109 protein-coding genes, 2 tRNA genes, 2 pseudogenes and 1 riboswitch (2 of these 114 running past the window's edge) are annotated in these 111,475 nt (G+C 63.0%); of the genes and pseudogenes, 59 read left to right on the top strand and 54 right to left on the bottom strand.

The features are described from left to right. Together quiC and JYG36_RS23865 are read left to right on the top strand one after the other, a co-directional pair. On the top strand, positions 1–6 hold the 3' portion of the coding sequence (gene quiC, locus JYG36_RS23870) for a 3-dehydroshikimate dehydratase QuiC (RefSeq protein ID WP_213602500.1). Its footprint begins 1,905 nt before the window's first position; 6 of the gene's 1,911 nt are visible here — the last part of the coding sequence; its start codon lies off the left edge, out of view; its stop codon occupies positions 4–6. A gap of 77 nt (positions 7–83) precedes the next feature. Beyond that, positions 84–752 carry a TetR/AcrR family transcriptional regulator gene (locus JYG36_RS23865; protein WP_045195875.1) on the top strand — a complete coding sequence of 223 codons (669 nt, stop codon included), beginning with the start codon at positions 84–86 and terminating at the stop codon, positions 750–752. A 59-nt stretch (positions 753–811) separates the two neighbouring features. Here JYG36_RS23865 and JYG36_RS23860 read toward each other — a convergent pair whose 3' ends face one another. Continuing rightward, positions 812–1,672 (bottom strand): shikimate dehydrogenase, encoded by an 861-nt coding sequence (locus JYG36_RS23860; protein WP_476252023.1) that lies wholly within the window; start codon positions 1,670–1,672, stop codon positions 812–814. Between the two features lie 171 nt (positions 1,673–1,843). On the opposite strand from JYG36_RS23860, the gene JYG36_RS23855 reads away from it, so the two are divergent. After that, positions 1,844–3,016: an alkaline phosphatase family protein gene (locus JYG36_RS23855; protein ID WP_213602498.1), complete on the top strand. Its 1,173-nt coding sequence runs from the start codon at positions 1,844–1,846 to the stop codon at positions 3,014–3,016. A 41-nt stretch (positions 3,017–3,057) separates the two neighbouring features. On the opposite strand, the gene trmA is transcribed toward JYG36_RS23855, so the two are convergent. Next, positions 3,058–4,143 carry a tRNA (uridine(54)-C5)-methyltransferase TrmA gene (gene trmA / locus JYG36_RS23850; protein ID WP_045195878.1) on the bottom strand — a complete coding sequence of 362 codons (1,086 nt, stop codon included), beginning with the start codon at positions 4,141–4,143 and terminating at the stop codon, positions 3,058–3,060. Further along, entirely contained in the window at positions 4,140–5,435 is a 1,296-nt protein-coding gene (locus JYG36_RS23845; RefSeq protein ID WP_045195880.1) for an NCS2 family permease, read from the bottom strand. Before JYG36_RS23845 ends, trmA begins: the two co-directional genes overlap by 4 nt. A 208-nt stretch (positions 5,436–5,643) precedes the next feature. Between JYG36_RS23845 and JYG36_RS23840 the strand changes: the two genes are divergently transcribed. After that, positions 5,644–6,123 (top strand): GNAT family N-acetyltransferase, encoded by a 480-nt coding sequence (locus JYG36_RS23840; RefSeq protein ID WP_213602496.1) that lies wholly within the window; start codon positions 5,644–5,646, stop codon positions 6,121–6,123. A gap of 39 nt (positions 6,124–6,162) precedes the next feature. Then, on the top strand, positions 6,163–6,711 hold the full coding sequence (locus JYG36_RS23835) for a DJ-1 family glyoxalase III (protein ID WP_093387840.1): 549 nt from the start codon (positions 6,163–6,165) through the stop codon (positions 6,709–6,711). 32 nt (positions 6,712–6,743) lie between these two features. Here the strand turns inward: JYG36_RS23835 and JYG36_RS23830 are convergent, their stop codons facing one another. Next, on the bottom strand, positions 6,744–7,961 hold the full coding sequence (locus JYG36_RS23830; RefSeq protein ID WP_213602493.1) for an MFS transporter: 1,218 nt from the start codon (positions 7,959–7,961) through the stop codon (positions 6,744–6,746). A gap of 361 nt (positions 7,962–8,322) precedes the next feature. On the opposite strand from JYG36_RS23830, the gene JYG36_RS23825 reads away from it, so the two are divergent. The 3 genes from JYG36_RS23825 to JYG36_RS23815 are packed head-to-tail and all read left to right on the top strand — an operon-like array spanning position 8,323 to position 10,941. Beyond that, positions 8,323–9,762, top strand: coding sequence for a cytochrome ubiquinol oxidase subunit I (locus tag JYG36_RS23825; RefSeq protein WP_045195889.1), 1,440 nt, complete (start codon positions 8,323–8,325; stop codon positions 9,760–9,762). Positions 9,763–9,765: 3 nt separating this feature from the next. Beyond that, the gene (cydB, locus tag JYG36_RS23820; protein ID WP_045195891.1) at positions 9,766–10,773 is read left to right on the top strand and encodes a cytochrome d ubiquinol oxidase subunit II; all 1,008 of its coding nucleotides are present in this window, start codon (positions 9,766–9,768) and stop codon (positions 10,771–10,773) included. 12 nt (positions 10,774–10,785) lie between these two features. Further along, on the top strand, positions 10,786–10,941 hold the full coding sequence (locus JYG36_RS23815) for a DUF2474 domain-containing protein (protein WP_045195893.1): 156 nt from the start codon (positions 10,786–10,788) through the stop codon (positions 10,939–10,941). Between the two features lie 121 nt (positions 10,942–11,062). Here the strand turns inward: JYG36_RS23815 and JYG36_RS23810 are convergent, their stop codons facing one another. Together JYG36_RS23810 and JYG36_RS23805 are read right to left on the bottom strand one after the other, a co-directional pair. Then, a complete protein-coding gene (locus JYG36_RS23810) occupies positions 11,063–12,187 on the bottom strand; it encodes a methyltransferase (protein WP_213602491.1) in 1,125 nt (374 codons plus the stop codon). 94 nt (positions 12,188–12,281) lie between these two features. Further along, positions 12,282–12,986, bottom strand: a complete 705-nt coding sequence (locus tag JYG36_RS23805) for an autoinducer binding domain-containing protein (protein ID WP_213602489.1) — start codon at positions 12,984–12,986, stop codon at positions 12,282–12,284. Positions 12,987–13,330: 344 nt separating this feature from the next. On the opposite strand from JYG36_RS23805, the gene JYG36_RS23800 reads away from it, so the two are divergent. Further along, a complete protein-coding gene (locus JYG36_RS23800; RefSeq protein ID WP_195885645.1) occupies positions 13,331–14,107 on the top strand; it encodes a ferredoxin--NADP reductase in 777 nt (258 codons plus the stop codon). A gap of 48 nt (positions 14,108–14,155) precedes the next feature. Here the strand turns inward: JYG36_RS23800 and mscL are convergent, their stop codons facing one another. Then, entirely contained in the window at positions 14,156–14,569 is a 414-nt protein-coding gene (mscL, locus tag JYG36_RS23795) for a large-conductance mechanosensitive channel protein MscL (RefSeq protein ID WP_213602487.1), read from the bottom strand. A gap of 175 nt (positions 14,570–14,744) precedes the next feature. Here mscL and radA point away from each other — a divergent pair, with 175 nt between their 5' ends. From radA to JYG36_RS23750, 9 genes are all read left to right on the top strand, one after another. Next, complete coding sequence (radA, locus tag JYG36_RS23790) at positions 14,745–16,112, top strand: DNA repair protein RadA (RefSeq protein WP_045195900.1); 1,368 nt, start codon at positions 14,745–14,747, stop codon at positions 16,110–16,112. A 105-nt stretch (positions 16,113–16,217) separates the two neighbouring features. Further along, entirely contained in the window at positions 16,218–16,721 is a 504-nt protein-coding gene (locus JYG36_RS23785; RefSeq protein ID WP_045195901.1) for an RNA polymerase sigma factor, read from the top strand. Between the two features lie 68 nt (positions 16,722–16,789). Then, positions 16,790–17,788 (top strand): FecR family protein, encoded by a 999-nt coding sequence (locus JYG36_RS23780; protein ID WP_249744379.1) that lies wholly within the window; start codon positions 16,790–16,792, stop codon positions 17,786–17,788. Positions 17,789–17,863: 75 nt separating this feature from the next. Continuing rightward, positions 17,864–18,322 (top strand): hypothetical protein, encoded by a 459-nt coding sequence (locus JYG36_RS23775; RefSeq protein WP_213602484.1) that lies wholly within the window; start codon positions 17,864–17,866, stop codon positions 18,320–18,322. Between the two features lie 178 nt (positions 18,323–18,500). Beyond that, positions 18,501–21,191 (top strand): TonB-dependent receptor, encoded by a 2,691-nt coding sequence (locus JYG36_RS23770; protein ID WP_213604486.1) that lies wholly within the window; start codon positions 18,501–18,503, stop codon positions 21,189–21,191. A gap of 82 nt (positions 21,192–21,273) precedes the next feature. Next, positions 21,274–21,891 (top strand): heme acquisition protein HasA, encoded by a 618-nt coding sequence (locus tag JYG36_RS23765; RefSeq protein ID WP_045195906.1) that lies wholly within the window; start codon positions 21,274–21,276, stop codon positions 21,889–21,891. A 161-nt stretch (positions 21,892–22,052) separates the two neighbouring features. Next, positions 22,053–23,828, top strand: coding sequence for a type I secretion system permease/ATPase (locus JYG36_RS23760; RefSeq protein ID WP_213602481.1), 1,776 nt, complete (start codon positions 22,053–22,055; stop codon positions 23,826–23,828). Positions 23,829–23,830: 2 nt separating this feature from the next. Then, positions 23,831–25,165, top strand: a complete 1,335-nt coding sequence (locus JYG36_RS23755) for an HlyD family type I secretion periplasmic adaptor subunit (protein ID WP_093387869.1) — start codon at positions 23,831–23,833, stop codon at positions 25,163–25,165. Between the two features lie 5 nt (positions 25,166–25,170). After that, the gene (locus JYG36_RS23750; RefSeq protein ID WP_045196572.1) at positions 25,171–26,496 is read left to right on the top strand and encodes a TolC family outer membrane protein; all 1,326 of its coding nucleotides are present in this window, start codon (positions 25,171–25,173) and stop codon (positions 26,494–26,496) included. Positions 26,497–26,550: 54 nt separating this feature from the next. On the opposite strand, the gene JYG36_RS23745 is transcribed toward JYG36_RS23750, so the two are convergent. Together JYG36_RS23745 and JYG36_RS23740 are read right to left on the bottom strand one after the other, a co-directional pair. Next, positions 26,551–28,071, bottom strand: coding sequence for a nucleobase:cation symporter-2 family protein (locus tag JYG36_RS23745; protein ID WP_045195912.1), 1,521 nt, complete (start codon positions 28,069–28,071; stop codon positions 26,551–26,553). Positions 28,072–28,334: 263 nt separating this feature from the next. Next, positions 28,335–28,700 carry a PilZ domain-containing protein gene (locus tag JYG36_RS23740; RefSeq protein WP_093387872.1) on the bottom strand — a complete coding sequence of 122 codons (366 nt, stop codon included), beginning with the start codon at positions 28,698–28,700 and terminating at the stop codon, positions 28,335–28,337. 182 nt (positions 28,701–28,882) lie between these two features. Between JYG36_RS23740 and JYG36_RS23735 the strand changes: the two genes are divergently transcribed. The 3 genes from JYG36_RS23735 to yjiA all read left to right on the top strand — a co-directional run bounded on the left by JYG36_RS23735 (position 28,883) and on the right by yjiA (position 32,212). Continuing rightward, positions 28,883–30,949 carry a carbon starvation CstA family protein gene (locus tag JYG36_RS23735; RefSeq protein WP_045195915.1) on the top strand — a complete coding sequence of 689 codons (2,067 nt, stop codon included), beginning with the start codon at positions 28,883–28,885 and terminating at the stop codon, positions 30,947–30,949. Between the two features lie 18 nt (positions 30,950–30,967). Next, complete coding sequence (locus JYG36_RS23730; RefSeq protein ID WP_010226397.1) at positions 30,968–31,165, top strand: YbdD/YjiX family protein; 198 nt, start codon at positions 30,968–30,970, stop codon at positions 31,163–31,165. A 90-nt stretch (positions 31,166–31,255) separates the two neighbouring features. Next, a complete protein-coding gene (gene yjiA / locus JYG36_RS23725; protein ID WP_093387875.1) occupies positions 31,256–32,212 on the top strand; it encodes a GTPase in 957 nt (318 codons plus the stop codon). A gap of 119 nt (positions 32,213–32,331) precedes the next feature. Here yjiA and glyA read toward each other — a convergent pair whose 3' ends face one another. Both glyA and JYG36_RS23715 read right to left on the bottom strand, forming a co-directional pair. Further along, positions 32,332–33,585, bottom strand: a complete 1,254-nt coding sequence (glyA, locus tag JYG36_RS23720; RefSeq protein WP_093387878.1) for a serine hydroxymethyltransferase — start codon at positions 33,583–33,585, stop codon at positions 32,332–32,334. 196 nt (positions 33,586–33,781) lie between these two features. Continuing rightward, positions 33,782–36,769: pseudogene (locus JYG36_RS23715) on the bottom strand (sensor domain-containing protein); the annotation flags it as partial. A 1,110-nt stretch (positions 36,770–37,879) separates the two neighbouring features. On the opposite strand from JYG36_RS23715, the gene ettA reads away from it, so the two are divergent. Both ettA and gdhA read left to right on the top strand, forming a co-directional pair. Continuing rightward, positions 37,880–39,544: an energy-dependent translational throttle protein EttA gene (gene ettA / locus JYG36_RS23710; protein ID WP_213602477.1), complete on the top strand. Its 1,665-nt coding sequence runs from the start codon at positions 37,880–37,882 to the stop codon at positions 39,542–39,544. Positions 39,545–39,776: 232 nt separating this feature from the next. Next, positions 39,777–41,114 (top strand): NADP-specific glutamate dehydrogenase, encoded by a 1,338-nt coding sequence (gene gdhA, locus JYG36_RS23705; protein ID WP_045196574.1) that lies wholly within the window; start codon positions 39,777–39,779, stop codon positions 41,112–41,114. Positions 41,115–41,153: 39 nt separating this feature from the next. Here gdhA and JYG36_RS23700 read toward each other — a convergent pair whose 3' ends face one another. The 3 genes from JYG36_RS23700 to JYG36_RS23690 all read right to left on the bottom strand — a co-directional run bounded on the left by JYG36_RS23700 (position 41,154) and on the right by JYG36_RS23690 (position 44,018). Beyond that, positions 41,154–41,510 carry a lipoprotein gene (locus tag JYG36_RS23700; RefSeq protein WP_045195929.1) on the bottom strand — a complete coding sequence of 119 codons (357 nt, stop codon included), beginning with the start codon at positions 41,508–41,510 and terminating at the stop codon, positions 41,154–41,156. Positions 41,511–41,598: 88 nt separating this feature from the next. Then, positions 41,599–43,452, bottom strand: a complete 1,854-nt coding sequence (locus tag JYG36_RS23695) for a DUF7840 domain-containing protein (protein ID WP_093387887.1) — start codon at positions 43,450–43,452, stop codon at positions 41,599–41,601. 77 nt (positions 43,453–43,529) lie between these two features. After that, positions 43,530–44,018 (bottom strand): DUF3015 domain-containing protein, encoded by a 489-nt coding sequence (locus JYG36_RS23690; RefSeq protein ID WP_093387889.1) that lies wholly within the window; start codon positions 44,016–44,018, stop codon positions 43,530–43,532. 277 nt (positions 44,019–44,295) lie between these two features. Between JYG36_RS23690 and JYG36_RS23685 the strand changes: the two genes are divergently transcribed. The 5 genes from JYG36_RS23685 (at position 44,296) to bamJ (ending at position 48,980) form a co-directional block, all read left to right on the top strand. Next, positions 44,296–46,734, top strand: coding sequence for a Lon protease family protein (locus JYG36_RS23685; RefSeq protein ID WP_213602475.1), 2,439 nt, complete (start codon positions 44,296–44,298; stop codon positions 46,732–46,734). Positions 46,735–46,906: 172 nt separating this feature from the next. Further along, positions 46,907–47,248 carry a PA4575 family protein gene (locus tag JYG36_RS23680; RefSeq protein ID WP_010226382.1) on the top strand — a complete coding sequence of 114 codons (342 nt, stop codon included), beginning with the start codon at positions 46,907–46,909 and terminating at the stop codon, positions 47,246–47,248. A gap of 100 nt (positions 47,249–47,348) precedes the next feature. Continuing rightward, complete coding sequence (locus tag JYG36_RS23675) at positions 47,349–47,837, top strand: TIGR00645 family protein (RefSeq protein WP_010226381.1); 489 nt, start codon at positions 47,349–47,351, stop codon at positions 47,835–47,837. Between the two features lie 133 nt (positions 47,838–47,970). After that, entirely contained in the window at positions 47,971–48,276 is a 306-nt protein-coding gene (locus JYG36_RS23670; protein WP_045195937.1) for a DUF6482 family protein, read from the top strand. Between the two features lie 86 nt (positions 48,277–48,362). Then, positions 48,363–48,980, top strand: coding sequence for a BamJ family beta-barrel-assembly machinery protein (bamJ, locus tag JYG36_RS23665; RefSeq protein WP_045195939.1), 618 nt, complete (start codon positions 48,363–48,365; stop codon positions 48,978–48,980). Between the two features lie 67 nt (positions 48,981–49,047). Here the strand turns inward: bamJ and JYG36_RS23660 are convergent, their stop codons facing one another. The 3 genes from JYG36_RS23660 to JYG36_RS23650 all read right to left on the bottom strand — a co-directional run bounded on the left by JYG36_RS23660 (position 49,048) and on the right by JYG36_RS23650 (position 50,883). Then, complete coding sequence (locus JYG36_RS23660) at positions 49,048–49,296, bottom strand: PA4570 family protein (protein ID WP_038997219.1); 249 nt, start codon at positions 49,294–49,296, stop codon at positions 49,048–49,050. A 125-nt stretch (positions 49,297–49,421) separates the two neighbouring features. Next, complete coding sequence (locus JYG36_RS23655) at positions 49,422–49,763, bottom strand: zinc ribbon domain-containing protein YjdM (protein ID WP_045195941.1); 342 nt, start codon at positions 49,761–49,763, stop codon at positions 49,422–49,424. Positions 49,764–49,914: 151 nt separating this feature from the next. Next, a complete protein-coding gene (locus JYG36_RS23650; protein ID WP_038997216.1) occupies positions 49,915–50,883 on the bottom strand; it encodes a polyprenyl synthetase family protein in 969 nt (322 codons plus the stop codon). 252 nt (positions 50,884–51,135) lie between these two features. Between JYG36_RS23650 and rplU the strand changes: the two genes are divergently transcribed. From rplU to JYG36_RS23625, 5 genes are all read left to right on the top strand, one after another. Beyond that, positions 51,136–51,447, top strand: a complete 312-nt coding sequence (gene rplU / locus JYG36_RS23645) for a 50S ribosomal protein L21 (RefSeq protein ID WP_010225695.1) — start codon at positions 51,136–51,138, stop codon at positions 51,445–51,447. A gap of 32 nt (positions 51,448–51,479) precedes the next feature. Further along, positions 51,480–51,737, top strand: a complete 258-nt coding sequence (gene rpmA / locus JYG36_RS23640; protein ID WP_010225698.1) for a 50S ribosomal protein L27 — start codon at positions 51,480–51,482, stop codon at positions 51,735–51,737. Positions 51,738–51,929: 192 nt separating this feature from the next. Further along, positions 51,930–53,153, top strand: coding sequence for an Obg family GTPase CgtA (gene cgtA, locus JYG36_RS23635; RefSeq protein ID WP_093387895.1), 1,224 nt, complete (start codon positions 51,930–51,932; stop codon positions 53,151–53,153). A 75-nt stretch (positions 53,154–53,228) separates the two neighbouring features. Next, on the top strand, positions 53,229–54,347 hold the full coding sequence (gene proB / locus JYG36_RS23630) for a glutamate 5-kinase (protein ID WP_045195944.1): 1,119 nt from the start codon (positions 53,229–53,231) through the stop codon (positions 54,345–54,347). A gap of 22 nt (positions 54,348–54,369) precedes the next feature. Further along, positions 54,370–54,816 carry a CreA family protein gene (locus tag JYG36_RS23625; protein WP_093388208.1) on the top strand — a complete coding sequence of 149 codons (447 nt, stop codon included), beginning with the start codon at positions 54,370–54,372 and terminating at the stop codon, positions 54,814–54,816. A 105-nt stretch (positions 54,817–54,921) separates the two neighbouring features. On the opposite strand, the gene mksF is transcribed toward JYG36_RS23625, so the two are convergent. The 3 genes from mksF to mksB are packed head-to-tail and all read right to left on the bottom strand — an operon-like array spanning position 54,922 to position 59,721. Continuing rightward, positions 54,922–57,756, bottom strand: a complete 2,835-nt coding sequence (gene mksF, locus JYG36_RS23620; RefSeq protein ID WP_093387898.1) for an Mks condensin complex protein MksF — start codon at positions 57,754–57,756, stop codon at positions 54,922–54,924. Next, entirely contained in the window at positions 57,753–58,454 is a 702-nt protein-coding gene (gene mksE, locus JYG36_RS23615; RefSeq protein ID WP_010225708.1) for an Mks condensin complex protein MksE, read from the bottom strand. Before mksE ends, mksF begins: the two co-directional genes overlap by 4 nt. Further along, on the bottom strand, positions 58,444–59,721 hold the full coding sequence (gene mksB, locus JYG36_RS23610; RefSeq protein ID WP_045195947.1) for an Mks condensin complex protein MksB: 1,278 nt from the start codon (positions 59,719–59,721) through the stop codon (positions 58,444–58,446). Before mksB ends, mksE begins: the two co-directional genes overlap by 11 nt. A 180-nt stretch (positions 59,722–59,901) precedes the next feature. On the opposite strand from mksB, the gene JYG36_RS23605 reads away from it, so the two are divergent. Further along, positions 59,902–60,696 carry a hypothetical protein gene (locus JYG36_RS23605; RefSeq protein WP_045195949.1) on the top strand — a complete coding sequence of 265 codons (795 nt, stop codon included), beginning with the start codon at positions 59,902–59,904 and terminating at the stop codon, positions 60,694–60,696. Beyond that, complete coding sequence (gene rimI / locus JYG36_RS23600) at positions 60,689–61,141, top strand: ribosomal protein S18-alanine N-acetyltransferase (RefSeq protein WP_093387901.1); 453 nt, start codon at positions 60,689–60,691, stop codon at positions 61,139–61,141. Before JYG36_RS23605 ends, rimI begins: the two co-directional genes overlap by 8 nt. Before the next feature lie 4 nt (positions 61,142–61,145). On the opposite strand, the gene JYG36_RS23595 is transcribed toward rimI, so the two are convergent. Then, positions 61,146–61,469: a hypothetical protein gene (locus tag JYG36_RS23595; RefSeq protein ID WP_045195953.1), complete on the bottom strand. Its 324-nt coding sequence runs from the start codon at positions 61,467–61,469 to the stop codon at positions 61,146–61,148. A gap of 120 nt (positions 61,470–61,589) precedes the next feature. On the opposite strand from JYG36_RS23595, the gene can reads away from it, so the two are divergent. Then, complete coding sequence (gene can / locus JYG36_RS23590) at positions 61,590–62,228, top strand: carbonate dehydratase (protein ID WP_038614773.1); 639 nt, start codon at positions 61,590–61,592, stop codon at positions 62,226–62,228. A 42-nt stretch (positions 62,229–62,270) separates the two neighbouring features. On the opposite strand, the gene JYG36_RS23585 is transcribed toward can, so the two are convergent. Next, complete coding sequence (locus JYG36_RS23585; RefSeq protein WP_093387904.1) at positions 62,271–63,410, bottom strand: hypothetical protein; 1,140 nt, start codon at positions 63,408–63,410, stop codon at positions 62,271–62,273. Positions 63,411–63,498: 88 nt separating this feature from the next. Between JYG36_RS23585 and JYG36_RS23580 the strand changes: the two genes are divergently transcribed. After that, a complete protein-coding gene (locus JYG36_RS23580; RefSeq protein ID WP_213602473.1) occupies positions 63,499–64,116 on the top strand; it encodes a D-Ala-D-Ala carboxypeptidase family metallohydrolase in 618 nt (205 codons plus the stop codon). On the opposite strand, the gene JYG36_RS23575 is transcribed toward JYG36_RS23580, so the two are convergent. After that, positions 64,104–64,982, bottom strand: coding sequence for a LysR substrate-binding domain-containing protein (locus JYG36_RS23575; RefSeq protein WP_213602471.1), 879 nt, complete (start codon positions 64,980–64,982; stop codon positions 64,104–64,106). The genes JYG36_RS23580 and JYG36_RS23575 overlap by 13 nt on opposite strands. A gap of 123 nt (positions 64,983–65,105) precedes the next feature. On the opposite strand from JYG36_RS23575, the gene JYG36_RS23570 reads away from it, so the two are divergent. Further along, on the top strand, positions 65,106–65,720 hold the full coding sequence (locus JYG36_RS23570) for a LysE family translocator (RefSeq protein WP_213602469.1): 615 nt from the start codon (positions 65,106–65,108) through the stop codon (positions 65,718–65,720). Between the two features lie 66 nt (positions 65,721–65,786). Here JYG36_RS23570 and JYG36_RS23565 read toward each other — a convergent pair. The 4 genes from JYG36_RS23565 to JYG36_RS23550 all read right to left on the bottom strand — a co-directional run bounded on the left by JYG36_RS23565 (position 65,787) and on the right by JYG36_RS23550 (position 69,934). Beyond that, a tRNA-Met gene (locus JYG36_RS23565) sits at positions 65,787–65,863 on the bottom strand. A 93-nt stretch (positions 65,864–65,956) separates the two neighbouring features. Next, positions 65,957–68,371, bottom strand: a complete 2,415-nt coding sequence (locus tag JYG36_RS23560) for a TonB-dependent siderophore receptor (protein ID WP_213602467.1) — start codon at positions 68,369–68,371, stop codon at positions 65,957–65,959. Positions 68,372–68,474: 103 nt separating this feature from the next. Continuing rightward, complete coding sequence (locus JYG36_RS23555) at positions 68,475–69,416, bottom strand: FecR family protein (RefSeq protein ID WP_213602465.1); 942 nt, start codon at positions 69,414–69,416, stop codon at positions 68,475–68,477. Beyond that, positions 69,413–69,934 (bottom strand): RNA polymerase sigma factor, encoded by a 522-nt coding sequence (locus JYG36_RS23550; protein ID WP_045195961.1) that lies wholly within the window; start codon positions 69,932–69,934, stop codon positions 69,413–69,415. The genes JYG36_RS23555 and JYG36_RS23550 overlap by 4 nt, the downstream gene beginning before the upstream one ends. 174 nt (positions 69,935–70,108) lie before the next feature. Between JYG36_RS23550 and JYG36_RS23545 the strand changes: the two genes are divergently transcribed. Together JYG36_RS23545 and JYG36_RS23540 are read left to right on the top strand one after the other, a co-directional pair. Next, the gene (locus JYG36_RS23545; protein WP_213602463.1) at positions 70,109–71,326 is read left to right on the top strand and encodes an MFS transporter; all 1,218 of its coding nucleotides are present in this window, start codon (positions 70,109–70,111) and stop codon (positions 71,324–71,326) included. A gap of 345 nt (positions 71,327–71,671) precedes the next feature. Further along, positions 71,672–72,841 carry an MFS transporter gene (locus JYG36_RS23540; RefSeq protein ID WP_093387925.1) on the top strand — a complete coding sequence of 390 codons (1,170 nt, stop codon included), beginning with the start codon at positions 71,672–71,674 and terminating at the stop codon, positions 72,839–72,841. A 13-nt stretch (positions 72,842–72,854) separates the two neighbouring features. Here the strand turns inward: JYG36_RS23540 and ppk2 are convergent, their stop codons facing one another. The 9 genes from ppk2 to JYG36_RS23495 form a co-directional block, all read right to left on the bottom strand. After that, positions 72,855–73,664 (bottom strand): polyphosphate kinase 2, encoded by an 810-nt coding sequence (ppk2, locus tag JYG36_RS23535; RefSeq protein ID WP_213602461.1) that lies wholly within the window; start codon positions 73,662–73,664, stop codon positions 72,855–72,857. A 146-nt stretch (positions 73,665–73,810) separates the two neighbouring features. Further along, positions 73,811–74,911, bottom strand: a complete 1,101-nt coding sequence (gene ychF / locus JYG36_RS23530; RefSeq protein ID WP_045195968.1) for a redox-regulated ATPase YchF — start codon at positions 74,909–74,911, stop codon at positions 73,811–73,813. Positions 74,912–74,932: 21 nt separating this feature from the next. After that, a complete protein-coding gene (pth, locus tag JYG36_RS23525) occupies positions 74,933–75,517 on the bottom strand; it encodes an aminoacyl-tRNA hydrolase (RefSeq protein ID WP_038997179.1) in 585 nt (194 codons plus the stop codon). Positions 75,518–75,594: 77 nt separating this feature from the next. After that, on the bottom strand, positions 75,595–76,194 hold the full coding sequence (locus tag JYG36_RS23520) for a 50S ribosomal protein L25/general stress protein Ctc (RefSeq protein WP_045195970.1): 600 nt from the start codon (positions 76,192–76,194) through the stop codon (positions 75,595–75,597). Between the two features lie 137 nt (positions 76,195–76,331). After that, positions 76,332–77,273, bottom strand: a complete 942-nt coding sequence (locus JYG36_RS23515) for a ribose-phosphate pyrophosphokinase (protein WP_010225730.1) — start codon at positions 77,271–77,273, stop codon at positions 76,332–76,334. Positions 77,274–77,321: 48 nt separating this feature from the next. Next, a tRNA-Gln gene (locus tag JYG36_RS23510) sits at positions 77,322–77,396 on the bottom strand. 34 nt (positions 77,397–77,430) lie between these two features. Beyond that, entirely contained in the window at positions 77,431–78,282 is an 852-nt protein-coding gene (ispE, locus tag JYG36_RS23505; RefSeq protein ID WP_045195972.1) for a 4-(cytidine 5'-diphospho)-2-C-methyl-D-erythritol kinase, read from the bottom strand. A 3-nt stretch (positions 78,283–78,285) separates the two neighbouring features. Continuing rightward, entirely contained in the window at positions 78,286–78,903 is a 618-nt protein-coding gene (lolB, locus tag JYG36_RS23500; protein WP_045195974.1) for a lipoprotein insertase outer membrane protein LolB, read from the bottom strand. Positions 78,904–78,907: 4 nt separating this feature from the next. Next, positions 78,908–80,632: a tetratricopeptide repeat protein gene (locus JYG36_RS23495; protein WP_213602459.1), complete on the bottom strand. Its 1,725-nt coding sequence runs from the start codon at positions 80,630–80,632 to the stop codon at positions 78,908–78,910. A 176-nt stretch (positions 80,633–80,808) separates the two neighbouring features. Here JYG36_RS23495 and hemA point away from each other — a divergent pair, with 176 nt between their 5' ends. The 6 genes from hemA (at position 80,809) to JYG36_RS23465 (ending at position 86,172) form a co-directional block, all read left to right on the top strand. After that, positions 80,809–82,086 (top strand): glutamyl-tRNA reductase, encoded by a 1,278-nt coding sequence (gene hemA / locus JYG36_RS23490; RefSeq protein ID WP_045195978.1) that lies wholly within the window; start codon positions 80,809–80,811, stop codon positions 82,084–82,086. After that, positions 82,083–83,165, top strand: coding sequence for a peptide chain release factor 1 (gene prfA / locus JYG36_RS23485; protein WP_045195980.1), 1,083 nt, complete (start codon positions 82,083–82,085; stop codon positions 83,163–83,165). The genes hemA and prfA overlap by 4 nt, the downstream gene beginning before the upstream one ends. After that, positions 83,166–83,996, top strand: coding sequence for a peptide chain release factor N(5)-glutamine methyltransferase (gene prmC / locus JYG36_RS23480; protein ID WP_045195982.1), 831 nt, complete (start codon positions 83,166–83,168; stop codon positions 83,994–83,996). Further along, on the top strand, positions 83,990–84,745 hold the full coding sequence (locus JYG36_RS23475; protein ID WP_093387931.1) for a molybdopterin-synthase adenylyltransferase MoeB: 756 nt from the start codon (positions 83,990–83,992) through the stop codon (positions 84,743–84,745). The genes prmC and JYG36_RS23475 overlap by 7 nt, the downstream gene beginning before the upstream one ends. After that, complete coding sequence (gene murI / locus JYG36_RS23470; RefSeq protein WP_093387934.1) at positions 84,738–85,538, top strand: glutamate racemase; 801 nt, start codon at positions 84,738–84,740, stop codon at positions 85,536–85,538. The genes JYG36_RS23475 and murI overlap by 8 nt, the downstream gene beginning before the upstream one ends. Before the next feature lie 115 nt (positions 85,539–85,653). Beyond that, a complete protein-coding gene (locus JYG36_RS23465) occupies positions 85,654–86,172 on the top strand; it encodes an acyloxyacyl hydrolase (RefSeq protein WP_093387937.1) in 519 nt (172 codons plus the stop codon). A gap of 24 nt (positions 86,173–86,196) precedes the next feature. Here JYG36_RS23465 and JYG36_RS23460 read toward each other — a convergent pair whose 3' ends face one another. From JYG36_RS23460 to JYG36_RS23440, 5 genes are all read right to left on the bottom strand, one after another. Next, entirely contained in the window at positions 86,197–86,919 is a 723-nt protein-coding gene (locus tag JYG36_RS23460; protein ID WP_249744378.1) for an SDR family NAD(P)-dependent oxidoreductase, read from the bottom strand. Beyond that, positions 86,916–88,358 (bottom strand): deoxyribodipyrimidine photo-lyase, encoded by a 1,443-nt coding sequence (phrB, locus tag JYG36_RS23455; protein ID WP_213602457.1) that lies wholly within the window; start codon positions 88,356–88,358, stop codon positions 86,916–86,918. Before phrB ends, JYG36_RS23460 begins: the two co-directional genes overlap by 4 nt. Before the next feature lie 9 nt (positions 88,359–88,367). Further along, positions 88,368–89,273, bottom strand: coding sequence for a MerR family transcriptional regulator (locus JYG36_RS23450; protein WP_213602455.1), 906 nt, complete (start codon positions 89,271–89,273; stop codon positions 88,368–88,370). Next, positions 89,263–90,231 carry a YbgA family protein gene (locus JYG36_RS23445; RefSeq protein WP_045195997.1) on the bottom strand — a complete coding sequence of 323 codons (969 nt, stop codon included), beginning with the start codon at positions 90,229–90,231 and terminating at the stop codon, positions 89,263–89,265. Before JYG36_RS23445 ends, JYG36_RS23450 begins: the two co-directional genes overlap by 11 nt. Positions 90,232–90,386: 155 nt before the next feature. Further along, complete coding sequence (locus JYG36_RS23440; protein WP_045195999.1) at positions 90,387–91,373, bottom strand: NAD(P)/FAD-dependent oxidoreductase; 987 nt, start codon at positions 91,371–91,373, stop codon at positions 90,387–90,389. Positions 91,374–91,559: 186 nt separating this feature from the next. On the opposite strand from JYG36_RS23440, the gene JYG36_RS23435 reads away from it, so the two are divergent. Together JYG36_RS23435 and hemH are read left to right on the top strand one after the other, a co-directional pair. Continuing rightward, complete coding sequence (locus JYG36_RS23435; protein WP_093387946.1) at positions 91,560–92,465, top strand: TIGR01777 family oxidoreductase; 906 nt, start codon at positions 91,560–91,562, stop codon at positions 92,463–92,465. Between the two features lie 13 nt (positions 92,466–92,478). Then, positions 92,479–93,492, top strand: coding sequence for a ferrochelatase (gene hemH, locus JYG36_RS23430; RefSeq protein WP_045196002.1), 1,014 nt, complete (start codon positions 92,479–92,481; stop codon positions 93,490–93,492). A 62-nt stretch (positions 93,493–93,554) separates the two neighbouring features. Here the strand turns inward: hemH and JYG36_RS23425 are convergent, their stop codons facing one another. Next, positions 93,555–94,829 carry a uracil-xanthine permease family protein gene (locus JYG36_RS23425; protein WP_093387948.1) on the bottom strand — a complete coding sequence of 425 codons (1,275 nt, stop codon included), beginning with the start codon at positions 94,827–94,829 and terminating at the stop codon, positions 93,555–93,557. Positions 94,830–94,831: 2 nt separating this feature from the next. Further along, entirely contained in the window at positions 94,832–95,470 is a 639-nt protein-coding gene (gene upp, locus JYG36_RS23420) for a uracil phosphoribosyltransferase (RefSeq protein ID WP_045196006.1), read from the bottom strand. Positions 95,471–95,634: 164 nt separating this feature from the next. Here upp and JYG36_RS23415 point away from each other — a divergent pair, with 164 nt between their 5' ends. From JYG36_RS23415 to JYG36_RS23405, 3 genes are all read left to right on the top strand, one after another. Then, the gene (locus JYG36_RS23415; protein WP_010225758.1) at positions 95,635–96,192 is read left to right on the top strand and encodes a hypoxanthine-guanine phosphoribosyltransferase; all 558 of its coding nucleotides are present in this window, start codon (positions 95,635–95,637) and stop codon (positions 96,190–96,192) included. A gap of 86 nt (positions 96,193–96,278) precedes the next feature. Further along, complete coding sequence (locus JYG36_RS23410) at positions 96,279–96,746, top strand: hypothetical protein (RefSeq protein WP_045196008.1); 468 nt, start codon at positions 96,279–96,281, stop codon at positions 96,744–96,746. 70 nt (positions 96,747–96,816) lie between these two features. After that, positions 96,817–97,107, top strand: coding sequence for a PA4642 family protein (locus JYG36_RS23405; RefSeq protein ID WP_045196010.1), 291 nt, complete (start codon positions 96,817–96,819; stop codon positions 97,105–97,107). A gap of 52 nt (positions 97,108–97,159) precedes the next feature. Here JYG36_RS23405 and mqo read toward each other — a convergent pair whose 3' ends face one another. Both mqo and JYG36_RS23395 read right to left on the bottom strand, forming a co-directional pair. Continuing rightward, positions 97,160–98,665, bottom strand: coding sequence for a malate dehydrogenase (quinone) (gene mqo / locus JYG36_RS23400; RefSeq protein WP_213602435.1), 1,506 nt, complete (start codon positions 98,663–98,665; stop codon positions 97,160–97,162). A gap of 605 nt (positions 98,666–99,270) precedes the next feature. Then, positions 99,271–99,504 (bottom strand): hypothetical protein, encoded by a 234-nt coding sequence (locus JYG36_RS23395; protein WP_045196014.1) that lies wholly within the window; start codon positions 99,502–99,504, stop codon positions 99,271–99,273. Positions 99,505–99,678: 174 nt separating this feature from the next. Between JYG36_RS23395 and JYG36_RS23390 the strand changes: the two genes are divergently transcribed. After that, positions 99,679–100,263 (top strand): YajG family lipoprotein, encoded by a 585-nt coding sequence (locus tag JYG36_RS23390; protein ID WP_038997150.1) that lies wholly within the window; start codon positions 99,679–99,681, stop codon positions 100,261–100,263. A gap of 63 nt (positions 100,264–100,326) precedes the next feature. Here JYG36_RS23390 and JYG36_RS23385 read toward each other — a convergent pair whose 3' ends face one another. Beyond that, complete coding sequence (locus JYG36_RS23385; RefSeq protein ID WP_045196016.1) at positions 100,327–100,533, bottom strand: hypothetical protein; 207 nt, start codon at positions 100,531–100,533, stop codon at positions 100,327–100,329. A 169-nt stretch (positions 100,534–100,702) separates the two neighbouring features. Here JYG36_RS23385 and JYG36_RS23380 point away from each other — a divergent pair, with 169 nt between their 5' ends. Beyond that, on the top strand, positions 100,703–100,963 hold the full coding sequence (locus JYG36_RS23380) for a hypothetical protein (protein WP_045196018.1): 261 nt from the start codon (positions 100,703–100,705) through the stop codon (positions 100,961–100,963). Between the two features lie 48 nt (positions 100,964–101,011). Here the strand turns inward: JYG36_RS23380 and JYG36_RS23375 are convergent, their stop codons facing one another. Further along, positions 101,012–102,175 (bottom strand): 1-acyl-sn-glycerol-3-phosphate acyltransferase, encoded by a 1,164-nt coding sequence (locus JYG36_RS23375; RefSeq protein ID WP_045196020.1) that lies wholly within the window; start codon positions 102,173–102,175, stop codon positions 101,012–101,014. A gap of 124 nt (positions 102,176–102,299) precedes the next feature. Between JYG36_RS23375 and JYG36_RS23370 the strand changes: the two genes are divergently transcribed. Genes JYG36_RS23370 through JYG36_RS23360 form a run of 3 tightly spaced genes read left to right on the top strand, consistent with a single transcriptional unit; the run spans position 102,300 to position 103,378 of the window. Further along, complete coding sequence (locus JYG36_RS23370) at positions 102,300–102,482, top strand: CPXCG motif-containing cysteine-rich protein (protein ID WP_045196022.1); 183 nt, start codon at positions 102,300–102,302, stop codon at positions 102,480–102,482. Then, positions 102,482–102,742 (top strand): putative signal transducing protein, encoded by a 261-nt coding sequence (locus JYG36_RS23365; protein WP_038997143.1) that lies wholly within the window; start codon positions 102,482–102,484, stop codon positions 102,740–102,742. Before JYG36_RS23370 ends, JYG36_RS23365 begins: the two co-directional genes overlap by 1 nt. 12 nt (positions 102,743–102,754) lie before the next feature. Beyond that, the gene (locus JYG36_RS23360; protein WP_045196024.1) at positions 102,755–103,378 is read left to right on the top strand and encodes an SOS response-associated peptidase; all 624 of its coding nucleotides are present in this window, start codon (positions 102,755–102,757) and stop codon (positions 103,376–103,378) included. 58 nt (positions 103,379–103,436) lie between these two features. Here JYG36_RS23360 and JYG36_RS26900 read toward each other — a convergent pair whose 3' ends face one another. Next, a complete protein-coding gene (locus JYG36_RS26900; RefSeq protein WP_502937522.1) occupies positions 103,437–104,141 on the bottom strand; it encodes a methyl-accepting chemotaxis protein in 705 nt (234 codons plus the stop codon). 198 nt (positions 104,142–104,339) lie between these two features. Further along, a pseudogene (locus tag JYG36_RS26895) lies at positions 104,340–104,399 on the bottom strand (hypothetical protein); the annotation flags it as partial. 1,334 nt (positions 104,400–105,733) lie between these two features. Here JYG36_RS26895 and JYG36_RS23350 point away from each other — a divergent pair. Next, on the top strand, positions 105,734–106,549 hold the full coding sequence (locus JYG36_RS23350) for a M48 family metallopeptidase (RefSeq protein WP_045196578.1): 816 nt from the start codon (positions 105,734–105,736) through the stop codon (positions 106,547–106,549). A 63-nt stretch (positions 106,550–106,612) separates the two neighbouring features. Here the strand turns inward: JYG36_RS23350 and JYG36_RS23345 are convergent, their stop codons facing one another. From JYG36_RS23345 to JYG36_RS23325, 5 genes are all read right to left on the bottom strand, one after another. Next, positions 106,613–107,200, bottom strand: coding sequence for a TMEM165/GDT1 family protein (locus tag JYG36_RS23345; RefSeq protein ID WP_045196027.1), 588 nt, complete (start codon positions 107,198–107,200; stop codon positions 106,613–106,615). 87 nt (positions 107,201–107,287) lie between these two features. Next, positions 107,288–107,409: riboswitch (yybP-ykoY riboswitch) on the bottom strand. A 38-nt stretch (positions 107,410–107,447) separates the two neighbouring features. Further along, positions 107,448–108,446 carry a methyltransferase gene (locus JYG36_RS23340; RefSeq protein WP_213602432.1) on the bottom strand — a complete coding sequence of 333 codons (999 nt, stop codon included), beginning with the start codon at positions 108,444–108,446 and terminating at the stop codon, positions 107,448–107,450. 51 nt (positions 108,447–108,497) lie between these two features. Continuing rightward, positions 108,498–109,460, bottom strand: a complete 963-nt coding sequence (locus tag JYG36_RS23335) for a 2-hydroxyacid dehydrogenase (protein ID WP_045196031.1) — start codon at positions 109,458–109,460, stop codon at positions 108,498–108,500. Between the two features lie 20 nt (positions 109,461–109,480). Then, complete coding sequence (locus JYG36_RS23330) at positions 109,481–109,849, bottom strand: MerR family transcriptional regulator (RefSeq protein WP_045196033.1); 369 nt, start codon at positions 109,847–109,849, stop codon at positions 109,481–109,483. Positions 109,850–109,861: 12 nt separating this feature from the next. Next, positions 109,862–110,440 (bottom strand): NAD(P)H-dependent oxidoreductase, encoded by a 579-nt coding sequence (locus tag JYG36_RS23325; protein WP_045196035.1) that lies wholly within the window; start codon positions 110,438–110,440, stop codon positions 109,862–109,864. 147 nt (positions 110,441–110,587) lie between these two features. On the opposite strand from JYG36_RS23325, the gene JYG36_RS23320 reads away from it, so the two are divergent. Together JYG36_RS23320 and JYG36_RS23315 are read left to right on the top strand one after the other, a co-directional pair. Next, positions 110,588–111,217, top strand: coding sequence for a LysE family translocator (locus JYG36_RS23320; protein WP_213602430.1), 630 nt, complete (start codon positions 110,588–110,590; stop codon positions 111,215–111,217). Positions 111,218–111,346: 129 nt separating this feature from the next. Continuing rightward, positions 111,347–111,475 carry the 5' portion of a fatty acid--CoA ligase gene (locus tag JYG36_RS23315; protein ID WP_045196039.1) on the top strand. It continues 1,554 nt past the right edge of the window, so 129 of the gene's 1,683 nt are visible here — the first part of the coding sequence; it begins with the start codon at positions 111,347–111,349; its stop codon lies off the right edge, out of view.

The raw sequence follows: 111,475 nt of genomic DNA, 5'->3' as shown, positions 1-111,475 counted from the left end.
TTGTAGGGCGCAGGCGCCGAGGCTTCCTTACTCAGCACCCGGGGCTCATAATTGCCGGGTTAACCGATGGCCATGAGTCCCGTATGACGACTACCCCAGCACTCTGCGCAGCCCCCGAACAAGCGCCGCGCAAGGGCCGCAAGAACAATCCGGAAAAGACCCGCGAGAACATTCTCCAGGCGGCGATCAGCGAGTTCGTCCAGCAGGGGCTGGCTGGCGCCCGGGTCGATGCGATCGCCGAGCGCACGCAAACCTCCAAGCGCATGATCTACTACTACTTCAACAGCAAGGAGCAGTTGTACGTAGAAGTGCTGGAGAAGCTCTACGGCGATATTCGCAGCACTGAAAGCAACCTGCACCTGGCCGAACTCGAGCCGCGCCTGGGCATCCGCCGGCTGGTGGAATTCACCTTCGATCACCATGATCGCAACGTCGATTTCGTGCGCATCGTCTGCAACGAGAACATGCACCACGGCGAGTACGTGAAGCGCTCGGCGGCGATTCGCTCGATGAACAAGACCGTACTCACGGCGCTGGATGAAGTGCTCAAGCGCGGCGCTGGCGAGGGGGTATTCCGCCAGGGGCTGGAGGCGCTGGATGTGCACCTGCTGATCAGCTCGTTCTGCTTCTACCGGGTGTCGAACCGGCACACCTTTGGCGAGATCTTCCAGGTGGACTTCGAGGACAAGGCGGTCAAGGACCGGCATCGGCAGATGATTTGCGAGTCGGTGCTTAGATTTTTGCAAGCCTGAGTATTTTCGCCGGGCAAGCCCGTTCCTACCGTAGGAGCGGGCTTGCCCCGCGATGCTTTTCAGTCACCCAGACTGTTGAAGTGCTCGATCATCCGCGCCGCATCAGGCTTCACCCCGCTGAACAGTTCAAACGCCTTCACCGCCTGGAACACCGCCATGTTCGCCCCGCTCAGGGTGCGGCAGCCCAGGGCCCGGGCTTCGCGCAGCAGTTCGGTTTGCAGCGGAAAGTAAACAATCTCCGCCACCCACAGATCCGCCCGTAGCAGCGCCTTGGGCACCGGCATGCCCGGCAGCTTGGCCATGCCCATGGGCGTGGTGTTGACCAGGCCGTCGGCGCTGGCCATGGCGCTTTGCAGGTCATGACCGACCCTGGCGCGGCTGCCGGCAAAGTGCTGGTTGAGGTTGTCCACAAGGGCCTGGGCACGGGCCGGTTCGACATCGAACACGCTCAGTTGCCCGACCGCTTCTTCCAGCAGCGCATGAGCTACCGCAGCGCCGGCGCCACCGGCGCCCATCTGCACCACCTGGCGGCGCGGCGCGTCGCTCAGGCCACGGCGAAAGCCCTCGGCAAAACCCAGGCAGTCGGTGTTGTGGCCGATGCGTTTGCCGTCCTTGAATACCACGGTGTTCACCGCGCCGATACCGCGCGCTTGCGGTGACAGTTCGTTGAGCAGCGGCAGGATCGCCTGCTTGCACGGGAAGGTGATGTTCAGGCCGGTGAAGCCCATGTGCTCGGCCGCGGTCAGCAGCTCTTCGAGGGCGCTGCTGTCGAGCTTGAGCTGGTCCAGGTCGATCAGCCGGTACAGGTAGTTCAGGCCTTGCGCGGCGCCTTCGTGCTCGTGCAGCGCCGGGGTGCGCGAAGCCTGGATGCCCGCGCCGATAAGGCCGGCAAGAATGCCGGAAGAAGAGGCCAAAGCCATGTTGAAAACTCCGTTGTTATTCTTGGTGATGAAGCGGGAGTGCCTTCGCTTAAAAATGTACCGAATGGTTAATTTGGTCAATCGGGCGCAAGGCCGCAGGGGTGTTTTCTGTGCGCTGATCGCACAGCCTGTGCTACACCTGTTGCTTTGCACCTGACCACGGAGGGCAACATGGCAACGCCGATCAACGACCTGCAGTCGCTGGGTGAAACCTGGCCGGGCCTGGCCAACCTCACCCAGTCGATTTTCGCGGCCCTGGGTGGCCACGGTTTTCGCAATGCCTTTCGCCTCGACCATTCGCGCAGCACCTGCCTGCTGCTGATCGACGGCCTGGGCTGGAACCTGCTGCAGGCCCACGCCCGGCATGCGCCGTTTCTTGCCTCGCTGATGCAGCCGGACAGCCACTTCAAGGTAGGCTTTCCAGCCACCACGGCGACCAGCCTGGCCTCGGTGGCTTGCGGGCTGGGCAGCGGCGCCCACGGTATCGTCGGCTGCGGCTTTGCCCTGGATGAGCACACTGAACTGTCGCCACTGACCTGGACCACCTCGCCCTTGCAGGTCGAGGCGCAGGCCAGTGGCGCGCCGCCGCCGGAGACTTTTATCGTGCCCGCCGATGCCTGGGGCCAGGCCGCGGCCCAGGGCATCGCCATCAGCACGGTGATGCTCGGGCGCTATGCCAGTTCCGACTTCACCCGGGCGATTTACAGGGCCGGCAAGATCCTCCCTGCGCCGGCCTATGATGCCTATCCGGAACTGGTCAATGCCGCCCTGGCCGTGCCGGGGCCGGCGTTCTGCTTCGCCTATTTCGGCGACCTGGATTTTGCCGGGCACCTGTTCGGCCCAGGCTCCGAGGGCTGGCTCAAGCAACTGCAGATTGCCGACCAGCTGGCCCGGGCCATCGCCCAATCCTTGCCTGAGCAGGCGCGGCTGATGGTGATTGCCGACCACGGCATGCTGGCGCTGGACAGCGAACAGGTGCGCGACTTTGATCTGGACCCGGCGCTGCAGGAGGGCGTGCGGGCGATGGCCGGAGATATTCGCGCGCGCTACCTGTACACCCACGCGCACCAGCAGGACCGCGTGCACGAGCGCTGGCAGAATCGCCTGGGGGAGGGCTATCACGTGTTGAGCAAGGCCCAGGCGATTGCCAAGGGGCTGTTCGGCGATGTGCTGCTAAGCCAGGCGGAGGCGCGGATTGGCGATCTGATCGTGGTCCCGCGCGGGGCGGGCGGGATCATTCGCAGCGAGGTGGAAAAGTACGCCAGCCAATGGCGCGGGCACCATGGGGCGTTGACCGATGAGGATCAGCTGGTGCCGCTGTTGATGTGTTCGGGGCTCGGCTGAAGGGCCCGCTCCTGCAGGAGCGGGCTTGACCCGCGGTAGCTTCAACGGCGAACCAGCAACACCCCGCTCTCCATGTGATGGGTATACGGAAACTGGTCAAACAACGCACAGCGCTCGATGCGATGGGTGTCGTGCAACTGGGCGATGTTGGCCGCCAGGGTTTGCGGGTTGCAGGAGATGTACAGGATGTTGTCGAAGCGCCGGGTCAGCTCGCAGGTATCCGGGTCCATGCCGGCGCGCGGCGGGTCGACGAACACACTGGCGAACTGGTAGCTCTTGAGGTCAATGCCTTCGAGGCGGCGGAACGGACGCACTTCGTTCAGCGCTTCGGTCAGCTCTTCAGCCGACAGACGCACCAGGCGCACGTTATCCACAGCGTTGTCGTCGAGGTTGTGCAGGGCGGCATTGACCGAGGTCTTGCTGATCTCGGTGGCCAGTACCTTGCGCACCCGGGTGGCCAGCGGCAGGGTGAAGTTGCCGTTGCCGCAGTACAGCTCGAGCAGATCGTCCTGGCGCTCGCCCAGGGCTTCATAGGCCCAGTTGAGCATCTTCTGGTTGACCGCGCCGTTAGGCTGGGTGAAGGCGCCTTCAGGCTGGCGGTAGCGGAAGGTGCGCCCGGCAATCTGCAGCTCTTCGACTGCGTAATCGCGGCCGATCACCACGCGCTTGCCCTTGGAGCGGCCGATGATGCTCACGCCCAGGTCGCTGGCCAGTTGCTGCGCGGCGCGCTCCCAGTGCTCGTCCAGCGGACGGTGATAGCACAGGGTGATCATTGCATCGCCTGCCAGGGTGGTGAGGAACTCCACCTGGAACAGCTTGAAGCTCAACGCCGAGCTGGCTTGCCAGGCGGCCTTGAGCCGTGGCATCAGGTCGTTGATCTGCAGACTGGCAATCGGGAAGTCTTCAATCAGAATCGGCGTGTGTTTCTCGCCCGGGGCGAACATCGCGTAGAAGCGCTGCTCGTTTTCGCGCCACAGGCGGAACTCGGCGCGCAGGCGATAGTGCTCGCGCGGCGAGTCGAATACCGCAGGCTCGGGCGCCGCGAACGGCGCCAGCAGCTCGCGCAGGCGCGCGACCTTGGCGTCGAGCTGCTGGGTGTAGGTCGAAGGGTCGAAGACAGCACTCATGCGTTGAACCAGCCCAGTTTGATGACGAACAGGACCGAGAGGATCACCAGTGCCGCGTTGAGGTCACGGGCGCGGCCGGAAAGCAGCTTGATCGCGGTCCAGGCAATGAAACCGAAGGCGATGCCGTTGGCGATCGAGTAGGTCAGCGGCATGGCCAGGGCAGTGACCACCACCGGCGCGGCTTCGGTAATGTCGTCCCAGTTTATTTCAGCCAGGCCCGAAGCCATCAACACGGCGACGAACAACAGCGCCGGTGCCGTGGCGAAGGCTGGCACGCTGCCGGCCAGCGGTGCGAAGAACAGCGCCAGCAGGAACAGAATAGCCACCACGATGGCGGTCAGGCCGGTGCGGCCACCGGCGCTGACGCCGGCTGCAGATTCGATGTAGCTGGTGGTGGTCGAGGTACCCAGCAGGGAACCGGCCATCGCCGCGGTGCTGTCGGCGATCAGCGCCCGGCCCATTTTCGGCATGTGGCCGTCCTTGCGCATCAGGCCGGCGCGCTTGGCGACGCCGATCAGGGTGCCGGAGTTGTCGAACAGGTCGACGAACAGGAAGGCGAAAATCACGCTGATCAGGCCGACGTCCAGCGCGCCCTTGATGTCCAGCTGCAGGAAGGTCGGCGCCAGCGACGGCGGCATCGACACCACGCCGTTGAATGGAGTCACGCCCAGGGCGATCGAGGCCACGGTCACCGCCAGGATGCCGATCAGCACCGCGCCGCGGACCTTCATGGCCTCCAGCGCGACGATCAGGAAGAAACCCAGGGTGGCGAGGATCGGCGCCGGTTTCTTGAGGTCACCGAGGCCCACCAGGGTGGCCTGGTTATCGACGACGATGCCGGCGTTATGCAGGGCGATCAGCGCCAGGAACAGGCCAATACCGGCGGCAATTGCCGAACGCAGCGGCAACGGGATGCTGTTGACGATCCATTCGCGGATGCGAAAGATCGACAGCAGGAAGAAGCACACCGCCGAGATGAACACCGCGCCCAATGCCACCTGCCAGGTGTGGCCCATGTGCAGGACCACGGTGTAGGTGAAGAAGGCGTTCAGGCCCATGCCCGGTGCCAGAGCGATCGGGTAGTTGGCGATCAGGCCCATGGTGGTCGAGCCGATCGCCGCTGCCAGGCAGGTGGCGACGAACAGCGCGCCCTTGTCCATGCCGGTCTCGCCGAGAATGCTCGGGTTGACGAACAGGATGTAGGCCATGGCCAGGAAGGTGGTCACGCCCGCGAGAATCTCGGTGCGGACATTGGTGTCGTGTGCTTTTAGTTGAAACAGCCTTTCCAGCATGCCTGCTCCCCGTGGCGCTCCCGGCGCCGTGAATGTATCGACCCAGTTAGCAAAGCACAGACTGTACCGGGAGACTGTGGTTTTTCCCTGGGTCGGAAAAAAGCCGCGCATCATACCAGCATGCTCGGGCAGCGGTAATTAATGTCGCGATACACTGCAGATATCTGCAGGTTCTGCGCCGTTCCCCCCATCCCGAGTTGACCATGCTGTGCACTTGACCGACTACCGCGACCTTAACCCGGCCCAGCGCGAGCAACTGCTCGACATCCAGGTGCGGCCTGAGCAACTGCGCTTTGCCGGCGATATGGCTAGCGCCTTGTACACCCTGCAAAGTGGCGACAGTCCCGACCGGCGTGGCGTGGCGCTGCTGCTGGACAACCTGCCGCGGGCCTTCTTGCTGCTTCAGCGCGGGGTGTTCCTGGCGCCCTGGGCCCGGGCCGATGCGGCGACGATCAATGCCTTGCAAGTCGATCAGCGCTTGCAGGGCCAGGGCCTGGGGCGATTTTTCATGCAGGCGTTGCCGGGCCTGGTGTGCGAGGCGTGGCCCGAGGTGCGTTGCCTGCAGCTTTCTGTAGACCGGGACAACCACGCCGCCCTGGCGCTGTACCTGGCCAGCGGCTGGGTCGACAGCGGCGATGGCTACCGCGCGCGCCAGGGCCACGAGCGTCAACTGACCCTGTTGCTGTGAGCGACTAAGCTTGTGGGATACCCCGGCGGAGAGCAGTTGATGACCCACAGAGCCCTGATCGTAGTCGCCGAAGGCGCGGATGACCTGCAGAGCGTGACCCTGATCGACGTGCTGCGCCGCGCCGAGATCGAAGTGGTGGTGGCCAGTATCGAAGGCCGGCGGATGCTCACCTGTGCCCGCGGCACGCGCTTGACCGCCGACGGCATGCTGGTCGACCTGCTGGCCCAGCCGTTCGACCTGATGGTCTTGCCCGGGGGCGAAAAAGGCGCACAGCACATGGCCGCGCACCAACCACTGGCGCAGCAGGTCAAGGATCAGGCCAGGGCCGGCAAGTTTTTTGCCGCGATCGGCGAAGCGCCGTTGGCGCTGCAGGCCTATGGTGTGTTGCGCCAGCGACGCATGACCTGTGACCCGGCTGTCAGCCAGGGGTTGTCCGGGTGCAGCTTTGTCGATCAGCCGGTGGTGGTGGACGGTAATTGCATCACCGCCCAGGGGTCGGCGGCGGCGCTGGAATTTGCCTTGGTGTTGGTCGAGCAACTGGCGGGCAGGGTGCTGCGCAAGCGGGTGGCGGCTGAGCTGCGGGTGTGACTATCGCGGGGCAAGCCCGCTCCCACAGGCCCTCACTGCTTATGCATATAATCGCGCCCAGCCAGGGTCGGAAACAGCTTGATCCACACCCCGGTCACCAGCAGCGTGCCGACCCCGCCCAGCACTACCGCCGGTACCGTGCCGAACCAGTGCGCAGTCACTCCTGACTCGAACTCACCGAGCTGGTTCGAGGCGCCGATGAACAGCCCGTTCACCGCGCTGACCCGGCCGCGCATTTCATCCGGTGTCTCCAGCTGCACGAAGGCACCGCGTATTACCATGCTGATCATGTCGGCGGCGCCCAGCACCGCCAGCACGGCGAGGGAAAACCAGAACGAAGTGGACAGGCCAAAGGCAATGGTCGCCACCCCGAACACGCCGACAGCGGTAAACATCACCCGCCCGACCTTGCGCTCCACCGGAAAGCGCGCCAGCCACAGCGACATCAGCAGGGCGCCCACCGCCGGCGCCGAGCGCAGCAGGCCCAGGCCCCAGGGGCCGGTCAGCAGGATGTCCTTGGCAAACACCGGCAACAGCGCGGTGGCGCCGCCCAGCAGCACGGCGAACAGGTCCAGGGAGATCGCCCCGAGGATGTCCGGGCGGCTGCGGATAAAGCGAATGCCGGCCATCAGCGATTCGAGGCTGGCGCGGCCCTGGTTGCCTGGTTGCTGGCGCGACACCAGGCCCAGGGTCAACACGCAGGCAATCAGGTACAACGCTACCGTCGGCCCGTACACCCAGACGCTGCCAAAGGCATAGAGAAAACCGCCCACCGCCGGCGCGACGATGGTCGCCGCCTGCATCGCCGAGGCAGAAGCAGCCACGGCACGTGGAAACAGCTCGGAGGGCACCACATTGGGCAGCAGCGCCTGGGTCGCCGGCATTTCAAAGGAGCGTGCGCTACCGAGCAAGAACGCCAGCAGGAAGATCAGTTCGCGGCTGACGCTGTGGGTGCTGCTGGCGACCACCAGCACCAGGGCGATCATGGCCTGGGCACTCTGGCACAGGGCGGCGACCCGGCGCCGGTCATAGCGGTCGGCGACGTGTCCGGTGTGCAGCATGAACAGCACCCGCGGGGCGAATTCCACCAGGCCCACCAGGCCCAGGTCGAGGACATTGCCGGTCAATTGGTAGAGGTGCCAGCCGATCGCCACGGTAAGCATCTGAAAGCCGCTGGCGGTAAATACCCGGGCCAGCCAGAAGGCCAGGAAGGGACGGTGATGACGCAGCAGCAAAACGGGGTCTGACATCGGCGAAACAGAGCCTCGGCGCAGGGATCGACGCTGCAGGTTATCACCACTTTGTAACAGCAGGTTGCGAGGAATGGCACCTGTGTGCGGTAAACGCACTGTTTTGGGGCGCGGTAAAGGGGGTGAGACAACCGGTCACGCGGCAATCAACCACACAAGCGCACAGCCCGTTCAGGACTATCCTTTCAGGCATCCGTTGATCTGGATCAATTGTTTCATTTGCAACGGCATGGCCAGACGGCCGAATTCCCTGCGATGTGATGTTTACAGAACAATTCCAACTTGCCGCACTCAACTACCGTGGGGGCAGTTGGCGCCAAGGCCACCGCCTGACGCCGGATTACCTGACAGAGGAAGCACTATGTTCGGATTAGAGGCTCTAGATCTCGCCCGAATTCAGTTCGCGTTTACCGTGTCCTTTCACATCCTGTTCCCGGCCATCACCATTGGCCTGGCGAGCTACCTGGCTGTTCTCGAAGGGCTGTGGCTGAAGAGCAACAACAGCGTCTACCGTGACCTTTACCATTTCTGGTCGAAAATCTTTGCCGTCAACTTCGGCATGGGGGTGGTCTCCGGCCTGGTCATGGCCTACCAGTTCGGTACCAACTGGAGCAAGTTCTCCGATTTCGCCGGGTCCGTTACCGGGCCGCTGCTCACTTACGAAGTTCTCACCGCCTTCTTCCTTGAAGCCGGTTTCCTTGGCGTCATGCTCTTTGGCTGGAACCGCGTCGGCCGTGGCCTGCACTTTTTCGCCACGGTCATGGTGGCCATCGGCACTTTGATCTCGACCTTCTGGATCCTCGCCTCCAACAGCTGGATGCAGACCCCCCAGGGCTACGAAATCGTCAACGGCGTAGTCGTGCCGGTGGACTGGTTCGCGGTGATCTTCAACCCGTCGTTCCCTTACCGCCTGGCGCACATGGCGACTGCCGCCTTTGTTGCTACAGCGTTCTTTGTCGGCGCCTCGGCCGCCTGGCACTTGCTGCGCGGCCGCGATAACCCGGCGATTCGCAAGATGCTTTCGATGGCCATGTGGATGGCCCTGATCGTCGCCCCGGTACAAGCGGTGATCGGCGACTTCCACGGCCTCAATACCCTCAAGCACCAGCCGGTGAAAATCGCTGCTATCGAAGGCCACTGGGAAAACAAGCCAGGCGAACCGACCCCGCTGATCCTCTTCGGTATCCCCGACATGGAAGCCGAGACCACCCGCTTCAAGGTGGAAATCCCGGCGCTGGGCAGCCTGATCCTGACCCACAGCCTGGACAAGCAAGTGCCGGCGATGAAGGAGTTTCCGAAAGAAGACCGGCCTAACTCGACCATCGTCTTCTGGTCGTTCCGGGTCATGGTCGGCCTTGGCATGCTGATGATCTTCGTCGGCCTCTGGAGCCTGTGGCTGCGCAAGAGCGACAAGCTCTACAGCTCGCGGCCGTTCCTGTACCTGACCTTGTGGATGGGCCCCTCCGGCCTGATCGCGATCCTCGCCGGCTGGTTCACCACCGAGATCGGCCGCCAGCCCTGGGTGGTCTACGGCCTGATGCGTACCGCCGATGGTGCCTCGAACCACAGTTACGGCCAGCTCGGCCTGACCCTGGTGATGTTCGTGGTGGTCTACTTCGCGCTGTTCGGTACCGGCCTTGGCTACATGATGCGCCTGGTGCGCAAAGGGCCGAAAACCGGTGAAGGCGACGAGACCAACCCGGGTGGCCCCGGCCAGCAACGCACCCCGGCACGGCCGCTGTCTGCCGCCGATGACGATCATGACAATGGCGAGCACGCCAGCCTGAACAAGGGGAACTGAACCATGGGTGTTGATCTTCCGCTTATCTGGGCCATCATCATCATCTTCGGCATCATGATGTATGTGGTCATGGACGGCTTTGACCTTGGCATCGGCATCCTCTTCCCGTTCGTCAAGGGCGAGCAAGACCGCGATGTGATGATGAACACTGTCGCCCCGGTCTGGGACGGTAACGAAACCTGGCTGGTGCTCGGTGGCGCGGCGCTGTTCGGCGCCTTCCCGCTGGCCTACGCCGTGGTGCTTTCAGCGCTGTACCTGCCGTTGATGCTGATGCTGATCGGGCTGATCTTTCGCGGCGTGGCCTTCGAGTTCCGCTTCAAGGCCACTGCAGCCAAGCGTCACCTGTGGGACAAGGCCTTCATCGGCGGCTCGCTGGCGGCTACCTTCTTCCAGGGCGTGGCCCTGGGCGCCTTCATCGAAGGCTTTGAGGTGGTCGATCGCAGCTACGCTGGCGGCAGCCTCGACTGGCTGACCCCGTTCAGCCTGTTCTGCGGCCTGGGCCTGATCGTGGCTTACGCCTTGCTCGGCTGCACCTGGCTGATCATGAAGACCGAAGGCAAGCTGCAACTGCAGATGCACGACCTGGCGCGGCCGCTGGCCCTGGTGCTGCTGGCGGTGACCGGCATCGTCAGTATCTGGACGCCGCTGGCCCACCCGGACATTGCCGAGCGCTGGTTCAGCCTGCCCAACCTGTTCTGGTTCCTGCCGGTACCGATCCTGGTCCTGGTAACTCTTTACGGTTTGCTCCGGGCGGTGGCACGTAACGCACACTACACCCCGTTCCTGCTGACCCTGGTGCTGATCTTCCTCGGCTACAGCGGCCTGGGCATCAGCTTGTGGCCGAACATCATTCCGCCGTCGATCTCGATCTGGGACGCTGCCGCGCCGCCGCAAAGCCAGGGCTTCATGCTGGTCGGGACCTTGTTCATCATCCCGTTCATCCTCGGTTACACCTTCTGGAGCTATTACGTGTTCCGCGGCAAGGTGACCCACGAAGATGGCTACCACTAGGGGAGCATGGCAATGACTGGCAAAGGCACGATGGACGAAGAGAAGAAACCGCTCTGGCAGCGCCTGGGCTGGTTGGTAGCGATCTGGGTCGGCAGCGTGGTGAGCCTGGCCCTGGTCGCCTGGCTGATGCGCCTGTTCATGAGTGCGGCCGGACTGAGCACGCACTGAAACGAAATTTCCCATCCCGCCTTGCGGCGGATTTACAGCCCTTCGCAGCATCAGCTGCGGAGGGTTTTTTTTTGCCCTGTGGGGGCGGCTTGACCCGTGATTCAGGCGACGCGGTACTGGCCTATTTACGCGCCTTGAGCACCACGAACTTGGGCGTCGCCGCCACCTGCTCGACCCCACGGAACAAGCGCGCCAGCTTGCTGTGATAACCCAGGTGGCGATTGCCGACGATGTACAGCGCACCACCGACCACTAGCGCCTCGCGCGCTTGCTGGAACATCCGCCAGGCGAGGAAGTCACCGACTACCTGCTGTTGATGGAACGGCGGATTGCACAGCACCACATCCAGCGACTGCGCTGGCTGCCCGGCCAGGCCGTCGTCGGCGCGCACCGTGACTTCACGCGGGCCCAACGCCGCCTGCCAGTTTTCCAGTGCCGACTGCACGGCCATGTATGACTCGTCGACCAGGGTGTACTGCGCCTGCGGGTTAGCCAGGGCGCTGGCGATGGCCAGCACGCCATTGCCGCAACCGAGGTCCGCGACACGTGCATCGCCGAGGTCCTTGGGCAGGTGCGGCAGGAACGCCCGGGTGCCGATGTCCAGGCCTTCGCGGCAGAACACGTTGGCGTGGTTGAGCAGCACCAGGGGTGGCGCGTCGAGTTGGTAGCGGGTCGGGTAGGGCGAATCGAACGCCGGCTTCGGCTCGAAGGTAGCAATCAACAGCCGGGCCTTTTTCTTCGCCAGCGATGCCTGCACCGGGCCGATGTATTTCTCCAGCAAGTCACCGGCGGCGCGCGGCAAGTGTTTGATCATGGCCCCAGCCACCACCTGTGCGCCGGGCGCCAGCTGGCCCTGCAGGCGAATCAGTTGCTCTTCGAGCAGGGCAAGAGTCTTTGGCACGCGTACCAGTACCCGGTCGAACGGGCCTTGCCAGGTATTGCTGGCCGCCACGAAGGGCACCGCGTCGAAGGCCAGGCCATTGCGCACCAGGTTCTTTTCCAGGGCCAGATGCGCCAGGTGCGAATCGCCGCTGCTGAGCACCGACACATGCGCTGCCAGGCTGATGGCCAGGGCGCCGAAACTGTCGTTGAGCACCAAAACCCGGCTGGTCGCGGTAGGTGCCTGTTCGGCCAGGTGCTCCAGCAGGTACTCGTCGGCAGCATCGAAGGCTTGCAGGGGATCGTTGGCTTGTTCGGGCTGGCGAAGCAGGTCGAGTTCGGCGAAGGGGCTGGTCAGCAGGGGCATGGTGTAAGGCTCTGGGGCATTGATGTGCGTGCGTGCGGCGCGCTCTACAGGGCCGTGATTCTACCGTGCTTTGCGAAGGTACGGGGGCGTTGGCTCAGATCAGGCCACGCATCGCCGCAATGGCGATTGCGCCGGCTTTGTTGCTGGCGTTGGTTTTGGTGATGATGCTGCGGATGTGAAAGTTCACCGTGCTCTGCGACAGCGAGAGGATGCAGGCGATGTCGGCGGCGGTCTTGCCGGCGGCCGACCATTTGAGCACTTCGGTTTCCCGCTCCGAAAGGTTGTACGCCGGGGTTGCTTGCCCGGGTTGGCGGTCAATCATCAGCGTGTGCAGCAGGTTGCACAGCCAGATGGTCTGGCCGGCCTTGTCATAGAGTTCGTCTAGATTGATTGCGCCCTGGCTGCGGGCGATGCTGAGGATGCTTTCGTTGTGACGCATGTCGTGGGCCGACTGGCTCCAGCCGTGGCGCAAGCCGAAGGATTTTGCCTCTTCGCGCAGTTCAGGTGTCTCTCGGAACACATCATCGCACCACAGCAACGGCATCAGGGAGTGGTGGCAATGGGCGACGGTGGGATCGATGTCCACGTAGTTGCAACGTTGGTAGCGTTCGTTCCAGGCGTCGGGATAGTTGTTGAAGAATCGCATTTGCGGCGCGAAAGTGGCGATCTGCACGCGCATGCCGAAACACAGGTACTCCATGTCCAGTTGCTGGGCCAGGGAAACCGCCAGGTCAAACATCCGTTGTTCATCGGTTTCGGCTAGCAACTGCTCGAGTTGCTGTTCTTTCCAGTGCGGCATGGGGGAGATCTCAAGGGGGTGGATCCAAGATCTGGCAGGGTGCAAAGTAGTGTAGGAAATGTCCCACGGTTTTGTTGGGTTTTTTGGCTATAGAAATGTGAACATTTTGGCAGGCCTGTTCTTTAGCGATCTTCTTGATATCAGTTCGAAATCATTGGGCTATTACCGGTATCGTGCAGTGATTTTCTCCTGTCGCTGTTGAAGTGTTGTGACAAGGGGTTTTTCTCCCTTCGGCGTCGCTTGTGCGGCTGTTACCGCGCCCGCGGTTGATGCCACTACAAACCAACGGTGTTTATCCCACGACGTTTGCGCGACACTGGGGCATCTGTTTTTTGGAGCAAGCCATGACAGCCAGTGCTGAAAAGTTCACCCGCCAGACGCTGCTCGACGTCCAGCCGCTGACCCCCAGCCTGTTCAGCCTGCGGACCAGCCGCGACCAGGGCTTTCGTTTTCGTGCCGGGCAGTTCGCCCGTCTTGGGGTGACCAAGGCAGACGGTAGTGTGGTCTGGCGCGCCTATTCGATGGTGTCCTCACCGTTCGACGAGCATCTGGATTTCTTTTCCATCGTAGTGCCGGGCGGCGAATTCACCAGTGAGCTGAGCCGCCTGGGCGCCGGCGACAGCCTGTTGATCGATCGCCAGGCCTTCGGTTACCTGACCCTCGACCGCTTCGTTGATGGCCGCGACCTCTGGCTGCTGGCGACCGGCACCGGTATCGCGCCATTCCTGTCGATCCTCCAGGACTTCGAAGTGTGGGAGCGATTCGAGTCGATCAAACTGGTTTATTCGGTGCGTGAGGCCCGCGAGCTGGCCTACCTGGATTTGATCGCCGGCCTGGAGCAGCGCGACTACCTGGCCGAGTACGCCGGCAAGCTGCAGTTCATCCCGATCGTCACCCGCGAGCGGCATCCAGGAGCGCTGAACCAGCGCATTACCACCCTGATCGAGAACGGCGAGCTTGAACGCGCGGCGGGCCTGGCGCTGACTCCGGAACATTCGCGGGTAATGCTCTGTGGCAACCCGCAGATGATCGACGACACCCGCAAAGTGCTCAAGCAGCGCGACATGAACCTCAGCCTCAGCCGCCGCCCCGGTCAGGTCGCGGTCGAGACCTACTGGTAAGCGTCAACAAAAACGGCGCCCGCAGGCGCCGTTTTTTTAGCCCTGGGTTCAGGGTTGCCGATTCTGCGACTTGAGCAGGTCGCGAATTTCGGTGAGCAGCTCTTCTTCTTTGGTCGGCACCGGCGGCAGGGTAGGCGCGGCGGCTTCTTCGCGTTTCAGGCGGTTGATGACCTTGACGCCCATGAAAATCGCGAAGGCGACGATGATGAAGTCGAGGATGGTCTGGATGAATTTGCCGTAGGCCAGCACCACCGCCGGTATGTCGCCTTCGGCGGCCTTGAGGGTGACCGCCAGGTCGCTGAAATCGACGCCGCCGATCAGCAAACCGATCGGTGGCATGATCACGTCACCTACAAAAGATGAAACGATTTTGCCAAAGGCGGCGCCGATAATGATACCGACAGCCATATCGACGACATTCCCTTTGACCGCGAAGGCCTTGAATTCATTGAGCACGCCCATGGTTTATTCCTTGTAACAGATGAGTTGGGTAAACGCAGTGTAATTCAGCTATGCGCTTCATGCTCCGCGCTGCTGCAACAGACTGCGGTTATACCGAATAGTTTTGTCGTTTTCTCTGCCCGCCGGGGCGCCTGAGGTCGGCTATGATGGTGCCTTTTTCCAGAGGACCGTCCCCATGGCCAAGGCCAAGCGCATGTACGGCTGCACCGAGTGCGGCGCGACCTTTCCGAAATGGGCCGGGCAATGCGCTGAATGCGGTGCCTGGAACACCCTGGTCGAGACCGTGCTCGAGAGTGGCGCGGCCGCCGCACCGAGCGGGCGCACCGGCTGGGCCGGGCAGCAGGCGCAGATCAAGACCCTGGCCGAAGTCAGTGTCGAGGAAATCCCGCGCTTCACTACCGCCAGTGCCGAACTCGACCGGGTACTCGGCGGCGGCCTGGTCGACGGTTCGGTGGTGCTGATCGGTGGTGATCCGGGCATCGGCAAGTCGACCATCCTCCTGCAGACCCTGTGCAACATCGCTACGCGCATGCCGGCGCTGTACGTCACCGGCGAAGAGTCCCAGCAGCAGGTGGCGATGCGCGCCCGGCGCCTGGGCCTGCCCCAGGACAAGCTGCGGGTGATGACCGAAACCTGTATCGAGACCATCATCGCCACCGCCCGGCTGGAGAAGCCCAAGGTGATGGTCATCGACTCGATCCAGACCATCTTCACCGAGCAGTTGCAGTCGGCGCCTGGCGGTGTTTCCCAGGTGCGCGAAAGCGCAGCCTTGCTGGTGCGTTATGCCAAGCAGAGCGGCACGGCGATCTTCCTCGTCGGTCACGTGACCAAGGAAGGCGCGCTGGCCGGGCCACGGGTGCTCGAGCACATGGTCGATACCGTGCTGTATTTCGAGGGCGAATCCGACGGCCGCTTGCGTTTGCTGCGCGCGGTGAAAAACCGTTTTGGCGCGGTCAACGAGCTGGGCGTGTTCGGCATGACCGACCGTGGCCTGAAGGAAGTCTCCAACCCCTCGGCGATCTTTCTTACGCGTGCCCAGGAAGAAGTACCGGGCAGCGTGGTCATGGCCACCTGGGAAGGTACCCGGCCGATGCTGGTGGAGGTTCAGGCCCTGGTCGACGACAGCCACCTGTCCAACCCGCGGCGGGTCACCCTGGGCCTGGACCAGAACCGCCTGGCCATGCTGCTGGCGGTGCTGCATCGCCATGGCGGCATCCCTACCCATGACCAGGACGTGTTCCTCAACGTGGTCGGCGGGGTCAAGGTGCTGGAGACGGCCTCCGACCTGGCGCTGATGGCGGCGATCATGTCCAGCCTGCGCAACCGCCCGCTGGACAACGGCCTGCTGGTGTTTGGCGAGGTTGGCTTGTCTGGCGAAGTGCGCCCGGTGCCGAGCGGCCAGGAGCGTTTGAAGGAAGCGGCCAAGCATGGCTTCAAGCGCGCCATCGTGCCCAAGGGCAACGCCCCGAAGGAAGCGCCGCCCGGGCTGCAGGTGATTGCCGTGACCCGCCTTGAACAGGCGCTGGACGCGCTGTTCGAGTGATCTTCGCATCCCGGCACGTGCAAGGCGTGCCGGGGTGAAGTTGCAACTGATTCTCACTAACGAGTAGCATACCGCCTTCTTTCCGGCCATCCACAGGGAGTTCGCGTGGCGGAGTCCGACTTGAAGCGGCTGTTCCTCAAGCACGCGAAAACCTTGCAGGGGTTGCTGACGCGCAAGGTGCGTGACCCGCAGCTGGCTGCCGACCTGGTGCAGGAAAGTTTCCTGCGCCTGGCCGAGCAACAGGGCCGCGAACGAATCGACAACACCCCGGCCTACCTGTATCGCACCGCGCACAACCTGATGATCGATCATGTGCGCCAGCAGCAACGGCGAAAGACCGATTCGGTGCCCCACGAAGCACTGGAAACCATCGTCGAAGACAGCCCGGGCCTGGACGAAAACGCCGCCACCGAGCAGCACATGCGCCGCCTGCGCCGGGCCCTGGCCGACTTGCCGCCACGCACCCAGGAAGTGTTTCGTCTGAACCGCCTTGAGGGCATGACCCACGCCGAGGTGGCGCGGGCGCTGGATATTTCCGACAGCTCGGTACAGAAGCATCTGGCCAAGGCCCTGGCCTATGTGATGCAGTGTCTGCAGGAACCAGGATGACGAACGGTTTACTGGGAAATGCGCCTTCAGACGTCAGCACTCACATAACCAGAATTCGAGAGAACCGTGTGACCAGCCAGAACTCGCCAGAGCAAGCCATTCGCGAGCAGGCCGCCGAGTGGGCGGTGCTGCGCTGCGCCGGCCCGTTGAACCCCGAACAGACGCAGGCGCTGGCGCGCTGGCTGGCCTGTGATCCGCGCCATGCCCAGGCGCTGGATTTTGCCCAGGCGACCTGGGCTGATCTCGGCCGTCTTGGGCGCATGCACCAGTCCGCGCCAATGGCAGCCCCGGCGCTGGCTCGGCCACTGGCCGGGCGTCGGCGCCGTTCACGCCTGCGCTGGGCGCTGAGTACGGCGGCGCTGCTGGTGCTGGCGGTAGTGGGCGTGGAGCAGGCGCCGAACTTGGCGCTGGCATTGCGCGCCGACTACGCCACGGCCAAGGGTGAGGTTCGCCAGGTGACGCTGCCCGATGGCAGCCAGGTCGACCTCGACAGCCAGAGTGGCATCGAGCTGGCTTATAACGACAGCGAGCGCCGCGTGCGCCTGTTGGCCGGTGAAGCAGTGTTCACCGTTGCAGCGGTTTCTGGCGCTGAACAACGGCCCTTTGTGGTCGAGCGGGCAGGGGGCAGCAGTCGCGCCCTGGGCACGCGTTTCGTGGTGGGCCCCGAGCCTGACGGCGGCACCTGGGTCGGCATGCTCGAACACAGTGTTGCCGTGACCTTGCAGGCCAGCCCGCACGCGGGCAGTTCCGAGCAGGTGCTCAAGGAAGGCCAAAGCCTGCGCTACGACGCCGCCCATGGCATTCGCCCATGGCCTGAGCAGGACGTGCGTCGCGCCAGCGCCTGGCAGCGCGGCGTGCTGGTGTTCGAGCGCGAACCGCTGGCCGAGGTGGCCGCACAGCTCAATCGCTACCGTGACGGCCATGTGCTGATCACTGACAAGGCCCTGGCCCGGCGTGAGGTCAGCGGCATGTTTCGCCTGGATAACCTCGATGCCGCGCTGGCCATGCTGACTGAAGAGCTCAAGGCCAGCCGCCTCGACCTGCCCGGGCTGACGCTGATCTATTGATCGCTGCGCCGGCGATTGTCGGTCGCGCTGTTTTCTACGAAACTGGCGTTTTGACAACGATCTCAAGGCAGGGATATGGCCAGTGGTTTTCTCGCGTGTGTTGCTTCATCCATCTGTGGCGCCTTGCTGCTCGGAGTGTCCAGCACTCACGTGCTGGCGGCCGACGACCTGGTGCAATTCGATCCCGCTACGTGCGAGTTCGGCGCAAAGCTTGAGCCGTACTACGACAAGGCCATCGCCAAACGTCAGGCGTTGTCTGCCGAGGCGCAGGAAGAGGAGGTGAGCTACCCGGTCGATCTGCCCTTCCACGGCATCAAGGTCACAGCGGTGTTCATCGGCTATGAATGGCACGGGATCTACTTCGATGCGCCGCCCGAGCAGGTGCGTTCGCTGTTTCGCCAACTGGGCTACCGCGTGGCCGAAGACGGTGACATGTCGGCCAGTGGTGATGAGGTCGCGGTCACCGCATCGATCATCGAAACCAGCGACAAGGCCCGCCAACAAGGGCTGTCGGCGCTCACCTGCGGCGTCTGAAACAAGCACCCTGAAATTCTTTTGAATTTTCGTTACTGACTTTTCCCGCGTTGCACGTCTGTTTGTTGAGATTGATTTTCATTACTAGAAAACGCCAACACAGCGAGCAACAGACGTGAGCAATCAACAACAACGACGCACCCGGCCGTTCGGTCGGGTAGCCCTTGCCAGCAGCCTGATGCTGGCGGCCTGGACCTTGCCGATGGGGATCGGTAGCGTGCAGGCCGCCGAGCCCGCTCACCCGAGCCAAACTACTGCCCTGATCCGCTTTGACATTCCCGCCCAGGCGCTGGACAGCGCCGTGCTGGCCTTCGCCGAACAGGCTGGGGTCCAGGTGTTTTTCGACAGCCGCAAACTGGCTGGCCTGCGCAGTGAGGGTTTGCGCGGCGAGCACTCGGCTCAGCAAGGGCTTGGCCTGTTGTTGCGCGGTTCGCCCGTGCGCTATCGCTTCAGCGGCACTGACCGGGTCGGCCTGGAGCGGGTCAGTGATGATGGCCAGACCCTCGAGCTGGGTACCACCCATGTCGACTCCAACAGCGATGCCGACTGGGTCTACCAGACGCCGCGTTCGGTCAGCGTCATCACCCGCGAGCAGATCGACAAGCGCCCACCGCGCCACGCCGCTGACATGCTCGAAGAAACCGCCGGCGTCTACACCGCGGTCAACCAGCGCGATCCGGGGCTGTCGGTGAACATTCGCGGCGTGCAGGACTATGGCCGGGTCAACATGAACATCGACGGCATGCGCCAGAACTTCAACGTCAACGGCCATCAGCAGCGCAACGGGGTGATGTTCATCGACCCGGAGTTCATCAGCTCCATCGAGATCGAAAAAGGTACCCAGGCGGGCATGGGCGGTGCTGGTGTTATTGGCGGTATTGCCAGCTTCAACACGGTCCAGGCCCGTGATTTTCTCGGCCCCGACAAGGAGTACGGTGGCCGCCTGCGCGCCGGCAACGGCATCGGTGAGCTGGGCAATGGCACAAACTTCAATGGCAGCGCATTGTTTGCCTTCGGCAATGAGCTAGGCGATGTACTGCTGGGCGTCAGTGAGCGGCACTTCGGTGATTACCGCGCCGGCACCAACAACGCTGACAACCTCGGCACCCAGATCCGCGGCAAGACCAGCTACCCCGAAGCCTGGAAGGACTGGCTGCACTCCGAGGTCGGCGAGACCGGTAGCGTCACGCGCTCGCAACTGCTCAAGCTGGGCCTGAACCTGCCCAACGACCAGCGCCTGCAGCTCAACTACATGGAAACCGACACGGACAGCAAAGACGCCTGGACCTATTACGACAATCAGACTCGGCAGTTCTATTACAAGCGCACCGGCAGCAGTGATTTCAACGCCCGCAACGCCTCGCTCGACTACAGCTACAGCCCGGACAACGACCTGGTCGATCTGAAGGCCAAGCTGTATTTCGTTTCGACCCGCCAGGATCGCTGGAACGCCGGTAATGACGCCTCGGCCAGCAGCAACAACCGCGTCGAGGCGTATGACGATCGTTTTCAGACCGATACCTGGGGCCTGCAACTGGAAAATACTTCGCGCTTCTATTTGGGGGACGCCGACAAGCTCACCTTTAACTACGGCACCGAACTCTTCCAGGATCGCTTCAAACCGAAAACCGATCGGGTCCCGGCACTCAACGAACAGGCTTTGCCTTACGTTCAGGGGGCCACGCCTGAAGGCAAGCGCATCATGGCCAGCCTGTTCGGCGATGTGCAGTACGAGCATGGCGACTGGCTGACGGTCGATGCCGGATTGCGCTACGACCGTTACCGCCTCACCGGCGAAACCGGCATCACCACCTGGATGTACCCAAGGGGTGTCACGGGTGAAAACCTTCAGCGCGTGCAGACTCACCTGATCTTTGACGAAGAACACGAGCAGGGCCGTTTCTCGCCCACCTTCGGCATTGCGCTGAAGCCCGGTGTCGACTGGATGCAGGTCTACACCCGCTGGGGACGTGGCTGGCGTCCGCCGTCAGTGACTGAAGTATTCATGAGCGGCCGTCCCCATGGTGGCGGTAGCGAGATGCTCTATCCCAACCCCTTCCTCAAGCCCGAGGAGTCGCACAACTGGGAACTGGGGGTGAACCTGTTCAAGGAGTCGCTGCTGCAGGAAGGTGATCGCTTTGGCGCCAAGGTCGCCTATTTCGACACCCGCATCGACAATTTCTCGTTCATGGATGTCAACGCCGATGTGCCCGGCGCCTCTGCACTGGGGACTTCACTCGGGCGCTCGGCCTATCAGAACAACCTGGAGCAGACGCGTTTTCGCGGGGTCGAATACAGCCTCGACTACGACGCCGGGCGTTACTACAGCCAGCTCAGTTATACCCACATGATTGGCAGCAACGATTTCTGCTCCAAGCAGTTGTACATGGGGGGAGGGCAGCGCCTGGTCAGCGCCGGGACGGTGCTGCGCCCGGTGCGGGTCGGCAGCCGCGTGATCATGTTGCCAGTGCGCGTTTCGCGGGCCGAGGACGCTGCCGACCTCGATCAGACAGTCAGCTGCGGTCACATCATGGGCAACGCCAGCTACATGCCGGCAGATCGCGGCTCGCTGACGGTCGGCATGCGCTTTCTGGACCGCACCCTCGATGTCGGCGCCCGCCTGCGTTACAGCAAGGGCAATGGTGAGAACCTCAACGACCACGGCTACCGCCTGATCGACCAGGCGCAGTGGCCCAAATACAAGGTCTACGACCTGTACGCCAGCTACTGGATGACGCCGAGCCTGAACCTCGCGCTGTCGCTGGAGAACGCCACCGACGAAGCCTACTTCGTGGCCATGGGCGACACCGACAACCTGTCGCTGGCCCGCGGCCGGACCTTGAGCGGGATGCTCGAATACAAATTCTGATCCACACCGGGTTTGCCCATGTCGGGCGACACGAAGGCAGGGAATACGCCTTCGCAATCATGCAATGCAACGAGGAACCGTTATGACTCTTTCCGTTACTTACGATGCCGCCTTCTCCAGCTCGTCGATCGATGACTACCTGGCGTTCTGGACTTCGGGCTTCGTCACTGCAGGTCATGGACAAAGCAATACCGGCGGCTTCAGCAACGGCAGCCTGAGCGGCGACCAGTACGCTACCCATGGTAGCCAGGGCTCCGACTACGCATTCATCGCCGACAGCAACACTGCCAATGGTCTGCACTATGTGTTCGACCGCGGCCTGCCAGCCGGTGACAACCTCAACCACTACCTGTGGGGCGAACTGGACAACGTTTCCCTGGGCCAGGTGCTGGGCGGCGGTAGCGGTAGCGACTTCACTCTGAGCAACTACGTGGTCAGCTTCAACGGCCTGGACCTGGACGCCGCGCTGGGCGCCGGTCGTGCCGGCAACGAAGTACAGAGCGTGATCTACGGCTTGATGCAGGGCAACACCTCGGCCCTGGAAGGCGTGCTGGACAACCTGCTGGCCGGCTACGGCGTGTCTACCGACGACAGCTTCGACGTGGTCAGTGCTGCGTTGGCTGCCGGCCCGCTGAGCGTGGCCTCGGCCGATGTCGTGGGTGTCCAGGCCCTGGCTGAAGACTTCGCCCTGGCCGCCTGACCCCGGGCAAAAAAAAAGCGAATGGAAGATCACTCCTCCATTCGCTGCTTGCTTACCCCGCCGCCTGCGTCTTTGCCGGGCCCAGGTGGCGGTGGTGCGAATTCTGCGAGCCTGCGCCGGCGAGGTCAATCGCCCGCAGGCTTGCCCTGTCGAGGACGTTCATGAAAGCCACCCGCTCCCGCCCTGCCAACGAAGTGTTGCAGGCGCTCAAGGCCTGCCGCGCCGGCTTTGCCAACATCGGCCTGTTCACTGCGGTGATCAACCTGCTGATGCTGGCGCCGGCGCTGTACATGCTGCAGGTCTACGACCGGGTGCTGTCCTCGGGCAACGAGATGACCCTGCTGATGCTCAGCCTGATGGTGCTGGGCTTGTTCGCCTTCATGGGCCTGCTGGAATGGGTACGCAGCCTGGTGGTGATCCGCCTTGGCACGCAAATGGACATGCGCTTGAACCCGCGGGTGTTCGAGGCCGCTTACCAAGCCAGTCTGGCCGGCCACAAGGGTGCAGCGAACCAGGTGCTGAGCGACCTGACCACCTTGCGCCAGTTCGCCACCGGCCAGGCGCTGTTCGCCTTTTTCGATGCACCGTGGTTCCCGGTTTACTTGCTGGTGATGTTCCTGTTCAGCCCGTGGCTGGGCTTGATGGCGCTGGTGGGCGCCGTGCTGCTGACTATCCTCGCCTGGGTCAACGAGCGCCTGACTCAGGCGCCGTTCGCCGAAGCCGGGCAGTTGGCGCAGCAGGCCGGGCAACAGGCTGGCGCCAACCTGCGCAATGCCGAAGTGATGGAAGCCATGGGCATGCTGGCGGCGGTGCGCCAGCGCTGGGCCAGCTTGCACCATGGTTTTCTCCTGCGCCAGAACCTGGGCAGCGAGCGCACGGCGGCGGTGACTGCGGTGTCCAAGAGCCTGCGCCTGACCCTGCAATCGCTGGTGCTGGGCCTGGGCGCGTGGCTGGCGATCGAGCAACTGATTACCCCGGGGATGATGATCGCCGGCTCCATCCTTATGGCCCGGGTGCTGGCGCCAATCGACCAATTGATTGCCGTGTGGCGCCAGTGGGGTTCGGCCCGCCAGGCCTATGAGCGCTTGCACAGCTTGCTCAGCGAGCAACCGCCGCGTGCACTCGGCATGCCGTTGCCGGCACCCAGCGGGCGCTTGCTGGTGGAGCAACTCAGCGCCCTGCAGCCGGGCACGCGCAAGCCGTGCCTGGCCAACCTCGGCTTCGAACTGGCGGCCGGCGACAGCCTGGGCATCATTGGTGCGTCGGGCTCGGGCAAGTCGACCCTGGCGCGCTTGCTGGTTGGCGCGGCGACTCCGGCTGCCGGCAAGGTGCGTCTGGATGGCGCCGAGCTACAGCAATGGGACAAGGGCCTGCTCGGCGCGCACATCGGTTACCTGCCCCAGGACGTGCAGTTGTTCGCCGGCAGCATTGCCGAGAACATCGCCCGCTTGGGTGAAGTCGATTCGCACCAGGTGGTGGCTGCTGCGCAACTGGCCGGTGTCCAGGAGCTGATCCTGAAACTGCCCAATGGCTATGACACCCAGCTTGGTGAAGGCGGGGCGGGGCTCTCCGGTGGCCAGCGCCAGCGCATCGGCCTGGCCCGGGCGCTATACGGTCTACCCGCACTGATCGTGCTCGATGAACCCAACTCCAACCTCGATGACTTCGGCGAACGCGCCTTGCTCGAGGCGATCCGCCAGGTCAAGGCGCAACAGCGCACGCTGATCCTGATTACCCACAAATCCAGCCTGCTGGCCGCAGTAGACAAGCTGCTGGTGCTGCAGAACGGCCAGATGCAGGCCTTCGGCCCGACCGCGCGGGTGCTGCAGGATTTGCAGCGCAGCCACAAACCAGCCGGCATTCCCACGCCTGCTCCGACTCCGGCGCTGCGCAGCGCGGCCAGCGTCAGCATGAGCTATGGCACCCCGAGATCCTGATCATGACCGCCCCTCAGTCGCTTCACGCTCAAGCCATTCCCGACAACCTGCTGAGCCTCGATGCCCGTCGTCACAGCCGCCTGGGCCGCTGGCTGGTGATCGGCGGCTTTGGCGGTTTCATCCTCTGGGCAGCCCTGGCGCCGCTGGACAAGGGCGTGCCGGTGTCGGGCAACGTGGTGGTCGCCGGCAGCCGCCAGGCGGTGCAGCATCCCACCGGCGGCACTATCGAACGCCTGCTGGTGCACGATGGCGACAGCGTCAGCGCCGGCCAGGTGCTGGTGCAGATGGACGCCACCCAGGCCCAGGCCCAGCATGATTCGTTGCGGGTGCAATACGTCAACGCCCGGGCCAGCGAGGCGCGCCTGCAAGCTGAGCGTGACGGCTTGGAAAGCATCACTTTCCCGGCCGAGTTGCAGGCACTGGTCAGCGAGCCATGGGTCGCCACCGCCCTGGAACTGCAACGCCAGTTGCGCAGCAGCCGACGCCAGTCGCTGGACATGGAACTGGCCGGCCTGCGCGAAAACATCGCCGGCGCCGAGGCCATGCTGGCTGGCGTGCAGGGCTCGATGAGCCACAAGCAGGAACAGCGCGCCGCGCTTGCCGAGCAATTGCAGGGCCTGCGCGAACTGGCCCGTGACGGCTATATCCCGCGCAACCGCCTGCTCGACAGCGAACGCCTGTACGCGCAGATCAACGGCGCGATTTCCGAAGACCTGGGCAATATCGGCCGCAGCCGCCGCCAGGTCCTGGAGCTGAAACTGCGCATGGCCCAACGTCAGCAGGAATACCAGCGCGAAGTCGGCCAGCAGTTGAGCGACATGCAGTCCAGTGCTGAAGACCTCGGCAACCGCCTGCGCAGCGCCGCCTTCGAACTGGCCAACACCCAGCTGCGCGCCCCGGCCAGCGGCACGGTGGTGGGCCTGAGCGTGTTCACCAATGGCGGGGTGATTGCCCGTGGTCAGCAACTGATGGAGATCGTCCCGATGGACGCGCCCTTGCTGATCGATGCTCGCGCCCCGGTGGAGCTGGTCGATCGCCTGCATCCGGGCCTGCCGGTAGAGATCATGTTCGTCGCCTTCAACCAGAGCAAAACTCCGCGGGTCGATGGCGAACTGACCCTGGTCTCGGCCGATCGCCTGGTCGATGAGCAAACCCAGCAACCTTACTACCAGGTGCGCGCCAAGGTCAGCGATGCCGGCTTGCAGCAACTGGCCGGCCAGGACATTCGCCCCGGCATGCCGGTGCAAGCCTTCGTGCGTACCGGCGAGCGCTCGATGCTCAATTATCTGTTCAAGCCGTTGACCGACCGGGTGCATGTCGCCCTGGCGGAGGAATGATGTCGATGCGTGCGATGTGCTGCCTGCTGTTGCTGGGTGCCAGCCTTTCGGCCGCCGCCGTCGACCTGGGCGATGCCTATGCCCTGGCGGTGCGTAACGATCCGGTCTTCCATGCCGCCATCGCCGAACGCGATGCCGGCCTTGAGAGCCGCGCCATTGGCCGCGCGGCGCTGCTGCCGAACCTGTCCTACCGCTACAACAATGCCCGCAACGACTCCGAAGTGACCCAGACCAACGCCCGCGGCAACGTCACCAGCCAGCGTGATTACCGCAGCTATTCCTCGACCCTGACCTTGCAACAGCCGCTGTTCGACTATGGCGCCTGGGCCGAGTACCGCCAGGGCGTGGCCAAGGCGCTGTTGGCCGACGAGCGCTTTCGCAGCCGCAGCCAGGAACTGGCGGTGCGGGTGTTCGCCGCCTACAGCGAAGCACTGTTCGCCAACGAACAGATCGCCCTGGCCCAGGCCCAGCGGCGCGCTTATGCCGAGCAACTGCAATTGAACCGGCGCCTGCTCAAGGGCGGCGAGGGCACCCGCACCGACCTGCTGGAAACCCAGGCCCGTTACGAGCTGGCCCAGGCCCAGGAAATCGAAGCCAGCGACAATCTCGATGCGGCCTTGCGGAGCCTGCAGGCGATCATCGGCGAACCGCTGGAAGTCGCCGACCTGGCGCCCTTGAGTGGCGAATTTCGCGTTCAACCTTTGCAGCCCCTGGGTTTTGAAAGCTGGCGCGACCTGGCGGTTGCCCACAACGCCGAGCTGGCCTCCCAACGACACGCCCTGGTTGCCGCCGACTACGCCGTCGAGCGCCAGCGCGCCGGTCACCTGCCAACGTTGAGCGCCTACGCCAGCAGCGGCAAATCCAGCTCAAGCTCGGAAAGCAGCTACGACCAGCGCTATGACACCGACAGCATCGGCATCCAGATCAGCCTGCCGCTGTTCGCCGGCGGCGGGGTGTCGGCCGCGACCCGCCAGGCAGCTGCCGAGCGTGACAGTGCGCGTTTCAGCCTCGACGGGCAGATCGCCGATACCGTCAACCAGCTGCGCAAGCAATTCAATCTCTGCGCCAGCAGCACGGCGAAGATCCGTGCCTATGAACTGGCAGTCAAATCCGCCCGCGGTTTGATTAGCGCTACGCGCAGAAGCGTGGCCGGCGGTGAGCGGGTCAACCTCGACGTGCTCGATGCCGAGCAGCAGCTCTACAGCGCCCGCCGCGACCTGGCCCAGGCGCGCTACGACTACCTGCGCGCCTGGCTGCAGTTACGTTATCTGGCCGGGGTGCTGGAGCCGCAGGATTTGCAGCAATTGAATGGCTACTTTGCTTCGCGCTGAAACAAAAAGGCCGGTGCATATGCACCGGCCCCGAAGATTCAACCGCTAACTCATTCAGTGTTCCGAAACCGTCTCTCGTCGCGCCGGCGGTTCTCCATGCTCGCCCTCGCTCATCACCGGCACTTCTATGCCCTCGGCGTTGAACAGCTTGCCATCTTCGAAGTAGTCACCATCGCGCAGGGCGGAGATGTCCGAGTAGTGGATGGTGCGTTCGTAAGCGGCAGCGAACACCGACTGCTGGTCGGAGTTGCCGGTGGTGAAGTGGTTGAACACCAGGTTGAGGACGATCGCCATGATCGCTGCCGAGCTGATGCCGGAGTGGAAGATGGTCTCGAACCAGTTGGGGAACTGCGCGTAGAAGTTCGGCGCAGCGATCGGGATCATGCCAAAGCCCAGGGAGGCGGCGACGATGATCAGGTTGACGTTGTTCTTGTAGCTGACCTTGGACAGGGTGCGGATACCGCTGGCGGCAACGGTGCCGAACAGCACGATGCCGGCGCCACCGAGTACCGAGGTCGGCACCGCGGCAATCACCCGGCCCATGATCGGCAGCAGGCCGAGCACTACCAGGATCACCCCGCCGGTGGCCACCACGTAGCGGCTCTTGACCCCGGTCACGGCCACCAGGCCGACGTTCTGGGCGAAGGCGCTCTGGGTGAAGGAGCCGAAGATCGGCGCCAGGATGCTCGAGGCCATGTCGGCGCGCAGGCCGTTGCCCAGGCGTTTGGAGTCGACCTTGGTGTCGATGATTTCACCGACTGCGAGGATGTCCGCCGAGGTTTCCACCAGGGTCACCATGATCACGATGCACATCGACAGGATGGCGGCGATGTGGAAGGTCGGCATGCCGAAGTGGAACGGCGTCGGCATCGCCACCAGCGGGCCGTCGAGGACCTTGCTGAAGTCAGCCATGCCCAGCGACCAGGCAATCAGGGTACCGATGACCATGGCCAGGAGGATTGACAGCCGCGAGATGGTCGCGCTGCCCAGCTTGCTCAGCACCAGGACGATGACAAAAGTCAGCCCGGCCAGGCCGATGTTGGCCATGCTGCCGAAATCCGGGGCCTTGCTGTTGCCGCCCATGACCCAGCGCGCGGCTACTGGCATCAGGGTCAGACCGATGGTGGTGATGACGATGCCGGTCACCAGCGGCGGGAAGAACTTGGTGATCCGCGAGAACACCGGGGTAATCAGAAAACCGATCAGCGACGCCGCCATGACCGCGCCCAGTACCCCGGGCAAGCCACCGCCACCTTCACTGCTGAGAATTGCGCCCATGGTTGCTACACCGGCGAACGACACGCCCTGCACCAGCGGCAGCTGGCAACCGAACCACGGCAGGCCGAGGGTTTGCAGCAGGGTGGCGAGGCCACCGGCAAACAGCGAGGCGGCGATCAGCAGGCCGATGTCGGCAGGGCCCAGGCCGGCCGCCTGGCCGAGGATCAACGGCACGGCGACGATACCGCCGTACATGGTCAGAACATGCTGCAGGCCATAAGCCAGGTTGGCGCCAAGGCCCAGGTTCTCGTCTTCGGGACGCTGGGCTGAAGACGTGCTAGGGGAGGACGTATTCATGGGGCAAGTTCTCAGTTTTATTGTTGTGGCGCTACTGTAGACAAGTCCTACACGGTAATGCCAGAACAATTGTATACAATTTTTAGATTTGCGTAGGAACAGTCCTACCCATGGTTTGGCTTCAGGGCTGGATGCAGATTCTGTTCCAAGAGCCACAGGCCAGCGCCACAGGGCCTCGTGCGGGCACCGTGGGGCTGGCTATAAAGCTGTCCAAACGGACAAGAAAGGTATTTGGGGGAAGGTAGGTAGGAAGCTAAGAGTTTCTAAACTTCGATCAGTTGGTGGAACTCGCGCTCCAGTTCGGTGCGATCGGCCAGATTAAGCTCGATCAGGCGGCACAGATGCTCCAGCGAAGGCAGGTCGATGTGCAGGCAGATAAAGCCGAGCTGCTGTTCATCGATATGGCGCAGTTGCACCTGCATCTCGACCTGCGCGCCTTCACCCAGGTGAATCACCGCATCGAACAGCTCTTCGAGGTCGGCGTCCCAGGGTTCGGGGTATTCGATCAATATGCCCTTGAGGGAGATGTCCAGCAGGCTGACCTGCCAACGGTGTTCGCCTTGCACCAGTTCGGTGGGGGCGTCGAAGGCAATGCGTTTGAAACGTCGACGTTCTAGGTGGTCGCTCATGTTCAGGCACTCCGGGGTTCTTCCTGACTATAGCTCAGCACTTGCCAAGGCCCGCGCAAGGGCGCATAACGAGATTTGTTCAACCACGCTGGAGGGCTCTAGACCAACGTGGGGGCTGGCCTTTCCTGCCAGTATCGCTAGACTCGAAAGGCTGTCTTTTATCCACTAGCTGGAAGCAAACCATGAACAACAATAATAGCCTGCTACGCCACATTCCGTGGCTGGCGCTGGCAGTCATAGGAGCCTGTGCGCTGGGTGTGGTTGCCCTGCGTCGTGGCGAGGCCATCAACGCCTTGTGGATCGTCGTCGCCTCGGTGGCCATCTACCTGGTCGCCTACCGCTACTACAGCCTGTTCATCGCCACCAAGGTGATGCAGCTGGACCCGCGTCGGGCCACCCCGGCGGTGGTCAACAACGACGGTCTGGACTACGTGCCGACCAACAAACACATTCTTTTCGGCCACCACTTCGCCGCGATTGCCGGCGCCGGCCCGTTGGTCGGTCCTGTGCTGGCGGCGCAGATGGGCTACCTGCCCGGTACGCTCTGGCTGATTGCCGGGGTGGTGCTGGCCGGTGCGGTACAGGACTTCATGATCCTGTTCCTCTCCACCCGCCGCAACGGCCGCTCGCTGGGTGACATGGTCCGTGAAGAAATGGGCCGGATCCCGGGCACCATCGCCCTGTTCGGCTGCTTCCTGATCATGATCATCATCCTCGCGGTGCTGGCGCTGATCGTGGTCAAGGCCCTGGCCGAGAGCCCGTGGGGCATGTTCACGGTGATGGCGACCATCCCGATCGCGATGTTCATGGGCATCTACATGCGCTACATCCGCCCGGGCCATATCGGCGAGATCTCGCTGATCGGCGTGGTGCTGCTGTTGCTGTCGATCTGGCTGGGGGGCCAGGTTGCCGCCGACCCGGTCTGGGGCCCGGCGTTCACCTTTACCGGCGTGCAGATCACCTGGATGCTGGTGGGCTACGGTTTCGTCGCCGCCGTGCTGCCGGTCTGGCTGGTGCTGGCGCCGCGTGACTACCTGTCGACCTTCCTCAAGATCGGCACCATCGTTGGCCTGGCCATCGGTATCCTGATCATCGCCCCGGAGCTTAAAATGCCGGCGCTGACCCAGTTCACCGACGGTACCGGCCCGGTGTGGAAGGGCACCCTGTTCCCGTTCCTGTTCATCACCATTGCCTGCGGCGCGGTATCGGGCTTCCATGCGCTGATTTCCTCGGGGACCACGCCCAAGCTGCTGGATAACGAAGTCAACGCCCGCTACATCGGCTACGGCGGCATGCTCATGGAGTCGTTCGTGGCGATCATGGCCATGGTTGCCGCTTCGGTGATCGAGCCAGGCGTGTACTTCGCCATGAACAGCCCGGCCGCGGTGGTCGGCTCTGATGTCGTCTCGGTAGCGCAAACCGTCAGCAGCTGGGGCTTTGCCATCACCCCTGATGCCCTCGAAGCGGTCGCCAAGGACATCGGCGAGCACACCATCCTGGCCCGTGCCGGCGGTGCGCCGACCCTGGCAGTGGGTATCGCGCAGATCCTTCACCAGGTGCTGCCGGGTGAAAACACCATGGCCTTCTGGTACCACTTCGCGATCCTGTTCGAGGCGCTGTTCATCCTCACAGCGGTGGACGCCGGTACCCGTGCCGGGCGCTTCATGCTCCAGGACCTGCTGGGCAGCTTCGTGCCTGCGCTCAAACGCACCGAATCGTGGGGCGCCAACCTGCTCGCCACCGCCGGTTGCGTGGCGCTCTGGGGTTACCTGCTGTACCAGGGCGTGATCGATCCGCTAGGTGGTATCAACACCTTGTGGCCGCTGTTCGGCATCTCCAACCAGATGCTCGCCGGTATCGCCCTGATGCTCGGCACGGTGGTGCTGATCAAAATGAAGCGCCAGCGCTACATCTGGGTCACCTTGCTGCCTGCGGTATGGCTGCTGATCTGCACCACCACCGCCGGTTTCATCAAGCTGTTCGACCCGAACCCGGCGGTTGGCTTCCTGGCCCTGGCCAACAAGTACAGCGCCGCGCTCGACGCCGGCCAGGTGCTGGCCCCGGCCAAGGACATCGGGCAGATGCAGCACGTGATTTTCAACGCCTACACCAACGCGGCCCTGACCGGCCTGTTCCTGTTCGTGGTCTTCAGCATTCTGTTCTTCGCCCTCAAGGTCGGCATCGCTGCCCTGGGCAAAAAAGAGCGGACTGACAAAGAGTCCCCGTTCCAGGCCCTGCCGGATGCGTAACCCAAGAGGAATGCAGTGATGTTCAACGATCTCGGTCGACTGGGTAAGTACCTGGGGCAGGCAGCCCGCCTGATGGTCGGCATGCCCGACTACGACAACTACGTCGAGCATATGCAGACCAAGCACCCGGACAAGCCGGTAATGACCTACGAGGAGTTCTTCCGCGAACGCCAGGAGGCACGTTACGGCGGCAAGGGTGGGCCAAAGTGCTGTTGAAAAGCGGCATGCAAGGCCAGTGACAAAGCTGTGGGAGCCCGGTTCGCGCCGGGCTCCCACAGTCATTTTCAGCGTTCAGGAGTATTCGGTTTGTTACCTCCAATTCCCGTTACCGTGCTCAGCGGCTTTCTCGGCGCCGGCAAGACCACCTTGCTGCGCCACCTGCTCAAGGCCGAGCACGGCCTGAAGATTGCCGTGATCGAAAACGAATTCAGCGATGCCGGCATCGATACCCAACTGCTCGGCGACGAGCCGGTGCAGGTCATGACCCTGGCCAACGGCTGCGTGTGCTGCAGTATCCACACCGACCTGACCAAGGCGCTGTTCCTGCTGCTCGAGCGCCTGGACAGCGGCGAGATCGCCTTCGACCGGCTGGTGATCGAATGCACGGGCCTGGCCGACCCGGCGCCGGTGGCGCAAACCTTCTTCATCGATGAAGAGCTGCGCGAGCGCTACATCCTCGACGGCATCATCACCCTGGTGGATGCCGCGCACGCCGATCAGCACCTGACCCAGGCCATTGCCCAGGCCCAGGTCGGTTTTGCCGACCGCCTGCTGGTGAGCAAGACCGATCTGGTCGACGCCGCCAGCTTCCAGGCCCTGAGCGAGCGCCTGGGGCGGATCAACCGCCGTGCGCCGATCCGGGTGGTGGAACACGGCAAGATCGATCTGGCCGAGTTGCTCGATGTGCGGGGTTTCAACCTCAATGCCAGTCTGAACGTGCGCCCGGTAGTAGCGGCGCCGAGTGTCGACCGGATCTCCAGCATGGTCCTGCGCACCGACCTGCCGCTGGATATCGACCGCCTCAGCGAGTTCATGAACCAGTTGCTTGAAGAGCACGGCAAGCAACTGCTTCGCTACAAAGGCGTGCTGAACATTGCCGGCGAGGATCGGCGCCTGGTGTTCCAGGGGGTGCTCAAGCTTTATGGCTTTGATTGGGATACCGAGTGGGCAGAGGGGGAAGTGCGCGAGAGTGTGATGGTGTTCATTGCCGACGATTTGCCGGAGGCGAAGATTCGCGAAGGGTTTGAGGCTTTGACTCTGTAGGAGCGGGCTTGCCCCGCGATGCGATGGTGCGATCACTATTGCATCGCGGAGCAAGCCCGCTCCTACAGGTACAAAAAAGCCCGGCTCTAGAGCCGGGCTTTTTCACATCACAACTGAGCTTAGTTGCCGTATACCGGCAGCTTGGCGCAGATGGCCTTGACCTTCTCGCGAACGGCGTCGATCACCGCTTCGTTGTTCAGGTCGGCGAGGATGTCGCAGATCCAGCCTGCCAGTTCTTTACACTCGGCCTCTTTGAAGCCACGAGTGGTCACAGCCGGGGTGCCGAAGCGCAGGCCGGAGGTGACGAACGGCGAACGTGGGTCGTTCGGTACCGAGTTCTTGTTGACGGTGATGAAGGCGCGACCCAGGGCGGCGTCGGCGTCTTTACCGGAGATTTCCTGCTTGATCAGCGACAGCAGGAACAGGTGGTTCTGGGTACCGCCGGAGACCACGTCAAAACCGCGCTCGATGAACACACCGGCCATGGCCTGGGCGTTCTTCACCACTTGTTGCTGGTAGGTCTTGAACTCAGGCTGCAGCGCTTCTTTGAAGCAGATGGCCTTGGCGGCGATCACGTGCTCCAGCGGGCCGCCCTGGGCGCCCGGGAATACTGCGGAGTTGAGCTTCTTCTCGATCTCGGCGTTGGCACGCGCGAGGATCAGGCCGCCACGTGGACCGCGCAGGGTCTTGTGGGTAGTGGTGGTGACCACGTCGGCGAATGGCACCGGGTTCGGGTACACGCCTGCAGCGACCAGGCCGGCAACGTGGGCCATGTCGACGAACAGGTAGGCACCGACCTTGTCGGCGATTTCACGGAAGCGTGGGAAGTCGAGGATCTGCGAGTAGGCCGAGAAACCGGCAACGATCATTTTCGGCTTGTGCTCGACCGCCAGGCGCTCGACTTCGTCGTAGTCGATCAGGCCGTTGGCGTCGATGCCGTACTGGATGGCGTTGTACAGCTTGCCCGAGGAGCTGACGTTGGCGCCGTGGGTCAGGTGACCGCCGTGGGCCAGGCTCATGCCCAGGATGGTGTCGCCGGCCGACAGCAGGGCCAGGTAGACGGCGCTGTTGGCTTGCGAGCCAGCGTGCGGCTGGACGTTGGCGTAATCGGCGCCGAACAGCTCCTTGGCACGGTCGATGGCCAGTTGCTCGACCACGTCGACGTATTCGCAACCGCCGTAGTAGCGCTTGCCCGGGTAGCCTTCGGCGTACTTGTTGGTCAGCACCGAGCCCTGGGCTTCCATGACAGCGGGGCTTGTGTAGTTTTCCGAGGCGATCAGCTCGATATGTTCTTCCTGGCGCTGAGCTTCTTGCTCCATGGCGGCAAAGAGATCGGCGTCGTACTTGGCAATGGTCAAATCACGGCTGAACATGGCGGTCCTCAAGGATCGTGCTGAAATAGGCGGGCATTCTACCTCATCAGCTTTTGTCTGGCATATGAAAGGGCATCATGTCGCAGACAAATGGGGCTCATGAGCGACAAGCTGCAAGCTTCAAGCGGCAAGTCAAAGGCCGGACGCGTAACGCTTCTAACTTGCCGCTTGTAGCTTAAGGCTTGCAGCTTCCTGCCTATTCGAACATGAACAGGGTTTCGTTGCTGAACTGCGCCTCGAACTGATGCGCCGGCATCGGTCGTCCGAACAGGTAGCCCTGCACTTCGTCACAGCCGTGTTCACGGAGGAACTCCAGCTGTTCGTGGGTCTCGACGCCCTCGGCGATCACCGCCAGGTTCAGGCTGTGGGCCATGGCGATGATCGCCCGGGCGATCTGTGCATCCTGCTCGCCCTCAGGCAGACCGTCGACGAAGGTGCGGTCGATCTTCAGCACGTCGATGGGGAACTGCTTGAGGTAGTTGAGCGACGAATAGCCGGTGCCGAAGTCGTCAACGGCGATGCTCAGGCCGAGGTTCTTCAGGCTGTCGAGGATCACCATGGCCTCGTTGACCTCGCGCATCAGGATACTTTCGGTCAGCTCCAGCTCCAGGCATGCCGGCGGCAGGCCGGTTTCCTTGAGGATGGTGGCGATGCGCTCGCCCAGTTGACCGTCGGAGAATTGCCGCGCCGAAATGTTCACCGACACCTTCGGCACCCGCACCTTGGCCTGGTGCCAGGCCTTGAGCTGGCGGCTGGCTTCCTTGAGTACCCAGTCGCCGACATCGACCACCAGGCCCAACTCCTCGATCACCGGGATGAAATCCCCCGGCGGTACCAGCCCGCGCCGTGGATGACGCCAGCGCAGCAACGCCTCGGCACCGGTCAGGCGCTTGCCGTCGCCGCTGAACTGCGGCTGGTAATAGAGGATGAATTCGTTCTGCTCCAGGGCATGGCGCAGGTCGCTTTCCAGCTCCAGGCGCTCCAGGGCACTGGCGTTCATGTCGGCCTGGTAGAACTGGAAGTTGTTCTTGCCGCGCTCCTTGGCGTGGTACATGGCGGTGTCGGCGTTCTTCATCAACTGGCTGAGTTCGCTGCCGTCCTGCGGGCTCAGGGCGATGCCGATACTGGCGGTGACGAAGAACTCGCGGTTCTCCAGCACGAATGGCCGCACCAGGCTGCCAAGGATCTGCTCGGCCACGTGAATGGCCCGGTTCAGGGCCATTTCGCGGGTGGCGCGCGGTTGCAGCAGCAAGGTGAACTCGTCGCCGCCCATGCGCGCCACGGTGTCGTCGTCATCGACGCAGTCGAGCAGGCGCTCGGCCATGTCCTTGAGCATGCGGTCGCCCGCGGCATGGCCGAGAGAGTCGTTGATCGGCTTGAAGCGGTCGAGGTCGAGGAACATCAGCACCACCCAGGCCTTTTGTCGCTCGGCTTGCTGCAGGGCAGTGTGCAGGCGGTCCTGGAACAGGGTGCGGTTGGGCAAGTGGGTCAGGGCGTCGTAGTAGGCCAGGCGATGGATGCGCTGTTCGCTGGCCTTGCGCTCGCTGATGTCGGTAAAGAAGCACACGTAGCTGGCCAGGTCGCCTTCATCGTCGAGCACCGCGGTAATGCCGACCCAGGCCGGGTAATGTTCGCCGCTGCGGCGCTTGAGCCACACTTCACCTTCCCAGGTGCCGCGCTGGTGCAGCTGTTTGAGCACGTAGCGCAGGTGTGCATCCTGGTGCTCATCGACGGTCAGCAGGCTCGGCAACTGGTCCAGCACGTCGGCCACGGCATAGCCGCTGACGCGGCTGAAGGCTTCGTTGGCCTGGACGATGTAGCCGGCCGGGTCGGTAATGAGGATCGCCGAGGTCGAGTGCTCGAACACCGTGGCGGCCATGCGCAGGTCTTTCTCGGCGCGGCGTTGCTGGCTGATGTCGCGGCCCACGCCAAGGATGCCCTCGAAGCGCTCCTGGTCATCCCAGACCAGCACCAGGCGCAGCTCGATCGGGATCTTGCGGCCGTCGGCGCGCAGGCAATCGAACAGGAACAGCTGGGTTGGCAACTGGGTGCGCAGCAGTTCCATCTGTTCGGGGTCGCCCAGGGCCTTGTTGACCCGCTCGACCAGGCTGTAGATACCGTTGAGCTGGGCCGGGTTGGCGATGGTCGAGTGCCAGCCGTTCTCGAAAATCCACTCCACTTCAAAGCCCAGCACCGCCTGGATCGACGGGCTGACGTAGTTCAGTTGCAACTGGCTGTCGGTGGAGAAGATCACGTCGCTGATACTTTCGGCGAGCATGCGGTAGCGCTGTTCGCTGTCGCGCAGAGACTCGCTGGCCTCGATCTGCTCGGTAACGTCCTTGCCGACGCCGATGATCCGCGTCACGCAACCTGCGCTGTCGCGGGTCAGGGCCTGCTCGCGGATGTCGAAACGCAGCCAGCGCTGGTCGTGGTGACGGAAGCGCAGCTGGCAATGCAGTTGCTCGACGTAGCCCGAATCGCGTTGCTGCTGGCGCAACTGGTGATAGAGCTGGGCGTCGTCCGGGTGCAGCAGCACCTCCCAGAAATGGTCGCCCATCTGCGCAAGCTCGGTGCGGCTGTAACCCAGGGTCTGGCCGAGGTTGCGGTTGCTGAAGATCATCAGCTGGCTATGCACGTCCTGGACGTACAACTGGTCGGGCACGGTGCGCACCACATCCGACCAGAAGCTTTCGCGCTCGAGCAACGACAGCTCGACCTGCTTGCGGCTGGTGATGTCGCTGATGCTGAGGATCACTGCCTGGTAATCGCGGCGCTGCTGCGGGAAACGCACCATCAGCCACAGGTGCAGGTCGTCGCCACCGGGCACCGGCAGGCGCACTTCCAGCTCCAGCTGCTGCTGGTTGTCGAGGATCGCCCCGAGGAGCTGGATGCCGATGCCTTCGTTGCCGGTCTGCGAGCCTTCGACCAGGCGTTGCCAGGCACTGTCGCAACAGTTGACGCCCAGCAGTTGCAAGGCCACCTGGTTGACCTCGGTGACTTTCAGCTCCTGGAGCAAAATCCGCCGCAATGGCTGGTCGAAAGCCAGGCGCTGTTCCAGCGCCGGGCGGCTGCGCAGGCGATAGCGCTCGAGCTGGCCGGGCAGGCCCGAGAGATCTAGCACGCACAGGGCGACCCCGGTGCCTTCGAAGATATCGTGATAGCGTCGGCGGCTTTCCTGCAGCAGGCGATGGCGGCGGCGCATGTTGATCAGCGCCAGCAGCGGGATCAGCGCGCAGAACAGCCCGAGCATGCATTTGCCGATCAGCGCCGGCAGCAGTTGCTGGCGGGCAAGGCCGGCATCGAACAGGCCGCGCAGTTGCCAGGTACTGTTGTCGAGGAACGCCAGCATCACGCTTTGCAGCGGCTCGTCGCTGCCGGGGGTCGGCTGATGGCGGTTGATGATCTCGCCGGTGCGGCTGTTTTCCAGCAGCCACAACGGGTGATTGGGGCGGTCCAGGTGGTTGGTCAGGTCGCTGTAGTAACCCGGGGCCAGGCGCAGGAACCAGTAGCCGCTGGGCGCCTCGCCCGGCTGGCGCAGCAACAGGTAGACCTGCTGGTTGTCGGCACTGTTGCTGTAATAGAAGTCGCGGCCCTGGTTGAGTCGCAGCAGTTCGTCCAGTGCCTGGTAATCGGGTGTATCCTTCAGGCTGTCGGCCTGCAGGCTGCCATCGGCACCAATCCAGGCGACGCTGAGCAGCTTGGGCTGCTGCTGGCGCAGTTGCGCGATGACCTGCGCCAGTTGCTCAGGGGCAGGCGATGAGCGGTAGGGCTGGATCTGGTTGAGCGCCACCTGGGCCTTGAGCGCCATGTTCAGGCTCATGTGGTCGGCGAGCTCGGCGCTGGCGTTCAGGCTGTGCTGGTACTGGTCAGCCTGGGTATGACGGAACTGGGCGATCAACTGCCACAGCAGCAGGCCCAGCAGCAACAGCACCAACAGGGCCAGCGCGCCTTTCAATGAGCCGCGCAGCGGCGAGCCTGACGCAGTGGCCGGCTTGCGCAGGGATGACGGCTGAGTGAGATTGGTCAAACGTTGATCCTGCGGTATGGCTGGATGGCAGGTTTAGAGCTGCTGGTTGGCAAGTGCCGCGTTCCTGGCGACGGCTCCGGTTGCGCACTATAAGCCGGACGCCCGAAGGGCGGCTAGCATGCCCGCAAACGTGGCAAAGTGCCAGCCCTGTTCGTCGGCGGTTTGCCCAACCCGGCGCATTACGGTAGCTTTGGCCCTTTCCTGGGCGCCACGGCGCCCTTCATCTGTTTCGTTTCTATTTTTTCGTCTCTGACGCTAGGTTTTTCCATGGCTCAATACGTCTATACCATGCATCGGCTGGGCAAGGTTGTCCCGCCGAAGCGGGAAATCCTCAAGAACATTTCGCTGTCCTTCTTCCCCGGCGCCAAGATCGGCGTGCTCGGCCTCAACGGCTCGGGTAAATCCACCCTGCTGAAAATCATGGCGGGTGTCGATACCGAGTTCGACGGCGAAGCCCGTCCGATGCCGGACCTGAACATCGGCTACCTGCCGCAGGAGCCACAGCTGGACCCGTCCAAGACCGTGCGTGAAGTGGTCGAGGAAGCGGTCAGCGTGATCAAGGACGCCCAGGCCCGCCTGGACGAAGTCTACGCCGCCTACGCCGAGCCGGATGCCGACTTCGACAAGCTGGCCGCCGAACAGGCCAAACTCGAAGCCATCCTCCAGGCCAGCGACGGTCACAACCTCGAGCGCCAGCTGGAAGTGGCCGCCGACGCCCTGCGCCTGCCAGCGTGGGAAGCCAAGGTCGAGCACCTGTCCGGTGGTGAGAAGCGCCGTGTGGCCCTGTGCCGCCTGCTGCTGTCGGCCCCCGACATGCTCCTGCTCGACGAACCGACCAACCACCTGGACGCCGATTCCGTCGCCTGGCTGGAACACTTCCTTCACGACTTCCCGGGCACCGTGGTCGCGATTACCCACGACCGGTACTTCCTCGACAACGTTGCCGGCTGGATCCTCGAGCTCGACCGCGGCGCCGGTATTCCGTATGAAGGCAACTATTCGGGTTGGCTGGAAGCCAAGTCCGAGCGTCTGGCCCAGGAATCCAAGCAGCAGTCGGCCCATGAAAAGGCCATGAAGGAAGAACTGGAGTGGGTGCGCAAAGGCGCCAAGGCACGTCAGTCCAAGTCCAAGGCCCGCCTGCAACGCTTCGAAGAAATGCAGTCGCAGGAATTCCAGAAGCGCAGCGAGACCAACGAGATCTACATCCCGGCCGGTCCGCGCCTGGGTGACAAGGTCATCGAGTTCAAGAACGTCAGCAAGGGCTATGGCGATCGCGTGCTGATCGACAACCTGTCGTTCTCCATGCCAAAAGGCGCGATCGTCGGCGTGATCGGCGGTAACGGTGCCGGTAAATCGACTCTGTTCCGCATGCTGATGGGCAAGGAACAACCGGACTCGGGCAGCATCGAGATCGGTGAAACCGTGCAACTGGCCTGCGTCGACCAGAGCCGTGAAGACCTCGACGGCAACAAGACCGTGTTCCAGCAGATCTCCGACGGCTCCGACCAGCTGCGCATCGGCACCTACGAGATTCCGTCGCGCACCTACGTTGGCCGTTTCAACTTCAAGGGCGGCGACCAGCAGAAGTTCGTCAAGGACCTCTCCGGTGGTGAGCGCGGCCGTCTGCACCTGGCCCTGACCCTGAAAGAGGGCGCCAACGTCCTGCTGCTCGACGAACCGTCCAACGACCTCGACGTCGAAACCCTGCGTTCGCTGGAGGAAGCCCTGCTGGACTTCCCGGGCGCCGCTATCGTGATTTCTCACGATCGCTGGTTCCTGGACCGCGTGGCGACCCACATCCTGGCCTACGAAGACGATTCGCAGGCGGTGTTCTTCGAAGGCAACTACACCGAGTACGAAGCCGATCGCAAGAAACGCCTGGGCGAAGCGGCTGCCCAGCCGCACCGCGTACGGCACAAAAAACTGGCATGACCCTCAGGGGTTTGCACTGAAACGGGGCCTTCGGGTCCCGTTTTTTTTGCCCGAAATTTACCCCGGCCCTGTAGGAGCGGGCTTGCCTCGCGATACGGCTTAACATGTATACACTTATACAAATGCACCATTTAATTTCATAAAAACGACATTGCGCCCTGTTGCGGTGCCGTGGCTTCTTGGTAAAGTCGAGGAAAAAACATAAGTCCAACTCCATCTGGTGAATGTCTACATGATCGAATCTGTCGAAGATTTCCTCGCGCGCCTCAAGCAACGCGACCCGGCCCAGCCTGAATTCCATCAGGCGGTCGAAGAGGTGCTGCGCAGCCTCTGGCCGTTCCTCGAAGCCAATCCACACTACCTGCAGGCCGGTATCCTCGAGCGTATGGTCGAGCCTGAGCGGGCGATCCTGTTTCGCGTGTCGTGGGTCGATGACCAGGGCAAGGTCCAGGTCAACCGCGGCTACCGCATCCAGATGAGCAGTGCCATCGGCCCGTACAAGGGCGGCCTGCGCTTCCACCGCTCGGTGAACCTTGGCGTGCTCAAATTCCTAGCCTTCGAACAGGTATTCAAGAACTCCCTGACCTCGCTGCCCATGGGCGGCGGCAAGGGCGGCTCGGACTTCGATCCGAAGGGCAAGAGCGATGCCGAAGTCATGCGCTTCTGCCAGGCATTCATGAGCGAGCTGTACCGCCACATCGGTGCCGACCTCGATGTGCCGGCCGGCGATATCGGCGTTGGCGCCCGCGAGATCGGCTTCCTGTTCGGCCAGTACAAGCGCCTGGCCAACCAGTTCACCTCGGTGCTGACCGGCAAAGGCATGACTTACGGCGGCAGCCTGATCCGCCCGGAAGCCACCGGCTACGGCTGCGTGTACTTCGCCGAAGAAATGCTCAAGCGCCAGGACCTGCGCATCGACGGTCGCCGGGTGGCCATCTCCGGCTCCGGCAACGTTGCCCAGTATGCGGCGCGCAAGGTCATGGACCTGGGCGGCAAGGTGATCTCGCTGTCCGACTCCGAAGGCACCCTGTACTGCGAAGCCGGCATGAGCGACGAGCAGTGGGATGCGCTGATGGAGCTGAAAAACGTCAAGCGCGGCCGTATCAGCGAGCTGGCCGAACGTTTCGGCCTGGAGTTCCGCAAGGGCCAGCGCCCCTGGAACCTGGCCTGCGACATTGCCCTGCCATGCGCGACGCAGAACGAACTGGACGCCGAAGACGCCCGCACCCTGCTGCGCAACGGCTGCCTCTGCGTGGCCGAAGGCGCCAACATGCCGACCACCCTCGAGGCTGTGGATATCTTCATCGAGGCCGGCATTCTCTTCGCCCCGGGCAAGGCCTCCAACGCCGGCGGTGTGGCCGTCAGTGGCCTGGAGATGTCGCAGAACGCCATGCGCCTGCTGTGGACCGCCGGTGAAGTGGACAGCAAGCTGCACAACATCATGCAGTCGATCCACCATGCCTGCGTGCACTACGGCGAAGAGAACGGCCGCATCAACTACGTCAAAGGCGCCAACATCGCCGGCTTCGTCAAGGTTGCCGATGCCATGCTGGCCCAGGGCGTGGTTTAAGTCTCGGGCTCGACGGCGACGACCTCGGGTGCTTGCGGCCTATTTGTGTCGATAGGCGCGCGCGGCGTCGCGATCCTTTTCTTCCTGCCACTGCTCATCGCGCTCATCCCAATGACGGGCGCGATACTCCTGCAGGTCCTGGTTCTCCTGCATGGCGTGGCACTGGCGAAAGCCGTCGTCCCAGCCGGACTCGTACTGGCGGTTGTGCAGGTAGCGCGGCACGTCTTTGCGAAAGTCCCCGGCCATCACCCCGGCGGCCTGGCGACCGCTGCTGCAACCGTCCTGGAAGCCATCGGCATAGGCCGGTGGGTAACCTTGATTGATCAATTGCTCATGGGTTGTCTGGCAACCTGTGAGCACACCCATTACCACCATTACCAGCCAGTACCGCCGCATATTCAGACTCTCCGCTTGCCAGGGAAAGTCTAGGCGGGCAATTGTCGGCGGCGTGTCAAAAGGATGTGATCAAGGTATTGGGGCCTTGCTAATAGTGATACCACTTGAGCTCCAGCATCACCTCGTTCTGCGCTGACGCAAGCTTGCTGAAGTCGCGGCTGGCACTCAAACGTACACCCAGATCGCGGGACAGCTCCCACTGCTGATTCAGACTCAGGCTACGGCGCACCTCGCCATTGGTGAAGTAGTCGGCCTTGGCCTCGACGCTCAGGTTGCCCAGCGGGTTGCGCCACAGCATCCCGGTATTGAAGCCTGCAGCCGGCGCAATGAAGCCGGCGAAGTCATTGTTGTGCTCGACGCGCACCGTGCCCAGGGCAAAGCCCAGTACGTCATCGGCCAACTGCCAGGTAGCGCCGGCGCCGCCGTTGACGTGGCTGACCAGCACCTCGTCGCCGTGCTTGCCCAGCACTCGCTCAAGCCCCCCGGCGACCTGCCAGGACCAGGGTTGCAGCAGGGCGTTGCGCGGGGTCAGCGAGCGGATGGTCGCCAGGTCCAGACGCTGCACCTGCCAGTCGTTGCCTTCGTACTGGCGCAGCTTGAGCTGGAGGATCTCGATCTGTGCGCCGAGGGGGAAGCCGTAGGCGTTGTCGTTGAGGTCGTGATAGGCCATGCGCAGGCCATATTCGGCGTAGGCGCGATCATCGCGGCTGCCCAGGCCCAATTGCCAGGTACGTGACTGGTGGCCGTCCTCAGGCAAGCCGGGGCGCTCGATCTCAAGCTCCGGCGGCGGGTTGCGGTTGATTGCCCGCAGCAGCTCGAAGCTGCGCTTGGTCCGCGCCGGGTCGCGCTCCTGACCGTTGGCGCGGTAACGCTCCAGGCGGTAGGCGGCGTCCTGCACCAGGGCCTGGCGCTCGCGGGGCAGGGCGGTGAACGCGGGGCTCTGTAGCTGCGCGGTGTCGGCACTGACGGCCAGCACCTGTTGCTGTTCCTCGGCCTCCAGCGGCTTGGCGCGCTCCAGCAGTTCGCGCTCGCGCGACGGCCGGTAGTCGATACGCTCGACCAGGCCGGCCTGCTTGACCGCCTTGACCGTGTCGGTGGGGATCGCGGTCAGCGGGAACTGCGAAGTCAGGTCCAGGCTCGGGCGCGCCACCTGCAGCAGCTCGAGCAGGCGGTAGGAGCAGTTTTCGTCGAAGAAGAAGTAGTCGAACTGGATCTGCTTGAGTTCCCAGACGTGCTCGACCATGCGCCCGGTTTCTTCCGGGGTCAGGTTCAGCCGGTATTCCCACAGGTCGCGGTTTTCCAGGCTACGGTACTCGGAGAGTTTCTCTTGGTAGGGCACCAGGGCGAACAGGCCCGGGTAGCCGCCCATCAGGCCCTTCCAGGCATAGAGGATGCTGTTGTCGCTGCCTTCGATATAGGCGCCGAAGTTGATCGCGTAGCTGAGCAGGGCGGTTTCGTTGCTCTGCACGTCGGCCTGGTCGATGCGTAGCAGGGTATGGCCGAACATCGACGAGGGGCTGTTGAGGTAGGCGGCCGGGAAGATCATCACCGCACTGTGCGGCGAGACGTCCTTGAACCACTGGGTGTAGTCCTTGCAGTCCGGGCTCGGCAGGTCGTCCAGTTGCAACTGCTCGCGCAGCCAGCGGGTACGTGCCGGGAACACGCACTGGGCATGTTTGTCGCCCAGGCTCGCCGGTGCGTACAGCGCCTTGACGGTGGCGCGCAGCTCCTGGTCGGGGTGATGGGCACCGTCCTGGGCAAGAAAGAAGCGTTGGTCATCGACATAGCTGCGCCAGCCGCCCAGCTTGGCCGTCTCGTAATGGCCGAGGGCGATCCAGTAGCGGTCGGCCGCCAGTTGCTTAAGGCGTGCTTCATCGAATGAAGGGGCAGCATGCAGCGGGGCGCAGGCACAGAGCGCCAGGTAGGCAAGGCGTTTGAGCATGTCGGGCAACTAAGTCTGAATGATGCCGATAGAGGCGGACAACAACCCGCCCCGGTGAAGGGGCGGGTGGGCCGAGCTTAAGCCTGGGTGACGTACTTGGCCAGGCGTGGATCGCTTTTCAGCACTGCGAGGGTGTTGCTGTGTACATCTTCAGCCGTGACATCGGCGGTCTTGAAGATGTCCTGGAAGTGTTGATGGGTAACCGCGGCGAAGTGCGCGCGATCTTCCGGTGCGACACCGAGCACCACGGCATAGGTGGTCAGTGCTTCACCTTGACCCTTGGCCATGTCTTCGGAGAGTTCGTTCATCATGCCGTTCATGGCGAACCATGATTTACCGCCATAGGTCAGCGCAGCGTTGGTCGAGCAGCCGTTGGTGCCCGAGGTCATGCCGAAAGTGGCGTTGCCGGAGGTGCCGTTGGTGGTGGATGCAAGGAAGTGGGCCGGTGTGCCGCGTTGGCCCTCGAACAGCATGTTGCCCCAGCCGCAATCCGGTCCGCCAGGGGCCTGGGCCATGGCATTGAGGGAGACCGCGGTGAACAGAGTACCCAGAAGAATCCGTTTCATAGCATTGTTCTCTTTCTAGAATTACATACCAAAGGTCAGGGTTGTCTGGCATATCTGTAGGACCAGTTGCCAGGGCGGGTCGGTTATTTACCCAGCCGCGCAGTTTGGAGTTTAGGCACGATCTAAGGGTTCCGTGATTTATTGCGAAAGATTGCCTGAAAATATTGACGTAGATCGGCTTTTCGCCCCTGCGACAATTAGCAGCGATGAGCCTTGCAACGTGCACGCGCACGGCGCCAGAATGCTGACATCCGCCCCGCCGAAGTAAGGAAGCCCGATGCCCGATCCTGTCGCTGCGAGCCTGCGTCTTGCGCCCGAAGCCCTGACCCGGCCGTTTTCCGCTGAACAGTTCGCTTTTTCCACCACCAATGATCTGGAGCCTTTTCGCGGTGTGCTTGGCCAGGAGCGTGCAGTCGAAGCCTTGCAGTTCGGCGTCGCCATGCCGCGTCCCGGGTATAACGTCTTCGTCATGGGCGAGCCCGGCACTGGTCGTTTCTCGTTCGTCAAACGCTACCTCAAGGCCGAAGGCAAGCGCCTGCAAACGCCCTCGGACTGGGTCTATGTCAACAACTACGACGAGCCACGCGAGCCGCGCGCGCTGGAGTTGCCACCGGGCAGCGCCGGTGCGTTCATCAGCGACATCGGTGGCCTGATCGACAACCTGTTGGCAACCTTTCCGGCAGTGTTCGAGCACCCGTCCTACCAGCAGAAGAAAAGCGCCATCGACCGCGCCTTCAACCAGCGATACGACCGTGCCCTGGATGTGATCGAGCGCGCCTCGCTGGAAAAGGACGTGGCCCTGTACCGCGACAGCAGCAACGTTGCCTTCACCCCGATGGCCGACGGCAAGGCGCTGGACGAAGCGGAATTTGCGCAGCTGCCGGAAGCCGAGCGCGAGCGTTTCCACGACGATATCGCCGCGCTGGAAGAACGCCTCAACGAAGAACTGGCGAGCCTGCCGCAATGGAAGCGTGAATCGAGCAACCAGCTGCGTCAGCTCAACGAAGAAACCATCACCCTGGCCTTGCAGCCATTGCTGGCGCCGCTGTCTGAGAAGTACGCCGAGAACGCCGCCGTCTGTGCCTACCTGCAAGCCATGCAGGTCTACCTGCTGCGCACCGTGGTCGAGCAACTGGTTGATGACAGCAAGACCGACGCCCAGGCGCGCAAGCTGCTCGAAGAGCAGTACGCACCGAGCCTGGTGGTCGGCCATCACGCCAGCGGCGGGGCGCCGGTGGTGTTCGAGCCGCACCCGACCTACGACAACCTGTTCGGCCGTATCGAATACAGCACCGACCAGGGCGCGTTGTACACCACCTATCGGCAACTGCGCCCGGGGGCCCTGCACCGGGCCAACGGCGGCTTCCTGATTCTGGAAGCCGAGAAGATGCTCAGCGAGCCGTTTGTCTGGGACGCGCTCAAGCGCGCCCTGCAGTCGCGCAAGCTGAAGATGGAATCGCCGTTGGGCGAGTTCGGCCGCCTGGCCACCGTGACCCTCAACCCGCAGATGATCCCGCTGAACATCAAGGTGGTGATCATCGGTGCGCGCCAGCTGTACTACGCCCTGCAGGATCACGATCCGGACTTCCAGGAGATGTTCCGGGTGCTGGTCGACTTCGACGAAGACATCCCCATGGTCGACGAGAGCCTGGAGCAGTTCGCCCAGTTGCTCAAGACCCGCACCAGCGAGGAGGGCATGGCGCCGCTGAGCGCCGACGCGGTGGCGCGCCTGGCGACCTACAGCGCGCGCCTGGCCGAGCACCAGGGGCGTTTGTCGGCGCGTATTGGTGATTTGTTCCAGCTGGTCAGCGAGGCGGATTTCATCCGCCACCTGGCCAATGACGAAATGACCGACGCCGGGCACATCGAACGTGCGCTCAAGGCCAAGGCCACGCGCACCGGCCGTGTGTCGGCGCGGATTCTCGACGACATGCTGGCCGGCATCATCCTCATCGATACCGACGGCGCCGCGGTGGGCAAGTGCAACGGCCTGACCGTACTGGAAGTCGGCGATTCAGCCTTCGGTGTGCCGGCGCGGATCTCCGCCACGGTCTACCCCGGCGGCAGCGGTATCGTCGACATCGAGCGCGAGGTCAACCTCGGCCAGCCGATCCACTCCAAGGGGGTGATGATCCTCACCGGTTACCTGGGCAGCCGTTATGCCCAGGAATTCCCCCTGGCGATCTCCGCGAGTATCGCCCTGGAGCAGTCCTACGGTTATGTCGACGGCGACAGCGCCTCGCTGGGCGAGGCCTGCACGCTGATCTCGGCCTTGTCGAAAACCCCGCTCAAGCAGTGCTTCGCCATCACCGGCTCGATCAACCAGTTCGGTGAAGTGCAGGCGGTCGGTGGGGTCAACGAGAAGATCGAGGGCTTCTTCCGCCTTTGTGAAGCCCGTGGCCTGACTGGCGAGCAGGGCGCGATCATCCCGCGTGCCAACGTTGCCACGTTGATGCTCGACGAGCGGGTGCTGCAGGCGGTACGCGCCGGCATGTTCCACGTCTATGCCGTAAGCCAGGCCGACGAGGCCCTGAGCCTTTTGGTCGGTGAACCTGCCGGTGAGCCGGATGAAGAAGGCCAGTTCCCGGAAGGCAGTGTCAACGCCCGGGTCGTCGAGCGCTTGCGGGTAATTGCCGAGATGATCAGCGAAGAGGACCTCAAGGAGGCAGAAAAGGAGCAGGCCGAGCAGGCCCTGGCCCAGGTCAAACCGTCCTGATCTGAGTGGTACGAGTCAAAAAAACGGCGCTAAATGGAACATGACCATTCGGCGCCGGTTTTTCCACGCATGGGCGGAATTCTTCTATTCTTCAGTTCAGGGACAGTGGTAGGTACAGGAAGAGACAGCCTTCACCTGAAGGCTGAACAAGGGTTTACCGAGGACCTCCGCCATGCCGCGCAGCCTCAGCCTCACCCGTCAATGCCTGGGCCTGGTGACCCGCATTGAATGCAGCATCCGCCCATTGGCCGGTGACAACGGCATGTGGACCCTGCTGTTTGCCGCCGGCATGGCTGGCGAGCAGCCCTCTGCGATCAAGGCCCAGGGGCCGTTTCACGGGCCATTCGTGGCCGAATCGGTGCTCAACGCCATTGTCGACAGCCTGACCCTGCACGGTTACCAACTGGCTGACGATCCGCAGATCTGGTGCGTGCACCTGCAAGCGCAACTGCGCCGGATCAACGGCGAACGCGTGCATCACGTCGGCGACTTCCAGTTCCATCCGGAAACCTGAGACGCCTGCGCCGCGCCTGTGGCAGCGTGCCACGGGCTTTTTCTGTCATGGGTGGCTGTTATACTCGCGCTCGCTTTTTTGCCAACCTGACGAGTTTTCAATGGAACGTATTATCGAAAATGCGATGTATGCCTCGCGCTGGCTGCTCGCGCCCATCTACTTTGGTCTGTCGTTGGGCCTGTTGGCGCTGGCACTGAAGTTCTTCCAGGAGATCTTCCACGTCCTGCCCAACGTCTTCGCCCTGGCTGAAGCCGACCTGATCCTGGTGCTGCTGTCGCTGATCGACATGGCCCTGGTCGGCGGCCTGCTGGTGATGGTGATGATTTCCGGTTACGAGAACTTCGTCTCGCAGCTGGATATCGACGAAGACAAGGAAAAACTCAGCTGGCTGGGCAAGATGGACTCGTCTTCGCTGAAGATGAAAGTCGCAGCCTCGATCGTGGCGATTTCCTCGATCCACCTGCTGCGGGTGTTCATGGACGCGCGCAACATCGAACCCCAGTACCTGATGTGGTACGTGATCATTCACATGACCTTCGTGGTCTCGGCCTTTGCCATGGGTTACCTGGACAAGGTCACCAAGCACTGATCAGGCGTTGTGCCAGACAAATACCGCCCGTCCGTTGCAAAACGGACGGGCGGTTGCGTTTTTGCCTTGTGCTTTGCCTGCCGCTGTACAAAAAATGAACGGTCACTCGAAGTTCCAGTAACGAGGTATCGCAATGAACCTTCAACAACTGAACACCGAGGCCAGGGCCGGTCATGTCGATGAGTTCAACCTGATTGCCCTCGAAGGCGGTGAGTTCGTTATCGAGGCCCGGGTAAGAGGCCATGCCCATCCGCTGGTTGATAAGCACGGCAAGCGTGTGCAAGTGCATTCGGTGGTCGACGCGCAGCGCCTGCTCGACGGTTTGCCCGCTGTGCCGCTGCACCTGGTGCACTGGTCGATGGACGACGAGATGTGCGGTGGCGCCGACGCCGGTGATGGCGACCTGAAAATCCCGATGCCACGACGTTCGGCCTGGTAGCTGATCTGCGCAAGCGCAGTGTGCTAGGCTGCTCGCCCTTTTCATAAAGGGCGCGGCTGTCGTGCGCCCTGCAGCGGAGCAAGCAAATGTCCGAACTCAACCTGTCTACCGACGAAACTCGCGTCAGCTACGGCATCGGCCGTCAGCTGGGTGGCCAACTGCGTGACAACCCGCCACCAGGTGTGAACCTGGACGCCATCCTGGCCGGCCTGACCGACGCCTTCAACGGCCAGGACAGCCGCGTCAGCGAAGCCGACCTGTCGGCCAGCTTCAAGGTTATCCGCGAAATCATGCAAGCCGAAGCTGCGGCCAAGGCCGAAGCTGCCGCTGGCGAAGGCAAGGCTTTCCTGGCTGAAAACGCCAAGCGTGACGGCATCACCACCCTGGCTTCGGGCCTGCAGTTCGAAGTACTGACTGCTGGCGAAGGCGCCAAGCCAAGCCGCGACGACAGCGTGCGTACCCACTACCACGGCACCCTGATCGACGGCACCGTGTTCGACAGCTCCTACGAGCGCGGCCAGCCAGCAGAGTTCCCGGTCAGCGGTGTGATCGCCGGCTGGACCGAAGCCCTGCAACTGATGAACGCCGGCAGCAAATGGCGCCTGTACGTGCCGAGCGAGCTGGCTTACGGCGCTCAGGGCGTTGGCAGCATCCCGCCGCACAGCGTGCTGGTGTTCGACGTCGAGCTGCTGGACGTTCTGTAAGACCTATCGCGGGGCAAGCCCGCTCCTACACAATTCGGGTAGGAGCGGGCTTGCCCCGCGATGCTGTTCAGTTCCAATCGGTTCCACCGCCAGGGCGCAACGCCCGGGCATAGCAAAACAGGAACAGGTTCCTCACCAGCTCCTTGAGCACACTCGGCTCACTTGAATTCAAACCATTGAGATCCAGGTCGCCCTGGTCGCGCAGTTCGTCCAGTGCTTCTTCTTCAAGCACGGCACACACCTCGCCGGTTTCCCGGTGCAGGATGCGCAGGTAAGGATGGGGGCGGTCAAGCCAGGCGTCTATCAGATAAGTCATGGCTATTCTCCTTGAAAGCGTTCAATGAGAATAATTCTTATTATCAAAATAGCAAGTGCCTATTGGCGGTTTTTTCCCGCCGGTGGGTTGTCGAGGCCGCAGCGCGACCCCGAAACCCGGCAGAATCAGACCTTGCGGACGAATTCCGATTTCAGCTTCATCGGGCCGATGCCGTCGATCTTGCAGTCGATGTCGTGGTCGCCATCGCACAGGCGGATGTTCTTGACCTTGGTGCCGACCTTGACCACCAGCGAGGTGCCCTTGACCTTGAGGTCCTTGATCACGGTGATGGTGTCGCCGTCCTGCAGGACGTTGCCCACTGCATCCTTTTTCACCGCTTCGTCGCTGGCCGCTTCGGCTTCACCGGCAGCCGACCACTCGTGGGCGCACTCGGGGCAGATCAGCTGGGCGCCGTCTTCGTAGGTGTATTCGGAGTTGCATTTGGGGCAGGGTGGCAAAGTGCTCACTAAGGTTCCTCAAGACGTACAGGTACAAAACCTACATTGTATAGGGTTTTGTTGTCGTGGGGCGAATGCAATCGCGGGGCAAGTCGAGGCGTCGCACGGCCGCTCCCACCGTGTGGGAGCGGGCTTGCCCCGCGATTAGGGAGGTGGCGAATCAGTGTGTGCGGGCGACGGCGAATTCGCTGAGTTCGACCAGTGCATCGCGGTATTCGCTGGCCGGCAGCACGTCCAGGCAGGCGATGGCGCGGGCCACGTAGTCGCGGGCCAGCTTGGCGGTGTAGTCCAGCGAGCCCGAGGCTTCAACGGCCGCGCGGATGCTCTCGAGGTCTTCGATGCCGCCTTTCTGGATGGCCTGGCGGACCAGCGCAGCCTGTTCGGCGGTGCCTTCGCGCATGGTGTAGATCAGCGGCAGGGTCGGCTTGCCTTCGGCCAGGTCGTCACCGACGTTCTTGCCCAGGGTTTGCGCATCGCCCTTGTAGTCGAGCAGGTCGTCGACCAGCTGGAAGGCCACGCCCAGGTGGTCGCCGAAGGTGCGCAGGGCTTCGCTCTGCTCCTCGGTGGCCTGGGCCAGGGCTGCGGCGCTGTGGGTCGAGGCCTCGAACAGCATCGCGGTCTTGCCGCGGATGACGTCCATGTAGACTTCTTCGGTGGTGCTGGCGTCGCGCACTTTGGACAACTGCAGGACTTCGCCTTCGGCAATGACCCGGGTGGCCTTGGAGAGGATCTGCATGACCGGCATCGAGCCCAGTTCGACCATCATCTCGAACGAGCGCGAGTACAGGAAGTCACCGACCAGCACGCTCGGCGCGTTGCCCCACAGGGCGTTGGCGGTGGAGCGGCCACGGCGCATGCCGGACATGTCGACGACGTCGTCATGCAGCAGGGTGGCGGTGTGCAGGAACTCGATGGTGGCGGCCAGCAGGCGCAGGTCGTCGCCTTCGCGGCCCAGGGCCTTGCCGCACAGCAGCACCAGCAGCGGGCGCAGGCGCTTGCCGCCGGCCGAGGTAATGTAGTCGCCGATTTTCGATACCAGCGGTACACGCGAAGTCAGCTGTTTCTTGATAATCTCGTCAACGGCGCTGAAGTCGTCCGCTACCGCACGGTAGAAAGCTTGGGGTTGCATCGGCCACAGGTGCTCCATAAAGGTTGCGCGGCATGCTAGGTCGCGGGTCCCGGCGTGTCAAGGCGCGCTGCCCGCGGGCCGGGGGTGGGACTTGCAAGCAAAGCGGGGCTTGCGTACAATCGCGCACCCTGAACTTCCTGGGCAGCACCTGCCTTACGCAATTGCACTGGGCCGTTCCAGCCCTATGCAGCCATGCCAGCCAATACTCTTCCTATAAAGAGCTGGGTGAGCAGGATTATCGGAGAAATACCCATGTACGCAGTAATTGTTACCGGTGGCAAGCAGTACAAAGTCGCCGAAGGTGAATACCTGAAAATCGAAAAACTGGAAATCGCCACTGGCGAATCCGTGACTTTCGACCGCGTTCTGTTGGTTGCCAATGGCGACGACGTGAACATCGGCGCTCCAGTCGTTGCTGGTGCCAAGGTTGTTGCTGAAGTGATCTCCCAAGGTCGTCACGACAAAGTGCGCATCATCAAGTTCCGCCGCCGTAAGCACCACATGAAGCGTATGGGCCACCGCCAGTGGTTCACCGAAATCAAGATCACCGGTATTTCGGCTTAATCGCCTGAATCCATTTCTGGAGAATTTGAACCATGGCACACAAAAAAGCTGGTGGTAGTACCCGTAACGGTCGCGACTCAGAAGCCAAACGCCTTGGCGTGAAGATGTATGGCGGCCAGGCTATCATCCCTGGCAACATCATCGTGCGTCAGCGCGGCACCCAATTCCACGCTGGCTACGGCGTTGGCATGGGTAAAGATCACACCCTGTTCGCCAAGATCGCGGGTAAGATCAAGTTCGAAGTTAAAGGCGCCTTCGGTCGTCGTTACGTGAGCGTTGTCGCCGAGTAATCGCGCGAACGCTGGAAAAGCCCTGTCTCGCGACGGGGCTTTTTCGTTTGTGGGGTGAGTCTCTTGCAAAGCTGTTTGTATGGGCTGCCGGCGTGGGTTGTTACTGTCGTGACGGGGCCGCCGCGCTCACTTTTGCAAGAGCCTTATGTCTTTGTGTCACTCAGCTCGTCCAGCTGACGAGAGGCGGTTTTTATGAAGTTTGTTGACGAAGTATCGATCCGGGTCAAAGCCGGTGACGGCGGTAACGGTTGCATGAGCTTCCGCCGCGAAAAATTCATCGAGAACGGTGGTCCCAACGGCGGTGACGGTGGCGACGGCGGCTCGGTATACATGGTTGCCGACGATAACCTCAACACCCTGGTCGACTACCGTTACACCCGTCACTTCGAAGCCCAGCGCGGCTCCAACGGCGGCAGCACCGACTGCACCGGCAAGAAGGGCGACGACCTGATCCTGCGCGTGCCGGTCGGCACCACGGTGATCGACTCGGCCACCCAGGAAGTCATCGGCGACCTGGTCAAACCAGGCCAGAAGCTGATGGTGGTCCAGGGCGGCTGGCACGGCCTGGGCAACACCCGTTTCAAATCCAGTACCAACCGCGCGCCACGCCAGACCACTCCGGGCAAGCCGGGTGAGCAGCGTGACCTGAAACTGGAAATGAAAGTACTGGCCGACGTCGGCCTGCTGGGCCTGCCGAACGCTGGCAAGAGTACCTTCATCCGCTCGGTATCGGCCGCCAAGCCGAAAGTCGCCGACTACCCGTTCACCACCCTGGTGCCGAACCTGGGTGTGGTCAGCGTCGACCGCTGGAAGAGCTTTGTCATCGCCGACATCCCCGGTCTGATCGAAGGTGCCTCCGACGGTGCCGGCCTGGGTATCCGCTTCCTCAAGCACCTAGCGCGTACCCGCCTGCTGCTGCACCTCGTCGACCTCGCGCCGCTGGATGAAAGCAGCAGCGCCGATGCCGCCGAAGTCATCGTCAACGAGCTGACCCGCTTCAGCCCGTCGCTGGCCGAGCGTGATCGCTGGCTGGTGCTGAACAAGACCGACATGCTGATGGACGACGAGCGTGACGAGCGGGTCAAGGAAGTGGTCGAGCGCCTGCAGTGGGAAGGCCCGGTCTATGTGATCTCGGCCATCTCCAAGCAGGGCACCGAGCAGCTCAGCCGCGACATCATGCGCTACCTCGAAGACCGCGCCGACCGTCTGGCCAACGACCCGGCCTACGCCGAAGAGCTGACCGAGCTCGACCAGCGCATCGAAGACGAAGCCCGTGCCCAGCTGCAGGCCCTGGACGACGCTCGCGCCCTGCGCCGCAGCGGGGTCAAGAGCGTGCACGACATCGGCGACGACGATGACGATGATTGGGACGAGGACGACGAAGACGGCCCGGAAATCATTTACGTGCGCGACTGATTCGTTGCAGTACACTAAACGCCGCTCTCAGGAGCGGCGTTTTGGTATCTAAAGATCTGAATAGGTTGGAAGAAGATGCGGAGCAAGGTGACGGGTGCGCAGCGCTGGGTTGTGAAAATCGGCAGTGCCCTGCTGACAGCAGATGGCAAGGGCCTGGATCGCGCGGCCATGGGTGTCTGGGTCGAGCAGATGGTGGCGTTGCATGAGGCAGGTGTCGAGTTGGTGCTGGTGTCGTCCGGGGCGGTTGCCGCCGGGATGAGCCGCTTGGGCTGGGCCAAGCGACCGAGTGCGATGAACGAGCTGCAGGCGGCGGCCTCGATCGGCCAGATGGGCCTGGTACAGGCCTGGGAGTCGAGCTTTGCCGAGCATGGCCGGCACACCGCGCAGATCCTCCTGACCCACGACGACCTGTCGGACCGCAAGCGTTACCTCAATGCCCGCAGCACCCTGCGCACCCTGGTGGAGCTGGGCGTGGTGCCGGTGATCAACGAAAACGACACGGTGGTCACCGACGAGATCCGCTTCGGCGACAACGACACCCTGGCGGCGCTGGTGGCCAACCTGGTCGAAGCCGACCTGCTGGTGATCCTCACCGACCGCGACGGCATGTTCGACGCCGACCCGCGCAACAACCCTGATGCGCAGCTGATTTACGAAGCCCGTGCCGACGATCCGAGCCTCGACGCCGTGGCCGGCGGCACCGGCGGCGCCCTGGGCCGTGGCGGCATGCAGACCAAGCTGCGTGCCGCGCGCCTGGCGGCGCGTTCCGGTGCCCACACGATCATCGTCGGTGGGCGCCTTGAGCGCGTGCTCGACCGCCTCAAGGCGGGCGAGCGCCTGGGCACCTTGCTGTCGCCTGAGCGCGGCATGCTCGCCGCGCGCAAGCAGTGGCTGGCCGGGCACCTGCAGACTCGCGGCACCCTGGTGCTCGACGAGGGCGCGGCGAAGGCTTTGCGCAAGGACAACAAGAGCCTGCTGCCGGTCGGTGTGAAGACCGTGCAGGGCAGCTTCCGCCGTGGCGAGATGGTGGTTTGCGTCGGCCCGGATGGCCTTGAGGTCGCCCGCGGCCTGGCCAACTACAGCGCCCTGGAAGCACAGAAAATCATTGGCCAGCCGTCTGACGCGATCGAGGGCCTGCTGGGCTACATCGCCGAGCCGGAGCTGGTGCACCGCGACAACCTGATTCTGGTCTGAGGAACTACCTGTGTTCAAAGGGATGATTGCAGCGGCGCTGCTGGCGTTGCCGGTAATGGCATCGGCCGAGGAGATTGGCCAGGTATCGACGGTGTTCAAGATCGTCGGGCCGAATGACCGCATCGTTGTCGAGGCGTTTGATGACCCCAAGGTCGAGGGCGTGACCTGCTATCTGTCACGGGCCAAGACTGGCGGACTGAAAGGTGGCCTGGGCCTGGCTGAAGACCGCGCCGAAGCGTCGATCGCCTGCCGTCAGGTCGGGCCGATTCGCTTCAAGGAGCAGCTCAAGGACGGTGACGAGGTGTTCAAGGAGCGCACCTCGCTGGTGTTCAAGACCATGCAGGTGGTGCGTTTCCTCGACAAGAAGCGCAATACGCTGGTCTACCTGGTGTACTCCGACCGGATCATCGAAGGCAGCCCGCAGAATGCGGTGACGGCGATTCCGATCCTGCCGTGGGCCCAGCAGTAACACCGGGTTGAGTTCATCGCGGGGCAAGTCGGGTCGCCGCACCGCCGCTCCCACCGGTCCAGTGGGAGCGGCGGTGCGGCGACCCGACTTGCCCCGCGATTAGTTTCAGGCTGAAGCTTCTTCCTCTTCTTCTTTGCGCACTACCGCCTTCTCCACATCCCGGCGGCTGATGTACTTCCAGTCTGCCTCGTCGATATAGATGCCGTTCGGCCCGCTGCCGCCTTCCAGGTCGATGGCGACATGCGCCGAAACCTGCGGCTTGACGCTCGCCAGAATCGGTACGAAGCCCAGCTGCAAGCTGGTTTCCAGCAGCGCTGCCTGGTTGCGTTCGTCGATGTCGGCCGCTTCGTCCAGGTAGTACGGCAGGCGCACGCGACCGGCCAGGTCGCGGTCCATCAGGTGCAGCAACAAGTACATGTTGGTCAGCGCCTTGATGGTCATGGTGGTGCCGTTGGACGCCGCACCGTCGATGTCGGTGTGGATCACCGGCTGGCCACCGACCTTGGTGATCTCGAAGGCCAGTTCGAACAGGTCCTTGAGGCCCAGCTGGTTGTGGTTGGCCGCGACCAGGCGCGCCAGGTATTCCTTGGCCTCTTCGTTCTTGTTGTCCTGCTCGGCGCTGGCGCTGAGGTCGAACACCGACAGGGTCTCGCCTTCCTCGTACTGGCCGGCGCTGTGGATGATCTGGTCGATGTGCTTGAGCGCTTCCTTGTTTGGTGCCAAAACGATGCGGAAGCTCTGCAGGTTGGAGACCTGGCGCTTGTTGATCTCGCGGTTGAACAGCGCCAGCTGGTGCTCGAGGCTGTCGTAGTCGCTGCGGATGTTGCGCAGGGTCCGGGCGATGTCGGTGACTGCAGCGCGGCGCGCCTTGCCCAGGGTCAGGGCTTCTTCGGTGCGGTGCGAGTAGGCGTTGATCAGCAGTTGCAGGCGGCGCTCCATGTCGTCTTCGCTGTCGAACTTGGCTACGCCCTTGAGGCGGACTTGGGCGTACAGCGCCTCGATCTGGCCATCGACCCGCAGCAGGCCCTGCCAGCTGTCCTGGTAGTCGTTGAGCAGCGGCAGCAAGTTGTCCATGCTGTCGTCGACCGGTTCCATGAACGGCGTGCCGAACGGCAGGTCGGCGGGTAGCAACTGGCGGCGACGCAGGGCGTCGTCGAGGGTGCGCTGCTTGGCTTCCATGTCGGCGATCTGCCGGCCGACCAGTTGCAGCTTGGCCGACAGCTGCTGGACGCGTTCGGTGAAGGCGTCGCTGGAGCGCTTGAGCTCGTCCTGGGCCGCTTCCATCTGCGCCAGTTGCTCGAGCTTGTCGCCTTCCTCGGCGGACAGTGTCTCGCTGCGGCGGAAGTCTTCCAGGGCCTTTTGTGCATCCAGCACCTGTTGGTACAGGGCTTCGGTCTGGGTCTTGCTCGCGGCGCGGTCGGCGGCTACCGCCTGCTGGGTCTTGAGCTGCTTGAGTTCTTTTTCCAGGCGTTCTTTCTGGTCGCGCAGGGCGGCGCGGTCGGCCAGGGCCTGCAGGGCAGGCGGCTCGATGTGCGAGAGGTCGATGGACAGCCCCGGGGCTTCGAAGCGTTCGCCCTTGAAGCCGTCGAGTACCGCTTCCAGGGATTTGACCCAGACATCGCTGTCGTCCAGCTCGATGCCGCGCTCGCCCAGCGGCAGGCTGAACAGCGCACCATTGAACAGGCGCATCAGGCGTTCGACGTCCTGCTGCGAGAACTCTTCGCGCAGGCGCGCGTAGCTGTTGTTGTCGGCGTGGTCGAGCTGCTGTTTGACTGACTTCAGGCGTTTTTCCAGCTCGCGCAGACGCTCTTCGAGGTCTTCGGCGCTGAACTGGCGCGACTGCGCCAGGGCACCGGCCAGTTCGTCGTGGGCGTCCTTGGCGGCCAGCAGTTGCTGTTCCAGGACCTTGACGTCATCGACCAAGGCGAAGCGATGCTTGAGCACCGACAACTCGCCGAGCCAGCGCTGCACGCCAGTGATCTCGCGCTCCAGGCGCATCAGTTCCTGGGTGCCGCCACGCTGGTCGTTCTGCAGGCTGTCCTGTTCGTTCTTGTAGTGCTCGGCCTGGATCACCAGCTCTTCTTTGCGCGCGCTGGCGTAGTCCTGCCAGGTGCCGAGCAGCGAGTCGAGCAGTGGCGACAGGCGATGCAGCTTGCCGCGCAGGACGTCGCGCTGGGCTACGCCATTGGCCAGGGCCTCGACCAGCGGGCCGGCGGCGACCAGCGAGTTGTAGTCCTGCTCCATGCGCCGTACGTCGCGGAAGGCTTCTTCGCAGGCGGCGATGTAGTCGACGCTGCCCGAACGCAGGCTGTGCTCGAAGGCGTCGAGGAACAGCTGCTTGAGCTTGGCCGCGGTGATCTCGCGCATGTGCAGCAGGTTGATGAACAGTGCGCGGAAGGTCTTCAGGCTCTGCTCGCTGGTGGAGCGCAGCGGGATCAGGGTCAGGTCCAGCGGGATCGAGGTGTGGCCGCCGACCAGCAGGCGGCGCAGCTCGTCAGGCTTGAGCTCGTAGGCTTTGAGGCCGTTGCGCTCAAGGTTGCTGAACAGCTCTTTCTGGCGCAGGCAGGTGTCGTTCTTCTGGTAGTGGGCCAGGTCCAGTTCGCCGGCATAGGCGAAGAACTGGTGACCGAAACCGCCACCCGGGCCGCGGCCGACCACGCCGATCACGTGCGGGCCGTGGGGCAGGTTGACTTCGCAGAGGATGTAGCTGGTGTCGGTGGCAAAGTAGAAGCGGCGCGACTGCTCAAGGCTGTACTTGCCGAAGCTCATGTCCGACATGCGTGCCAGGATCGGGAACTGCAAGGCGTTGATCGAGGCACTCTTGCCCAGGTTGTTGGCACCGTAGACCGACAGCGGGTGTTCCAGGGGGAACAGGCCGAGGCTGTAGCCGGCGGTGTTGAGCAGTGCGAAGCGGCGAATGCCGTAGCGTTCCTGGCTCATGCGTCAATCTCCTGTTGCTCTTGCGCTATGGCTCGGGCCAGGGCGTCTTCTTCGCTTTCTTCGAACGGGCTGAGGTCCAGCGGGTCGTCGGTACGGTTGAGTTCTTCCGGGCTCTCTTCCTCGACCAGCACCGGCGTTGGCAGCGGCAGGGCGCTGTGCAGGCTGGCAGCCAGGTCGCGGTCCTGCTGGACCGACAGGCAGACGTCGAGGAAACGGTGCATCGGCGGCAGGAAGCGGTAGATGCCGTTCTCTTCGTGGGCAAAGCCGAGCTGGGTCATGCGGCGCATGATCTTCTCTTCCAGCTCGTCGGGGGTCTGTACTTCGGCCTGGATGAACAGGTCGCGGTATTTTTCCAGCAGCGAAGGCAGCTCGTCGCGGCCCAGGCTGCCGCCGTCGAGCACCGACATCGGGTCGCGGCCCTGGTCAGCCAGGTGCTCGACCAGGATGAAGGTGAACAGCGACAGGCGCTGGGCAGTCTTGTTGACCTGGGCCGCGGCCAGGTCCGGGACGAAGTAGTAGAAGCCGCGGGTGTCGCACACCAGTTCAAAGCCCAGGGCCTTGAACAGGCCGCGGTACTGGTCCTGGAAGTTCGACAGTTGGGCGTACAGCTCCGGGTCGCGGCGGCTGATGTGAAAGCCCTTGAACAGCTCGCGGAAGATCGGTGCGAGCTGGGACAGTTCGGAAAGATCAAGATGCATGGGCAGGGCTCGCAGTTGGCTCAGGCGATGGTTCGCGGCTCGATGTCAGAGCGAAGGAACGCAGGCTGACCAGGTGTTCGCGGGTGGTGTATTCGCGGCGCTCGAGGCGCGCGCGGGTAAAGCGTTTTTCCCGCGACAGGCGCGAGAACCAGTACAGCAGCTCGTCGGTGGCGCCTTCGGGCTCCTGGTCGAGCAGCCAGACCATCAGGTCCGGCAGCGGCAGGGCGTCTTCGCAGCGCTCGAGCATTTCCTTGACCGTACGCGGCGCACGCGGGGCATCGCCCTTGTGGCTCTTGTGGGCCTTGGGAAACTGCGCAGGCTTGGGCTCGAAGCGGGCCAGGGCATAGACGTAGGCTTCGACCTGGCTGGCGCTGCCGAGGAAGGTGCTCTGCGGGCGGGTGAACAGCGGCATGGCCGCCTGCGGCACGGCGTCCAGGCCTTTGCGGCGGATCACCGACAGGGCCAGGGCGGCGCCACGGGTCACGGCGTTGTGCCGGCGCGCTTCTTCACGCAGCGGCAGCAGCAGTTCACGAGCGTGGCGCAGGGTCAGCTGGGCGCTGGTCTGCATCTCGAGGATGCGCGCGTGGGTGCGCAGGAGCATGTCGTCGTCGACCAGGTGGCCCAGACGGGCCTGCTCGCCGAGCAAGCGCAGCAGCACGGTCTCGACCTTGCGCACGCCTTGCTCGAAGGCGCCATCGGCGTTGACCAGCTGGATCATCGGCTCGACATATTCGTCCCAGGTCGCCAGGACTTCGGCGTAACGCTGGCGCAGGGGGATTTGCCGGTCGCTGGTCTTGGCGCGTTCGGCCACGGCGACCAGCGCCTGTTCGTCGTTGTCGAGCTTCTTCAGTACATCGCGCACGCGCATGTCGAGCAGGCGCAGCTGGCGCGCCAGGTCATTGCCGTCGCGAATCTCGAAGGCGTCCTGGATGTGCCCGGCCAGGCGCTCGAGGTGGCGCAGGTAGGCTTCGATCTCCAGGCACAGGCCCAGGCGGTGCTCGCGACGCAGGTAAGCGAGAAAGTCGTGGATCTGGGCGTTGAGCTCGAAACGGTTCGGGCTTTTTGCCACCGGCACCAGGATATCCAGGCGGATCCACACGTCGAGCAGGCTGGTGATGTCCTGGGGCGTGCTCTCCAGCTGCTGGGTGGCCAGTTGCTGGCGCAGTTCGGCCAGGCTCAGGGTGCCCCCGTCGAAGCGCTCGCACAACGGCTCGAGCAGGGCCCAGTGTTCGGCTAGGGCGCGCAGGACGCGCTTGGGTTCGATCATTGGCGGGTCGACTCGTTGCCAAATAAAAGCGCTGATTGTACTGCATCAGACGCCTGTCGATTCACCCCCTTGATCGCTTCAAGCTGCTGTCGGGCGGTTTTCTGCCGATCAACAGCGGCGCCGAGCGGCGAACAACGTTAGAATATCGGCCCTGACTTATCCACAGATGGCCGATCCTTCTTGTTAATCGAGTCCCGCCGCCGCGCTTATCTCAACGCCATGCAAGTGGTGCACTGGCTGCCGCGTGCCGAACTGCCGTTCGCCGCGCCGTCGCGCCCGCAGCTGTTGTTGCCGGTGGCGGCACTCGAGGAACCGGCGTTCGAGCCGCAGGAGCAGGCACCTGCCCCCGCCAGCGTTGCGCCGAGCGCGCCGCTGGTGCGTTCTGGCGAGCGCCCGAAGATCGAGATCCCGCGCCCCGGCAGTACGCCGAAAGTGACGGCCAAGGCGGTGGACGAAGCCGAAAAGCCCGTGGTTGCCAGGCCTGCGCCGGTACCACCGCCACGCTTTGCCCTGCAACTGCTGCGTGCCGGCAACTGCCTGCTGCTGGTCGAGCTTGCCACCGGCGAGCCGTTCCAGAGCCGCGACCCGTCCTACCTGCTGCTCAAGGACATGCTGCGCGCCGCCGGCCTGCCGGACAGCCCGCAGATCATCGGCGAGCCGGTGCGCTGGCCGTTGCTGGTGCGCGGCAACCTTGACCAGGGCCCGCAGGCCGCGACCGATTTCGTCCAGGGCTTTATTCAGGCCCGGCTTGAAGAGGCGCCGTGCGTCTGTCTGTGGCTGATTGGCCTGCCTGCCGTGCGCTTTGCCGGTGAGGCCGACGCCGAAGCTTATTACCGCGAGTTGCCGGTTGAAGGCCTGGGCGCTGCCTGGGCCTTGCCGGGGCTCGAACTGTTGATGGACGAGCCGCAGCGCAAGGCGCACGTCTGGCAAGCCATGCGCCGGCTGATGGCGCGCTGGAAACCAAGCAATGAGTGACACAATCAGCTTTCGCCGGATGACCGAGGCGGATCTGGATGCCGTACTGAAGATCGAATACGCCGCCTTCAGCCACCCCTGGACCCGCGGGATTTTCCTCGACGGGCTCAAGTCCTATGAAATCTGGCTGATGTTCGAAGGCGAGCAACAGGTCGGCCACGGCGTGATCAACGTGATCATCGACGAGGCGCACCTGCTCAACATTACCGTCAAGCCGGAAAGCCAGGGCAGGGGCCTGGGCCTGCGCCTGCTGGAAGAGCTGATGAAGCGCGCCTACGCGAGCAACGGTCGCGAGTGCTTCCTCGAAGTGCGCGCCAGCAACCAGTCGGCCTACCGCCTGTACGAGCGCTACGGCTTCAATGAAATCGGCCGCCGGCGTGACTACTACCCGGTTGCCGGCGGTCGCGAAGACGCCCTGGTCATGGCCTGCACCCTGTTCGAGTAACGGCTCAGGGTTCGCGCTTGCCGTCCAGCGGATCGCGCCGGGCCAGTTCCGCTTCATCCAGGCCGTTGCCGCCGCCGATGTCATCTTCGTCGACTACGCTCAAATCCCAGTCTGCCGGGTGATCCGCACCGGCTTCGCCGGGCGAGCGGGCGCCGTCTTCAGGGATCAGGGTTTCTGGCTCGAGGTCGTCGTCGGTTGGGTCGAAACCGGCATCGACATTGGGGGTATCCTTGTCAAAGTGCAGTTCTTCAACCGAGCCCATGCGGTCTTCGTCGGTGTCGATCGGGGCGGGTTGCGGGGCGTGCAGCGGGCGGTGTTCCTGGCTCATGGTCGATCCTCCTGCGGGTGGGCGTATGCGGTGGACCTGACGGTTGGCCGAAGATTCAAAGGCGTGACCTGAACGGGCCGGCGCCTGTCACAAGATGCGCACCAACCATGAGGCTTGAACATGCACGATCTACAAGAACTGATTGATAACAACGCGCGCTGGGCCGATGCGATCAAGCAGGAAGATCCGGATTTCTTCGCCAAGCTCGCGCGTCAGCAGACTCCGGAATTCCTCTGGATCGGCTGCTCGGACGCCCGGGTTCCGGCCAACGAGATCGTCGGCATGTTGCCGGGCGATCTGTTCGTTCATCGCAATGTCGCCAACGTGGTGCTGCACACCGACCTCAACTGCCTGTCGGTGATCCAGTACGCGGTGGACGTGCTCAAGGTCAAGCATATCCTGGTCACCGGCCACTACGGTTGCGGCGGGGTACGGGCCTCGATGCAGGATCGCCAATTGGGCCTGATCGACGGCTGGCTGCGTTCGATTCGCGACCTGTACTACGAGAACCGCGTGGAGCTGGCCAAGCTTGCGACCGAGGAAGAGCGGGTGGACCGCCTGTGCGAGCTGAACGTGATCCAGCAGGTGGCCAATGTCGGCCATACCACCATCGTCCAGAATGCCTGGCACCGTGGCCAGAGCCTGTCGGTGCATGGTTGCATCTACGGCATCAAGGATGGCCGCTGGAAGAGCCTGAACGCGACCATCAGCGGCCTCGACCAGTTGCCGCCGCAGTACCGCTTGCGTCCGCAGGACTGAGCCAATCGCGGGGCAAGTCGGGTCGCCGCGATTGGCTTCACCTCAAGACTTCTGCAAGTCACGCAACGTCCGCGTCACCGCCCCGGTATTGCACTTGGCCCCAGCCTGCTCCGGGGTCATGTTGCGAATGCTGCGAAAATACAGCTCGCAGGTCTGCTTCTTCGCCGTCACCTGCCACTTCTGGGTACAGGCCCCCAGCGTTGCCTTGGCATCCGCCGCCGGGTTGCGGCCCATGCCCGCCTGCCAGCAGGCAGCGCTCAAATCCTGGCCCATCATCTTCAGGCCGGCCTGATCGGCCTTGTCCTGGTCGCCGCCATAGTTGGTTTTATCTGCCGCATACCAGATTGCGCTCGGGTGATTGGCGCCCAGCACCGGCACCTTTTGCCCAGGCGTCGGGCTGATGCTGGCCAGGCCCAGTACATAGAGCCTGGGTCCGTACTGCTGCTCGATCCAGCTGCGCACCGGCGAGCCGAAGGCAACCATCGGCAAGGCGGCGCCGTTGCCGGTTCGGGTCATCTCTTTGACCATTTGCAGCTGATAATCCTTGAAGTAGCCATACACGCCCTCCAGGTCTTTGCCGGCGCTGGCTGGCGCGGCGATCGGGGCGATGTCGACGATGGTCTGGTAGGCCGGGGTCTGCTCGGCAGGAATGCCGTTGAAGGTCAGCAGCGTGGCCCAGCGGTCGGTGGTGTTGGAACGCAGGTAGTCCTGGGCCTGGGTCAGCGAGTAGTCCGGTGGAAAATGCAGCAGCTCGATGCTGCGGCGCTTTTCCAGGGCCATGCCCAGGGGCAGGAACAGGTTCCAGTTGTAGGCCCACTTGCCTTCGCGGTTGAGCCGGGTGGCGCCCTGGTAGGCCAGCTCGCCGGTGTCGAGCAGCGCTTGCAGGGGCTTGCTGTAGTCGCTCGGTACGCCCTGGATGTCGGCATGTAGTGTGTCGTTGTCGCGCTTGACCTTTACCGTCGCCGCGGCGTAACCGTCGCGTTGCACGCTCTGGGTCAGGTAGTGCTCCACGGTTTGCTCAAGGGTCCAGTTGCGAAAGCAGATGACGTTGCAGTTGTTGGGGTAGGCAAACAGCCGGGTCACCCGTTCCTGGCTGCCCAGGTCGATGCGGGCATCAGCCAGGGCGGCGCTGCTCAGGGTCATGGCGGCCAGGGCGAAGGTCAGTGGAGCAGTCGTGTGCATGCTTAACTCCTTGTTAGTTCCTCCCCGCAGTCGGGAGGGTTGCCATACTGGAGGAATTTCCCGGGGGTTGGGAAGGGGGAGCAGGCTGATGAAAACGTGGTGCAAGGCTGGTATCGGTGCAGGACTTTTACTGACAGCGCTCGCTGCCCAGCAGGCGCAGGCTGACGAGCGTGACCTGTACCTGTTTGCTCAGTGGGCGGGCGATCATCAGACCCGGCCCTTTCGTGAAATGCTGGTGGATGCACGCCTGTATGGCGTGGTGCCTATCCACCAATTGCTGCGCTCGGCCAGTGACTGGCGTTTGTGCAAGGCCGAGCCGTTTGCGCTTGCGCCCGCGGCGCAGTGGCCGGCGGTGCGCTCGACCCTACTGCTGCTCAAGACCCTGGGCGAGCAGGGCGTGCTCAAGCGCTATGAAGTGGTTTCGGCCTACCGCGACCCGGTGCTCAACCGCTGCGCCGGTGGCGCCGTGGCCAGCGCCCATACCCGCGCCTTTGCGGTCGACCTGCTGCTACCGGCCTGGGCCGACCCGAACCCGCTGTGCAGCTTCTGGCAGGCCCATGGCAAGGACTGGAACATGGGCCTGGGGCGTTACCCGTCGGGGCGCATTCACATCGACACGGCCGGCTACCGCACCTGGGGTGGCGACTTCAGTGCCGGCTCCTCCTTCTGTGCGCCGGCTACCGCCAGCAAGGCTCAGTCAAGGTGAGCGAGGCAGGCCTGTGACTGGCCGATCACCCACTCGGCGAAGCAGCGGCTTTTGTCGTCGTCGAGCAGCGTCTGGGGGCTGAGCAGGTAGTAGGCCGACTGGTCCTGGATAAAGCCGCGCGGCGCCTGCAACTGGCCGCTGTCGATTTCATCCTGGACCATCAGGCGCGAGGCCATGGCCACGCCCAGCCCGGCTGCCGCCGCCTGAATGCACAGATAGAAGTGCTCGTAGTCAGCGCGGCTACTGCCCTTGGCCGACTCACCGCTGTGACGCAACCAGGTAGCCCAGGCGTTGGGGCGCGAAGCGCTGTGCAGCAGGCGTTGGCCGGCCAGGCCGTGTTCGGGAAAGTTATGGGTGGCACTGCACACCGGGCCAACCCATTCGTCGCAGATCTTCAGTGCGTACAGATTGGCGTCCCAGCGAAAGTCATCGCGGCGCAGGGCCAGATCGACGCCGCTGCGGGCAAAATCGATCGGCCCGCCAGCCGCCACCAGGTGCAGGTGAATGTCCGGGTGGGCGGCATGAAAGGCCGGCAGCCGTGGGATCAGCCAGCGCATGGCGATGGTTGGCTCGCACGACAGCACCAGCACGTTCTCCCGCGCCTGTTGCTGCAGGCGGTACACCGCGCCTTCAAGCTGCTCGAACACCGACAGCGTGGTGCCGTGCAGGGCGCGGCCGGCGGCGGTGAGAAAGATCGCCCGGTTGCGCCGCTCGAACAGTTGCACGCCCAGCGTTTCTTCCAGCAGGCGCACCTGTCGGCTCACCGCGCCGTGGGTGACATTGAGCAGCTCGGCGGCGCGCACAAAGCTCTGGGTTTGCGCGGCAACGTCGAAATAGCGAAAGGCGGACAGCGCAGGCAGTTTCATATCTGTGAGAAAAACTAGCGGATTTGCCTCACTATAAATCGCTTTTGGCCTTACTCGAAGCTTTCGATAATGGCGGCGTGCAGAGCTATCTGTGCATTGGCCTAGCAGATCGAGGAGCTTTACGTGAATGAACTCATAGCCGTTGCCCTGTTTACCGTGCTGGCGGTGATCAGCCCGGGCGCCGACTTTGCCATGGTGACCCGCAGCAGCTACGCCTTTGGCCGCCGCGCCGGCCTGGCGGCGGCAATGGGCATCGCCCTGGGGGTGCAGGTGCATGTGCTGTACACGGTGCTGGGCATCGCGGTGATCATCAGCCAGAGCCCGGCGCTGTTTTTGGCGATGAAGGTGCTGGGGGCGGGGTACCTGATTTATCTGGGCTACAAGTCGCTGACCAACACTACGCGGATTTCCCTAGATGGCACCAGCGCCAGTCAGCTCGGCGTGCTGGCGGCATTTCGTTCGGGCTTTCTGACCAACGCCCTGAACCCCAAGACCATGCTCTTTGTGGTCAGTGCCTATACCCAGGTGGTGCAGCCGGGCAGTTCGCTGGCGGTCAACTTCGGCTATGGCGCGTTCATGTCGCTCGCCCACTGGTTGTGGTTCAGCCTGGTAGCGGTGTTTTTCTCAAGCGCCGTGTTGCGCCAGGCCATGCTCGAGCGCCAGCGTCTGGTTGACCGGGTGATTGGTGTGGCCTTGATCGGCTTGGGGCTGGCGGTAGTGTTCGCCAATGTGCGCTAAGCAGGCAGGGTAAAAATCGCAGGCAAGAAAAAAGGGCTTACCTTGCGGTAAGCCCTTTTTAGTACTTGGTGGCTACACAGGGACTTGAACCCCGGACCCCAGCATTATGAATGCTATGCTCTAACCAACTGAGCTATGTAGCCAAGTGGCGCGCATTATTCGCCTGAAACGGATTTGTGTCAACACTCTTTTTCAAAAAAATTAACGCGCGATCAACCGCTTAGCCGTAAACCGGCTCAGAAGTCGTATTTGAACGTGGTCATCAGGTTACGCGGCGCCCCGTAGTTGCCGTACGACGACGCCATCGAGTAGTACTCGCGGTCGAAGACGTTGTTGAGGTTGACCGTGGCGCTGAGGTTTTCGCTGATGTTGTAGCGCGCCATCAGGTTGACCAGCGCGTAGCTGCCCTGGTCGAAGCTGTGCAGGTCGGTGCCGACCTTGCTTTGCCAGTTGACCCCGCCACCCACGGTGACTTTGTCGAGCATGCCCGGCAGGCGGTAGCTGGTGAAGGTCTTGAGGCTGTGGCGCGGATACACGGTGGCAATGCGCTCATCCTGGTTGTCGGTGGTCAGGGTGTAGGTGTAGCCCGCCGACGCCTGCCAGCCTTCGGCCAGCTCGCCATTGAGCTCCATTTCCAGGCCTTTGGAGGTGGTGTCCTGCTTGGCGTCGTAGACGTTGTCGTGCACCCAGATCGCCAGGTTGTCCTGTTCGAGCTTGAACAGCGCCAGGCTGGAGTTCAGCCTGCCATCAAAATGACTGCCCTTGACGCCCAGCTCGTAGCCGACGCCTTGCATCGGGTCGAGGGGCTTGTTGTTCTCGTCGGTGACCCAGGAGGCTTGCGGGTTGAAGATTTTGGTGTAGCTGGCGTACAGCGCCCAGGTTTCATCAAGGTCGTAGACCACCCCGGCATAAGGGATGAACACACCGGTCTCTTTACGGTTGACCTCGGTCTTCTCACCGCCGTACGGGCGGTCCTCGGTGTCACGCTTCCAGTCGATGACCCGGCTGCCGAGAATCAGGTTGAGGTCGTCGGTCAGGTGCAGGCGCGAGGTGAGGTAGGCGGCATACTGGGTTTCTTCCATTGACGATTTGCCACTGATGCTCCAGTCCGGCTTGGGCTGCTTGCCGTCCCAGTCGAAGATGTTCTCCACCGACGCACCTGGCGTTGCGTTGTAGTCGTAGCGCCAGCCGCCCCAGCTCGGTACGTTTTCGTTGTACTTGGACAGGGTTACGCCGCCGATCAGTTCGTGTTCGCGGCCGAACAGGCTGAACGGGCCGGTCAGGTACAGGTCCAGGTTGTCCTGGCGTGGGGTGCCGGAAAAGCGCACCGGCAACTGGCTCAGGCCGCTGCCGTCGGGCTGCAGCTCGCCCATGAGAAAGCCGAACACTTCGTCGAACTTGTTTTCGGAATGGCTGTACTCGATCTTGCCGCTCCAGCCGTTGCCCAGTTGCTGCTCCACCGAGGCGAAATAGCTGGTCTGTTCGTGGTCGTTGTACGACCAGTCCGGAGCCATGTTGATCGAGCGCTTGAGATTGCTGCGCTCACCCGTGCTGAAGCGGGTTGGCAGGCCGGTGCGCAGCGGCGAGTCGACGTCGGTGCGCTGGTAGCTGAAGCCCATGGTCAGCAGGGTATCTTCGCTCAGGTCGAACTCGGTGATGCCATACAGCAGCTGGCTCTCCAGCTTGTAACGGTCGACCCAGGCGCCTTCAGTCTTGTAGTCGGCAACCAGGCGGCCGCGCACATTGCCGCTTTCGGTCAGCGGCCCGGAAACATCGAAGCCGGTGCCATAGCGGTCCCAGGTGCCGGCCGAGCCGGTGACGCTGGCCTGGCCCTCGGCGGTCGGGCGCTTGCGGATCAGGTTGATGGTCGCCGACGGGTTGCCCATGCCGCTGATCAGGCCGCTGGCGCCGCGGACGATCTCGATGCGGTCGTACATCGCCATGCTCTGGGTGTAGTTGTCCATCCGCGTGACGGTCGGCACGCCGTCGATCTCGTAGTTCTGGATGACGAAGCCGCGCGAGTAGTAGCTGTCGGTCTCGGCGCCCAGGCCGTCGCGCACGACGATCACCCCGGGGGTCGCTTCGAGGGCATCGCTGAGATTGGTCAGGCGCTGGTCATCCAGGCGCTGGCGAGTCATGACGGTCAGCGACTGCGGGGTTTCCTGTGGGGTGAGGTTGAGCCGCGTCGAGCTACTGGACGAGTAGGTGGTGTAAAGCCCGGTGCCTTCAGTGGTCGAGCCCGGGGCCTTGCCGGAAATGCTCATGGCATCCAGTTGCAGGGCGCTGCCCAGTTCCATCGGTAAATCGATGACAAAGCTGCTGGCGTTGGGTTGGCTCAGGCGTGCGCTGCTGCCGGCAGTCAGGGCCTGCAGTGCCTGGGTCGGGCTCATGCGGCCCTTGACCCCCGGCGACGAGCGCCCGGCCAGCTGGTTGGCGTCGTAGATCACCTGCAGCCCGCTTTGGGCGCTGAACTGGTCCAGGGCATCGGCCAAGGCTTGCGCGGGGATGTTGAAATCTAGCGCCTGGGCCTGGGTCTGGGCAGACTCGGCGGCCTGCAGCGGCAGGCCCAGGGTTGTGGAAAACAGGCTGGCGGCAAGGATGGCGCGGGCCAGTGGCTGACGGCTGAATCGGAAATCGCGTGGGTACTGCATGTGTCCTCCCCCAGAGAATACAAACGATAATGCTTCTTATGTGGAGGTGTGACGCAGCAGCAAAGACAATTACCGAATGCCTGGGAAATATATTTTCACCGGCTTAGCGGACGATGATCCATTGCCCGGCCAGGTTGCTCACGTTGAGGTTCTGAGTGCGCGCCAGGGCATCGATGGCAGTGGCGGCCTGGTCGAGGTTAAAGCTGCCACTGACCGGGCGCCGGCCGACCTGTTCATCGATGTACAGCAGGCGGCTGCCCTGGTACTCGGCAAGCTGTTCGAGCACCCGGCGCAAGGGCACCTCACGCACCCGCAACTGCCCCTCGCGCCAGGCCAGCAGGCGTTCGGCATCGACCTTCTCGACCTGGTCCAGGCGGCTGCCGCTGAGCGTCACACGTTCACCAGGGGCGAGCATGCGTTTGTCGCCGGCGCTGCTGACCTCGACCTTGCCTTTGAGCAGCACCACTTCATCGTGATCGCGGCCGCGGCTGACCGAGAAGCGCGTACCCAGCACCTGTACCTGGGCCTCGTCGACATCGACCACGAAGGGCCGGCCATCGTGGGTCACTTCAATGAACATCTGCCCTTGCACCAGGCGCAGCGTGCGCACCGGCCCGCGCAGGTCGATATCGACGGCGCTGGCGCTGTCGAGGGTCAGCCGTGAGCCATCGGCCAGCTGGATCTGCCGGCGTTCGCCAACCGCGGTGGCGACATCGCTGTTCAAGCGCTGCAGCAATGGCAACTGCAACATCACCAGGCCGCTGATCAGCAGGATGCTCGCCGCCACCGCCCAGCCCCCCCAGGAGCGTGGGGCCGTACCCCGTTTGACCTTGTGCAGGCGACGCGCGGGCATCTCCAGTTGTTGCCAGAACAGCTCGACCTCGGCAAAGGTGCGGGCATTCTCGGGGTCCAGGCGCCAGCGTTCAAAGGCCTGGCGTTCCTCCCGCGGAACATCGTGGGCGCGCAGCCGGGTAAACCAGTCCAGGGCTTGCTGTTCGCGGTCGCCAGGCTCGTTCGGATGGGCAGAATTTGGCGATGGGTTCATGGCTGGTCAGTCTTGTTTCGGTTATGCAGGGCAGCCGCGGCGCAATGGCTCAGGGCTTTGTTCAAATGACGCTCGACCGCACGAGGGTCGAGTCCCAGGCGCGCGCCGATGTCCTTGTAGCTCAATTGCTCGACCCGGGCGAGTAAAAATACCTCGCGGGTCGGCGAGGGCAGGCCGTCGATCAGGCGTTCAAGATGGTCAAGGGTATTTCCGGCCACGGCACTGCGCTCGGGTGAGGTTTCGTTGAGCAGATGCTCCAGCGCCTGCTCGTCATTGACCCCACGTACCTGGTTGCGCCGAGCATGGTCGATGCTCAGGTTGTTGGCGATGCGGTACAGAAAGGCCCGCAGGTTGCCAACCTCGCCCCGCTCGCTGTGCATCAGCCGCACAAAGGCATCCTGGAGCAGGTCGCGGGCGGTTTCCCGGCAGCGCACGCGGCGGGTCAGGAAGGCCAGCAGTTCACTGCGGTGATGCTGATAGAGCAGCGACAGGCTGCGGTTGTCCTGGTCGTCGGACATGGCGTATGCGGGCCTCGAATAGGCAGGCAGTGGAGTCTGTAAAAACGCAGCCGATGCTAACGTTATTGAGAATTATTAACAAGCACGTCAAAAGCACGTTGGTCGAAAAGAATAGTGCGCTTGCTAACGATTTCTGGATAATTGGATCCCGCCCCCCGGATGGAAGCTTTTGTCATGGCTGTGAGCACTGCCTCGTCAACGTCACCCGCCAGCACCGCAACTGCCCAGAGCAGCCCGCTGGTGATGCGTATCATCGCCGCCTGTGCCCTGGCGCACCTGATCAACGACCTGATCCAGGCCGTGCTGCCGTCGATCTATCCGCTGCTCAAGGCCAACTACGGCCTGACCTTTACCCAGATCGGGCTGATCACCCTGACCTTCCAGATCACCGCGTCGCTGCTGCAGCCGTGGGTCGGCTTTTACACCGACCGCAAGCCGATGCCGAACCTGTTGCCGCTGGGCACCCTGTGCACCCTGGTGGGGATCGTCATGCTTGCGTTTGTCGGCAGCTTCCCGATGATTCTGCTGGCGGCGGCGCTGGTGGGCATCGGTTCGTCGACCTTCCACCCGGAAACCTCGCGTATCGCCCGGCTGGCCTCCGGTGGGCGCTTTGGCCTGGCGCAGTCGACCTTCCAGGTCGGCGGCAACGCCGGCTCCGCTTTCGGCCCGTTACTGGCGGCGGCGATCATCATTCCCTTCGGCCAGGGCAATGTGGCCTGGTTCGGCCTGTTCGCGGTCTGCGCCGTGCTGGTCACCTACGGCCTGAGCCGCTGGTACAAGGAACACCTCAACCTGTTCAAGGCCAAGCAGGGCCAGCGCGCCACCCATGGCCTTTCCCGCCAGCGGGTGATCGGCGCCCTGGTTGTACTGGGGCTGCTGGTGTTCTCCAAGTACTTCTACATGTCCAGCCTCACCAGCTACTTCACCTTCTACCTGATCGAGAAGTTCGACCTGTCGGTGGCCAGCTCGCAGCTGTACCTGTTCCTGTTCCTCGGCGCGGTAGCGGCCGGGACCTTCGTTGGCGGCCCGATCGGTGACCGCATCGGGCGCAAGGCGGTGATCTGGTTCTCGATCCTCGGCGTTGCGCCGTTCACCCTGATGCTGCCTTATGCCGACCTGTTCTGGACCAGCGTGCTCAGCGTGATCATCGGCTTCATTCTCGCCTCGGCATTCTCGGCCATCGTCGTCTACGCCCAGGAGCTGGTGCCGGGTAACGTCGGCATGATCGCCGGGATCTTCTTCGGCCTGATGTTCGGTTTTGGCGGCATCGGCGCGGCGGCGCTGGGTTATCTGGCCGACCTCAAGGGCATCGAGTACGTCTACAGCCTGTGCTCGTTCCTGCCGCTGTTCGGCCTGCTGGCGATCCTGCTGCCGTCCACCGGCAAGCGCTGAAGGCTCAAGGACGGGCTATTGACGGGTGGCACGGGTTCTCCTAGAGTGCCGCCCATCCTTTACGGTGTAACCGACGTATGAGCCGCTTCAGCCACACATTCGCGCATCGCCAGCCGGTCGTCCTGACCCGCTGCTGCGACTGGCCGAGCGATACCGTCCTCAAGCGTCGGCGCAGTGTGCTGTTCGCCTTTACCTTCTCGCCTCACCGCCCCACCTCCTGACCTGGCAGCTGCATGCCCGGCGTTCTGCCGTGGCTGGCGCGCCTGTATGCAAATCTTATTACGGTCATGTATGCGCCTGCGCAGGTGCGATGTGGTGCTTTGCGCCGGTGAGTTCGGAGTGGTGATGAATACGCGTTTGTTGCTGGGCTTGTTGTTTGCGGTTTCGGTAGTCGGTTTCAGCCTCGGGGCGAGTTTGCCATTGGTGTCGCTGCGTTTGCTCGACGCAGGTGCCAGTACCTTGCAGATCGGTATCGTCTCGGCCATTCCGGCGGCGGGGATGATGCTCTCGGCGTTCATGGTCGATGCCTGCTGCCGGCACCTGACCCGGCGCACCATCTACCTGCTGTGTTTCGGCCTGTGCACCTTGAGCATCGGCCTGCTCGAATGGGGCTTCTCCTCGCTCTACCTGCTTGCCCTGTTGCGCCTGGCGCTGGGGATCGGCATGGGCATTGCCATCATTCTCGGCGAGTCGTGGGTCAACGAGCTGAGCCCGGAACACAACCGCGGCAAGATCATGGCCCTGTACGCCACCGCCTTTACCGGCTTCCAGATGCTCGGCCCGGCGATGCTGGCGCTGCTCGGCGCGCAGAGCACCTGGGTGACCACGGTGGTGACAGGTTGCTATGGCCTGGCGCTGCTGTGCATCGTGCTGACGGTGCCCAATGACCACGTCGAGCATGGCGAGGAGGGCGGCAAGAGCTTTTCACTGGCGGGCTTTTTCCGCGTGGCGCCGGCCTTGTGCATGGGCGTGCTGTTCTTCTCGTTCTTCGATGCGGTGATCCTTTCGCTGCTGCCGGTGTATGCCACCAACCATGCCTACGCCGTGGGCGTCGCAGCGTTGATGGTGACAGTGATTCTTACCGGCGACATGCTCTTCCAGTTGCCGATCGGCTGGTTGGCCGACCGCTGCGAGCGCACCACCGTACACCTGGTGTGCGGTGTGGTGGCGATGCTGATCGGCCTGGCGCTGCCATGGCTGATCGGTATGCAATGGCTGCTGTGGCCGGCCTTGGTGGTGCTCGGCGCGGTGGCCGGTGGGGTCTATACCCTGGCGTTGGTGCTGATCGGCCAGCAGTTCAAGGGCCAGGACCTGGTCACTGCCAACGCCAGCGTCGGCCTGCTCTGGGGTGTCGGCAGCCTGCTCGGGCCGCTGCTCAGTGGTGCGGCCATGGACGTCGCTCCCCATGGCCTGCCGATGGCGCTGACGGCCATGGCCGCGCTGTTCGTGGTATTCGCCCGCAGCGCCCGGCGCCGGGCCTTCCGCGCCCAGCGTGCCGGGCAGGGTGCTGCCTAGCACGCATGGCGCTTCAGAAGCGCTCAGGCACCATGCGCGAGGTGTAGCGGGTGCTTTTGTAGCGGCCGATCTTGCCGCGCTTGGGCAGCTCGATCTTCTGTTTGTGGGTGATGTCCTCGTAGGGCACCTGCTTGAGAAAGTGGCTGATGATGTTCAGGCGCACCCGCCGCTTGTCTTCGGAAACCGCCACATACCAGGGGGCCCAGGAGGTATCGGAGGCGGCGAACATGTCATCCCGTGCGCGGGTGTAGTCGTCCCAGCGGGTGAAGGACTTGAGGTCCATCGGCGTCAGCTTCCAGATCTTGCGCCCGTCGGTAATGCGCTCCTTAAGGCGCCGCTCCTGCTCTTGAGGACTGACTTCCAGCCAGTACTTGACCAGCACGATGCCGGACTCGACCAGCATCTTCTCGAACGATGGCACCACTGACAGGAACTTGCCGGACTGCTCTTCGGTACAAAAGCCCATCACCCGCTCGACGCCGGCGCGGTTGTACCAGCTGCGGTCGAAGATCACCACTTCGCCGGCCGAGGGCATGTGCTGTATGTAGCGCTGGGCGTACATCTGGCTTTTTTCCCGTTCGGTCGGTGCTGGCAGCGCCACCACGCGAAACACCCGCGGGCTGACGCGCTCGGTGATGGCCTTGATGGTGCCGCCCTTGCCGGCGCCGTCGCGGCCTTCGAAGACAATACAGACCTTCAAACCCTTGGCCACCACCCACTGCTGCAACTTGACCAGCTCGATGTGCAGGGCCTTGAGGGCTTGCTCGTATTCTTTACGGGGGAGGCGTTCGCTGCTGTCTTGCTTTTCCTTTTTCTTAGCCATGCGCCGATACCTGATCTGTGGACAAGAGCCGTTTGAATGCGGCTTTGAGTATAGATCCAGGTATTGGCCCGCGTTTGCTCATGGCGCAGGCAAAGAAAAACCCCTTGAGGCATGACCTCAAGGGGCTTCGGGCTGCTGGCAGCGGGTCAGACGTTGAAGCGGAAGTGCATCACGTCACCGTCCTTGACGATGTAGTCCTTGCCTTCCAGACGCCATTTACCGGCTTCTTTCGCGCCGCTTTCACCCTTGTACTGGATGAAGTCGTCGTAGGCGACCACTTCGGCACGGATGAAGCCTTTCTCGAAGTCGGTGTGGATCACGCCGGCCGCCTGCGGGGCGGTGGCGCCGACGCGCACGGTCCAGGCGCGGACTTCCTGCACGCCGGCAGTGAAGTAGGTCTGCAGGTTGAGCAGCGAGTAACCGGCGCGGATCACGCGGTTCAGGCCTGGCTCTTCGAGGCCCAGGGCTTCGAGGAACATGTCCTTCTCTTCACCGTCGTCGAGCTCGGCGATCTCGGCTTCGATCTTGTTGCACACCGGCACCACGATCGCACCTTCTTCTTCGGCAATGGCCTTGACCACGTCCAGGTGCGGGTTGTTGTCGAAACCGTCTTCGGCAACGTTGGCGATGTACATCACAGGCTTGCTGGTCAGCAGGTGGAAGCCGCGGATCAGGGCCTTCTCGTCGTCTGCCATGTTCTTCATCAGGCTGCGCGCAGGCTTGCCTTCGGTGAAGTGCGGGATCAGTTTTTCGAGGATGGCTTTCTGCGCCAGGGCGTCCTTGTCACCACCCTTGGCGTTGCGCGCAACCTTCTGCAGTTGCTTCTCGCAGCTGTCGAGGTCGGCGAAGATCAGTTCCAGGTCGATGATCTCGATGTCGCGCTTGGGGTTGACGCTGTTGGAGACGTGAATCACGTTCTCGTCTTCGAAGCAGCGCACCACGTGGGCGATGGCGTCGGTCTCGCGGATGTTGGCGAGGAACTTGTTGCCCAGGCCTTCACCTTTCGAGGCACCGGCAACCAGGCCGGCGATGTCGACGAATTCCATGGTGGTCGGCAGCACGCGGTTCGGCTTGACGATGGCCGCCAGCGCGTCCAGGCGTGCATCGGGCATCGGCACGATGCCGCTGTTCGGCTCGATGGTGCAGAACGGGAAGTTCTCGGCGGCGATGCCGGATTTGGTCAGGGCGTTGAACAGGGTGGACTTGCCGACGTTGGGCAGGCCGACGATGCCGCAATTGAAACCCATGGTGAATCCCTCTTCGTGGAGTCAGGCCTTTTGGCTGTGCAGCTCTCTCATCGCACGCGTCCAGTCGCCGGCGAGGATGTCCGGCAGCACGCCGAGGGCAAAATCGATACTGGCGTCCAGCTTCTCCTGCTCGGCGCGTGGCGCCTTGCCGAGGACGAAACCGGAGACCCTGCTGCTGTCACCCGGGTGGCCGATGCCAAGCCGCAGACGGTGAAAGTCATTCTGGTTGCCGAGCTGGGCGATGATGTCGCGCAGCCCGTTGTGCCCGCCATGGCCGCCGCCCTTTTTGAGCTTGGCGACGCCGGGAGGCAGGTCGAGTTCGTCGTGGGCCACCAGGATGGCATCTGGCGGGATGCGGAAAAAGTTCGCCAGTGCAGCAACGGCCTGGCCGCTGCGGTTCATGTAGGTGGTCGGGATCAGCAGACGAACGTCGTTGCCCTGATGGCTGAATTTAGCCGTCAGGCCGAAATACTTGCGGTCAGCGGTCAGGTTGACGCGCTGGGCGCTGGCAATGCGTTCTACGAAAAGAGCCCCTGCGTTATGCCGGGTCTGTTCGTATTCGGGGCCGGGGTTTCCCAGGCCGACGATCAGTTGGATGGCGGTCACGTCAGGGGCTCTTCCTTGGAGTTGTGGGTTACAGTGCGGGGCACTGTAACCCGGTCAACGCCGGCGTGCTGAGTAGATTACTCGGCAGCGCCTTCTGCAGCTTCAGGCGCAACACGCGGAGCGTGAACGTTGGCAACAGCCAGGTCGTTACCGTGAGCCAGAGCGACGAACTCGACGCCTTTCGGAGCTTTGAGGTCCGACAGGTGGATGATCGCGCCGACTTCGGCGTTGGCCAGGTCGACTTCGATGAACTCAGGCAGGTCTTTGGCTTCGCAGGAAACTTCGATCTCGTTGACAACGTGGGAGATCTCGCCGCCTTTCTTGACCGGAGCTTCTTCGTTGACGAAGTGCACAGGTACTTTGGCGGTCAGTTTCTGGCCAGCAACAACGCGGACGAAGTCAGCGTGCAGGATGAACTGCTTGGCTGGGTGACGCTGCATCGCTTTGACAACGACGTTTTCTTTCTTGCCGTCGATGTTCAGCTCGATAACGTGGCTGTAGGCAGCTTCGTTTTCGAACAGTTTGGCGATTTCCTTGGCCACGATGGTCAGGGATTGAGCTTCTTTGTCACCACCGTAAACAACGGCAGGGATCTGGGCGGCGAGACGACGCAGGCGGCGGCTCGCACCTTTCCCCAGGTCGGTACGCGCTTGGGCGTTCAGAGTGAAATCAGTCATTTTGTATCTCCAAAATAGCCATCTCCCGCAGGCGTTTGCGACCAGCGCCAAACGGGGTGGGCAAAAAAGCCCCGCCCCAACAACAGGTGTTGGGGCGGGGCGCTTTTCGTCAACGAGAGGTTCGCGAGGGAAAACCCTCAGCGGAACATCGCGCTGATCGATTCTTCATTGCTGATGCGGCGAACCGCCTCGGCAACAACCGGTGCAATATCCAGTTGGCGGATACGGTCACAGGCTTGTGCTGCAGCGGACAGCGGGATGGTGTTGGTCACCACCAGTGCGTCCAGCACGGAGTTCTCGATATTCTCGATCGCCCGACCCGAGAGGACAGGGTGCGTGCAGTAGGCGTAAACCTTGGCAGCGCCGTGTTCTTTCAGGGCCTTGGCCGCGTGGCACAGGGTGCCGGCGGTGTCGACCATGTCGTCGACGAGAATACAGGTACGTCCTTCGACGTCGCCGATGATATGCATCACTTCGGAGTGATTGGCCTTTTCACGGCGTTTGTCGATGATACCCAGATCGACACCCAGGGACTTGGCAACAGCACGTGCACGCACGACGCCGCCGATGTCCGGGGACACGATCATGAGGTTCTCGAAACGCTGGTCTTCGATGTCATCCACCAGAACGGGGGAGCCGTAGATGTTATCTACCGGAATATCGAAGAAACCCTGGATCTGGTCAGCGTGCAGGTCGACAGTGAGAACACGGTCGATACCGACGACGGTGAGCATGTCAGCGACGACTTTGGCGCTGATAGCAACACGCGCCGAACGCGGACGGCGATCCTGGCGGGCATATCCGAAGTAAGGAATCACGGCAGTGATTCGGGAAGCTGAGGAGCGGCGGAAGGCATCGGCCATCACTACCAGTTCCATCAGGTTATCGTTGGTTGGCGCGCAAGTCGGCTGAATGATGAAAACGTCCTTACCACGAACATTTTCATTAATCTCAGTGCTGATTTCGCCGTCGGAGAATTTGCCGACAGAAACATCACCCAGTGGGATATGCAGCTGACGTACGACACGCCGAGCCAGATCGGGGTTAGCGTTCCCCGTAAAGACCATCATCTTGGACACGCGCAGTACCTGAAGGCTGAGGGTATACCTGGATGAGTATAAGGAAAATGGCAGGGGCGGCTGGATTCGAACCAACGCATGGCAGGATCAAAACCTGCTGCCTTACCGCTTGGCGACGCCCCTGTATCTGTTGCTGCGAGCACCTGGTGCTCGATTCCTAGAGCAGACTCTGCAGCGTGCGATGCAACATCGAAACGTTGCTTCCCTTAGCTACAAACCCTGTTTGGGTCTCTGCAAGAAGGGCCAAAACTTTATCAGCTTCAGCTTTGTTTGGGAAGGCCCCAAACACACAACTTCCAGTTCCGGTAAGCCGAGCCTCAGTGAATTCGTTTAACAAATTCAATGAATTGCGTACCTCTGGGTAACGCTGCTCTACCACCGGTTGGCAGTCATTTCGACTGTTTCCCTTGGGAACGGGGCGCATCTTAAGGGGCAAGGAATCACGTGTCAACAGCGGATCTGAAAAAATTTCTGCTGTGCTAACAAATACTTGCGGGACCAGCACGACATACCAGGGCTCTTCGGGGTCGACCGGGGTCAGCTTCTCGCCCACGCCCTCGGCGAACGCCGCATGGCCGCGGACGAAAACCGGCACGTCGGCGCCCAGGGTCAGGCCCAGTTCAGCCAGCTGGTCTTCGCTCAAGCCCAGTTGCCATAAATGGTTGAGGCCGAGCAGGGTAGTGGCGGCGTCGGAGCTGCCGCCGCCAATGCCGCCGCCCATGGGCAGGATTTTTTTCAGCCAGATATCCACGCCCTTGTCGCAGCCGGTCAGGGCCTTGAGCTTGCGCGCGGCCTTGACGATCAGGTTGCTTTCATGGGGGACGTTGTCGATCTCGCTGTGCAGGCGCACTTCACCGTCTTCGCGCAGGGCGAAAGACAGCTCGTCGGCATGCTCGAGAAACTGGAACAGGGTTTCCAGCTCATGGTAGCCATCGGCGCGGCGGCCAAGAATGTGCAGCATCAGGTTGAGCTTGGCCGGGGCCGGCAGGGTCAGGGTTGCAGTGTTCATTGATCAGTGGCCCAGTTGCCGTGGTTGCCAGTCTTTGACCACCAGGGTCACGTCGAGGTTTTGCCCGTGCAGCTTGATCCGCTCGGGCAGCCAGTAGCCGTTCTGTTCGGCGTAGCTCAGGTATTGCACGTCCCAGCCGTCCTGCTTGAGGCTGGCCAGGCGGCTGTCGCCGTCGAGGGTCAGCTGGCTCTTGCTGTCGGGGGCGGGCAGGCCGCGAATCCACCAGACCAGGTGCGACACCGGCAGCTCCCAGCCCAGTTGTTCGGCCAGCAGGGCTTCCGGGCTTTGCGCCTCGAAGCGGCCCTGGTTGGCGACCTCGAGGGTGACGCCGCCGGGGCGCCCGGTCAGGCGTGCAGCGCCGCGGCCGAGCGGGCCGGACAGGCGGATGTCGTAGTAGTCCTGGCGCTGCAGCCAGAACAGCGTGCCGCTGCCGGAGTCTTTCGGCGCGCGGATGCCGACCTTGCCGTTGATCTGCCAGCCATCGAGGGTGCTCAGCTGTTGCTTGTGCTCGCGCCACAGCTGGGGGTTGCCTTCGCCCCGCAGGGCCTCACGGGAGCCGAAGCCGGCACAACCGGCAAGCAGGGCAATCAGGCAGAAGGTGATGCAGTGGCGCAAAAACATAGGCTTATAGAGTCTCGGATCCGGTCAGGCGCAGGACGGTCTTGCGCAGGATAGGGCTGTCGGGCTGGGCTTCGAAACCTTTGGCCCAGACCTGGCGGGCTTCGCGGCGCTTGCCGTTGGCCCAGAGCACTTCACCCAGGTGGGCAGCGACTTCGTGATCGGGGAAACGCTCGATGGCCTGGCGCAGCAGGCGCTCGGCTTCGTCGAGGTTGCCCATGCGGTAGTTGACCCAGCCGAGGCTGTCGAGCACCGCCGGATCGTCCGGGGTGATCTGGTGCGCCTTGTCGATCAGGGTCTTGGCTTCGGCATAACGGCTGGTGCGGTCAGCCAGGGTGTAGCCCAGGGCGTTGAGGGCCATGGCGTTTTCCGGCTCGCGGCTGATGATGCTGCGCAGGTCTTTTTCCATCTGCGCCAGGTCGTTGCGTTTTTCCGCCAGCATGGCCCGGGTGTACAGCAGGTTAAGGTCGTCCGGGTATTGCTTGATCGCTTGCTGCAGCACCTGCTCGGCCTGGGCGTCCTTGTCGTTGTTGCCCAGGGCTTCGGCTTCGATCAGGTACAGCTGGATGGCGTAGTCGGGCTGGGCTTCGCGGGCTGCGGCCAGGCGCCGCGAGGCCTCGGCGCTGCGGCCGTTGGCAATGAGGATGTCGGCCTGGCGCAGTTGCGCTGGCAGATAGTCGTTGCCGGGGCCGACCAGGGCGTACTCGTTGAGGGCGCTTTCGGGGTCGTTGCGTTCTTCATGGATGCGCCCCAGGTTCAGGTGCGCGGCATCGACATGGCTGTCGCGGGCGATCAGCTCTTCGAGGTAGCCGGCGCCTTCGTCCCAGTCCTTGGTTTCCAGGCTGACCAGGGCCAGCGAGTAACGCAGTTCATCGTCGTCCGGGTATTGCTGGACCAGGCTGACAAACTCGGCCTTGGCATCGGCCAGGCGATCCTGCTCGACCAGCATGCGCGCGTAGGTCAGGCGCAGGCGTTTGTCGTCCGGGTACTGGCGAATGGTTTTCTGCAGCAGCGGCAGGGCCTCTTTGCCGCGGTCCAGGCCTTGCAGCAGGCGCGCGCGCAGCAGCACCGGGGCAATCTCGCCGGCTTCGGGCGGGTGTTCTTCGAGCAGGTCGAGGGCCGCCTGGGCCTTGCCATCCTGTTGCAGCAGCAGGGCCTTGCCGAACACCAGCTGACCGTTGTCAGGGTACTTCACCAACAGACGATCGAAACTGTTTTGCAGGCCGGTGCGGGTGTCCGGGTCGGTTTCCAGTGCCGACAGGGCGAGGAAGTCGAAGTGGGTGTCGCCCTGGCCCTGAAGGACCTTTTCCATGTAGACCATGGACTCGTCATAGCGACCGCTGCGAGCCAGCTGGATGGCGGCGGCGCGCTGGGAGTCGAGGTTGCCGGGGTCGTTTTTCGCCCAGATCAGCGAGGTGTCGAGCGCGGCCTGGTCGGCGCCCAGGTATTCGGCGATGCGGTAGGCGCGTTCGGAAATACCCGGGTCCTGAGTCTTGATTGCCTGGCTGACGTAATTGTCCAGGGCGATATCGAAACGATCGCGCTGGCCGGCAAGTTCTGCGGTCAGCAGGCTGTACACGGTGTCCTGGCTGAACGATCCGTAGACGGTGGGCTTGGCCGGTTGCACCGGGGCGGCATCTGCAGGCGCCTTGGCATCCGGGGAATCCGGAGCCAGGGTCTGGCAGCCCTGGAGCAAGGCAAGGGCAAGGAGCAACGCGTAGGATCTATTCATAATCGGGATTTGGGCGGCTTACCAGCGGTCGGATCATCATGACACAAGCGCCGGGGCAAACCCATAAGCGAAGGTCTCGGTAGGGGTAGACTATAGAGACAATAGCGAGCGGTGGTTGTTCTGCGCTCTGCGAAGTAGGACAATTATCGGCTTCTCGTCACAATCAGCGACCTTGCATGGCCTTTCTTGCCCTCGGTATCAACCATAAGACTGCCTCGGTAGACGTACGCGAGCGCGTGGCGTTTACCCCTGAGCAGCTGGTGGACGCCTTGCAGCAGCTCTGCCGACTGACCGCCAGCCGCGAAGCCGCGATCCTTTCGACCTGCAACCGCAGCGAGCTTTATATAGAGCAGGACCACCTGGCTGCGGAGAGCATCCTGCGCTGGCTGGCCGAATATCATCAACTGAGCCTGGATGAACTGCGCGCCAGCGCCTACATCCATGAAGATCACGATGCCGTGCGGCACATGATGCGGGTGGCCTCCGGGCTCGACTCGCTGGTGCTGGGCGAGCCGCAGATCCTCGGCCAGATGAAGTCGGCCTATGCCGTGGCGCGCGAAGCCGGAACCATCGGCCCGCTGCTCGGGCGGCTGTTCCAGGCGACCTTCAGCGCTGCCAAGCAGGTGCGTACCGATACCGCCATCGGCGAAAACCCGGTGTCGGTGGCCTTTGCCGCCGTGAGCCTGGCCAAGCAGATCTTCAGCGACCTGGGCCGCAGCCAGGCGCTACTGATCGGCGCCGGTGAAACCATCACCCTGGTCGCCCGCCATCTGCACGAGCAGGGCGTGCGGCGCATCGTCGTCGCCAACCGCACCCTGGAGCGCGCCAGCACCCTGGCCGAGCAGTTCGGCGCCCATGCGGTGCTGCTGGCCGACATTCCCCAGGAGCTGGTCAACAGCGATATCGTCATCAGCTCCACCGCCAGCCAGTTGCCGATCCTCGGCAAGGGTGCGGTGGAAAGCGCCCTGAAGCAGCGCCGGCACAAGCCGATCTTCATGGTCGACATCGCCGTGCCGCGCGATATCGAGCCACAGGTGGGCGAGCTCGATGACGTTTACCTGTACACCGTCGATGACCTGCACGAAGTGGTCGCCGAGAATCTCAAGAGCCGCCAGGGTGCTGCCCAGGCCGCTGAAGAGCTGGTCTCGGTGGGCGCCGAAGATTTCATGCTGCGCCTGCGCGAGCTGGCCGCGGTGGATGTACTCAAGGCTTACCGTCAGCAGAGCGAGCGCCTGCGCGACGAAGAGCTGCAAAAGGCCCAGCGCCTGCTGGCCAATGGCGCCAGTGCCGATGAGGTGCTGGTGCAACTGGCCCGTGGCCTGACCAACAAGCTGTTGCATGCGCCCAGCGTGCAACTGAAAAAGCTCTCTGCCGAAGGCCGCCTCGATGCGCTGGCCATGGCCCAGGAACTCTTTGCCCTCTCCGAGGGTTCGACGGATAAAACCCCGCAATGAAAGCGTCGCTGCTGAATAAACTGGACACGCTCCAGGACCGTTTCGAGGAACTGACCGCCCTGCTGGGCGATGCCGAGGTCATTTGCGACCAGACGCGCTTTCGCGCCTATTCCCGTGAATACGCTGAAGTCGAGCCGGTCGCCGTCGCCTACGCCCAGTGGCGCAAGGTCCAGGATGATCTGGCCGGCGCCCAGGCGCTGCTCAAGGACAGCGACCCGGACCTGCGCGAAATGGCCGTGGAAGAAGTGCGCGAAGCCAAGGAGCAACTGGCGCAGCTGGAAAACCAGCTGCAGCGCATGTTGCTGCCCAAGGACCCCAACGACGGGCGCAACGTGTTCCTGGAAATCCGCGCCGGTACCGGTGGTGACGAGGCGGCGATCTTTTCCGGCGACCTGTTCCGCATGTATTCGCGCTATGCCGAAAAGCGCGGCTGGCGCCTGGAAATTCTCTCGGAGAACGAGGGCGAACACGGCGGCTACAAGGAAATCATTGCCCGGGTCGAAGGCGACAGCGTCTACGGCAAGTTGAAATTCGAGTCCGGTGCCCACCGCGTCCAGCGTGTACCCGAGACCGAATCCCAGGGCCGCATTCACACCTCGGCCTGCACCGTGGCGGTGCTGCCGGAGCCGGACGAGCAGGTGGCGATCGAGATCAACCCGGCGGACCTGCGTGTCGACACCTACCGTGCCTCCGGTGCCGGTGGTCAGCACATTAACAAGACTGACTCGGCAATCCGCATCACCCACTTGCCCACCGGCATTGTCGTCGAGTGCCAGGAAGAACGTTCCCAGCACAAGAACCGTGCCCGGGCGATGTCCTGGCTGTCGGCCAAGCTCAACGACATCCAGACCAGCGCGGCGCAGAATGCCATGGCCAGCGAGCGCAAGCTGCTGGTCGGCTCGGGTGACCGTTCCGAACGAATTCGTACCTACAACTATCCACAGGGGCGGGTGACCGATCACCGCATCAACCTGACCCTGTATTCCCTGGATGACGTTCTGGCCGGTGGGGTCGACGCGGTAATCGAGCCGTTGCTGGCCGAGTACCAGGCGGATCAACTGGCGGCACTGGGTGAGTAAATGACGATTATTGCCAGCTTGCTCCGCGGTGCGGAGCTGCCGGATTCGCCGACCGCGCGTCTGGATATCGAACTGCTGTTGGCGGCGGCCATCGGCAAGTCGCGCAGCTACCTGCACACCTGGCCGGAGCGGATTGTCAGCAGCGAAGCGGCGTTGACCTTTGCCGACTACCTGCAGCGCCGCCGCGCCGGTGAGCCGGTGGCCTACATTCTGGGTCAGCAGGGGTTCTGGAACCTCGACCTGGAAGTGGCCCCGCATACCTTGATCCCGCGTCCGGAAACCGAGCTGCTGGTGGAAACCGCCCTGCAGTTGCTGCCGGGTAGTGCGGTCAAGCTGCTCGACCTGGGCACCGGCACCGGGGCGATTGCCCTGGCCCTGGCCAGTGAGCGCCCGTTGTGGCAGGTCACCGCGGTCGACCGCGTGCTCGAAGCCGTGGCCCTGGCCGAGCGCAACCGCCAGCGCCTGCAACTGAACAACGTCAACGTGCGCAGCAGCCACTGGTTCGATGCCTTGGCTGGCGAGCGCTTTGACCTGATCATCAGCAACCCGCCGTACATTGCCGCCGCCGACCCGCACCTGGTGGCCGGTGACGTGCGCTTTGAGCCCAGCAGCGCGCTGGTCTCCGGCGAAGACGGCCTGGACGACCTGCGCTGCATCGTCAGCCAGGCGCCGGCGCACCTGGCGCCGGCTGGCTGGCTGCTGCTCGAACACGGTTACGACCAGGCCGCCGCCGTGCGCGAGCTGCTGGCCAGGCATGATTTCGAGCAGATCGAAAGCCGCCTCGACCTCAACGGCCACGAGCGCATCACCCTGGGGCGGCTGTCGTGCTGAGCGACCAGGAGCTGTTGCGCTACAGCCGGCAGATCCTCCTGGCGCAGGTGGATATCGACGGTCAGCTGCGGCTGAAAAACAGCAAGGCGCTGATCGTCGGCCTCGGCGGTCTCGGCTCGCCAGTGGCGCTGTACCTGGCGGCCGCCGGGGTTGGCGAATTGCACCTGGCCGACTTCGATACGGTGGATGTCACCAACCTGCAGCGCCAGGTCTTGCACGACAGTGCGTCGGTAGGCCTGAGCAAGGTTGATTCGGCGCTTGCCCGGCTCACCGCGATCAACCCGCAAATCACCCTCAAAGCGCATCGCCGCGCGCTGGATGAGGACTCCCTGGCTGAAGCGGTCAAGGCCGTGGACCTGGTGCTCGATTGCTCGGACAACTTCACTACCCGCGAAGCGGTCAATGCTGCCTGCGTCGCCCACGGCAAACCGCTGGTCAGCGGCGCGGCGATTCGCCTGGAAGGGCAGTTGTCGGTGTTCGACCCGCGTAACCCGCTAAGCCCCTGCTACCACTGCCTGTACGGGCACGGCAGCGAAGCCGAACTGACCTGCAGCGAAGCCGGCGTGTTGGGCCCGCTGGTGGGGCTGGTTGGCAGCCTGCAAGCACTTGAGGCGCTGAAGCTGCTGGCCGGTTTCGGCGAGCCGCTGGTGGGGCGCTTGCTGTTGATCGACGCCCTTGGCAGCCGCTTCCGTGAGCTGCGGGTCAAGCGCGACCCGGGCTGCAGCGTGTGTGGCGAGCATCATGGCTGACGCTGCGGCGGCGCCGGTCGGCGTTTTCGATTCCGGAGTCGGCGGCCTGTCGGTACTGGCCGAGATCCAGCGCCTGCTGCCCGACGAGTCGCTGCTGTACGTCGGCGACTGCGGCTACATCCCCTATGGCGAGAAGTCGCCGGCGTTCATCCGCCAGCGCTGTCGCATGGTCGCCGAGTTCTTCCGCGAGCAAGGCGCCAAGGCCATGGTCCTGGCTTGCAACACCGCCACCGTGGCGGCGGTGGCAGATTTACGCGAACAGTATCCGCACTGGCCGATCGTCGGTATGGAGCCTGCGGTCAAACCCGCCGCTGCCGCGACCCGCAGCGGTGTGGTCGGCGTGCTGGCCACCACCGGCACCCTGCAAAGCGCCAAGTTCGTTGCCTTGCTCGATCGCTTTGCCAACGACATTCGCGTCGTCACCCAGCCTTGCCCGGGCCTGGTGGAGTGCATCGAGGCTGGCGACCTGAGCAGCCCGGTGGTGCGTGAGATGCTCCAGGGGTATGTAAAGCCCTTGCTCGACGCCGGCTGCGATACCCTGATCCTGGGCTGCACCCATTACCCCTTCCTCAAGCCTCTGCTGGCGCAAATGATCCCCGCCTCGGTGGCGATCATCGATACTGGCGCCGCCGTTGCCCGGCAATTGCAGCGCCTGTTGGGCGAGGGTGAATTGCTGGCTGCAGGACCGGCGCGCGATGCGCAATTCTGGACCAGTGCCAGCCCTGAACATTTGCGAAAGATCCTTCCAATGTTGTGGAATAAATCTGACAGTGTGCGAAGCTTTCCAATGTAAAAAAAGTGTGAAAAGCACTCAACATTGACTGAACTAACGCAACGCTGCCGATTTCTATTTATTGTCTGGTGAGACAGAAAAACCAACAACAGCATTAGGAAAAAGGACGTTTCTCATGAAGAAACTGCTTTGCTTGGCTGCTCTTGCAGCCGTTACCCTGGGGCAATCTTTCACAACTCAAGCAGCGGACGTGTCGTTCTCGGTCGGGCAGACCGGCGACTCGACCATGACCTATCGCCTCGGCCTGCAATCGAACTGGGATGTCAGTTGGTGGCAAACCAGCGTAGGCCGTATCACCGGCTATTGGGACGGTGCCTACACCTATTGGGATGGCGACGAGAAGTCGAGTAACCACAGCCTGTCGTTTGCGCCGGTGTTCGTTTACGAGTTCGCCGGTGAGTCGGTCAAACCCTATATCGAAGCCGGTATTGGTGTGGCCGCATTCTCCAGTACCGAAGTTGAAAGCAACAAACTCGGCTCTTCGTTCCAGTTCGAAGATCGCATCGGCTTTGGTTTGCGCTTTGCCGGCGGGCATGAAGTCGGCGTGCGGGCGATCCACTACTCCAACGCCGGGCTGCAAACGCCCAACGATGGGGTAGAAAGTTACGCGTTGCACTATCGCATGCCGCTCTGACCTGAAAGAGCACAGCCCTGTGTTTTACACAGGGCTTGCAGGTAGTTCGGGCAGTGGCCAGAGGCTGTTGAGGTTGAGGGCTTCGAGCAGTAGCTCGGGGGCGCGCTCTGGCAAACGCTGGATGATCACATCGGCAGCAGTTTCCGGCGTCCATTGTTCAGGTCGGACCTGAACCGCCAGCAGTGGCGTTTTCAACGCCTGCGGTGCGACCACGGTCAAGGCGATGCCTTTGCTCTCGAGCTTCTGACGCTCAGCGCGAAACACTTGTGTCAGGTTGTTGTCCGGGGTTGCCGGCTGGCTGGGCTCGTAGAGTTGCAGCGCCGAATAGCGGCTGAGCACAGCCAGCACCTGTGGCGCCTGGCCTTTTTCCAGCAGCGGCACTGCCACGTTCAAGCAATGAACCGAAGCGCTCAGGTTGCTGCTGGCGATGGCTTCGAAAATGGCCGTCGGCGGCAGGCCAGGGTCCAGGTAATCGCAGGTGCCGGCATTCACCAGCAGGCAATCGAGGGCGCCCCAGTGGGCCTGGAGTTGCTGGCCAGCGTGTGCGGCCTGCGTGCGATCATCGAGATTGCCGTCAAGCAAAAGCAACTGCTCGGGGTTGAGCTGCGAAAGGCCCTTGAGCTCGGGCGAAGGACGTCCGCTGGCAGCGACTTTCCAGCCCTGCTCAAGCAGTTGTTGCACCAGCGCCAGGCCCAGGCCGCTGCTTGCGCCGGTGACCCACACCTTGCGCGCGATGGGTTCGCTCACATGACTGCCCTCTCTTCCTGCCGCGTGGGTAAATTCCTGAATGCATTCAACGCACGTTGGCGACTGCTACCGAGGTCCACAATAGGCTGTGGATAATGATTAGTAGCAAAAAGATCGCCAGCTGGCACGGGATTGTGGATTTTTTTTTCATCCAGGTCGGCAAGCTCAGGCAGCCATTGCCGAATGAAATGCCCTGCGCTATCGAAACGCTGAGACTGGCTCACAGGGTTGAAAATGCGGAAATAGGGCGCTGCGTCGGTGCCGGTCGAAGCACTCCACTGCCAGCCGCCGTTGTTGGCGGCCAGGTCGCCATCAATCAGGTGGCGCATGAAAAAGCGCTCGCCCTCGCGCCAGTCGATCAGCAGGTTCTTGGTCAGGAACATGGCAACGATCATGCGCAGGCGGTTGTGCATCCAGCCGGTGGCAAGCAATTGGCGCATGGCCGCATCGATGATCGGGATGCCGGTCTGTCCTTGCTGCCAGGCCTTGAGTTCCTCCGGTGCATGGCGCCAGGGCAGGGCCTCGGTTTCCGGGCGGAAGGCACGGTGCATCGAGACCCGTGGATAGCCCACCAGGATGTGTTTGTAGAACTCGCGCCAGAGCAGCTCGTTGATCCAGGTCACCAGGCCGCGGTTGCCACTGTCGAACTCGCCGAAGTTGTGGTTCAGCGCGGCATGCAGGCACTGACGCGGCGATATCACCCCGGCGGCCAGGTAGGCTGACAGCTGGCTGGTGCCGGCGACGGCGGGGAGGTCGCGCTGATTCTGGTAGTCCTCGGCGCATTCGTCGATAAAGCGTTGCAGGCGCTGCTGTGCTTCTTCTTCACCGGCAGGCCAGAGCTCGCGCAAGGCCTGCGCAGGGTGTGGGAAACCGGCTACCTCAACGGGAACCGGATCGCTGGCAACAGCCGTCGGCGCTTGCGCCCTGATTGGGTTGACCAAGGGTGGCACGCCCAGGTGCAGGCGTTCGTAACAAACTTTGCGAAACTGGCTGAAGACCTGAAAGTAGCTGGCGCTGCGGGTCAGGATGCTGCCTGGGCGGAACAGTAACTGGTCAAGATAGCCGTGCGCGGCAATACCGTGCTCGCCCAAGGCAGCCTGCACCGCCTGGTCGCGGGCGCTTTCATTGACGCCATATTCCTCGTTGAAGTGCAGCGCCTGCACCTGATGCTCCTGGCACAGCTGCAGCAAGACCTGCGGTGCCTGCTGCCAGGTGTCGGCGTAGCGGATCAGCAGGGGGATGTTCAACTGCGCCAGTGCCGCACGCAGGCTTTGCAGATTGCGCAACCAGAAGTCGACCTTGCACGGTGCATCGTCATGGGCCTGCCACTGCCCAGGGCTGAGCAGCCATACCGCCAGGGTCGGGCCGCGTTCGCAGGCTGCTGCCAGTGCAGTGTTGTCAATTACGCGCAGGTCGCTGCGCAGCCAGATCAGTTGCATGCTGTTTGGTTACCCTTGAAGGTGAAATTCAGGCTGTTCGCCCCTGAGTTGGCGCAGGCACTGAAGCGCCGCCTGGGGCGAATCGAGGACAAACAGCGTCTCGTCCGTCCAGGCTTGCAGGGCATGCTTATGAATGCTGACTGCGCGGCCGCACAGGAGTTTCGGAATTTCGATGTCGGCCAGGTTTCTTTGTAAGCGGGCGATGTCCAGCGACTTGTCGATGCTCAGCAGCAACGCCCATGGCCGCAACTGGGCGACCGCCAGGCTCAGCTCGTTGCCCGGTGGTGGCCAGTCGAAGACCTGCACCGGGTAACCGGCATTGCTGGCCAGCCAGGCCGTCAGCCACAGCCGTGGGTCGAAGGCCAGGTCAGAGCCGTTTACCAGCAGCAAGGGGGCGCCGCCGAGCTGATGGTTGTTGTGATAGACCCGCGCCCCGAGCTTGCTGCGTAGCCACGAGAAAAAGAACACCTGCTCAAGGCCAGTGGCGAATTGGCCCTGCCAGCGCAGTTCGAGGTCGGCAAGCAGCGGCATCAACAGCTGTTCACAGAGGGTTGCCGCCGGGTACAGGGCCATGGCCTGGTTCAGCTGCTGCTCAAGCCGGCGCTCGGCGAGGGCGGCGATGGCTTCCTTGAGTTGCTCGCGCAGGGCCTGCCAGTCGCTGCCGGCCGGCGCCGGTGACTCCCCCGGGTTGGCTTGCAGCAAGGCTTTGACCTGGCTGACCGCTGCGCCCCGGTCAAGCCAGGTGAGGATCTGCTGAATACGCTGGACGTCTTCCTGGCTGTAGAGGCGATGCCCCTTGCCGGTGCGTTGCGGCACGATCAAGCCGTAACGACGCTCCCACGCACGCAGGGTGACCGGGTTGATACCGGTCAGGCGCGTCACCTCGCGGATCGGCAACAAGGCTTCAGATGGCATTGCGCAGGCTCAGGTTTTCCGGGTGCGGTTGCAAGTACACCTGCTGCGCCAGGTAGGGGTCGGGATGGTTGCGCAAATGATGCTTGAGCAGGGTCAGCGGCACCACCAGCGGCACCACGCCGGCATGGTACTGGCTGATCAGTTGCTGGATTTCCTGCTTGTCGGCGCGGCTCAAGGCATCGCGCAGGTAACCGCTCAGGTGCAACAGTACATTGCTGTGGGTGCCACGGCTGGCGCAGCGGCTCAGGGCCTGGATCAACTGGCTGAAGTAACGCGGGGCGAGCAACTCGGGATCGTCGTCGCGGCCCATGCTGCCCAACAGCTTGCCCAGGACTTTGTACTGCTGCGGGTTGTGCGCCATCAGCTGGTACTTGTAGCGGGAATGAAACGCGATCAGGGCGCCGCGGCTGACGCCAGCGGCGATCAGCTGCTGCCAGTCGGCGTAGGCATATACCCGGGTGATGAAGTTCTCGCGCAGCACCGGATCGCAGAGCCTGCCATCTTCTTCCACCGGTAAATCGGGACGCTGCTCACAGAAGGCGGCGGCGAACAACCCGCGGCCGCCCTCGGGCGCTGGATAGCCATTGGCCTGATAGACCTTGACTCGCTCCAGGCCGCAGGAGGGGGATTTGTGCATGAAGATGTAGCCGCAAATATCGTCGAGATCCTTGGCCATCTGCTGCCCGTAAGCGCGCAACGGGCCGGACAGATCCAGGCCGGGGTCGCGGCTGCACACGGCCTGCGGGTCGGCAGGATCACCTACCAGGCGGATGGGGGCACGTGGCACGCCCAGGCCGATGGCGACTTCTGGGCAAACCGGGACCAAATCGAAGTGTTCGCTGAGGACCTCGTTGCACAGGCGCGAGGCTTTGTGGCCGCCGTTGAAACGCACTTCCTGGCCGATCAGACAGGCGCTGACAGCAATGCGGGGCTTGCGCGGCAGGTCACGAGCGTTCATGAACAGATCCTGAAAAATATTGTACAAATAAAGTTTTATGTACAGGTAAATCCCATCATAGGGGCAAACCTGTGCAAGTCAAACCACTTGTACAATTTTTGTGCAGGATGTCGAAAATGTCAGGCGGGGCTGAACAGGAGCAGCCCCGGCAGCTGTTACTCCAGATGCTCAAGCAGCCGACGGGCCGCTTCCTGGCCGCTGAGCCAAGCGCCTTCGACCCGGCCCGACAGGCACCAGTCGCCACAGGCATACAGGCCCAGGTCAGCGTCGGCCAGGGCGCCCCATTCGTGATTGCTGGCCGGGCGGGCATACAGCCAGCGGTGGGCGAGGGAGAAGTTCGGGGCGGGCACCACGCAGCCGACCAGCTCGGCGAAATCGCCCCACAGTTGCTCGATCACCGCCTCCTTGGGCAGGTCGATGTGCTGCTTGCTCCAGCTGGAAGTGGCATGCAACACCCAGGTGTCCATGTGTTCGTCGCGCCCGGGTTTGCTCCGGTTGCGCGCCAGCCAGTCGAGGGCGCTGCCTTGTACGAAGCAGCCTTGCATCGGGGTGTCGAGCGGGGTGTCGAACGCCAGGGCGATGGCCCAGGTCGGGTCCATCTGCACGCCGGCGGCAGTGGCGGCCAGCTTGGGCGCAGCACTGAGCAACTGGGTGGCCTGAGGCGCCGGCACGGCGACTACCACCCGGCTGAACGGCCCGTGGCTGCAGCCGTCGGTGTCCTGCAGGTGCCAGTACTTCTGGCCGCGATAGACTTCGGCAATACGGCAGCTGAAGTTTACCGTGACATCCTTGAGCAGGCCGCGGGTGATGGCGCTCATGCGCGGCACGCCAACCCAGCGCGTCTGCTCGTCGGGGGAGGGGCTCAGTACGCCATCCTGATAGTGATACAGCTGCGGCTTCCATTCGGCCGCCCAACCGGCCGCTACCCATTGCTGCAACTGGTCGACAAAGCGCCGGTCGCGGGCCGTGAAGTACTGGGCGCCGAGATCAAGGGCGCCGGCATCGCTGCGTTTGCTGGCCATGCGTCCGCCGCTGCCGTGGCCCTTGTCGAACAAATGAACGGTCTGCCCGGCCTTTTGCAACGCCTGGGCGGCGGACAGGCCGGCGATACCGGCCCCGATGATGGCAATAGGTACAGTCATGATGGCCTCTTCGAACCTAATGGTTGCAGACTACGCTGCCCGGCAAACCTGTACAATGCACGAATCCTGTATAAGATGATTCCGCTCGTTACCACAGGTTGGCCTATGTTTATCCGAGAGCGATCGGTCAAAAAAGTGCCTTGTTGTTAAAAATAGACCACTGGCGCGCCATGCGAGGACACAGCCATGCATATATTGCTGACCGGCGGTACCGGGTTGATCGGCCAACACCTGTGTCAGCACTGGCTGGCCCAGGGACATCGGCTGACGGTATGGAGTCGGCGCCCTGAACAGGTGGGCAAGTTGTGTGGCTCCGGGGTGCGTGGCATAGCCCGGCTCGATGAGCTGGCCGATGACGACGGCGTGGACGCGGTGATCAATCTGGCCGGCGCACCGATTGCCGACCGGCCCTGGAGCTCCAGCCGTCGCGCCTTGCTCTGGGCCAGTCGTATCACTTTGACCGAGCAATTGCTGGCCTGGTTGGAGAAGCGTCAGCAGCGCCCCGAGGTACTGATCTCGGGTTCGGCGGTAGGCTGGTATGGCGATGGTGGCGAGCGCGAACTCACCGAGGCTTCGCAGCCGGTCAAGGAGGATTTCGCCAGCCAGCTGTGCATCGCCTGGGAAGAAACCGCCATGGCCGCGCAACCGCTGGGGATTCGCGTGGTGCTGGTGCGTACCGGGCTGGTGCTGGCGAGCGAGGGCGGCTTTTTGTCGCGCCTGCGCCTGCCGTTCAAACTCGGGCTGGGCGGGCCTATCGGCGACGGTCGGCAGTGGATGCCGTGGATCCATATACACGACCAGATCGCCCTGATTGATTTTCTCTTGCAGCACAAGGATGCCAGCGGTCCTTATAATGCCTGCGCCCCGGAGCCGGTGCGCAACCGCGAGTTCGCCAGGCGTCTGGGCCGGGCCCTGCACCGCCCGGCATTGATGCCGATGCCGGCGCTGCTGCTCAAGGCCGGGCTGGGCGAATTGTCGACCTTGCTACTGGGCGGGCAACGGGCGCGGCCGGTACGTTTGCTGGCGGCCGGTTTTACCTTCCGCTTCAATGATCTGCAATCGGCCCTGGATGAACTGTCCAGGCGCCTCTGAAATAGGACGTTGCATGACCGATCACGCTTTGCTGCTGGTCAACCTGGGTTCACCGGCCTCCACCTCTGTCGCCGACGTGCGCCGGTACCTCAATCAGTTTCTCATGGACCCCTATGTCATCGACCTGCCGTGGCCGGTGCGGCGGCTGCTGGTGTCGCTGATCCTGATCAAGCGCCCGGAGCAATCGGCCCATGCCTATGCCTCGATCTGGTGGGACGAGGGTTCGCCGCTGGTGGTGCTGACCCGCCGCCTGCAGGCCGCAATGCGCGAGCAGTGGAGCCACGGCCCGGTGGAAATCGCCATGCGCTACGGCGAGCCTTCGTTGCCGACGGTGCTGACGCGCCTGGCCAGCCAGGGCGTGAAGAAGGTCACCTTGGCGCCGCTGTACCCGCAGTTTGCCGACAGCACCGTGACCACGGTCATCGAGCAGGCGAAACAGGTGATTGGCGAGCACAAGCTGCCGCTCGAGATGGCGATTCTGCAGCCGTTCTACGACAAGCCGGAATACATCGACGCCCTGGTAGCCAGCGCGCAGCCATACTTGCAGGAGGATTACGATCACCTGCTGCTCAGCTTCCATGGCCTGCCCGAGCGACACCTGAAAAAACTCGACCCCACCGGCAAGCATTGTTTCCAGGACGCCGATTGCTGCCGCACCGCTTCGCCCGAGGTGCTTGCGGTCTGCTATCGCGGCCAGTGCCTGCGCACCGCCCAGGCGTTCGCGCAGAAGATGGGCATCCCCGACGGCAAGTGGTCGGTGTCGTTCCAGTCAAGGCTGGGGCGGGCGAAGTGGATCGAGCCGTACACCGAAACGCGGTTGGACGAGCTGGGCAAGTCAGGGGTGAAAAAGCTGCTGGTAATGTGCCCGGCGTTTGTCGCCGATTGCATCGAGACCCTGGAAGAGATCGGTGACCGCGGGCGCGAGCAGTTTGTCGAGGCCGGCGGCGAAGAGCTGGTGCTGGTGCCGTGCCTGAATGATCACCCGCAGTGGGTGCAGGCGTTGAAGGGGATGTGCGAAGAGGCTTGAGGGCCTCATCGCGGGTCTAGCCCGCTCCCACAGACTGCTTGGGAGGGGGCTAGACCTTCAGATCAAGGCAACTGATCGTCCAGCGCCTTGTTCTTCCAGCTGTCGTTACCCGGCAGCAGCAGGTTCAAGGCAATAGCCACCACCGCGCACAGGGCGATGCCCTTCAGGCCCCAGTCATCGGGGCCTGTGCCGCTACCGATCAGCACGCCGCCGATACCGAACACCAGGGTTACCGACACGATCACCAGGTTGCGCGCTTCGCTGAGATCGATCTTGTGGCGGATCATGGTGTTCATGCCCACCGCCGCGATCGAGCCGAACAGCAGGCAGAGGATGCCGCCCATTACCGGCACCGGAATGCTCTGCAGCAGCGCGCCGAACTTGCCGATGAAGGCCAGGGTGATGGCAAAGATTGCCGCCCAGGTCATGATCTTCGGGTTGTAGTTCTTGGTCAGCATCACCGCGCCGGTCACTTCGGCGTAGGTGGTGTTGGGCGGCCCGCCGAACAGGCCGGCAGTGGTGGTGGCGATGCCGTCACCGAGCAGGGTGCGGTGCAGGCCAGGCTTTTTCAGGTAGTCGCGGCCGGTCACGCTGCCCACCGCAATCACCCCGCCGATGTGCTCGATCGCCGGCGCCAGGGCCACCGGTACGATGAACAGGATCGCCTGCCAGTTGAACGCTGGCGCGGTGAAGTGCGGCAGCGCCAGCCAGGGCGCGGCGGCGATCTTGGCGGTGTCGACCACGCCAAAGTAGAACGACAGGGCAAAGCCCACCAGCACCCCGGCAATGATCGGCACCAGGCGGAAGATACCCTTGCCGAACACCGCGACGATCAGGGTGGTCAGCAGCGCCGGCATGGAGATCATCATCGCGGTGCCGTACGGCAGCAGCTCGGCGCCGTCACCGGCCTTGCCCATGGCCATGTTGGCGGCAATCGGCGCCATTGCCAGGCCGATCGAGATGATCACCGGGCCGATCACCACCGGTGGCAGCAGGCGGTCGATAAAGCCGGTGCCTTTGATTTTTACCGCAAGGCCGAGGAAGGTGTAGACGAAGCCCGCCGCCATGACCCCGCCCATGGTCTCGGCCAGGCCGAACTGGCCCTTGGCGAGGATGATCGGAGTGATGAAAGCGAAACTCGAGGCCAGGAATACCGGCACCTGACGGCCGGTCACTATCTGAAACAGCAGAGTTCCCAAACCCGCCGTGAACAGCGCGACGTTGGGGTCGAGGCCGGTAATCAGCGGCATCAATACCAGCGCGCCAAAGGCGACGAAGAGCATCTGCGCGCCGGAGACGACCTGGCGCCAGAGCGGGTCGTTGAACTCATCCTGCATGTTCAGGCGTCCTTCTGCTTGGTACCGAAGATCTTGTCACCGGCATCGCCCAGGCCCGGGATGATGTAGCCGTGCTCGTTCAGGCACTGGTCGATCGAGGCAGTGTAGATCTGCACATCCGGGTGGGCTTTCTCGACCACGGCGATGCCTTCGGGGGCGGCAACCAGGACCATCGCGCGGATGTCCTTGCAACCGGCCTTTTTCAGCAGGTCGATGGTGGCGACCATCGAGGCGCCGGTGGCCAGCATCGGGTCGATGATCAGCGCCAGGCGCTCGTTGATCTCCGGGGCGAGTTTTTCCAGGTAGGTGTGCGCCTCGAGGGTCTCCTCGTTGCGGGCCACGCCCACGGCGCTGACCTTGGCGCCCGGGATCAGGCTGAGCACGCCGTCGAGCATGCCGATGCCGGCGCGCAGGATCGGTACTACAGTAATCTTCTTGCCGGCGATCTTCTCGACCTGGACCTTGCCGCACCAGCCGTCGATTTCGTAGCTTTCCAGCGGCAGGTCTTTGGTTGCTTCGTAGGTCAGGAGCGTGCCGACTTCCTGGGCGAGCTCGCGAAAGTTCTTGGTGCTGATGTCGGCGCGGCGCATCAGGCCGAGCTTGTGGCGGATCAGCGGATGGCGGATCTCACGGGTAGGCATAGGGAAAAGCTCCGGGGGGCGGGCAAAAAAACCGCGCTAGATTAATCTATTCAGCCATGCATGTCCTCAGACTTACTGGACGTTAGTCCAGAAATGCTTGATCTGATGCGACGGGATGCGTACCTTTGCCCGCTTTTCTCAATTGCCGCCCCTTGGAGAGCGCCATGTCCGCCGATCTCGAGCACATCCGTCAAGTCATGCGCGAGGCTGACTGCCTGCACACCGAAGCCGAAGTCGAGGCCGCCATCGCCCGCGTGGGCGCGCAAATCACCGAGGTGCTGGCCGACAGCAACCCGGTAGTGTTCTGTGTGATGAACGGCGGCCTGATCTTCGCCGGCAAACTGCTGACCCATCTGCAATTCCCGCTGGAATCGTCCTACCTGCACGCCACCCGCTACCGCAACCAGACCAGCGGCGGCGACCTGTTCTGGAAGGCCAAGCCGGAAGTCTCGTTTATCGATCGTGACGTGCTGATCATCGACGACATTCTTGACGAAGGTCATACCCTCAGCGCAATCATCGATTTCTGCAAGCATGCCGGTGCCCGCGCCGTGCACACTGCCGTGCTGATCGACAAGGACCACGACCGCAAGGCCAGCGCCGACCTCAAGGCCGACTTCTGCGGCTTGAGCTGTGTTGACCGCTATGTGTTCGGTTATGGCATGGACTACAAAGGCTACTGGCGCAACGCTAACGGTATCTACGCTGTAAAGGGTCTCTGAGGTCCACAGGCGGGGCCGGTCGACCCGGCTTGCCCCGTTTGCCTTACCCCATGCTAGAGTGCCAGGCTGCCCCCAAGGAGCCTGACATGCGTGCGATTTTCCCCCTGCTGTTCCTGCTGAGCATGCCGCTGGCCGCGGCGCCCCTGCACAGCCAGTTCCTGCCGCCCGACGACCTCGGGCTGCGTAAGGAAGTTGCCGATTCGCAGCAGTTGCTGCAGGTCACCAGCTATTCGGTGGTAGTGGGCAACCAGCGCCAGTCCAACCAGCAACCGATTCCGGTCACCTCACCGTTGATTCTGCGCCTCAAGGGCAAGCCGCTGAGCAAGGGCGCGACCATCAGCCAGGTACTGGTCAGCTTCGATGCCGAAAGCAAAAGCCTGAAAAAGCCGGTGTTCGACGACAAAAGCAAAACCCTCACACTCAACTACCCGCTGGCCCAGTACCGGGTGATGCTCGATCTGCTGCGCAACGATACCGTCTATGTGCAGTTCCTCAGCTACCCCAACGGTCACATCTGGGCCGATCTGCATACCGGAAGCGTACGCGCGCGTTGAGTGCCGGCGTTGCCCGGGGGTAAACTGCCGGCCCGTGAAAATGTCCGTGATGGTTCAGTTGGAGTCGGCAATGCGTAAAGACAAGAAGCAAGTGATTGGTGATGAGATCAGTGATGACTACATTAAGTCGTTCCTGCAATACGAGCCGGCCGATGGCGTAACTTCGCCTTCGCATCACAAGCTGATCAAGGGCTACCGCGGCCTGCGCGTCGATGACTTCGAGCGCTATGTCGGCTTCTTCGTCGAGGCTGGTTATGACCTGGACGGCAAGGACGAGCACGGTAAGACCTTCGTCGAAGCCATCGCGGATCAGCGCAATGCGCCCGAGTACACCGAGATCATCGACAAGGCTCGCGGCTGATACCAGCGCCCATAAAAAAACGCCCCGAAGGGCGTTTTTTTATGCCGGCAGATTATGCGTAGCTCTGCGCCGGGCTGCTTTCGACCAGGCCCAGGGCCTCGTCGTTGTACGCACTGATCTTGTGGTACAGGGCAGCGTCGGTGGCCAGGACCTTTTCCCGGGCCGGGAAAATTTCCTTGAGCTTGGCCGCCCAGGCGCCCTTGGCTTGCTCGGGGAAGCAGCGCTCGATCAGATCCAGCATGATCGACACGGTTACCGAAGCACCAGGGGAAGCACCGAGCAGGGCGGCCAGGGAGCCGTCCTTGGCTGCAACCAGTTCGGTACCGAACTGCAGGATGCCGCCTTTTTTCGGGTCTTTCTTGATGATCTGCACGCGCTGGCCAGCCACTTCCAGACGCCAGTCCTCGGCCTTGGCCTCGGGGTAGAAGCGGCGCAGTGAATCCAGGCGCTGCTCCATCGACTGCATCACTTCGCTGACCAGGTACTTGGTCAGGTCCATGTTGTCGCGGGCCACGGCCAGCATCGGGCCGATGTTGCCCATGCGTACCGACAGCGGCAGGTCGAGGAACGAGCCGTGCTTGAGGAACTTGGTGGTGAAGCCTGCGTACGGGCCGAACAGCAGCGAGGTCTTGCCGTCGACCACGCGGGTATCCAGGTGCGGCACCGACATCGGTGGCGAACCTACCGCGGCCTGGCTGTAGACCTTGGCCTGGTGGCGCTTGACCACTTCCGGGTTGTCGCAACGCAGCCACTGGCCGCTGACCGGGAAGCCGCCAAAGCCCTTGCTCTCTTCGATACCCGACAGTTGCAGCAGCGGCAGGGCCGCGCCACCGGCGCCGAGGAACACGAAGCGGGCATCGACTTCACGGCTGCTGCCGCTGTTGACGTCCTTGATGCTGACGGTCCAGCCGCTGCCGTTACGGCGCAGGCCGGTGACTTTCTTGCAGTACTTGACCTGTGCTTCGGGGGCGTTGGCCAGGTGCTTGAGCAGCTTGTTGGTCAGCGCGCCGAAGTTGACGTCGGTGCCTTTCATGACGCGGGTGGCGGCGATCTGCTGGTCGGCAGGGCGACCCGGCATCATCAGCGGCATCCACTCGTTCATCACCGCCTTGTCTTCGGTGTACTCCATTTCGCTGAAGGCGTGGTGCTGCTTGAGCATCTCGAAACGCTTCTTGAGGAAGCTGATGCCCTTCTCGCCCTCGACGTAGCTCAGGTGCGGCACGGGGTTGATGAACGCCCGCGGCGAGCTGAACGCACCCTTTTTGCTCAGGTAGGCCCAGAACTGCCGGGACACCTCGAACTGGGTATTGATATGCACCGCTTTCTTGATATCGATGCTGCCGTCGGCGGCCTGTGGCGTGTAGTTCAGTTCACACAGCCCGGCATGGCCGGTCCCGGCGTTGTTCCACGGGTTGGAACTTTCCGCGGCACCCGAATCCATCAACTCGACGACTTCCAGCTTGATCGCCGGGTTGAGTTCCTTGAGCAGTACGGCCAGGGTGGCACTCATGATGCCTGCCCCTACCAGTACTACATCGACTGCTTCGTTCTGCGCCATTAACGCGTCTCCAAAATCTTCAGCACCAAATTGACAGCATAGGATCCCTGGCTTGCCAGGATCGCCATGTCCGATTATTCGCAGTTTTTGCAACTTCAGCGGACACCACCAACCGGGCTTTGCGTTGCCTATGAACGCATTTTACAGCCGGTGCGGCAATTCGACTTATGGTCAAGGTATCCGTCGTGCGTTATGGACCGGTTTCAGGCACCCATTGCAAATGAGTGCTGTTGCCAGCTGTTCAGGGCTGTTCGGGACACTTTAGGTGCTTTTGCACATGCCAGACTGTTCATTGCTCGCCACACTCTCGTGAAGTTGTGAAAACCCGTTTTTTCACGCTCTTTTGGAGACGTGAACCTCAAAATGGGCTGCGCGATGGCAGACCCGGCAGGTTCAGGCAGAGCAGATGGCCGGATGACGCAGGCACACTGGCTGGTGCAAGACCTGTGTGGAAGGCTCTCTGTGGGCGGTGCGGGGGATGCGCAATGCTGGGCATTGGCGGTACTGCGAGGCCCGATCAGGAGACGTCCTTATAATCGGGGGGAGATTATAGCGATGTCGCGGGCAGAAAAGCTCTTTATTAGCGACTTTTATTGAGGCAAAACTCAGGCGGCGAGGCTGCGTTGCAGCCAGTTTCCACTGACACGCTTTGAAACACGGGCGCTGGCGGGCAGCGGACGGTTGAGCCAGGCCAGGCGAATTTCGCTGATTTCCACCCAGCCACTGGTCGCCGGGGCCTGCGCGCACTGCTTGAAGGCCTGGCAAAGGCCGTGGGCGTCGAGGCGGGCGAAGCAGCGTTGCGGGTTGCGTTTGAACAGCAGGGCCAGGAGCGAGGACATGGCGGGTATCCCTGTGAAGAACTGAGCCTAGGATAACCGGGCAGTGATGAAACGATTGTGACAGCGAACCGGGCCCGGGGATGCCTGTCTTATTCACTAATGGCACGCCGATAGCTGGGCTGCCCCGTGCTGGTTATACTGGCGGCCTTTGCTGCCTATTCTGGAGAGATGAGCATGTTGCAACGTTTGTTGTTCGGTTTGATCGCGGTGACCAGTCTGACCCTGGCCGGTTGTGCCCACAGCCCGCAACAACTCAGCCCGCAACCGAAACTCAACGCCCAGCTGGCGCCGGTCGGTCATGGCCAGCCAGTGGTGGTCAAGGTGGTCGATGGTCGCGCTTCGCAAACCCTCGGCACCCGTGGCGGCCTGTACCCTGAAACCAGCGCCATCACCGTGACCGGCAACGACATCCTGCCAAAACTGCAGGCCCAGGCCGAAGCAGCTGTGCGCCTGCTGGGCTTTACCCCGACGCCGAACGCCTACAACGCGCCGCAGCTGACCGTGACCCTGGCCGAGCTCAAGTACCAGTCGCCCAAAGAAGGCATGTACGTGACCGAAGCCACCATCGGCGCTACCTTCAAGGCTGACGTGGCCAACGCCAACCGTCGCTACAGCGGCCGCTACGGCGCGTCGCTGGACCAGCGCTTCGGCATGGCGCCGAACCAGGAAACCAACACCAAGCTGGTGGGTGATGTGCTCAGCGATGCGCTGACCCGCCTGTTCAAGGACCAGGCCATCGGCCAGATCCTCGGCGAATAAGCCTCACCAGCAAAAAGCCCGATGTCTGCATGGCAGGCATCGGGCTTTTGTGTTTTTGCAGGTTCAGGCGGCTTCGACGTAGAAGTCCAGCACGCTGATGCCGGTAGGGCCGTCGACCTCGGGCAGGTCTTCATGGGCATGCCCGCCCAGGGCGCAGTACACCAGCCATTGGCGGTCCTGGACGTTGAACGCCAGGCCGTCGATCAACGCCTGCTGCTCATCGCTCTGGGCGATCAGGTAGAGGCGGTCCTGGTTTTCGGCGTGCAGCATGACAAGCTCCGGTAAGTGGCGACGGCCAACAGAGTGGCGTGTCTTGATGACGAGCGTGTGACGCCGGGAATTAATCGTCATTTGTCGCAAAGCACAGGCAAGGGCACGGCGCTTGGGTAGAATGCCCGCCGAGTCGAAAGTATCGATGTACTTCTTTTGAGGTTTTGCGATGTCGTTGCAAGTGATCTGGGGGCTGTTCGCCGCCCATCCGGCCAAGCTGATCAATCTGCTGGCCCTGCTGCTGACCTGCCCGGGCGGCCTGCTGCTGCACAGTGCCCGCCGCCGCGCGGCGCAAACCCTGGCGGGCCTGGCTGGTGATGAAGCGGTGATCGATGGCATGAGCCTGCGCATCAACCGCTTCTACTACATTCTTGGCTTTGCCTTCCTGGCGCTGGCCTTGCTGTTGTCCTGGTTCAGCACCTGGGTGTGAAGCCTGCTCCCAAGTTAATTGTGGGAGCGGGCTTGACCCGCGATAAATTTACAACGCCAACCCCGCCTTGACCCGGTACTGATTGCGTACCGGCATCGCATACTGCTGCACCAGGTACGGCCGCTGTTCGGCCGGGCAGGCGTCCAGGCGGCGCTGCCATTCGGCCTGGGCGCGGGCCAGTTCATCGGCCGCAAACACCTTGGCCGCTGCTGGCACCTCCAGCGCCGGGTCGGCATCGGCCCACTGCGCATAGGCCAGGTAATGCACCGGGAACAACCGGTAGCCGGCCAGAATCTGCCGGTCAATCTCTGCTGCCAGTTGCTTGGTGTCCTCGACGAACTCCGTCACCGGCGGGGCGAAGTTGATGTGCACGCGGCCTTTGTAGCCGGTGATGCCCTGGGCGATGCTGATGTCGTCTTCACCCGGCGCCTTGCTGTAGGTGCCGGTGGTGGCGCGGATATACAGCTCGCGGGCCTTGGCCTGGTCGCAGGGGTCGTACTCGTAGCTGATCGACACCGGGCTCAGGTTCAGCGACTGGATCACGGCGCCAAACGGCTCGTCCTTGCGGCTCATGTGGAACATTTTCAGGATTGCCGAATCGGTACGGTCATCACCATCCTTGGCCCGGCCTTCGGCCTGGGCGATCCAGATCGACTGGCCGTCGTTACGGATCGAATGGTTGATGTAGGCCGACAGCAGCTGGTAAGCCGCGAGCTTTTCCCGCCGGCCGGTGATCGAGCGGTGCACGATGAAGCTCTTGTTCAGGCGCATCATGTCGCTGACGAACGGTTTTTGCAGCAGGTTGTCGCCGATGGCGATGCGCGGGGTCGGCAGGCCGGCGTGGTACACGGCATAGTTGACGAAGGCCGGGTCCATGACGATGTCGCGGTGGTTGGCCAGGAACAGGTAGGCGGTACCGGCCTTGAGCTGCTCGACGCCGGTGTAGGTCACGCCGTCGGTTGCCCGCTCGATGGTATGGTCGACGTAGTACTCGACTTTGTCCTGCAGGGTCGAAACGCAGGTGACCCCGGCAAACTCTTTGCGCAGGCGCCGGGCGATCAGCGGCTTGAGCAGCCAGCCGAAGGCCCCGGCCATGCGCGGGAAGCGGAAGTGGGTGAGGATATCGAGGAATGCCGGGTCGCTGAGCAGCCGTGCCAGAACGGCAGGGACTTCAGCGTCGTCGTACGGTCGGATGGCATCGAATTCGCCCATCATGCTCTCTTGTTGGAAACGGCTAGGGTAATAGGTAGGGCCGGGGTCTGAAAAACGGCTCAGACACACTCAGGGCCTGTAAATAGACCGGCAATTATACGCACAAGTCACTCGGGAGGCCGCGATGCTGGAGACAGCGCTTTACGATTGTCCTTATTGTGGTGAAGAAGTCGAGACGACAGTGGACCTGTCGGGCGGTGATCAGGAGTACATCGAAGACTGTCAGGTGTGCTGCAAGCCGATCCGTTTCGTGCTGCAGGTGCATGGCGAGGAATGGATGCTGGACGTTTATGGTGAGAATGACTGATGCAGCGAATCTACGACCCTGAAAGCCTGCTCGAAGCACAAATGCTCATCGGCATGCTCGCCAGCGAAGGCATCACAGTGCACCTGGTCGGCCGCGACCTGATGGGCGCCATGGGCGACCTGCCGATGCACGGTTTGCTCGGTTTGGCGGTGGCCGATGAGCAGGCTGCCTGCGCACGCGAGCTGATCGCCGCGTACAATAGCGCCCAGCCACTTGCCGGCGACGAACCGGAGAACATCCCCGGAACCCTGATTTGCTAGGTTTTTGCCCTCATGTGTGGACGTTATGCGCTGTTTCGCTGGTCTCCCGCCTTTGCTGCCCTGCCGGGATTTCCCAGTGACCAGCAGGCGCAATGGAATATCTCCCCCGGCGCCTCGGTGCTGATCCAGCGCCGCCTCGAGGGTGGCCAGCTGGAGCTGGCGCGGGCACGCTGGGGGCTGACCCCGGCCTGGCTCACCGACTTGTCGCGCACCCCGGCCCACGCCCGCGCCGAAACCCTGGCCGAACAGCCGATGTTCCGTGAGGCGTTTCGCCTGCGTCGCTGTCTGCTACCGGCCAACGGCTTTTACGAATGGCGCGGCACCCAGCGCAAGCGGCCGTACTGGCTGACGCCGGGGGAGGGCTCGTCGTTGTTTTTTGCAGCGATCTGGGAGGCATATCCGGTGCAGGATCAGGTCTGGCTGAGTACCGCGGTGGTAACCCAGGCGGCGCTGAACCAGCGCCGGCCGCTGATTCTCGATGAGGCCGGGCAGGCTGCCTGGCTCGATCCCGAAACCCCGCCGGCGCGCTTGTACGAGCTGCTGGCGGGCGGCCAGGCGCCGCTGCGTGAGCGGGTGCTGGCCAATATGGTCAATGATCCCAAGCTCAATGGGCCGGAGTGTCTGACCCCGGCTTAAAAGCACCGCGGGTCAAGCCTGCTCCCTCAGCTGACCCTTTGCTCTGTGGGGGCTGGCTTTACACCCTGAACTGATTGATCAAGCGCCGCTGTTGCTCGGCCAGCTTGGTCAGCTCGGCGCTGGCGGTACTCGACTCATCCGCCCCGCCAGCCACCTCGTTGGCCACCTGGCCAATATTGATCACGTTACGGTTGATGTCTTCGGCCACCGCGCTCTGCTCTTCGGCAGCACTGGCAATCTGCGTGTTCATGTCGTTGATCACCGACACTGCCTGGGTAATGCTTTCCAGCGCCTGGGCAGCGCGCGCGGCTTGCTGCACGCTGTCGTCGGTCTTGCCCTGGCTGTCTTCCATGACCCGCACCACATCGCGGGTACCTTGCTGCAGTTGCTGGATCATCTGCTGGATTTCTTCGGTGGCCTGCTGGGTTTTCTGCGCCAGGTTGCGCACTTCATCAGCGACCACGGCAAAACCACGGCCCTGCTCACCGGCGCGAGCGGCTTCGATGGCAGCGTTAAGCGCCAGCAGGTTGGTCTGCTCGGCAATCGCGCGGATGGCGGTGAGGATGGCGTTGATGTTTTCGCTGTCGCGCGCCAGGTTCTGCACCACACCCACTGCTCGACCGATTTCCTCGGCCAGGGCGCTGATCGAACTGGAAGTATCGCGCACGATCGCCAGGCCCTGGTGTGCGGCCTGGTCGGCATTGCTGGCGGCCTGGGCGGCATGGGTGGCGTTGCGCGCGACGTCCTGGGCGGTAGCAGTCATTTCGTGCACGGCGGTGGCCACCAGGTCGATCTCGGCCATTTGTTTGTGTACGCCCTGGTTGGTGCGAATGGCGATGTCGGCGGTGTGTTCGGAGGAGTCGCTGACCTTCTGCACCGAGGCCACCACCTGGCTGATCATCGCCTGCAACTTGCTCAGGAAGGTGTTGAAGCCCTTGGCGATCGAGCCCAGTTCGTCGGCGCGGTCGCTGCTCAAGCGGCGGGTCAGGTCGCCTTCGCCCTGGGCGATGTCATCGAGCATCGCCACCATTTGCCGCAGTGGCCGGGCAATGCCGTGGGCCAGCAGCCAGATCACCAGCAGGCCAAGGGCGGCGATACCCAGGCCGACCACGGTCATGCCGGTGATGTCGGTGCGGCGCTGGTCGCTGAGGTCGCTTTGCAACTTCTGCACATCGGCCATCACCGCGCTGATCGGCAGTTCCAGCAGCAGGGTCCAGCGCGCGTCGGTATTGGCGATCTTGAACGGCAAGTACAGCTCGATGCGGCCTGCGCCCTGGTCGACTTCGTAGTGCAGGTTCTCGCCGCTCAGTTGCGCCAGGGTGGCGGCGGCATTGGCGTCGAGGACGTCGCTGGCTTTCTCGCCGAATTTGCCCGGGTCTTTGGTAAAGGCCACCAGGCGGCCGTTGCCGGACACCAGTGCCAGCTCGCCGGCACCGTCATAGAGCTGGCGATCGGCGGTATTGAGCAGTTCCTGGATGAAGTTCACCGACAGGTCGGCGCCGGCAATGCCCTGGAACGTGCCGTCGATCATGATCGGCTCGACGAACGAGGCGAGCATCACTACTTTGTCGCCTACCTTGTAAGGTGCCGGGTCGATCACGCAGGCTTTCTTTGATTCCCGCGGGCACAGGTAGTACTCACTGGCGCGCACGCCGGTGGCGAGGACGGTCTGGTCGTTGACGTCGGCCAGTTTGTCCAGGCCCAGGCTGCCGTCTTCGTTGCGGAACCACCAGGGCAGAAAGCGCCCGCTGGCGCTGTCGATACCGGTGATCGAGGTGCCGACGAAGCGCGCGTCGTCGTGGTCCAGGGCGTTACTTTCCCAGCCCAGGTAGGTGCCGAGGATCAGTGGGTTGGTCAGTGCTGTCTGCTTGAGCAGGGCGATCATTTGCTGGCGCTCGATCTTCAGCAGCGGATTGCCGCTGGCGTCCTGCATGCCGAGCATGGCGTTGCTGGTAGCCAGGCCCCTGGCAATCAGTAGCGGTGCTTCCAGGCCGCGCTGGATCTCGCTGACCTGGGTCCGCGCCAGGGCGGTCAGGCGCTGCTCGATCACCGCCTCGAATTGCTGCTGGGTGCGGCTTTGCACCAGCTCCTGGGTACGTTCGCCGGAATACACGGCGTACAGCACCAGGGCGGCGACAATGCTCAGGACAATGGCGCCGGCCAGGGCGGCGACGGAAAACTGGATCGACCGGAACTTCATGAGGGGGCTCCAAGCGCAAGGAAAGGCGTCTGCCTTGCGTTATCGGCCCGGCCGGGCGAAAGCATGAGCACCGTCTGGAGAATTCTTCGTCAGGGATATGGCGGGCTCAACGGAGTCGGCCTAGGATACGCGGCATGTTCGAAGGGAGTGTTTTCATGCGTAAGTCATTTGTAATCGGTGCATTGAGCGCCAGCGTCCTGCTCGCTGGCTGCCAGGCGGTGAACACCACCAGCGGCGGCGCCGTGGGTGTCGAGCGTAAGCAATACATGTTCAGCATGCTGTCGACCGATGAGGTCAACCAGATGTATGCCCAGTCCTACCAGCAAACCCTGGGCGAGGCATCCAGCAAGGGTGTGCTCGACAAGACCAGCAACAACGCCAAGCGCGTGCAATTGATCGCTGACCGCCTGATTGCCCAGGCCCCGCAGTTCCGCCCGGACTCGGCGCAGTGGAACTGGGAAGTCAACCTGATCAAGAGCGACGAGCTCAACGCCAACTGCGGCCCGGGTGGCAAGATCTTCGTCTACAGCGGCCTGATCGAAAAACTCAAGCTGACCGACGACGAGCTCGCTGCGGTCATGGGCCATGAAATCGCCCACGCCCTGCGTGAGCATGGTCGTGAGGCGATGTCCAAGGCCTATGGCGTGCAGATGGCTCGCCAGGGCGCCGGTGCCCTGCTGGGCCTGGGCCAGGACAGCATGGCGATCGCCGACACGGTGGTGCAGTACAGCATGACCCTGCCCAACAGCCGCGCCAACGAGAACGAAGCCGATTTGATCGGCCTGGAGCTGGCCGCCCGCGCCGGCTACAACCCGAATGCGGCGATCAGCCTGTGGGACAAGATGGCCCAGGCCTCGGGTGGCTCGCAGCCGGAGTTCATGAGCACTCACCCGGCGTCGGCCAGCCGTCAGGCTTCGTTGCAGGCGGCGATTCCGAAGGTGATGCCGTTGTACGAGCAGGCCCGCAAGTAAAAATCGCAGGTCATGCCCGCTCCCACAGGCCACTGTAGGAGCGGGCTTGACCTGCGATTGTATTCAGCCGATCCAGCCACTGACCTGCATCGCCGAATACACCGCCACCGCGGCCAGGACGAAGAATGCAGCCGACGCCAGGCGGCGGATCAGGGTCAGTGGCAGTTTCTCTGCAGCAAAATTACCCGCCAATACCACCGGCACGTTGGCAATCAGCATGCCCAGGGTGGTACCGATAATGACCATGATCAGGTGCGGATACTGCGCCGCCAGCATCACCGTGGCGACCTGGGTCTTGTCGCCAATTTCCGCGATGAAGAACGCGATCAGGGTGGTCAGGAACGGGCCGAAGCGCCGTGCGGTGCTGGCTTCGTCATCGTCCATCTTGTCCGGGATCAGCGTCCACAGTGCCGTGGCGGCAAAGCTTGCGGCGAGAATCCAGTGCAGGGTGGCGGCGGAGAAGAAGGTGCTGAACCAGGCGCCGACGGCACCGGCCGCGGCATGGTTGGCCAGGGTAGCGGCAATGATACCGGCGATGATCGGCCAGGGCTTGCGAAAGCGCGCGGCAAGGATCAGCGCGAGCAATTGGGTTTTGTCGCCAATTTCGGCGAGGGCCACGATCGCGGTGGGGACGAGCAATGATTCCAGCATCAGGATTCCTACGGGGGCGGGTCGACACGGCTATGACACGTACAGCCTTCCCGCCCCGGGTAAGGTGTTCGTGTCATAGGTCTTGTCAAACCCTGGGTCCGTCTGTGCGGACCGTGGGTCGCACGCGCCATGGTCTGTGGACCAAGTATGTTGACGCGTACCGGGCGAGCTGGGTGCTCGCGGGAGACTACTCCCCTAGGACGGAGCGGATTCTGCCTAGGCAAATCCGTTTCGGCAAGCGCTCTTTTTAACCGCGTGTTGCCTGGTAGATGCGAAAGCCTTGGCCCTCGTCGCGGATCCGGCAGTTGCCCAGGGCCTCTTCGATCAGCGGCTGGTAGCGCAGGAAGCTATTTGCCACCAAGCGCATTTCGCCACCTTTTTTCAGATGATCGGCCGATTTTCGCAGCAGGTTTTCCGAGGCCTGGTAATTGGTGTGAACACCTGTGTGGAACGGCGGGTTGCTGATGATCACGTCCAGCTCGCGCGGCGCGGCATCGATGCCGTCGCCGCAGATCACCTCGCCTTCCAGACCATTGGCGGCCAGGGTCAGGCGGCTGCTGGCCACGGCAAAGGCGTCGACATCAAGCAGGGTGATGCGGTTTTGCGGATAACGGCGTTTGATCGCCGCCCCGAGAACACCCGCGCCACAGCCAAAATCCAGCACGTGGCCGGTTGGCAGCTGGTCGAGGTTTTCCAGCAGCAGGGCGCTGCCGCGATCCAGGCGCCCATGGCTGAATACGCCCGGCAGGCTGACGATCTGCAGCGGGCCATCGGCCAGCTCCAGCTGGAAATGCTCGGCCAGGCTTTCCAGCGGCCTGGCTTCAGGGGCGTGCTCGACGGTGACCTGCCACAGCTGGCAATGGCGGGCGCTGTCGAGTTTGCGCGGCTTGCCGAAGGCGTGCAGTTGTTTGGCCGCGCCTTCGATGCCGCCGCGTTTCTCGCCGACCAGGTACAGCTGGCGACCGGCCAGGCGCGAGGCCAGGGCGTTGAGCAGGTAATTGGCCAGGTCCCGGGATTTGGGCAAGAACAGCACGGCGGCGTCGAAAGCCTGGGCCGGTGCGTTTACATCGAAGTGGCTGCGCCCGGCGAAGCGTGCCTCGAGCGCCGCCTGGTCGCCGGCGTGCCAGCTCCAGCCATGGGCCGCAGGCAACTTGCCGAGCAGGTCGTCGGCAGGCAAACCGGCCAGCAACAGCGAGCCCTGGAAAAGATCGGCCTGACGAAGCAACACTTCACTGCGCGGGTCCATGGACGGCGACTCCTGAAAAAAGTGGCGCAGTTTACCAGAGCCTGGCCGGGCTTAGACCTGGCGGCGCGGGCTGCCGGCAAAAAACGCCTCGGCGTTCTCGCTCAATTGCTCGACGATACGCTGGCGTGACTCGACCGCGCCCCAGGCGCTGTGCGGGGTGACGATCAGCCGCGGGATATCGGCTGCCAGCAGCGGGTTGCCGTTGACCGGTGGTTCGACACTCAGCACGTCGGTAGCCGCGCCGCCCAGGTGGCCGGCGCGCAGGGCATCGGCCAGGGCCTGCTCGTCGATCAGGCCGCCGCGGGCGGTGTTGATCACAAAGGCGCCGGGCTTGAGCAGGGCCAGTTGACGGGCGCCGATCAGGTTGCGGGTGTGCTCGTTGAGCGGGCAGTGCAGGGTCAGCGCGTCGACCTGCGGCAGCAGCTCATCCAGCGCAATTCGGTCTTCGCGGGGCGGGCGTCCGGGCAACTGGCCAAGCAGTACGCGCATGCCGAAGGCTTCGGCCAGGCGTGCTACGGCGCCACCCAGCTCGCCATGGCCGAGCAGGCCGAGGGTCTTGCCTTCCAGCTCGACGATGGGGAAGTCCAGCAGGCAGAACTGTTTGGCCTGGCCCCACTGGCCGTTGGCGACAGCCTTTTGATAGTCGCTCAGGCGCGTGGCCAGGGCCAACAGCAAAGCCAGGGTGTGCTGGGCCACCGACGGCGTGCCGTAGCCCTGGCAGTTGCTGACCACCACGCCCTGGGCGCGGGCGGCCTGCAGGTCGACATTGTTGGTGCCGGTGGCGGCCACCAGAATCAGCTTCAGCTCGGGGCAGGCGGCGAGGGTGGCGGCGTCGATCATGACCTTGTTACTGATCGCCACGCTGGCGCCCTGCAGGCGTTCGGCGACCTGCCCGGGGGCGCTGGCCGGATAGAGCTGCAGCTCATCGAAACAGGCCTTGAGGCGATCCAGCGCCAGGTCACCGAGGTCCAGGGAGCTATGGTCGAGAAACACGGCGCGACGGGAGATGGACATAGGGTGGCTCCAGTAAGGGCTCAAGCGTTGTAGGCGAAGCAATCGTAATGGCTGTGCTCAAGGCTGCTTTGCAGTTCAAGCAGGCCTTGCTGTTGCTGCTGCAGTGCCTGGATCTGCGCCTGCAGCTGGGCGCTTTTGCCGGCAATCGCCTGGCGCACCCGCTCGATCGGCAAGCCGGCCTGATCATCACTCACCAGCGCTTGCATCTCCTTGAGGCTGAAGCCGAGCTTTTGCGCGCACTTGATCAGGCTCAGCAGGGCGACGCTGTGTTGGTCATACAGGCGATAACGGCCCTGGCGCCTGGGCGCCGGCAGCAGGCCGATGCGCTCATAATGGCGAATGCTTTTGATGGTTGCCCCGGACAGCTGCGCGGCTTTGCCGATATACATCGAACGTCCTTGTTAGTGCCGGTGAGCCAGCCTGCGCGCCTGCTGCAGCCAGGCATCGCGCTGGCCTGCGCTCGAGCTGATGATGGGGCCAAACGTTAACGTCTTTTGCGTCCTGATTCCACAGAAGCCCAGGGTCGTGCGGCGCATCTGCTGCAGCGCCGGCATGCGGTAGACCCAGCGGTAGTACCAGGGCGGGGTGTCCATGCTCACCAGCAGGTCGGCGCTGCGGCCTTTGAGCAACTGTTCGGGGAAGGGCGAGTTGTTGCGGTACTTGAAGGCAAAGCCGGGCAGCAGGATGCGATCGAGAAAGCCCTTGAGCAGCGCCGGAATCCCGCCCCACCAGACCGGGAAGACCAGCACCAGGTGCTCGGCCCAGCTGATCAGCTGCTGGGCGTGCAGCAGGTCGGGCTCCAAAGCTTGTACCTGTTGATAACCCTCGCGCAGGATCGGGTCGAAGGCCAGCTCGCCGAGCTCCAGCAGGCAGACTTCGTGGCCTTTGTCGCGGGCACTGCTGATGTAGCTGTCGCTCAGTGCTGCGCAGAAACTGTTACGCGAAGGGTGGCCGAGTATCACCAGGATTCGTTTGCTCATCGAAGGCAGTTCCAGGGGCAAAGCGCTGAGGCTAACGCCTGCCCCAAGGGGGAGAGTCAAGGCGCCAGCACCCACAGGGATTGTTTCAAAGGTCTGCGAGGGCGTAGTGTGTTGCCCCCGTTTGACCTTTTGCCGCAAGGAGCCCCCATGTACTGGGCCGAATTTCTGACTGTCGCCTTGATCCACCTGCTGGCTGTAGCCAGCCCCGGCCCGGACTTTGCCGTGGTGGTGCGCGAGAGTGTTACCCACGGCCGGCGCGCCGGTACCTGGACGGCCTTTGGCGTCGGTACCGCGATTTTCCTGCATGTCGGCTATTCGCTGCTGGGTATCGGCCTGATCGTGTCGCAGTCGATCATGCTGTTCAATGCGCTGAAATGGCTGGCTGCCGCCTACTTGCTGTACATCGGCTTCAAGGCCCTGCGCGCCCGCCCGGCCGCGCCTGGCAGCGACGCCGTGCAGGCCTCCACGGTCGAGCGCAGACCGCGGGCGGCCTTTGTCGCCGGCTTCATGACCAATGGCCTGAACCCCAAGGCGACGCTGTTTTTCCTGTCGCTGTTCACCGTGGTCATCAACCCGCACACGCCGCTGGCGATCCAGGCCGGTTACGGGTTGTACCTGGCCGTGGCCACCGGCCTGTGGTTCTGCCTGGTGGCCATGCTGTTCAGCCAGCAGCGGGTGCGCGCCGGCTTTGCGCGCATGGGTCACTGGTTCGATCGCACCATGGGCGCGGTGCTGATTGCCCTGGGGGTGAAGATCGCTTTCACCGAAATGCACTGACAATGATGTTCAAACGCCACTAATCCCTGCAGCGGTCAAATCATTCCTTTGGCTGATTTGGCCGCTGTGGAGGCGTTCTAGAGTAAGGCATGTCTTGCCCAGCCTGTGCACTCTAGAAAAGGGACTCCTATGTTGCAGACTCGCGTCATTCCTCCTGCCGAGGACGCTTACCAGTTTCCGCTGTTGATCAAGCGCCTGCTGCTGTCCGGCAGCCGTTACGAGAAAACCCGCGAGATCGTCTACCGCGATCAGCTGCGC

This window comes from Pseudomonas sp. SORT22 (assembly GCF_018417635.1).
In the GTDB taxonomy this organism is placed as follows: domain Bacteria; phylum Pseudomonadota; class Gammaproteobacteria; order Pseudomonadales; family Pseudomonadaceae; genus Aquipseudomonas.
Note: the sequence above shows the minus strand (reverse complement) of the source record. Positions and strands in the feature narration are given on the sequence as shown.

Coding starts and splice junctions, on each gene's coding strand:
- JYG36_RS23865 (WP_045195875.1), top strand. CDS start 84: ATGACGACTACCCCAGCACTCTGCGCAGCCCCCGAACAAGCGCCGCGC.
- JYG36_RS23860 (WP_476252023.1), bottom strand. CDS start 1,672: ATGGCTTTGGCCTCTTCTTCCGGCATTCTTGCCGGCCTTATCGGCGCG.
- JYG36_RS23855 (WP_213602498.1), top strand. CDS start 1,844: ATGGCAACGCCGATCAACGACCTGCAGTCGCTGGGTGAAACCTGGCCG.
- trmA (WP_045195878.1), bottom strand. CDS start 4,143: ATGAGTGCTGTCTTCGACCCTTCGACCTACACCCAGCAGCTCGACGCC.
- JYG36_RS23845 (WP_045195880.1), bottom strand. CDS start 5,435: ATGCTGGAAAGGCTGTTTCAACTAAAAGCACACGACACCAATGTCCGC.
- JYG36_RS23835 (WP_093387840.1), top strand. CDS start 6,163: ATGACCCACAGAGCCCTGATCGTAGTCGCCGAAGGCGCGGATGACCTG.
- JYG36_RS23830 (WP_213602493.1), bottom strand. CDS start 7,961: ATGTCAGACCCCGTTTTGCTGCTGCGTCATCACCGTCCCTTCCTGGCC.
- JYG36_RS23825 (WP_045195889.1), top strand. CDS start 8,323: ATGTTCGGATTAGAGGCTCTAGATCTCGCCCGAATTCAGTTCGCGTTT.
- cydB (WP_045195891.1), top strand. CDS start 9,766: ATGGGTGTTGATCTTCCGCTTATCTGGGCCATCATCATCATCTTCGGC.
- JYG36_RS23815 (WP_045195893.1), top strand. CDS start 10,786: ATGACTGGCAAAGGCACGATGGACGAAGAGAAGAAACCGCTCTGGCAG.
- JYG36_RS23810 (WP_213602491.1), bottom strand. CDS start 12,187: ATGCCCCTGCTGACCAGCCCCTTCGCCGAACTCGACCTGCTTCGCCAG.
- JYG36_RS23805 (WP_213602489.1), bottom strand. CDS start 12,986: ATGCCGCACTGGAAAGAACAGCAACTCGAGCAGTTGCTAGCCGAAACC.
- JYG36_RS23800 (WP_195885645.1), top strand. CDS start 13,331: ATGACAGCCAGTGCTGAAAAGTTCACCCGCCAGACGCTGCTCGACGTC.
- mscL (WP_213602487.1), bottom strand. CDS start 14,569: ATGGGCGTGCTCAATGAATTCAAGGCCTTCGCGGTCAAAGGGAATGTC.
- radA (WP_045195900.1), top strand. CDS start 14,745: ATGGCCAAGGCCAAGCGCATGTACGGCTGCACCGAGTGCGGCGCGACC.
- JYG36_RS23775 (WP_213602484.1), top strand. CDS start 17,864: ATGGCCAGTGGTTTTCTCGCGTGTGTTGCTTCATCCATCTGTGGCGCC.
- JYG36_RS23770 (WP_213604486.1), top strand. CDS start 18,501: ATGCTGGCGGCCTGGACCTTGCCGATGGGGATCGGTAGCGTGCAGGCC.
- JYG36_RS23765 (WP_045195906.1), top strand. CDS start 21,274: ATGACTCTTTCCGTTACTTACGATGCCGCCTTCTCCAGCTCGTCGATC.
- JYG36_RS23760 (WP_213602481.1), top strand. CDS start 22,053: ATGAAAGCCACCCGCTCCCGCCCTGCCAACGAAGTGTTGCAGGCGCTC.
- JYG36_RS23755 (WP_093387869.1), top strand. CDS start 23,831: ATGACCGCCCCTCAGTCGCTTCACGCTCAAGCCATTCCCGACAACCTG.
- JYG36_RS23750 (WP_045196572.1), top strand. CDS start 25,171: ATGCGTGCGATGTGCTGCCTGCTGTTGCTGGGTGCCAGCCTTTCGGCC.
- JYG36_RS23745 (WP_045195912.1), bottom strand. CDS start 28,071: ATGAATACGTCCTCCCCTAGCACGTCTTCAGCCCAGCGTCCCGAAGAC.
- JYG36_RS23740 (WP_093387872.1), bottom strand. CDS start 28,700: ATGAGCGACCACCTAGAACGTCGACGTTTCAAACGCATTGCCTTCGAC.
- JYG36_RS23735 (WP_045195915.1), top strand. CDS start 28,883: ATGAACAACAATAATAGCCTGCTACGCCACATTCCGTGGCTGGCGCTG.
- JYG36_RS23730 (WP_010226397.1), top strand. CDS start 30,968: ATGTTCAACGATCTCGGTCGACTGGGTAAGTACCTGGGGCAGGCAGCC.
- glyA (WP_093387878.1), bottom strand. CDS start 33,585: ATGTTCAGCCGTGATTTGACCATTGCCAAGTACGACGCCGATCTCTTT.
- ettA (WP_213602477.1), top strand. CDS start 37,880: ATGGCTCAATACGTCTATACCATGCATCGGCTGGGCAAGGTTGTCCCG.
- gdhA (WP_045196574.1), top strand. CDS start 39,777: ATGATCGAATCTGTCGAAGATTTCCTCGCGCGCCTCAAGCAACGCGAC.
- JYG36_RS23700 (WP_045195929.1), bottom strand. CDS start 41,510: ATGCGGCGGTACTGGCTGGTAATGGTGGTAATGGGTGTGCTCACAGGT.
- JYG36_RS23695 (WP_093387887.1), bottom strand. CDS start 43,452: ATGCTCAAACGCCTTGCCTACCTGGCGCTCTGTGCCTGCGCCCCGCTG.
- JYG36_RS23690 (WP_093387889.1), bottom strand. CDS start 44,018: ATGAAACGGATTCTTCTGGGTACTCTGTTCACCGCGGTCTCCCTCAAT.
- JYG36_RS23685 (WP_213602475.1), top strand. CDS start 44,296: ATGCCCGATCCTGTCGCTGCGAGCCTGCGTCTTGCGCCCGAAGCCCTG.
- JYG36_RS23680 (WP_010226382.1), top strand. CDS start 46,907: ATGCCGCGCAGCCTCAGCCTCACCCGTCAATGCCTGGGCCTGGTGACC.
- JYG36_RS23675 (WP_010226381.1), top strand. CDS start 47,349: ATGGAACGTATTATCGAAAATGCGATGTATGCCTCGCGCTGGCTGCTC.
- JYG36_RS23670 (WP_045195937.1), top strand. CDS start 47,971: ATGAACCTTCAACAACTGAACACCGAGGCCAGGGCCGGTCATGTCGAT.
- bamJ (WP_045195939.1), top strand. CDS start 48,363: ATGTCCGAACTCAACCTGTCTACCGACGAAACTCGCGTCAGCTACGGC.
- JYG36_RS23660 (WP_038997219.1), bottom strand. CDS start 49,296: ATGACTTATCTGATAGACGCCTGGCTTGACCGCCCCCATCCTTACCTG.
- JYG36_RS23650 (WP_038997216.1), bottom strand. CDS start 50,883: ATGCAACCCCAAGCTTTCTACCGTGCGGTAGCGGACGACTTCAGCGCC.
- rplU (WP_010225695.1), top strand. CDS start 51,136: ATGTACGCAGTAATTGTTACCGGTGGCAAGCAGTACAAAGTCGCCGAA.
- rpmA (WP_010225698.1), top strand. CDS start 51,480: ATGGCACACAAAAAAGCTGGTGGTAGTACCCGTAACGGTCGCGACTCA.
- cgtA (WP_093387895.1), top strand. CDS start 51,930: ATGAAGTTTGTTGACGAAGTATCGATCCGGGTCAAAGCCGGTGACGGC.
- proB (WP_045195944.1), top strand. CDS start 53,229: ATGCGGAGCAAGGTGACGGGTGCGCAGCGCTGGGTTGTGAAAATCGGC.
- JYG36_RS23625 (WP_093388208.1), top strand. CDS start 54,370: ATGATTGCAGCGGCGCTGCTGGCGTTGCCGGTAATGGCATCGGCCGAG.
- mksF (WP_093387898.1), bottom strand. CDS start 57,756: ATGAGCCAGGAACGCTACGGCATTCGCCGCTTCGCACTGCTCAACACC.
- mksE (WP_010225708.1), bottom strand. CDS start 58,454: ATGCATCTTGATCTTTCCGAACTGTCCCAGCTCGCACCGATCTTCCGC.
- mksB (WP_045195947.1), bottom strand. CDS start 59,721: ATGATCGAACCCAAGCGCGTCCTGCGCGCCCTAGCCGAACACTGGGCC.
- rimI (WP_093387901.1), top strand. CDS start 60,689: ATGAGTGACACAATCAGCTTTCGCCGGATGACCGAGGCGGATCTGGAT.
- JYG36_RS23595 (WP_045195953.1), bottom strand. CDS start 61,469: ATGAGCCAGGAACACCGCCCGCTGCACGCCCCGCAACCCGCCCCGATC.
- can (WP_038614773.1), top strand. CDS start 61,590: ATGCACGATCTACAAGAACTGATTGATAACAACGCGCGCTGGGCCGAT.
- JYG36_RS23585 (WP_093387904.1), bottom strand. CDS start 63,410: ATGCACACGACTGCTCCACTGACCTTCGCCCTGGCCGCCATGACCCTG.
- JYG36_RS23580 (WP_213602473.1), top strand. CDS start 63,499: ATGAAAACGTGGTGCAAGGCTGGTATCGGTGCAGGACTTTTACTGACA.
- JYG36_RS23575 (WP_213602471.1), bottom strand. CDS start 64,982: ATGAAACTGCCTGCGCTGTCCGCCTTTCGCTATTTCGACGTTGCCGCG.
- JYG36_RS23560 (WP_213602467.1), bottom strand. CDS start 68,371: ATGCAGTACCCACGCGATTTCCGATTCAGCCGTCAGCCACTGGCCCGC.
- JYG36_RS23555 (WP_213602465.1), bottom strand. CDS start 69,416: ATGAACCCATCGCCAAATTCTGCCCATCCGAACGAGCCTGGCGACCGC.
- JYG36_RS23550 (WP_045195961.1), bottom strand. CDS start 69,934: ATGTCCGACGACCAGGACAACCGCAGCCTGTCGCTGCTCTATCAGCAT.
- JYG36_RS23545 (WP_213602463.1), top strand. CDS start 70,109: ATGGCTGTGAGCACTGCCTCGTCAACGTCACCCGCCAGCACCGCAACT.
- JYG36_RS23540 (WP_093387925.1), top strand. CDS start 71,672: ATGAATACGCGTTTGTTGCTGGGCTTGTTGTTTGCGGTTTCGGTAGTC.
- ppk2 (WP_213602461.1), bottom strand. CDS start 73,664: ATGGCTAAGAAAAAGGAAAAGCAAGACAGCAGCGAACGCCTCCCCCGT.
- ychF (WP_045195968.1), bottom strand. CDS start 74,911: ATGGGTTTCAATTGCGGCATCGTCGGCCTGCCCAACGTCGGCAAGTCC.
- JYG36_RS23520 (WP_045195970.1), bottom strand. CDS start 76,194: ATGACTGATTTCACTCTGAACGCCCAAGCGCGTACCGACCTGGGGAAA.
- ispE (WP_045195972.1), bottom strand. CDS start 78,282: ATGAACACTGCAACCCTGACCCTGCCGGCCCCGGCCAAGCTCAACCTG.
- lolB (WP_045195974.1), bottom strand. CDS start 78,903: ATGTTTTTGCGCCACTGCATCACCTTCTGCCTGATTGCCCTGCTTGCC.
- JYG36_RS23495 (WP_213602459.1), bottom strand. CDS start 80,632: ATGAATAGATCCTACGCGTTGCTCCTTGCCCTTGCCTTGCTCCAGGGC.
- hemA (WP_045195978.1), top strand. CDS start 80,809: ATGGCCTTTCTTGCCCTCGGTATCAACCATAAGACTGCCTCGGTAGAC.
- prfA (WP_045195980.1), top strand. CDS start 82,083: ATGAAAGCGTCGCTGCTGAATAAACTGGACACGCTCCAGGACCGTTTC.
- prmC (WP_045195982.1), top strand. CDS start 83,166: ATGACGATTATTGCCAGCTTGCTCCGCGGTGCGGAGCTGCCGGATTCG.
- murI (WP_093387934.1), top strand. CDS start 84,738: ATGGCTGACGCTGCGGCGGCGCCGGTCGGCGTTTTCGATTCCGGAGTC.
- JYG36_RS23465 (WP_093387937.1), top strand. CDS start 85,654: ATGAAGAAACTGCTTTGCTTGGCTGCTCTTGCAGCCGTTACCCTGGGG.
- phrB (WP_213602457.1), bottom strand. CDS start 88,358: ATGCAACTGATCTGGCTGCGCAGCGACCTGCGCGTAATTGACAACACT.
- JYG36_RS23450 (WP_213602455.1), bottom strand. CDS start 89,273: ATGCCATCTGAAGCCTTGTTGCCGATCCGCGAGGTGACGCGCCTGACC.
- JYG36_RS23445 (WP_045195997.1), bottom strand. CDS start 90,231: ATGAACGCTCGTGACCTGCCGCGCAAGCCCCGCATTGCTGTCAGCGCC.
- JYG36_RS23440 (WP_045195999.1), bottom strand. CDS start 91,373: ATGACTGTACCTATTGCCATCATCGGGGCCGGTATCGCCGGCCTGTCC.
- JYG36_RS23435 (WP_093387946.1), top strand. CDS start 91,560: ATGCATATATTGCTGACCGGCGGTACCGGGTTGATCGGCCAACACCTG.
- hemH (WP_045196002.1), top strand. CDS start 92,479: ATGACCGATCACGCTTTGCTGCTGGTCAACCTGGGTTCACCGGCCTCC.
- JYG36_RS23425 (WP_093387948.1), bottom strand. CDS start 94,829: ATGCAGGATGAGTTCAACGACCCGCTCTGGCGCCAGGTCGTCTCCGGC.
- upp (WP_045196006.1), bottom strand. CDS start 95,470: ATGCCTACCCGTGAGATCCGCCATCCGCTGATCCGCCACAAGCTCGGC.
- JYG36_RS23415 (WP_010225758.1), top strand. CDS start 95,635: ATGTCCGCCGATCTCGAGCACATCCGTCAAGTCATGCGCGAGGCTGAC.
- JYG36_RS23410 (WP_045196008.1), top strand. CDS start 96,279: ATGCGTGCGATTTTCCCCCTGCTGTTCCTGCTGAGCATGCCGCTGGCC.
- JYG36_RS23405 (WP_045196010.1), top strand. CDS start 96,817: ATGCGTAAAGACAAGAAGCAAGTGATTGGTGATGAGATCAGTGATGAC.
- mqo (WP_213602435.1), bottom strand. CDS start 98,665: ATGGCGCAGAACGAAGCAGTCGATGTAGTACTGGTAGGGGCAGGCATC.
- JYG36_RS23395 (WP_045196014.1), bottom strand. CDS start 99,504: ATGTCCTCGCTCCTGGCCCTGCTGTTCAAACGCAACCCGCAACGCTGC.
- JYG36_RS23390 (WP_038997150.1), top strand. CDS start 99,679: ATGTTGCAACGTTTGTTGTTCGGTTTGATCGCGGTGACCAGTCTGACC.
- JYG36_RS23385 (WP_045196016.1), bottom strand. CDS start 100,533: ATGCTGCACGCCGAAAACCAGGACCGCCTCTACCTGATCGCCCAGAGC.
- JYG36_RS23380 (WP_045196018.1), top strand. CDS start 100,703: ATGTCGTTGCAAGTGATCTGGGGGCTGTTCGCCGCCCATCCGGCCAAG.
- JYG36_RS23375 (WP_045196020.1), bottom strand. CDS start 102,175: ATGGGCGAATTCGATGCCATCCGACCGTACGACGACGCTGAAGTCCCT.
- JYG36_RS23370 (WP_045196022.1), top strand. CDS start 102,300: ATGCTGGAGACAGCGCTTTACGATTGTCCTTATTGTGGTGAAGAAGTC.
- JYG36_RS23365 (WP_038997143.1), top strand. CDS start 102,482: ATGCAGCGAATCTACGACCCTGAAAGCCTGCTCGAAGCACAAATGCTC.
- JYG36_RS23360 (WP_045196024.1), top strand. CDS start 102,755: ATGTGTGGACGTTATGCGCTGTTTCGCTGGTCTCCCGCCTTTGCTGCC.
- JYG36_RS26900 (WP_502937522.1), bottom strand. CDS start 104,141: ATGACTGCTACCGCCCAGGACGTCGCGCGCAACGCCACCCATGCCGCC.
- JYG36_RS23350 (WP_045196578.1), top strand. CDS start 105,734: ATGCGTAAGTCATTTGTAATCGGTGCATTGAGCGCCAGCGTCCTGCTC.
- JYG36_RS23345 (WP_045196027.1), bottom strand. CDS start 107,200: ATGCTGGAATCATTGCTCGTCCCCACCGCGATCGTGGCCCTCGCCGAA.
- JYG36_RS23340 (WP_213602432.1), bottom strand. CDS start 108,446: ATGGACCCGCGCAGTGAAGTGTTGCTTCGTCAGGCCGATCTTTTCCAG.
- JYG36_RS23335 (WP_045196031.1), bottom strand. CDS start 109,460: ATGTCCATCTCCCGTCGCGCCGTGTTTCTCGACCATAGCTCCCTGGAC.
- JYG36_RS23330 (WP_045196033.1), bottom strand. CDS start 109,849: ATGTATATCGGCAAAGCCGCGCAGCTGTCCGGGGCAACCATCAAAAGC.
- JYG36_RS23325 (WP_045196035.1), bottom strand. CDS start 110,440: ATGAGCAAACGAATCCTGGTGATACTCGGCCACCCTTCGCGTAACAGT.
- JYG36_RS23320 (WP_213602430.1), top strand. CDS start 110,588: ATGTACTGGGCCGAATTTCTGACTGTCGCCTTGATCCACCTGCTGGCT.